Below are 97,463 nucleotides of genomic sequence, written 5' to 3' on the forward strand. Positions count from 1 at the left end.
GGGGATCCCCCCCGGGGGGTTTAAGGGCCCCCCCCGCGCCCCAAAAAACCGGGGGGGGGGGGGGGGGGGGCCCCCCCCCCCGCCCCCCCCCCCCCCCCCGCCGGGGGAACCGCTCCACCGGCCCCCCCCGCTTTTGCGTATCTACTTCTACACCCACCCGGCCCACCCGCGCATCAGATGGGGCAACAATAAAGGCACAAGAAAGATAAAGACGCAAGAAACCGCCGCCTAGCCGTGAGAGTTCACGACCGGGCGGCGGTTCTATATACCGAGCGTACAGGCTAAGAATTACCCTCAGTACGCATCGGAAAAGATCGGTGAGCGGCTTAGCGCTTGACCTCGCTCTCCTCGTAAGGACGCAGAGCCTCACGCTCACCCTCAGCACCGGAGACGCGGTGTACCTGAACCATGTTGGTGGTACCTGCGCGGCCTGCGGGAGCACCGGCAGCAACGACGACCAGGTCGCCAGCTTCTGCCAGACCCTCGCTGAGCAGGTACTCGTCCACGTAGGTGAACAGCGCTTCCTGCTCGGTGATCATCTCAGCGTGCTTAGCCTCAACACCCCAGAGCATGGAGAGGAAGGCGCGTGCCTTAGCGTTCGGGGTGAACGCAACAATCGGGGTCTCGGGGCGCAGACGTGCCAAACGACGTGCCGAGTCACCGGACTGGGTGAAAGTAACGATGAGCTTTGCGTCCAGCTGCTCAGCAATGTTCACTGCTGCGCGGGTGATTGCGCCACCGCGGGTGCGGGGCTTGCGGTCCAGCTCGGGCACGCGGTACAGGCCGCCCTTTTCGGTGTCGCTGACGATTGCTGCCATTGCCTGCAGGGTGATGATCGGGTACTTACCGACCGAAGTCTCACCGGAGAGCATCACTGCGTCTGCACCGTCGAGGATTGCGTTAGCGCAGTCAGAAACCTCTGCACGGGTGGGGACGGGGTTGTCGGTCATGGACTCGAGCACCTGGGTTGCCACAATGACGGGCTTTGCCCAGCGGCGTGCCATGTCGATAGCCTTCTTCTGGACGAGGGGAACCTCAGAGAAGGGTAGCTCCACACCGAGGTCACCACGAGCGACCATGATGCCGTCGAACTTGTCGATGATGTCCTGCAGGTTCTCAACTGCCTGGGGCTTCTCAATCTTGGCAATGACGGGTACGCGGATACCCTCTTCGTCCATGATCTTGTGGACGGGGTCAACGTCTGCACCGGTACGGACGAAGGAGAGTGCAATGATGTCTGCACCCATCTTCAGTGCGAAGCGCAGGTCGTTCGCGTCCTTCTCGGTCAGCGCGGGCAGGGAGACTGCTGCGCCGGGCAGGTTGATGCCCTTGTTGTTAGAGATGGGACCACCGACGACCACGCGGGTACGAACGCGGGTGGGAGTTACCTCAATAGCTTCGAGGCGGATCTTGCCATCGTCGAGCAGGAGCTTGTCGCCAAGCTTTACGTCGCCGGGCAGGCCCTTGTAGGTGGTGCCACAGATTTCTGCGGTACCTTCAACGTCTTCGGAGGTGATGGTGAAGTCTGCGCCGGGCTCAAGGTATTCCTTGCCGTTTGCAAAACGCTCGAGGCGAATCTTGGGGCCCTGCAGGTCGGCGAGGATTGCAACGTCCTTACCGAGCTTTGCAGACTCTTCACGGATGGTGTCATAGCGTGCCTGGTGCTCGGCGTGGTCACCGTGGCTCATGTTCAGACGGGCGACATTCAGGCCAGCCTTGATTGCCTCGGAAATCTTCTCGGGGGACTCGATTGCCGGACCGATGGTTGCAACGATTTTTGCGCGCCTCATGTACCTAACCTTTGTGCGTTGTTTTGCGTGATCCCTGGGGGTTCACACTGATTTTCCGGGGAAGACTAACGTCAAATTCCCAATTATTCCCACGCGTTCTAACAGGTAACCACATGCTGGATGCGTGGGACTCTTTCTCAATTATAGGGGTTTTACGTCCTCTTGGGTATGCTTCCCCCAACTCTTTCTACCGAAGAAATTATGTTTCACGTCGCTTTTTGAATACCACCCCTTCCCCATCCAACGCACCACAGAAAGTCGGTTTTCACCCCACCACCCCCGTCTCCCCCGGAAAGTAAATTAGGGTACTTTTTACCCATATCTAGCCTCCACTGCACAATATTTAGTCAATATTTAGTCTCGCTCGAGAACATTCGAGCATATTTCAAAAACATAGAGACACTCAGAGTGGGCTGTGAGAAGATAGATTGGGCATCCAAAAGCTAGGCGATTTCACATTTTCGCGCGCCTAGCCTATATTGGAACCCATAATTAGTATTTGAAATGCGAAATATATCTGGAAGGTTCACAGATGACTACTCGCGTGCTGATTATCTTCGGCTCCACCTACGGCTACACCGAACAGTACGCCACCTGGCTGGCAGAAGATTTGCGTGCACTCCCGCAGGCCCCCGAGGTTGAGACTGTCCCCGCCTCCAAGGTCACTCCCGAGCAGGCTGAGGCATTCGACGCTTTCGTCATTGCCGGTAGCGACTACGGTGGATTCCTCAACGGCGCACCGGCACTTCGCAAGAAGATTCTGCCGATTATTGCGCCCAAGAAGAACCGCACCGCGTTCTTCACCGTCTCCTTCACCGGTGAATACTCCAAGAAGCTGCTGGACAAGGCTGTCGCCAAGAGCTACACCCCCGAACTGACCGAGGGCCGCCCCGTCTACCACCTGCGTGGCGGCATCGACTTCGACAAGATTTCGCTGGCTCACAAGACCGCCCTGAAGGGCCCGGTGCGCGCATGGCTCATGGCAAACCCGCACCCGAACGAGGGTATTCAGCAGATGCTCGAATGCTACAAGACCGGCAAGGCTGAGTATATCGACCGCGAGACTCTCAAGCCGCTGATTGAGGACATCGCGAAGTTCCTCTAAATCCTTCGGGATTCACTAACTTTCGTTGACCCCCGCCTGCCCCTCTCGGTAGGCACGGCGAGAAGCCGAGAGAACCGGCGGGGCTCACCGAGATAAACGTGCCAACAGGCACCATAGTGTGGCCGATGACTCTTCATCTCTCCTGCATCGGCCATATAACTCCGGATGCTAGGTGCGAGGCCGCACCCCAACAGTAGCCGGACACGGAGGGGGTGGGTCTTTGTGTGTGCGGCCCACCCCTTTCCTTATACCCCAAGAGGTATTCCCTCAGTCCAATCACACTGCGCTAGACTCCTCGGCAGACAACCCACAGGCACCTCGACAGTCAGCCCGATAGCGCGGTCCGCACAATGAAATGTGCAACGCCGCAATGTGTCGTGTGCCTAAAATTTTTCCGAAAAAATCACCGCCAATAAATGCACCGACAAGCCACAAAACAAAACACCCTCTCCAAAGACACCGATTACTGTGCACTCCGTGAAAATTATGCCGCTAGAAAGGCACCCCAAAGCATTGCGCACAGCTGTGCAGGTACCGTAGACTGATAGCTGTGTCAGCCGCTTGACATACCCGGCAACCGACACGCACATCACTTCAACTACCCCACATATTCACTCGTGTCAAAAGCCCCCCACACAGGGCCACATCGACACATCCACCTCTCAACCACAGGCAAAGATCAATGAAGAAACTCCAGACTGCCGCGCGCTCCGCGGCAGCCCGCTCCATCATGGCGTCCGCAGGTGCACTCTCCCTCGTCGCCGCGTCCCTCACCTCCGTTCCCGCCGTGTTTGCTGCCCCCAGCGCGAGCACAGCCGCAGAGGTCAACCCCAACGCATCCTACGAGGAGCTCACCTACGCTCCCGCTCCGGATGCATCCCTGGTCGAACGCTCCAACCCCGCTATGGGTGCGGGCGAGCGCGAACGCCTGGGCACCGCGAACGCACGCACCGGCGCCACCTCCCCCGCTTCTACCGCAACTCTGAGCGGTATTTCCGCGACCCAGAGCTCCGCGCAGGGTCCGGGAGCTGGTCGAACTCCGGCAGCCGGTCAGGCGCTGGCGCAGGGCCGCTCCGTGTGGACCCCCTCCGGCGGCACCCTCGGCATGGACGTCTCCTCGCACCAGCAGAACGTGAATTGGGCGAGCGCCTACGCCGCAGGTTCCCGCTTCGCTTACGTGAAGGCAACCGAGGGCACCTACTACACCAACCCCTACTTCGGTCAGCAGTACAACGGCTCGGCCCAGGTCGGCATGGTGCGCGGCGCCTACCACTTCGCAAACCCCCGCACCTCCTCGGGTGCCAATCAGGCACGCTACTTCGTGCAGAATGGTGGCGCGTGGACTGCCGACGGCCAGACCCTGCCCGGTCTGTTGGATATTGAGTTCAATCCCTACCCCGTCTACGGCAACACCTGCTTCAACATGACTCCGGCGCAGCTGACCGCCTGGACCCGCGACTTTGTGGATACCTACCGTTCACTGACCGGTCGCGCCCCGATAGTGTACACCGCAACCTCCTGGTGGTCGCAGTGCGTGGGTTCGCAGCAGTTCGGTTCTCTGCCGCTGCACCTGGCGAGCTACTCCACCAAGGTCGGTGCAATTCCGACGGGTTGGAGCGGCTACGACATTTGGCAGTTCACTGATTCCGGTCCGTTCGTGGGTGACTCGAACTTCTTCCCCGGCACCGTGAACGATCTGAAGGTTCTGGCAAAGAACCCCAACGCGGTGCACCGCAACTGGTCGAACGGCCAGGACCGCGCGGTTGAGAAGCGTGTGGCAAAAGACCGTGCGGCACAGGATTCGAACGTGGTGGCCACCGCGACCGGTTCCATTGATATTCGCACCGGCATCGGTAACTTCTGGAATAAGAACCGCTCCTTCTACGGCAACCCGATTGGCACCGAGTACTCTCTGGGTCACGGAGTGTATGCGCAGAAGTTCACCAACGGCAAGACCATCTACTGGACGAACTCTCACGGTTCGCACTGGCTGGTCACCAACGGCGGTCTGGATTATAAGTTCCGCTCGGACGTGGCACGATTCCGCGGCCTAACCACCGACGAGGAAACCCGCTCCGACACCATCGCGGTCTCCTTCGCCAACGGTGAGGGCGCCTACTGGTCTGCCGCTACCGGCACCCACATCATCAATGAGCGCGGCTCCATCTATGCGACCTGGCGTGCAGCTGGCATGAGGGGCGTGCCCACCACCGATGAGCAGAACCTGGGCTACGGCCTCATCAAGCAGGAATTCACCGGCAGGACCACCTACGTGTGGTCCGCGCAGACCGGCACCCACCGCATGCACACCGGCGGCGCGTTCTACCACCGCTTCATGCAGCACCGCGGCGCTTGGGGTGCACCGGTGACCGATGAGACTATCATCTCCACGGGCGCTCAGATTCAGTTCGCCTCGGGTAAGGTACTGCTCTGGTCGGATGCGTACGGTGCGTACGAGACCAACGGTAAGGGCGCGATTTTCAAGCATTGGGAGAAGAATAGCGCCCGTTACGGTGCGGCACGCGGCAATGAATCCTACGTGAAGGGCGTGTACTACATGTACTTTGAGCGCGGTACGATCCGCTGGACCGCGCAACGTGGAATCTACTAAATAGCGCGGAATCTACTCAACGATAAAACGCGCATATAAAAACGAGGGGCACCTGGCAGAGGTGCCCCTCGTTCTTTCGCTACAGGGCGCATCTTCTGAACAACACAAAAATCAAGATGCGTTCTGCAGCGGGTGGGTTACCGAGTGAGTAGAGAACCCGGCTATGTTACCCGTGCCGGCAGGTAAATTTATGGCGTGGCGGGCGTGCCGCCGCGAAGCGTTATTGCGGAATCGTCCAAGAATTTTGGATTAGTGTGGCGGACATAATCCCCATTGACTATGTCCGTGGGGCCCACACTAATCGTTGGTGAGACCTCAATCCGAAGGTGTCTAGAGGGGCGCCTGACCGGAAGGAAGGGCTCAACGGTGAATAACGGCACGGTACGAAGATGCTGAAATTCACCCGGGTATAACGTTCCGGGAGAAGGAATCGATATCTAGGAGGGCCGAAACCTTCACACGTTACATCCCGTTACATCAAGGGTATGTGCAGAGGCGTTCAAAACCTATCTCTTCGGCAAATATTACGCCTCAACCAATAGTTGAATGTTTGCAATACAAATATGCATTTTGAGGTCTATAGATGTCAAACAAGATGCTCTATTGAACTAATTTAGTGAGAATTTTGAGATATTTCCCGGATATTTCAAAAATAAATTTCTGGATATATTACGTTTAGGTGCCTAGTATTCACAGAGATTTTCGGCTCCATAGGATAACGGCCCTCAAAAACCCCACACTAAAATACTAGTTTAAAACACTAGGACGCACCCCGCGTCATATGCACAGCAGAAAGAGTACCCCTACTCCCCACCACACGGGATGCGCCCTAGGCGCTATAACCATCGAAACTACCGTCAGAACCCCAGCCGAGTGAGATCTTGAGGCCTTACCGGGCGTCTCAACCCATCCGCCAGCTTAGAGGCTAGCGAAGTCCAGAACCATACGGCCGGTAATCTTACCCGCCGCCATTTCCTCAAAGACAGCCGGCGCCTCGTCAACCTCACGCAGCTGAACCACCGGAACCACTATGCCGTCAGCACCGAACTGGAACGCCTCCGCCAGATCCTGACGGGTGCCCACCAGGGAGCCCACCACGCGGATACCATCCAGAATAATCTTCACAATGGACAGCTCCATCATCTCCGAGGGCAGACCAACAGCCACCACGGAACCACCCGCACGAACCGACTCAACAGCCTGGTTGAACGCAACCTTCGACACCGCGGTCACCACAGCAGCGTGAGCGCCACCGCCGGTCAGCTCGCGAATACGAGCCGGAACATTCTCAACTTCACGGCCATTGATGACGTGATCAGCACCGGTCTCACGAGCCAGAGCCAGCTTATCGTCGTTGATATCAACAGCGATAACCTTGGCGCCGAAAACCTTCTTAGCGTACTGAACAGCCAGGTTACCCAGACCGCCAGCACCGTAAGCAACCAGCCACTCACCGGGGCGAACCAGCGACTCCTTAATTGCCTTATAGGTGGTCACACCAGCGCAAGTAATAGAGCTTGCCTGTGCCGGGTCAAGACCCTCGGGAACCTTCACAGCGTAATCAGCGGTCACCAGGGTGTACTCACTCATGCCGCCATCAACCGAGTAGCCTGCATTCTTCACCGAACGGCACAGGGTTTCACGGCCCGAGGTGCAGTACTCACAGTGGCCGCAGCCCTCGAAGAACCAAGCCACCGACACGCGATCGCCTTCCTTCAGGGACTCAACACCCTCACCGACCTTGACGACACGACCGATGCCCTCATGTCCCAGAATACGACCCGGAACCTCACCGAAATCACCGGAAGCCACGTGCAGGTCAGTGTGGCACACGCCCGAGTACTCAATCTTCACGAGCGCCTGGCCGTGACCGACAGCCGGAACGGGAACCTCGCGGACAACAACCGAACCGTCAACCTTCTCAGGGACAACAACAGCCTTCATGGTTTCCTTGCACATGACCTAAACTCCTTAGTCATTGGTGGCCGCGCTCAAGCCGCAACCTGCGCTTTGCAACCTAGCGGGGTAAACGCGCGTATTCTTTACATTTCCACCGTAAAATGATGAGCCGCCAATCTAAAGGTTTACCCCCGAATATGACAGAGGGGTTAGATATAGGCATTCTCACGAGCGAGGATGAGCCTTCGATAAGGTCCATTCCGACCAATGCACTAAACTGCCAAAGGTTGATATGACGCTATGACGAAGCAACACAGAAGATGAGAATGCCTCCCAAACAAGCGGTTTGGGAGGCACTCAGAAAAAATTTAAATATTAAGTTTGAGGCGCATACCACCCTAAAGAAAAGGTTCAATCTACCCCTATACAATTCCTACCGGCACACAGGAACTCTTAGCCGATTAGACTTAGCTGCCTAGAAGCAGACAGCAAGCACAAATAGCGGGCATAGAAAAACCGCCGGACGGGGCACTCCTCCATCCGGCGGTTTTTCTATGAAATTTAGATGGAGCTAGAAGATGAAAGCCAGAAGATGAAAGCTAGGAGCCCTTCGTCGAAGATTCAGAAGAGTCAGAATCCTCGGCAGACGCTGCCTTCTCAGGTGCCTTCTCCTCAGCGCCCTCTGCAGGCTCATCTGCGGCAGGCTTCGGAGCGATCTCCGCCGGAGCGGGCCCAATACCCGCAGCAGCCTTCGCCGCCGCACGACGGCCAGCCACCACAAAACCAACAGCACCCAGCAGAACCAGCAGCAGAGCAGTCCACACGTGAATACGAACGCCCCAGAGCATCTCCGACGTATCAATACGCAAGAACATCTCAATGAAGAGGCGACCCACACCGTAGTAGAACACGTACAACCACAGGGTCTGACCCAGCTTCAGCACGCCCTTACGGCCCAGCCACAGCAGCAACGCCACACCCAGCAGGTTCCACAGCGACTCGTACAGGAACGTCGGATGGAACAGCGTACCCGCCGGATACTGGGTCGGGAAATTACCGCTCGACGTGCTGATCTCCAAGCCCCACGGCAGAGTCGTCGGCTTCCCGAACAGCTCCTGGTTGAACCAGTTACCCCAGCGGCCAAACGCCTGAGCCAGCAGAATACCCGGCGCTACCGCATCCGCAAAAGCCGGGAAATTCATGCCGTAGCGGCGGCAACCATACCAGGCGCCCAACGCACCAACCGACACGGCGCCCATAATGCCGATGCCGCCCTCCCAAATCTTCAGGAAAGCCCACGGATCAGCGACATTCGGACCGAAATAGCTACCCGGGTCAGTAATCAGCACGTGGTAGGCGCGGGCACCAATAATGCCCGCCGGAATAGCCCACATCGCCACGTCAAAAACGCGTTCAGGGGTACCACCCGCCGCCTTCCAACGGCGAGAACCCAGCCACAAGCACACCGCCATACCCGCAAGAATACACAGTGCATAGAAATGCACACGGAACGGGCCCAGCTGCAGGTACGAAACGCTCGGCGAGGGAATCGAAGCCAGCGGAATCGAAGCCAGCACGTTAGCTACCGGCACGCTCATCAGCGACAGCACATTAGACATTAGCTTTCACGTCCCGCCAGCTCACGGGTCAGCTTAGCCACCGCCTCAACACCGCCAGAAGCCAAAGCCTTCACCAGCGCAGTACCGACAATCACACCGTCCGCATACTCTCCGATCTCCTCAACGTGAGCACGAGTCGAAACGCCCAGGCCCACGCACGCACGAGCGGAACCGGCAGCCTTAATGTCCGCAACCAGGGTGCGAGCCGCCTCCGACACGGAGGTGCGGGCACCGGTCACGCCCATCACCGACACGGCATACACGAAGCCGCTCGACGCCTTCGCAATAGTCGCCAGACGCTCCGGTGAAGAAGACAGAGCAGCCAAGAAAATACGATCCAGACCGTACTCGTCAGAAGCCTCAAACCACGCCGACGCCTCATCAGGCACCAGGTCCGGGGTGATTATGCCCGCGCCACCGGCAACCGCCAAATCACGCGCAAAATTCTTCACACCGTAGGCCAGAACCGGGTTCCAGTACGTCATCACAACAACCACCGCGTCGGTCGCCTCGGTAATGCGGCGAACCGCCTCAAACAGCTGAGGAAGCTTGAAACCGTTTTCCAGCGCCACGCCGGTCGCCTTCTGAATCACCGGACCATCCATGACCGGATCAGAATAAGGAACGCCCAGCTCAATAATGTCCGCGCCGTTATTGCCCAGAGCAATCGCCGCGTCAATCGACTCATCCAGAGTCGGGAAGCCCACCGGCAGGTAGCCAATCAGCGCCGCACGGCCCTGCTTCTCGCACTCAGCCAGACGAGCCGCCAGAGGCGACTGCGCATTCGGGACGGGGAAAGAACCATCCAGCACCGTAAAAGGTGCCGCCTGAGAAATAGCGTCCTGGTAGCTCATTACTTAGCCTCACTTTCAGCCTGTGCGTTCTGTGCAGCGGATGCGGCAGCTTCCTTATTACCGGTCATCAGGGTCGAGGACGGAATCGCCTTACCCAGGCCGAACCACTTCAGCGCGGTCTCCATGTCCTTATCGCCACGACCGGACAGGCAGACAATCATCGTCTTCTCCCGTGCCGCCTGCGGATCCTCAGCAGCCCAACGCTGGCACACGCGCAACGCGCCCGCCAGAGCGTGGGAGGACTCAATCGCCGGGATAATACCCTCGGTGCGGCAGAGCAGACGCAGGGCGTCCATCGCCTCGGTATCAGTCACCGGCTCGTAGGTCACGCGACCAATATCGGACAGGTAGGAGTGCTCCGGACCCACGCCCGGGTAATCCAGACCAGCAGAAATCGAATGGGACTCAATGGTCTGGCCGTCCTCATCCTGCATCAGGTAGGTCATCGCGCCGTGCAGCATGCCCGGGCGGCCCAGAGTAATGGTCGCCGCGTGACGGCCGGTCTCCACGCCGTCGCCGCCAGCCTCAAAACCGTAAATCTCAACCGACGAATCGTCCAAGAACGCGTGGAACAGACCAATCGCGTTCGAACCGCCACCCACGCAGGCAGCAATACCATCGGGCAGGCGGCCGGTCTCAGCCAGAATCTGCTCGCGCGCCTCCTCACCGATAGCGTCGTGGAAGAAACGCACCATCGCCGGGAACGGGTGCGCACCCGCCGCAGTACCCAGCAGGTAGTGGGTGTTCTCAACGTTCGAAACCCAGTCGCGCAGTGCCTCATTAATGGCGTCCTTGAGGGTGCGAGAACCGTTCTGAACCGCAATCACCTTCGCACCCAGCAGCTGCATACGAGCCACGTTCAGCGACTGACGCTCAGTGTCTTCCTCACCCATGTAGACCACGCACTCCATGCCGAACAGCGCAGCCGCAGTCGCAGTCGCAACACCGTGCTGACCCGCACCAGTCTCAGCAATCAGACGGGTCTTACCCATACGCTTAGCCAGCAGAGCCTGACCAATCACGTTATTAATCTTGTGGCTACCCGTGTGGTTCAGGTCCTCACGCTTGAGGAACACACGCGCACCAGCGTGCTCAGAGAACTTCGGAACCTCAGTCAGCAGCGACGGACGGTTCGAATACTCAGCAGAAAGACGCTGGAACTCAGCAATGAACTCGGGGTCGTTCTTCGCCTCGTTAAAGGTTGCCTCAAGCTCATCCATGGCGGCAATCAGCGACTCGGGCATCCACCGCCCGCCGTACTCACCAAAATAGGGGCCGGGGGCATTCTTCAACGACTCGCCGTTGAGGAAAGCATCTGCCAGGTTCTCGCTCATCACTATTCCTTCCCTGGATGGTTACCACCGGATGCGCACCGCGGGTAGGGCGGGGCATCAGGCCTGATCACAACGAAACACCACGCCAACCGCGAATAGGGTGGGCGGTGTTCGCACATATCCCCCTATAGTACCCGGGCACGGGCAGTGACCTGTACCTTGAGGTGCACATGACCATTCCTAGGACATGTGATGTTCGCCAGGGTGAGTGCGCCCGCGGGTATGGACGGCTCGCATGGGAAGGTTTAAACGCTGGGAAGGGGCAGGCGAGGCAGGGGCGCTCGGCAGGGGTGGGCAGGGTCGGGCAGGGTCTGGCAAGGGCGGCGAGCTACAGCAGCTCGCGCAACTCCTCCATCTGCTGAGAAAGCACCGTCGACACACCACCGCGCATCGACACCCCGTACAGAGTCTCCGCAATCTGCATCGTGCGCTTCTGATGCGTCACCACAATCAGCTGCGAACGCTCCCCCAGCTCACCAATCACCTGCAGCAGGCGCGAGAGGTTGCGGTCATCCAGCGCCGCTTCAACCTCATCGAGGGCGTAGAACGGCGATGGGCGAGACATATAAATCGCAATCAACAGCGCCAGCGAAGCAAGCGAACGCTCACCACCAGACAGCAGCGACAGGCGCTTAACCTTCTTACCCGCCGGGCGCGCGTGAATCTCCACACCCGAATTCAGCGGATCGGACGGGTCGTCAAGCTCCAGGTGGCCCTCGCCTCCCGGGAACAGGGTCTCAAAGATGCGGCGGTAGTGGGTGTTAATGTCCTCCATCGCGGCGGTGAACACCTCCGCAATGTGGCTACTGACCTCGTCCATGACCGTGTTCAGGTCGCGGCGGGTCGCCTTCAAATCCTCAATCTGCTGATTCAGGTAGGCGTGGCGTTCAGATAGCGCCTCGTACTCCTCCAGTGCCAGCGGGTTGATGGCGCCCAGCGCCTCCAGTTCGGCGCGGGTTGCCTTGAGGCGAGCGCGCACGCTCTCGGTGGAAGCTTCGGTAGTCTCTGATGCCGTTTCGGTAGCAGTATTTTCGGAGGCGGCGTTTTCGGAAGCCTCATCTGCGGGCACGTCAACCGGCAGCTGCTCGGAGTACTCCTCCTCCAGCTGCTCCAGGGTCAAACCAGTCACCAGGCGGGCACGCTCAGCCAGCGCCTGCACGCGCTCTTGCACGCGTGCCGCCTCCGTCTGGGTGCGCGCCAGCAGGGTAAGTGCCGCCGCGTGCGCCGCCTGCAAATCCTGCACCTCATCGTTCGTGTTGGTCAGGCCCTCCTGGGCGTTCTTCAGGGCGCCGCTCAGCTCGTGCAGCTGCTGCTCACGCTCGCTCACCTGCTCGGCAAGCACTTCACCCAGACGCTGGGCGCGGCGCTTAATTGTCGCCGCGGGAGCCTGCTCCCCCGTGCCCGCCAGGTAGGAATCCTCGCGGGTGCGCGCTGATTCGTAGGCGGTGCGCGCTTCGGCTACGGATTCCTCCGCGGCGGTGAGGCGCTCGTTCAGGCGGGCGCGCTCATTCTGAATGTTCTGCGCGGAGGCTTCCAGGGACTCCGCCTGGGCGCGGGCGCGGGCATGCTCGGCGCTCGCCACGCCCGCCGCCTTAGCTGCCTCGCGTTCTGCTTCGACCGCCGATTCTGCCGCGGCCTGAGCCTGCTGAACGGCCTGCTCGGCTTTATCCAGTTCGGAGCGGGTGCGGGTCACGACCTGGGAGGCGGCGCGGTACGCGGCAGCAAGTTCCAGAGGGCTGGCACCCTCAGCCGGGTAGAGCAAGCTGTAGCGGGTGTGCTCGGTGCCTGCGGGATCAAAAATACGCCACATAGTGCGCTGACCTGCGAGGGTATTCTCTGCGAGCAGCTGCAGGGCTTGCTCTGCGGAGGCGGCATCCGGCGCGAACAGCACCCCCGCCAGGCGCTCACCCAGCGCCGCGGTAACGCACGCCAGGGCGTGCTCGTCGATGCCGGCAAGCGCGGCGGCGTCCTCGCTGAGCGGTTCAATCATCTCGGTTGCGGGGCAGATACCCAGCTCACGCAGCTCGGCGGCGCAGGATTCGGGCAGGGTGGTTTCGGGCAGGGTGGTTTCGGGCAGTTCTGTTGAAAGTTCCTTCGCGGCAGATTCGTTGCTTTCGTCCCCCTTATCACCGCGCAGGTGTGACACCTCGGTACCCTCAACCGGCACGCTCAACGCCGCGGTCGCCAGCGAGGTCAGCGCTGCAGATGCCGCACGCGCGTACTCGGGGTCAATCTGCACGGCATCCAGCACACGCAGCAGGCTCGCGCTCTCGCTTGAAGAATCCATGAGCTCGCCGGTCTCGGGGTCGAACACCGCCTCAGCAGATTCAGTGTCCAGTTCAGCGGGTGCTTCACCCAGGCTCTGGCCCAGTGCCTCACGCAGGGTTGCGGCGCGCTCAGCCGCCGCCGCGTAGGCGCGGGTCGCCTCCACCGCAGCGGCGCGGGTGGCATCCAGCTGGGCCTGCGCGCGGGCACGAGACTGCGCCGCCTCACCCGAGGCGCGCTCAGTCTGCGCCACCTCGGACGCCGCCTTCTCAACGTTCTTCAGCGCCGCATCGTAGCGTTCCTCAAAGCTGGCGTAGCTTTCCACCGCGCGCGCTGCCTCTTCGCGGCGTTCCTCCAGCAGTTCCAGGGCGCGTTCGTATCCGGCGCGGGCGGCAGCGGTCGCCTCGGTCAGCTCCACACGGTAGGTGCGCACGCGCTCGGCTGCAATGGACTGCACGGTGCGCACACGCGCGGCGGACTCGCGCAGGGTCGACACAGCCTTCTGGCAGGCGGTGACCTCGGCATTCAGGCGGTTCTGCTCCTGCTGATGCTTCGCGGACGCCGCACGCGCTGCCTCCAGCTGTTCTTTCAGGGTTTCGGCGCGGCGATTACCCTCCGTTTCTGATGCGAGAGCCTGCGCCTGCTCAGCCTGCAGAACACCCAGCTGACGAGCCAAAAGCACCGCCTCCAGCTGGCGGATGCGCGCCTGCAGCTGGCGTGCAGTCGCGGCGGATTCCGCTTGCTCGCTCAGCGGCTGCAGCTGCGAATCCAGCTCGGCAACCAGGTCGCTCAGGCGGGTAACGTTCGATGCCACAGACTCCAGCTTGCGGCTGGTCTTCTCCTGGCGGCGGCGGTACTTGACCACGCCCGCCGCCTGCTCAATCATGTCGCGGCGCTGCTGGGCGGTGGCGTGCAGAACCGCATCCAGCTGACCCTGGCCGACGAGCACGTGCATCTGCTGACCCAGACCCGCCTCCGAGAGCAAATCCTGAATATCGGCAAGGCGCGCCGGGGAACCGTTAATCTCGTACTCACTGCCGCCGGAGCGGAACATGGTGCGCGAAATCTGCACCCGATCAGCGGGAATGCTGAGGGTGCCGTCAGAATTATCGAAAGTCAGGGTGACTTTGGTGCGGCCCAGGGGCGCACGCTGGGCGCCGTCGCCCGAACCAGCCTCGCCGGAGCCCGCGAAGATAACGTCCTTCATGCTGCCGCCGCGCAGGCTCTTAGCGCCCTGCTCACCCATGACCCAGGCGAGCGCATCCAGCACATTGGATTTGCCGGAGCCGTTGGGGCCGACCACCGCGTTAATGCCGGGGGTGAACTCAAAAGTGGTGGCGGAGGCGAAAGACTTGAACCCGCGCAGGGTCAGCGACATCAGATGCACAAGGGGCCTTTCTGCAGAAGAACTGGTGTGTGCCGGGCACGTTCTATGGTGCGTGGCGGCATCCCTCTAGTGTACGCGGTGCGGCGGGCGGGCGGCGTGAACGTGCACGGGGTGAAGGGGGTTCAAAGTTCCTCATTGTGCATCATCTTACGCGCGGGGTGAACGGGCGCGTTCATATTGGGCCTACGGATACGGGTTCGCCCGACCGGTGGGGTAGATTGGAATGAGCATCACAAATTCTGCGGGGCCGCTGTGCGTATCCCCGCCGTCTTTGCATCCCACTGACTTCTATTTCCAAGGGCCACACCATTGTTGAATGCACCCGCCGATAAGGTCGGCACGAACTCTGACATTCGCCACGCTAACGCAGCTCTGCTGTCTATTACCCATGAGCTGCCTCCGGAGGTCGTCACGAGCGACTACTTCGATGAGCAGCTGGCCCAAACCTATAAGCGTCTGCGCATGCCGAAGGGCCTGCTGGAGCGCCTTGCCGGCATTAGCACTCGCCGCGGCTGGGCTGAGGGCCAGACCTTCGAGGACGGCGTGGTTGCCGCAGCCGAGAAGGCTATCGAGCAGGCGGGTATTGACCGCTCCCAGATTGGCCTACTGATTAACGCTTCGGTGACTCGAGATAACTTTGAGCCCGCCGTTTCGGTGGGTGTGCACGACCGCCTGGAACTACCGCGTCACGCCCTGAACTTCGATATTACGAACGCCTGCCTGGGCTTTGTGAACGCGATGACTGTCGCCTCCACCATGATTGATGCGGGCGCTATCGACTACGCCCTGATTGTCGCTGGCGAGGACCCCTCCCCGTGGCACCGTACCGCGGTGCGCATCCTGAACAACCCCGATTCGACCCGCGAGGATGTGCTGGCTCAGTTCGCGACCCTGACCCTCGGTTCGGGTGCGGCGGCGGCTGTGATTGGTCGCGCTGACCGCCATCCGGAGGGTCACCGCATCGTCGGTTCTGTGTCCCGCGCGGGCACTGAGCACCGTAACCTATGCATCGGTGGCGAGGCTGATCAGGGCATGAACACTGACGCCGAGGGCCTGCTTAAGCACGGTCTGGAGCTGGTAGCACAGGCGTGGGAGCAGGCGCATCAGGATGGCTGGGAGTGGAACAATATGACCTCCTACGTGACCCATCAGATTTCTAACGCCCACACAAACGCCATTATTGAGGCGGTCGGTATTGAGCGTAAGCGTATCCCTATGACTTTCCCGAAGTGGGGCAATGTGGCTGCGGCGGCTCTGCCGATGACTCTCGCCGAGTGCGCGCCGACCTACACGGAAGGCGACCGTATTCTGTGCATGGGTGTGGGTTCTGGCCTGAACACTGCCCTGCTTGAGATTCAGTGGTAACCCGTTAGCTTCTGCGGTAGACATTCACCGATTCGATCCGGAAGGATTCCCCCCAGCATGCGCCATTTGAACTTCCCTAAGGCTCAGCCCCCGTATAACCCGGAGGAATGGGCGGGCGTGAACCCGCGCTACTCCCACCTTCTGGAGGTGCCCACCTCCGCCCCCATTGAGCAGCGGGCGCAGCAGGCTGGCGCGCGCCGCTGGCACTACCTGGATAACCTTCCGGTGCTGGTCGAGCAGGGTTTGGAGCCAATCGGCACGATTCTGTGCGTACACGGTAACCCAACCTGGTCGTACCTGTGGCGTACCGTGCTGGATGCGGGCGTGAATGAGCGCGCCCCGTGGCGTGTGGTTGCAGTCGATCAGATTGATATGGGTTATTCGGAGCGCACCCACCTGGATTTGGAGGGTGAGCGCCGCTCCCTGACCGACCGTATCGCTGACCTGGGTGATTTCACGAAAGAGCTCGGCCTGGATGAGACCGATAAGCCGCTCGTGACCCTCGCCCATGACTGGGGTGGGCTGGTGTCCTTTGGTTGGGCGCTGGAGCATCGTGAGATTCTTTCGGGCGTGATGCTGACGAACACCGCGGTCTACCATGACGGCATTGAGAATATCCCTGCCGCTCTGCGCCTGGCGTTGGGTGTACACGAGTGGGGTACTCACGATTCGACCGCGTTTATTGATGTGACCTTGGGTTTGGCTCAGAATGAGGGCCGCCTGCCCGCGCCGGGTTCTGCCGGTGCCGGGGCGATTGAAGGTGCCCTGCCGCAGCCGGTGGGTCAGCAGCCCAAACGCCTGTACCCGAGCCCTCTGAACGAGGCGATTTACCGTACGTACCGTGCGCCGTACGCTCATTCGGCGTGGCGTGAGGGTGTGCGTAATTTTGTGGGCGATATTCCGACCGGCACCGACATTCCTTCCTATACGCCGATGCAGCGTATTGCCGAGCAGATCCGTGACCTGGACGTGCCCGCGTTCTTCCAGTGGGGTACGAAGGACCCGGTGTTCCAGCGCCGCTACCTGTTTGACCTGATGGAGCGCATGCCGCAGGCGAAGGTGCACCGCTACGAGAAGGCCTCGCACCTGGTCATTGAGGATTACGATATTGCCTCCCCCATGATTTCGTGGCTTGCGCAGACTTTCGGCACAAGGGAGGATGGCGCGCTGGTGCCCCCGCACAACGTTGAGGCGGAGCATCGTGCCGCCCGCGCGCGCCGCCACGGTCTGACTACCGGCGAGGGTACTGCCGCTGAGGGTACTGAAGGCGCTGAGGGCGCTGTTCCCGCGGCGTTCCGACCCATGCTCGCAGCCCTCACCGAACGCGCCAACGACGCCTCCACCGCCGTGGTGGACATGGACCCCAAGGGTGACGGCACCTCCGTGGCTGTGACCCTGACCTGGGCTGAGCTGAACCAGCACGTCAACGCCGCAGCGACCCGCCTGCACGCCCTGGGTGTGCGTCCGGGCGACCGCGTGAACCTGATGGTGCCTCCGGGTGCCCGTCTGACCACCTTGATTTACGCCTGCATGAAGCTGGGCGCTGTCATTGTGGTGGCTGATACCGGTCTGGGTATTCCGGGTCTGACTCGCGCGTTGAAGGGCGCTAACCCGAGCTTCCTGGTGGGTATTCCCGCCGCGCTCAGTGCCGCCCGTACCCTGCTGTGGCCGGGTGTGCGTATTTCTGTGGAGCCGCTGGGTTCGGTGCAGGAGAAGCTGTTGGGCGTTGCCGGTTCGGTGTTTACCGCGCCCGCCGCTGAGGGTACTCCGGGTGCGCCGGTGCCCACCCCGACCGTGGTGGAGTTCCCCTCCCCTGTACCGGATGCTGATGCGGCGGTGCTGTACACCTCCGGTTCGACCGGCCCGGCTAAGGGTGTGGTATACACGCAGCGTCAGCTGGCGGGTATGCGTGATGCCATTGCGAATACGTACGGTTTTGCGCCCGGTAGCGGCCTGGTGGCTGGCTTCGCGCCGTTTGCGCGGTTGGGCCCGGCGCTGGGTGCTACCAGCGTGACCCCGACGATGGATGTGACCCGCCCGAAGACTCTGACGGCTTCGGCTCTGGCATCGGCTGCGGCGGCTATTGATGCGTCGGTCGTGTTTGCGTCCCCCGCCGCCCTGGTGAATGTGGTGGCGACCGCCGATGAGCTGAACGCTGAGCAGCGTGCGGCGTTGGCTAAGGTTCAGACCGTGCTGAGTGCTGGCGCGCCGATTCCCGTGCCGCTGCTGGAGGCGCTCTCCGCCCTGGTGCCGAATGCCTCCCTGCACACCCCGTACGGCATGACCGAGGGTCTGCCGGTGACCGATGTGTCTTTCGAGATGATTCGCCAGGCGATTGCTGAGGGTACCCCGAATGCTGCCGGTGAGGTGCTTGACCCGTTCGCCCGTGACGGCGTGTGCGTTGGTTTTGCGGTGTACGGTGCGGCGGTGGCTATTGCGCCGCTGCTGCAGGACGGTTCGGTGGCGGATGAACTGACCCATGAGCCGGGTGTGACCGGTGAGATTCTGGTGTCGGCACCGCATGTGAAGGACCGCTACGACACCCTGTGGGTGACTGAGGAGCAGTCCATTAGCACTCCGGGTTGGCATCATACCGGTGACGTCGGACACCTGGACGCTTCGGGTCGCCTGTGGATTGAGGGTCGCCTCGCGCACGTGCTGCTGACTTCGCAGGGCGTGCTGACCCCGGTTGCGGCTGAGCAGTCCGCCGAGTCCCTACCCGAGGTTCGCCGTGCCGCCCTGGTCGCTGTGGGTCCTGCCGGTACTGCGGCACCGGTACTGGTCATTGAGGCTTCCGCGAATACTGCCGCGTTGGAGGCGCGCCAGTCGGCATCGGGTCTCAAGCGTGCCCTGCTCGATCGTGTGCCGGGTGCTCGCCGCTTCCCCATTGCGGAGGGTGTGGCACCCTTCGAGCTGTCGCAGCTGGTGCGTCAGAAGGTTGCCGAGGATACCGGCGTGGAACTTGCCGCGGTGCTGGTGGTGCACGAGCATCCGACCGATATTCGCCATAATTCGAAGATTGACCGCCCCGCCCTGGGTGAGTGGGCGTCGAAGGTCCTGGCGGGGGCGTAAGCACCTGCCGGATCCCTGAGTCTAAGGAGTATGATGTCCCCTCATTCTTCGCGTGAGTCCTCTTCCCACGAGCCCGCACCCCGCTTGTCTGCGTCCCGCTTGTCTGGACACCGCCTGTCGACTGCGCATGCGGTGGCCTCCCCGACGGCGCGGTTCCGCAAGCCTGCGCAGCCGCTGGCGGCACGCTACACCGACCCCGCCCCGCGTTCGCTACGCCCGGTTGAGGAGCCTGATTTTGCGCCGCGTATTGGCGAGCGCATCCTCTTTACCGGTGCGAGCGGTCTGCTGGGTCGTGAGAGCGTTCTGGCGTTGTTGCGTGCCGGCTATGATGTGCGCGTTTTTCAGCGTGGCGATTCGGGTATTGCGGCGCTTCTGCCCGATTCGATTCGCCCGCGTTTTGAGCAGGTGCGCGGCGATATTACGAACGCGCAGGCTGTGGATCTGGCGATGACCGGTGTGACCGGCGTGGTGCATGCCGCGGCGAAGGTTTCGGTCAGTGGGGAGTGGGCTGATTATGAGCGCATCAACGTTGAGGGCACCCGCACCCTGTTGCAGGCGGCGCTGAACCATTCGGTGGGTTCGTTCCTGTACATTTCGTCGCCGTCGGTGGCTCATGCCGGTGCGGCGATTGTGGGTGACGGTGCCGGCGTGGCGTCCCCGGAACATGCGCGCGGTAACTATGCGCGTTCGAAGGCTGCCGCTGAGCTGCTGGCGCTGGAGGCTAACGGCACTGCCCTGCCCGGTGGCGGGGTTTTGCGTGTGGGTGCGTTGCGTCCTCACCTGATGTGGGGTCCGGGCGATACCCAGCTGGTGGAGCGTATTCTGGAGCGTTCCGCCGCGGGCCGCCTTCCGCTGCTCTCCGGCGGTACGGGTCTGATTGACACGCTCTACATTGATAACGCCGCGGACGCCGTGGTGCGCGGCTATCAGCGTCTCGACGCTTTTGCGGGCCGGGCGCTGGTGGTGACGAACGGTCAGCCGCGCACTATCGCTGAGCTGCTGGGCGGTTTCTGTGAGGCGGTGGGCGTTCCCGCCCCGAGTTTCTCGGTTCCGGCGAAGGTTGCGGCCCTGGTGGGTAAGGTCATTGAGCGCGTCTGGGAGCGTCTGCCGAAGAACGTGACTGCCGGTGATGAGCCACCGATGACGGAGTTCCTTGCCGAGCAGCTGTCGACCGCGCACTGGTTTGATCAGCGCCGCACCCGTGAGCTTCTGCAGTGGGAGCCCGCTGTGTCGATTGAGGAAGGCTACGAGCGTCTGGGCTTGTTCTACGGGGACAGGTACAGCCGCTAGGTGCAGGCGATAGGTACAGTCGCGGCTAGCATTGGTTAACTCGGGTAGTTTTCTTTACTACCTTCTTCAAGCCTCCGAAGTAGATCCAACACCGCCTCGGTGCTTATCACCATGAGTTTCTGGTACCCGTTTCCATCACTTACCGTGCTGAATCCGTAGCGCTCCTCGTAGTACTTTTCGAGTTCCTCGTTCCGCACGTGTAAGCAAAGGAAGCGGCTTCCAGAGATAGCAACCACATCACGATATTTACGGAAGACCTCCAGCATGAGCAATTCCCCCATGCCTTTACCTTGACCCTCAGTACGTAGGGCGAATTTTCCTAAAAGGTGTGCGGGATGGGTCTGGCTCGGCTCAATGCCAGAGCGCAGACGCCTCGTGAGAGACTCGCCCGTAATCTGGTAACCGCTCAACGTAAAGTACCCAATCACATTCCCCGGATCATCTGCGTCCCCCATAATCCATACGACGCTCCGGTGGAGTTTCTGATACTCCCGAGCTTTGGTTTGCAACCATTCGCCTAATTCGGCGCCTTCTCCCGAACTCGTGGTAGTCTCAAAAAATTCCAGGTAGTGCTCTTCATCGAGCTTTCTAACAGAGTAGTTCACGGCTCTCGTCCGTTAGTTAGCTCGCGCCATGAGACGCTCAAGGAAGGGGGCGTGAGCGACGACAGGAACAGCTTCTAGATGTGCCCATTCACTCTCGGTAAGACGTTCAACGAGGGGATCAGGTAGCTGGGCACGCAGAGCTTCAGGAATATCGCGTTTCAATGCAAAGTAATCAATAATATCCGTTGCTTCCAGAGGAGCACGTCGGGAGCCCTCACGTCGGGAATCCCAAGCGTCCCGCCAAACCTGCTCCTCATGGGTCATATCGACCAGTTGCCAACGCGAAAATTTACCGTAGTACCCCCAGACGGCCTCAATAATCTGGATGTAGTAGGGATCTTCAGGCTGAGGCTCGTCCTCCAAAAGTTCCCGACCCAGCTCTAAGACATCGCGGTCAACATCGAGCCGACGAGCGTGAGCGGTCAGCAGCTCACCCACCACGGGCCCCTTAGGCATTGCGTAGAAAGACTGCTCGAAAAGCCGCGAACCGGTCAGGTGAGCGTACCACCCGTAGGTGTAGAAGACCAGCTTCTGCAGGGTGAGCGTCGGCAGGCTCTCCTGGCCGGAGACCTTTAGGATGTCGAGTGAGACATCAAAAACAGAGCGCATGGTTTTCACATCCTTTCGGTGCTGAAGTTCAAAAATATCAGATAATCTGGGCGGTATGCTCTGCCAGCCGTCCGTTTATATTCAGCGTACACCAATTAATATTTTGGTGTATATGTACTCGTCATTTCCATGTCGTCCGTCTTAGAAAGGACTATCGGACGTGCGGGGTTAGCGAGAATGCGGCGCCCGCTGGCAACGCGGGCAACGGTAGGACGAACGGTTCTGGAACGGCTCGCGCACCATCAGGGTTGTGCGGCCCGCCTCCGCGCAACGGTGGCAGGGCTCCCCGGCACGACCGTAGGCGTTCAGCGAGCGCTCAAAGTAGCCCGACTCCCCGAGCACGTTCACATACAGGGCATCGAAGCTCGTGCCGCCCGCCGCCAGGGACTCGCGCAGCACCTGCGTGACCGCCTCCAGCAGTTCGCGGGTTTGGGCGGCGCTGAGGGTGCGTGCGGGCTTCGCGTAGTGTAGCCGCGCACGCCACAGCGCCTCGTCAGCGTAGATATTGCCCACGCCGGAAATCACCGACTGGTCCAGCAGCACCTTCTTAATGCCGCTGGAGGTGCGCAGGAACTTGCGACGCACCGCCGCGAGGTCGAAGAATTCGTCCAGCGGGTCGCGGGCAATGTGCTTGACCACCTCGGGTACCAGAAAGCGCTCGGGTACTTCACCTTGCGCCACCTCATCCGCCGCTGATTTATTCGTTGCAACCGGTGCGGGTACGTCCGGTACCAGCGGGCTGAGGAACATACCGCCGAAGATGCGCTGATCCACGAAGAGCAACCGCTGCCCGGTTCTTGCCCGGTTGGTGCTCGCCGCACCACCGGTAGCTCCCGCAGCGTTGGTAGCTCCTGCCGATCCTAGTTCTAGCACCACGCGCAGGTGCCGCGGCTGCTCGTCAAAGGCCGCGCGAGCCTCCGAATCACTACCCGAATCACTACCCGAATCACTGCCCGAGTCGCTATTCGGCTCATCGCGCACGAGCAGCTGACCGCTCATACCCAGATGCACCACGAGCGCCTCGTCGGCAAGCCTGCCGTCCGCCTCGCTCAGGGTCAGCCACAGGTACTTGCCGCGGCGATAGGCGCCGCGCAGCGCCCTGCCAGTGAGTGCCGCCTCAAAGTGGGCGGGACCGGGCAGGTGCCTGCGTAGCGAACGGGCATCGACCACGCGCACCGCCCGCACGGGCCGACCCAACGAATGGTCGGCGATGCCCGCGCGAACGGTTTCCACCTCGGGCAGTTCGGGCATGATTCCCTCCAATCAGCGGGGTTGCAGAATCAAGAGCCCGCAGAGCTAACAAATCTGCAGGATGCTTGAATGAACCTAAACCAGAATGCGGTACGCCTGCTCAGCGGCAAGGCGCTCCGCCTCCTTCTTGCTCGGACCCACACCGGTGCCGGCCTGTTGGTTCGCCACAATAGCGACCGCAGTGTACACGCGCGCATGGTCGGGGCCCTCGCCGGTGACCTCGTAGCGCACATCTCCCCAACCGCGGGCAGTGGCAAGGTTCAGCAGCTCAGTCTTCCAGTCGCGTCCAGAGTTCAGGACCTTCTCATCGTCGAGCAGTGGCGCGATCAGGCGCAACACCAGGTCACGAGCCGCCTCGCGACCGCACTCCAGGTAGGTCAGGCCAAAAATCGCTTCCATGGTGTCGGCAAGAATCGAGTCCTTATCGGCGCCGCCGGTGTGAATCTCGCCCTTACCGAGCAGGATGTACCTGCCCAGGTCCAGGTCGCGTGCCACCTTCGCCAACGCCACCGTAGACACCACCACGTGGTGCAGCTTTACGAGCTCACCCTCGGGCAGGTCGGGGTAGCGTCGGTACACTTCTTCAGCGATTGCCAGAGATAGCACCGAATCGCCCAGAAACTCCAGGCGCTCATTATGCTCCACCCCGGGATTCTCGAAGGCGTAGGAGCGGTGGGTTAGGGATAGCAAAAACGTCTCGGCGTCGATATCGACCCCGAGACGTTTACGCAACTCCCTAGTATCAACACTAGGAAATTCAAACATAAGGATTCACCGCTTCTTAGGCGTCTGCAACCTTACGGCCCTTGTACTCCAGGAACAGGGCGTTGCCTGCAGCGTCGGTTACAACCTTTGCCTGGTGGGGCAGGCTGTAGGTCACGCGACCGTTTTCAACGGTCTTAACCAGCTGGGGCACGGATGCCTTCCACTGGGAACGGCGTGCGCGGGTGTTAGCGCGGGACATCTTGCGCTTGGGAACAGCCACAGCTATCTCACAATCTCTAGTAACAACAATTTAGTTTTCGGTATCTGCACCGAGCAGGCCCTGTAGGGCCGACCAGCGCGGATCCAACACCTCGTGATGATGCCCGGGGTCATCCTCCAGGCGCGCACCGCAATCGGCGCACAGACCCTGGCAGGTGTCCCTACAAACAGGCTGGAACGGCAGTTGAAGGATTACTGCGTCCCGCAGAGCCGGTTCAAGGTCGATGGAATCATCCTCAACGGCGTACTGCTCATCTACTTCGTCTTCGGGGCCGCCAGCCGGGGCCTTCTCAAAGACGAAAAGCTCTTGAATATTGGCCGACATCTCGTAATCAATCGGATCCAAGCAGAGGCTACACTCGCCGTGTACATCCACAACGACGGAGCCGGTAACTAGGATACCATCAACAACAGACTCCATACGAATATCGAGGTCAATATCCGAACCCTCTTCCACGCCGATGAGCGTGTTACCCAGGTCTGCCGGTGCGGGCAGAACCTCAGTGAGAGTTTCCATGGTGCCGGGGCGGTGAATCAGGTTAGTAACCGATACCACCAGAGGCAATGCGTCTGCACGTGAAATGGCGTTTCTCCTTACGAAATGTATAAACCAAAGTCCCATTCTAGGGGTCATTCGCATCGTTAATCAAGATTAAGCGCCTTTTAAATCTCTTTAAGTGGCGCTCACCTCTTAAATATCCCCTTAAGGAGGCGCCGCGCGGCATTTAATCGGTCGGTCGGGGCTACTACTGGGGGAGTTAAGTACCCGGTCGGCGGTGCGAGTTATTCTGCCGGGGCCCTGCCGGTGGGCGTACCTGGCGTGCCGGGCGTGCCGGGCGTGCCGGGTGGGTGCGCCCCGGGTGCGCGCCCGGGTCGGCTAGGCGTTTTTTAGGGCGCGGGCAACCGCCTCCGGCACGAAGGGAGTCACGTCACCACCCAGCGACGCCACCTCACGAATAATCGTGGACGACACCGCACCGTAGCGGTCCTCACCCGCCAAGAACACCGTCTCAACCTGCGCCAGGTGGCGGTTCATGCTCGCCATCGGAGCCTCATAGCTGTAGTCCGTCGCCGAACGCAGACCCTTCACCAGCACCTTCGCGCCACGCTCCGCCGCGTACTCGGCAAGTAGCACGCCCGGCGGAATCGGCTCCACGTTCACGCCCTCAATGCCGCGCTCCTGCAGAGACTCACGCACCAGTTGCACGCGCTCCTCCAGGGAGAAACGGTACTTCTTGGAGCTATTGTGCGCCACGCCCACAATCACCTCATCAAAGAGCTGAGCGGCGCGGGCAATGATTTCCAGGTGGCCGTGGTGCACGGGGTCAAAAGATCCGGGGCAGAGGGCAATCATGGCGGTCCCTTCAGGAATAAATATCAGACGTTGGAATGAGTAGATGCGGGCGAATTTAAGATGCGGGTTAGCGGTATGCGGGCGAGCGCAGGCTGAGGGCGGAAAGGTCGGGCGATGAGATGCGGCGGCAATCTCAGACAGCAATCTTAGGCGGCGAGCTCTTCAGCGTCCTCGCCGGACTCGTCGCCCGCTTGCTCCTCCACCTCGTCAGGCTCCACATAGTAAAGAACCGTCTCGCCGTGCTGACGGGTCGAAAAACAGTACAGGCCCTCGCCCCACACCGGTTCGGGGTCGCGCGAAGAACGCTCCACCACGACCACGGCACCTTCGGCGAGTTTGGGGGTGAGCGCCTCCAGCAGTTCGCTGACCTGCTCATTCGGCACGGCGTAGGGCGGGTCAAGAAACACCAGATCCCACGAACCGGAGGCGGACTTCACGTAGGTCAGCGCCTGGGCCTGCTGCACGCGCGCCGCAGAACCGGTAGCGCCAGAAGAACCGGTGCCGTTGCGACCCATTGCTTTCTCCACCGCGGCAACGTTCTTGCGAATCACCGCAATCGCCTTCGGGTACGTGTCCAGCAGAGTCACAGAGGCGGCCCCGCGTGAGAGTGCCTCGCAGCCCAGCGCACCCGAACCGCCAAAGGCGTCCAGCACGCGGGCGCCACGGATAATGTCGTAGCTCTCCAACTTGGAGAAGAGGGATTCCTTCACCCGGTCGGTGGTGGGGCGAGTGTTATCCCCCGGAACCGAGGCAAGGCGAACGCCTCCGGCAGCGCCGGAAATAATACGGCTCATAGGTCTCTCCTCTTAACTAGTGCGGTGTGTTGACGTCACGGTTTCAGCGAGTGGCGGGCAAGGTAGGTTGATGAGCGGAGCGGGCAGGGCGTTCTGCCCCGTTGGGCGCTTATCCCCTGCCGAGGAACGCCTCACGGTCAGCGTCCAGAGCACGGTCAATCGTACGCGCCAAAGACGGATGCTTAGCCAGCGTCGGGTCTTTCTCCACCACCGAGCGGGCATCCTCACGGGCACGCTCAATAATCTCGGCATCGGCGAGCGCCCGCAAGAACCGCAGGGTACTCTTCGAGCCCGATTGTGCAGCACCCAGAATATCACCCTCACGGCGCTGAGCCAGGTCAATGCGGGAAAGCTCAAAGCCGTCCGTGGTGGAGGCGACCGCATCCAGGCGCTCGCGGGACACGCCGCCCTCCTCCTGGCGGGTAACCAGCAGGCAGGTGCCCGCGTAACCGCCACGACCCACACGACCGCGCAGCTGGTGCAGGCCCGAGATACCGAAGCGGTCGGCGTCCATGATAATCATGAGCGTGGCGTTCGGGACGTTCACACCCACCTCAATGACGGTGGTGCTGATGAGCAGGTCAATTTCGCCGCGCTCGAAAGCGGTCATGACGGTGGTCTTCTCCGCCGGGTCCATGCGGCCGTGCAGGGTGCCGATACGCACGCCGACGAGGGCGTCCTCAGCGCTCAGGTAGGAGTATATTGAGGCGACCGAGGTCAGCTGAACCTTGCCGTCGCTGCTGGCGCTACCGGCCTGACCGAAATAGCCCTGGGCTGAGTTGCCCCCCGCGCCTGCACCGTTCAGGCTGGATGCGCCAAAGAACGCGGCGCCCTCCTCCAGGCTATCGCCATCCTCCCCGATTTTGGGTACGACAACATACACCTGGTGCCCCGCGTCGATTTCTTCGCGGGCGCGCCTCCACAGGCGGGATGCCCAGGCGGGCTTCTCTGCGAGGGGCACCACGTGCGTTGAGATTTTCTGGCGGCCCGCGGGCAGAGTGTTGAGCACGGACACGTCCAGGTCACCGAACACGGTCATGGCGACGGTACGCGGAATGGGCGTTGCGGTCATGACCAGGCGGTGCGGCAAGGCGCCGTCAGTGCCGCGCAGGCCGTCGCGCTGCTCCACGCCAAAGCGGTGCTGCTCGTCCACGACGACCAGACCCAAATCGTGGAAGCTCACCTCGTCGGAGAGCAGGGCGTGGGTGCCAATCACGATCTGGGCGGTGCCGTCGGCGAGTTCCTGCAGTATCTTGCGCTTGGCGCGGGTACCCATGGAGGCGGTCAGCAGGCGCACACGCACACGGCCGGGTTCCTCCCCGCTCCCCGCAGGGGTTCCCTCGGCGGAACCGGCGGCAGAATCGTCAGCATCAGAATATTCGGGCACCGCCATATCCCCCAGAATGTCCAGCACCGAACGCAAATGCTGCTCGGCGAGCACCTCGGTCGGGGCGAGCATCGCGGACTGGCCGCCCGCATCGGCAACCTGCAGCATGGCGCGCAGAGCCACCACGGTCTTACCGGAACCCACATCACCTTGCAGCAGGCGGTTCATGGGCGATTTATTCGACAGATCTGCGGCAATTTCAGCGCCCACCTTCTGCTGCCCCTCGGTCAGCTCGTAGGGCAGAACCTGAAGCAGCCGATCGGCGAGGCCGCCCTCCACGGCGGGTCGCGGCTGGGTCAGGTGCGCGGCACGCACTGAATGCAGGCGGGCGAGCGCGCTCTGCAGCACGAACGCCTCGCGGTAACGCATCTGCGCCTGCGCGACACGCCAAGTGTCCTCAGAGTCCGGGGTGTGCAGGGCTCGGTACGTCCACTCCAGCGAGGGCACCTTACGGGCGCGACGAATCGTGTAGGGCACCGGGTCTTCAAGTTCTTTGAGCGGAACCTTTTCGAGCAGCTGCGCCATGTAGCCGCTAATGCGGTCGGTGGGCAGCTTCACGGGGGCACGGTAGACGGGCACGGGGGCGGTTGCGGCGTCGGTGACGTCCGCACCGGAGGCGTCCTTCGAGAGCAGGGCGTAGTGCGGGTTGGTGAGAGTGTATTCGCCGCGGTAGATGCCAACCCTGCCGGAGAACATCATGGTTTCACCCTCGCGGATTTCGCGGGCGGCGGTCCAGGCGTTGAAGAAGGAAAGCTTCATCTGCGAGCCAATGAGCACACCGGGGTTCGTCATGCTGGGCGCGGGCACGCCAAAGAGGCCTCCCTGCGAGAAATTATCCTGCGCAAAACTGTCCTGCGCGAACGAATCTTGGCCGTAGCTGTCTGCGTAGCCGCTGTAGGAGGCGGGTTGCGCTCCCCTGCCCTGTACACTGAGATTCTGCGCCGCGGGGTTCTGAGCTGCGAGAATCTGGGTAGCTGGATTCTGCGTGGAGTTAGCGAGCGCGTTAATGCGCGGGTTGTGCATCCCGGTCGCCTGCCAGTTCTGCGCGGGCGCACCGGATACGCTGGATGCGCCGGGGCGGTTAGCGCGCCCGGGCACCACGGATACAGGACCGCCAGCATTGAGGCCAGCGGCACTAAAACCTGTAGCACCAAAACCTGCGGGTGCATCCTGCCCGGTGGCGTCGGAGAGCCGGTCGGTGATGGTCACTTCCGTGATTTTGCCGCGGCGCGCCGCCATGGTTCGAGTGCTCACGTACACCACGCGGGCAATAATGGTGACGTCCTGGCCCTCAACGAGTTCGGCGAAGGAGCTGAGCTCACCGCGAGGCAGGTATTTGCGCGGGAAGTATTCGAGCATTTCCCCGACGGTGTGCAGGTCCAGATGCGTGGAGATTGCCTTGGCGCTGGCCGCTGGCAGGTACTTTTTGAGCGGCGCATTTTCGATGCGGTCTTCGGAGGCGTAGCGCGCCAGGGCACGGCTCTTAGCCTCCGCGGCGGCTGATGCGGGCTTCTCAGCCGCGACCCTCTCAGCGGTTGCCTTCTTCGCGGAAGCTTTCTGGGCGGGCGCTTTCTTTGCGGGAGATGCCTTCTTCGCTACAACCTTTTTAGGTGCAGGCTTTTTGAGGGCGGGCTTTTCAGCTTCTGCCTCGGGCGCGTTCTTCTTCAGCGCAGGCTTTTTAGCTTCCGCCTCGGGCTCAATCTTCTTCGGCGCATTCTTCTGAGGCGTGCTCTTCTGTTCGCCCCCTTCGCTTGCCTTCGTTACCTTTTGCGGGCGCGCTGAAGTAGCCCGCGTAGCAGTTTCGCTCTCCTGCGGGCTCGGTTCGTTCTGAGTTAGTTCGTTCTGAGTTAGTTTGTTCTGGGCAGGTTCCTTCTGAACTGTTTTCTTCTGGGCCGGCTTCTTCTGGGCCGACTTCTTCTGGACGGGTGCTTTCTGGGCAGGTGCTTTCCGGGCAGGTTCCCCTGGCAGATGTGATTCCGGCTGTTTTAAATCCGGTTGCGTTGCCTGCCGCACCGCCAACGCAATATCGACCAGCTCGTAGATAGCGTCGTCGGTCATGGTGTACGCGGCGGGGCCCAGCGAATGCTTGAGCGTCTTGAGCGCCTTACGGTAGGGGGTGCTGGCACGCTGTGCCGCGCGTTCACTCAGCTCGGTGCGGCTCACCTCGCCTCGAGCGTAGGCGGCAAGATCGCGCACGGTCAGCTCGGCGGTGGTGCGGAGCTGCTCATCGCTCAGTAGCGGCGCATCCTTTTTCCGCGGCCGGGCTCGGGCCGCGGAATCAGCAGGGGTCGCGGAATCAGCTCGGGTCGCGGAATCAGCTCGGGTCGCAGAACCAGCACGGGCAGGCTCCACAACCGTTGAATCTACGGGCTCAGAATCTACGGGCTCACCCTGCGCTGCCTCAACCTTCGCGGGCTTAGTATTTGTCGGCTTAGTTTTGGCGGGTGCAGGCTCAGGAAGCCCCAAGTCCAGGGCTTCTTGCTGCGGGTTCACGGAACGTCGGGCGGGACTCATGCGCCACCCTCCGCACCGCACGCGTGGTCATCGTGACGACCATCCGCCAGGGAGGAAATACGCTCATCCGACCACTGACCGTAGCCCATAATCAGCTCGCGGGCGGGGTCGATGTCGGGCACGTGCACGTGCAGCGCCCAGAGTCCAGCCGCCATGTCCAGGGGCGTAATGAGCAGGCTGTCGCCCATGGCTTCAAGCTCGGGACGCAACTGCGCCAGGGCGAGGGGCTCGCAGGTCAGCGTACCCATGAGCTCCCAGCCGCTCTGCTCCGCGTGTTCTGCGTGCCCACCTTCTGCGTGCTCGGCAGGTTCAGCGCCCGCCTGTTCAGAATCCACTCGTGCCGCAGAACCGGCTATAGAAGTCACACCGGCAGAGGGTGCACGCAGCATGGACTCCACCTGCGCCTCGTTCAGGGTCGCACCTTCCCAACACGGGTTGGAGTGCACCACGGCAAGGTAGAAGCCGAGCGCGCCGGCATCCACGAAACCGGCAAGCTCGGGCGAGGGCGGGAACTGCGCGGTACGTTCCAGAGCGGCACGCATCAGCGCACGTCGACGCTCTTTCAGCACCTCATCAGCAGCTTCTGCGTCCTGCGATGCATCATAGTGTGCGTCCAGGCGGGCGAGCTCCACCATGACCGACAGCATCGTGGAGGGGACCATCTGCTCCCCCACGCTAGCGCGAATACGCTCAGCCGCGAACGCCATCGCACGCGCCTCCGCGTGGGCGTACTCCAGCTTCACTTCGCGGTGCTTCGGTAGGGAACCTCCAGCCAGCACACGCTCGTAGTCTGATTCCAGGGTGCGCACGAGCGGCAGCGCATCGCCCGCGTCGCCGAGCTCCTGAGCGATGTTTCCGGGCAGGAACCAGTAGCTACGCACCGCCTCCAGCGCCCAGGCACAGAGCAGGGTACCGGAGTTACCGCGTGCCGCGCGGGATGCGCGCATAATCGCGTGCTCGTAGATTCCGCCCAGCTGAATCCACAGGTGGTCGAGGGTTTCCTCTTCGGAGGCGCCCGCCGCCTCGGGCACGCCTGTGCCCTCCCCGCCGGGAATTTCGCCAGCGGGAAGAACCTTACTGGGCAGAACCTCGCTGGGCAGAACCTGTTCCATGCCCCGCTCAAACTCTTCGGTCAGGGTCAGCAGGGTGTGGGCGATATTGGAGCCGGTGTCCTTATCGGGCACGGGGAACCCGTTGAGTTCGTTGAGCGCCTCGCGGTAGCGTTCGATGGTGGTGCGGGCGGCGGTGGACCACGCTACGCCGAAGCGGTAGGCGCGCACGCAGGCGCGGCGGTAAATCTCGCGTTCTTCGGTGCGCTGGTTCTGTTCTGCGTTCACGCTACCCTCCTTGTCAGTTTTCGTCGATTTCGTCAGTTTCGCGCGGTTCTCGGCTGAGTTTGTGGCTGGTTCCCGACTGTTTTCTCGGCACCTGCGGCACTGGCGGAATCCAGCCTATTTCGTACCTCTATTCTAGGTAATTTCGGTTAAATGTACGGTATTGCCCGTCGTCTATCCCGCGGGATGAAAGCACGGACTAAACATACAAACCACACGCACCTCGCGGCACTCGGCAACATTCGGCAACACTCGGCGGAGCTCCTACGCGGAAGCCCCATAGTGTTCCCAGCCCATGCCGTCCAGAGAGCGACCGTCCATCACGACCGCCGCACCGGTCACCGCATTGTGGCGGCGCTCGGCACCGTAGAGTTCGGCGCTCAGACCGCGTTCCGGGGCGTCCGTAACGCAGGTTCCCAGGGGCATAAACTCTTCGGGCACCTCACCGGGGAAGGTCGCCAGCAGGCCGTGGTCCTCTCCGCCAACCAGCACGAAGGTGCGCGCCAGGGATGCGGGGCTCTCCCCCGCCTCGTTGCACTCACCAATCGCCAGCAGCAGGCGCGCCAACGGTAGCAACGGCTCGGCAAACGCATCCACGGCGGCACGGTCGAGGCGCATCTGCACCCCGGAGGCGGCGGCAACTCGCCCGGCGTCCTTTACAAGCCCGTCGGAAAGATCCAGCATGGAGCTTGCCTGATGCTGGCGCGCCACCTCACCGGCGGGGATGGGGCTGACCGGGTGGTGCTGCGATTCGACGGCGCGCTCGCAGGCCACAATCATGTGCGCGGCATCTTCCGGGGTGAGGGTGCGGGCGAGCTCGATGAGCCCCTCGGGAAGAGCGCCAGAGCCTTCAGCTTGCTTCTCAACATGCTTCTTTTCCCACGCCTGAGCCACCGAGCCCAGCGCCGACTCAGCATCCTGACCTGCGGCAATGGCACGCAACAGTGCCGTGGCGGGCAGGGAGAGCGGGTTGAGCAGCAGGCGCAGACCGGCATCGGACCAGGCGGTACGCCCCGCCAGGGCGATAGTGTCACCGGGGCGCGCGCCGGAGCGCAGCACGGCGCGATCCGTGTAGCCGAGGGCGGTGACGGTCACCGATATTTCGGTGGAGTCGCCAATATCGCCACCACCAATCACGCATTCGGTGGCTCGGCAGGCGTTGATTCCGTCCACAATGCCGTGGGCGAAGCCGTCAATCCAGCCGTAAGGCGTGCTACCGGGCAGACTCAAGGAGATGAAGAGGCTCGCCGGGCGCGCACCCATGGCGGCAACGTCGGCGAGGTTCTGGGTCGCGGCTTTGCGCCCCACATCGTAGCCGCTACTGCGGGCGGGATCCAGAATGAACTCACCGGCATCCCCCACCCGTGCGATACCGCCGGGCCAGAGGTTCATGAAGTCCTGGTCCTCAACGAGAGTGTCGGTGGTAACCACGGTACGCTGACCGGGCGCAGGCGTGGCGAGGACGGCACAGTCGTCACCGGGGCCCACCTCGAGGGGTTCAATGTGCCCTGCCTGGCGTGCCGCTGCGGCAACCTGCTCATTGTGGGCGTTGATAATCGGCATGAAAGCGCGCAGAACGCGGGACTCCCCCAGCTTTGAGAGAGGTGTCTCTCGCATGGGGTTGTCCCGCGTTTCGCTAAAAGTCTGAGGATTCACATCCTCTATTATCGCGTATTCTTACGCGTTATGTTCACCTTAGGCTCCGCGGCTGAAGTAGCGGATTGCCAAAGCAATCAGCACCAGACCGATGAGTGAGAAGAGGATCAGCGGTGCAATGCCGGAAAGTCCAGAATCGTCCGCGTCCGCATTCTTCACGGCCTGCTCCTGGGTTGCCTTCGCGCCGTCAGCTTTTGCCACGCTCTTTCCGGAGCGGCTGGCGCTAGCCGAGGTGGAGGAGCTAGGCGGCTTCGAAGCCGATGCCGAGCTTGAGGAGCTCGAGGGGCTTGTCTCCTGGGAGTGGTCCTCGTCGGTCTTATTACGCGAGAGGTATCCGGCAACCCAGTCTGCCGCGCCGGGGATGGAGTCATTCGAGCCGTTATTGGCTGCGATTCGTCCGAGGGCGGTGCCGCCAGAACGCAACGGATCGTCGTCATCGTCATTAAGCTTGTCGCTCGAGGAGCTACCGCTCGGAGAAGAGCTAGAAGAACTCGACGAGGAACTGGAGGATTCGCTCGGGCGGGGCAGCCCAATGGAGATGATGACATCTTCCTCCGAGGCTTCCTGACGGTTGCCGGGGACGGCCACCGGGTTGTTCGCCGGAGGAATCGGAGCAATAGGTTCGGTCTCATTCGGGGTAACCGATTTGGAGTCCGAGCTGTCCTTGTTATTCTCTACCGGAACCACCGGATCTGCCGGAACCACGGGGATGACCGCATCCTTGGTCGGCTCATTAGTCGGCTCCGGGGTGGGCGCCGGACTAGGTTCAGGGGTAGGCTCCGGGGTCGGCTCGGGAGTTACGTCTTTCGTCGGCTCGGGAGTAGGTTCAGGAGTCGGATCCTGAGTAGGTTCGGGAGTTGCATCCTTGGTGGGTTCCGCGGTGGGCTCTACAGTAGGCGCAACGGTCGGCTCCAGAGTGGGAGCAACAGTAGGTTCTGCCGTCGGCTGGACCGTAGGCTCCGCAGTCGGAGCTACAGTCGGCTCAACCGTCGGAGTTGAGATAGGAGCAAGACTCGGTTCGGCACTTGCGCTAGGAGCGACGGTCGGCGTAGCGGTAGCCCTCGGACTTGCAGTCGCACTAGCAGAAGCTGTGGGCTCGTCAGTAGGCTGCACAGTAGCATCCGGGCTGGGCGTAGCATCCTGAGTGGGTGTAGCACTCGCGAAAGGCTCGGCGATAGCGGTGGGCTGAGCACTCGAAGAAGCGCTAGGCTGAGCGGTGGTCTCTGCCTGCGCATTGTCAGTCTTACTCTCCCCCTGAGCGGTTGGCCATGCGCTCACGGTTGCGAGTGTGGGCACTGCCGTCGGAGAGGAAGATGCCGCGTTTGCGGTGGGGTCCAGGGTTTGGCTTGCGGTGCCGACAGGGTTGGATTGAACCTGAGACGCGGCCTCCTGCACATCTTGAGCAAATGAGGCTACGTATGGGCTTCCGGAAGCAACCAGTGCTGTCGCCAGACTCGCAGAAACCACCTTACGGTTTCGTTTTCCCAAAGGTTGTCCTTGACTTCCTGATATGTTGTGAATGAATATATACCCAATCGCTAGGGCAGATTGGATGTGCCTTTATTTATTCTATCGAATCGGCTTTTTCTTCATTACTCATTTTAGCGCTTTCATGCCGATCTTTAAGCTTCAAGATGTGCAACGACCCTTAACAACATCTTTTCATTACCTAGAAGCATCATTTCATACACTTATGAGCAGAATTACGTTTTACCTTATCAATACCGCTTTAAAACTCGCTTTCCACCATCCAGGTAGCCCTGAGGCAAGTATGAGTGATTTTTCTCATGGGTTAAATTCGAGCGATTCTCATCAAGATTTAGAGGCTGATACGTACCAATTACCCCTCTCAAACAGACATCAACTTGCCCATCGCGCAAAAAGCGCCCCGGTGCGATTCCCTCAAGAATCCGCACCGGGGCGCCTTACAACAGGGGCTATTCCCCCGCCGTTACGTATTCAATAACTGAGCGCAGTCAAAACGACAGCACGCCCAAAAACTAACGCAGCCTTAAGAACTAACGCAGCCTCAAGAACTAGCGCAGACCCAGGGGGCGTTCCATCGCCAGGGTCAGCAGTTCGCTAATCAGATCAGTGTAAGAGATGCCGGTGTTCTCCCACATGGTCTTGTACATCGAAATCGGGGTGAAGCCGGGCATCGTGTTCACCTCGTTGATGACCAGGCGGCCATCCTCGGTGTAGAAGAAGTCCGCACGAGAGAGACCCTCACCGTCCAGCGCCAGGAACGCCTTCACAGCCAGCTCACGCAGACGATTCTGCACATCCTGCGGCAGGTTCGCCGGGCACACGGTCACAGCTGAAGACTCAGAAACGTACTTCGCCTCAAAGTCGTAGAAGCCGTGGTCCTCATCCACAACCTCAATCTCGCCGGGATAGGATGCGCGGGGCATCTCGCCGTGGTGGCCATCGAGCACAGCACACTCGATTTCGCGGCCCACAATACCCGCCTCAATAATGATCTTCGGGTCGTGGTGGCGTGCCTCTTCAATCGCGGGCACGAGCTCCTCCACCGAATCCACCTTGGTAATACCGAAGGAAGAACCTGCGCGGGTCGGCTTCACGAACAGGGGGAAGCCCAGCTTCAGCACGCGCTCCAGAATCTGCTCGCGGTCCTCGTGCTCCCACTGGCGGTTGGTGACAACCTCGTAGGGGCCGACCTCCAGGCCAGCAGACTCGAAAGCAACCTTCATGAAATGCTTATCCATACCCACAGCGGATGCGGTCACACCGCAACCCACGTAGTGCAGGTCAGCCATTTCCAGCAGACCCTGCACGGTGCCGTCCTCACCGAAGGGGCCGTGCAGCAGCGGGAATACAACGTCCACCGGTGCGGTGCGGGTAACGTTACCCTCAGCATCCACCAGGGTCAGACGGGAATCGCCGGCGCCCATCGGCAGGAACACCTGCTGGGTACCCTCGGGGAACTCTGCGGTACCGCGAGTGCCAGCGGTCAGCTCAGCAAGCTGCTGCTCATCGGACAGGTACCAGCGGCCGTCACGGGTAATACCGATAGTGATGACGTCGTAGGCGGTGCGGTCAATAGCGCCCAGAACGCCGGCAGCGGTAATGAGCGAAATCGGGTGCTCGGAGGAGCGGCCACCGCACAGCAGAGCGACGGTCTTCTTCTCGGTCATATATTTCTCCTAGTCAATGTTCCCCTACCCTTAGGCCGGAAGGTGGAACGGCAATGCGTCAATAATCCTAACGCATGAATACCATCGCGGTCACTGATGCATTTCTCACGCACCGGTTTTCCGCAACGATATCCGTCCTTGGATGTTTACATTCAATCTTCTTCTAGTATGTCCTGGCACACAACCCGGATCAGGGGGGCAGCACATCAGAAAGCTTTAACCTTAGTGGCCCTCATGCTTGAGGCGGCGACCCAGCAACTGAGGCGCCAACTCCTCAATACCAATACGGCCCGAAAGCACAGCCACCACAGCCTCAACAATGGGCATCTCCACCCCGTGACGACGAGCCAACTCAGCCACCACCGGCGCCGACTTAATCGACTCAGCGGTCTGGCTCATATGCTCGTGCAGGCGGTCAGGGGTAATACCCTGAGCCAGCAGGCGGCCCGCCGTGTGGTTACGAGACAGTGGCGAAGAGCAGGTCGCAATCAAGTCGCCCATACCTGCAAGACCGCTCATCGTCGCAGCATCGCCGCCCAACGCCACCGCCAGGCGAGTAATCTCCGCCAGACCGCGCGTCATAATGGACGCCTTCGAGTTATCGCCGTAATTGCGGCCCTCGCAAATACCCACGCAAAGGGCAATTACGTTCTTCACCAGACCGCCAATTTCGGTACCCACCACATCCGTGTTGGTGTACGGGCGGAAGTACGCACACGCAATCGCGTGAGCAACAGACTCAGCCACCGGCCGGGTACGAGCCGCAACCACGGAGGCGGTAGGCTCCTCCCCCATGATTTCCTTCGCCAGGTTCGGACCCGAGAGCACGCACACGCGGTGCGGAATATGGCCGATTGCGCGCACATCAGCGCCGCGCAGAGCCATGGATTCTTCCAGCTCCTCGGTAATGACCTGCGACATACGCAGACCCGTACCGGTCTCCAGGCCCTTCGCCAAAGAAACCAGCATGGCGTTCGGCTCAATATAGCGGGCGAAGCTCTGCAACTGCGAACGCAGAACCTGCGCGGGCAAGGCAAGAACCACAATATCGGCACCGGTCAGCGCCGTGGGGGCATCCGCCGTAAAGTGCATGTTATCCGGCAGCTTCATTCCCGGAAAATAGCGGGCATTCTCGCGGATGCGCTCGCACTCAGTCATCGCCTGCTCATCACGACCGATGAGGGTCACGCGGGTGTCATCACCGCGCTCGCGGGCAGCGTCCGCCGCAATCTTAGCGAAAGCGGTGCCCCAGCTACCGGCGCCGAGCACCGCAATAGACTGTACGGTTGCCGGAGGGGTAAATTCAGGGCTTGCTGCGGGGGTGCGTCCAAAGAAGGTCACGAAAACACCAGCCTCTCTTCCTTGCGAGGTTATTGTGCGAGTCCCTGACAGACGCCTCAGCAAATAGCCGCGGCTCCTGTCAGGGCCTCTACGATTTTCCCAGCTGGGATGCTACTTTTCGTCCGGTTCGCCGAGCGCGCCACCAACCGGACCCGAAGGGGTACCGGGTGCTTCACGACGCTTCGTGCGGGGGTTCCAACGACCCTCAGGAGCCTTCTCGCCGCGGATCTTCTCCAGCTCGGCGGTAATAGCGTCCAGCATAGCGTCGGTGACCACGCCCAGTTCGGTGCGGGTGTGCTTAGCCTCGGGGCTGGCGTCCTCAACGAGGGAGGCAATATCCAGCGCCTTACCAACCCTCACGCGAACGGTCTTGCGCGGGAACAGCGAAATCTTACGCTTCTCCTTGATGCGGCCGTCCTCGCCGGCCTCATCCACGTAACCGAGAATCTGCTCGTCACCCCAGTGCGCCACCGGGTAGACGGGTGCGCCGGTCGCAAGAGCCAGACGAGCCGCGCCGGTACGCGCCTGCATGGGCCACAGCTGCGGATCGTGGGTGGTGGTGCCCTCCGGGAAAATCACGACGGCACCGCCAGCCTCAACAATCTTGCGGGCAGTAATCAGGGATTTACGCGCATCCACCGAACCGCGAACCACAGGAATATGCGCGAGCTTGCGCATAATGTAGCCGAGCACGGGGGCGCGGAACAGCGAGTCCTTCGCCAAGAAGCGCGGCAGGGCGCCCTCATCGAAAGCAGGGAAAGCCACGGTCACCGGGTCAAGCTCGGTGGTGTGGTTAGCCACGATAATGTACCCGCCGTTCTTGGGCAGGTTCTCACAGCCGGTAATCTCAACGCGCGCGATGAGCTTATACAGCCCGCGCGCAGCATTACCGAGCACCTTATACAGAGCATCGCCGGAGGCGGTGGGCTCAATCTCAGGCAGAGCCTGCTTTCCCTGCTGTCCGCTCACTAGCCCTGAACCTCAACTTCCTCGGGCTCAACAACGACGATTGCTGCATCGGGCTTGGGAGCCTTCGACGCCTTGCGTGCCAGCACCTCAAAGTTGGCACCCAGGCCCTTGAGCTTCTCCTCGAAGTTCTCGTAGCCGCGAGCAATCAGCTCAACACCGCTCACGTGAGAGGTGCCCTTAGCAGCCAGAGCAGCAATAATGTGGGAGAAGCCGCCGCGTAGGTCCGGAACCTCAATGTCGGCACCGGTCAGCGGGGTGGGGCCAGAAATAATAGCGGAGTGGCCGTAGCCCTTACCCTCGAAACGGCAGGGTGCGCCGCCCACGCAGTCACGCATGACGACAATATCTGCACCCATCTGCTTCAGGGCGTTGGTGAAACCGAAACGCTCCTCGTACACAGTCTCGTGCACGATGGACGCGCCCTTAGCCTGGGTCAGTGCCACAACGAGGGGCTGCTGCCAGTCGGTCATGAAGCCGGGATGCACGTTGGTCTCAAAGACGATGGGCTTCAGCTGAGCACCGGCGGTGCGCTGAGCCGGGTGGGCGAAGCGGATACCGTCAGCGGTCACCTCGTACAGGCCGCCCATCTTGCGGAACTGGTTCAGGAACGCGGTCATATCCTTCTGGTCTGCGCCGCGCACGAAAATGTCGCCGCCCGTAGCCAGAGCCGCAGAAGCCCAGGAAGCGGACTCGTTACGGTCGGGCAGGGATGCGTGATCGTAGCCGGTCAGCTCATCCACGCCCTCAATGACGATGGTGCGGTCCTCGCTGACGAAGATGATCGCGCCCATCTTCTGCAGAACAGCAATCAGGTCAATAATTTCGGGCTCAATCGCTGCGTTGCGCAGGATAGTCTTACCCTTAGCGCGCACACCGGTGAGCAGAACCTGCTCGGTAGCGCCCACGGAGGGGTAGTTCAGCACAATCTCTGCACCCTTCAGACCCTCTTCGGGAACAATCAGGGTGGTGCCGGTTTCGTCGTCCTTCTCAACGACTGCGCCGAACTTGCGCAGTGCAGACATGTGGTAGTCGATGGGGCGGTCACCGATCTTGCAGCCACCCAGGTTGGGGATGCGTGCGGTACCGAGGGTGTGCAGCAGCGGGCCCACCATCAGAATCGGGATACGGGAGTTACCGCCGAAGAGCTGAATCTCCTCTGCGTTCTTTGCGGCGGTGGTTGCATCCTGTGCGGGGTTAAGGGTCAGAACACCAGCTTCGCGGTCGTAGTCGACCTTTGCACCGTGCAACTCCACGAGGGTGGTAACGATTTCGACATCGCTCAGGTCGGGGACGTTACGCAGGGTCGAGGGGGTCGAACCGTGCAGTGCTGCGACCATCGCCTTGGGCACCAGATTCTTGGCGCCTCGAACGTGGACCTCACCAACGAGCGGAGTGCCACCTTCAATGCGAAGCTTGCTGATGTTCTCAGTCATTAAAAATCCTTTGTGGAGTCGACGGGTGTGTGTCGAACTTTATTTAACAGTATGCAGATGCGCCATAATCTCATACGTGCCGCACCCTGTCGGTAGCAGGGTGAAACGGGCGCATATATTCATCATTATTCTAAGCCCTGTGTATAGGTGCTCCAAACGACAAAGAGCTGTTGGAACTCATGACTGGAATTTTGCCCTGTTGTGCATCTGAAAACCTCCCTGAGCCCGAAGCTTCAGAGGCAAAAAACAAAAAGATACATAAACATTCATACTAATGCAAACATATTCAGTATCTTCGTCAGATTTTGACGTTAGTTTCGTATTTTTACGTCCCAACTTGATTTGGAGAGCACCCTCACCCCTACAACAGCATGCATACTCATGTCCACTGAACGGCACCTCCACTCTCAGGGGGGGAGCCAATCAAATCTGTACTGCAGTATCGGCGCAGGCATCACCGCTGCTCCCACGCAGCACAGAGCCTCACAGCAGGGCGCGGGTGTGCATTCACTGCATACAACCTTGCAATGATGCCCAGCTACAAAGGTTCGGCTTCCTGATTCATTTCAACTTCAAAAATTCACATTAACATCACCGTAAATATTCGACAGTCAACTAAAAGATCAGGGTACATCGCAACCAACCACAGGTTATTTCGCGGTTGCATCACGCATCTCACGCCGCCGCCTTGTACAGGGTGCAGCATGGAGCACCCCCATTATCCTCGCCACCGCGACCATCCCTGTATGGGCAGCAAGCGGTGAACCTACCTGTCCCCCCTGCCCTCATTCTCAAACCGGCCGCAACCGGCTACGAAGATAAGGCCGGGGCTTATACCGAATGGCTCGTTCTCGAAGGCGGTGGACGAGTACGATTCGACCTCGTAGGCGGTGCCGGTGGCGCCGTTTCTTCCTTCGCCCCCCAGCTATCTGACCGAAGTCACCGATGCGTCACTGGCTGGCGGCGGTACCGGCGCACAGCCCGCGTTCGGCGGCGCTGTACAGCTGCACCGAGAACGCAACTTTGGAAACCCCCATCACCGAGGGCGCCTAAGCTCTAGGTATTGAATAAATACGCCCCCCGGAAGCTGATGCTCCGGGGAGGCGCTTTTATCCGTGTGCCAAGGTTTTGGACGCAGAAAAGCTCGAAGGCGGCGACTGATTCAGTCGTAGCCTTCGAGCTTCATATATCTACGGCTTAGAGTTCCTGAGTGCGAGGCATCCAGGAGGGGCGCTTCGCCTCGTACGCCTCAATAGCATCCAGGTTCTGCAGGGTCAGACCAATGTCGTCCAGGCCCTCCATGAGACGCCAACGCACGTAGTCGTCAATCTCGAAGGGAACAACCAGCGCACCTGCGGTTACGGTCTTGGATTCCAGGTCAACGGTGATTTCGGTGCCGGGCTCGTGCTCCAGCACCTTCCAAATCAGCTCGATATCGTCCTGCGCAACCTGTGCGGTGACCAGACCCTGCTTACCGGAGTTGCCGCGGAAAATATCGGCAAAACGAGCGGAAATAACGACCTTGAAACCGTAGTCCTTCAGCGCCCACACGGCGTGCTCACGGGAAGAACCGGTACCGAAGTCCGGGCCCGCCACCAGCACGCTACCGTGCTTGTAGGGCTCCTGGTTCAGGATGAACTCGGGGTCCTTACGCCAGTTAGCGAAGAGGGCATCGTCGAAGCCTGTCTTGGTCACTCGCTTGAGGTAGACGGCGGGAATGATCTGGTCGGTGTCAACATTCGAAGAACGCAGCGGCACGCCAATGCCGGTGTGCTTAATAATGGGTTCCATAATGGCTCCTTAGCTATAGCGGCGTGCTAGGCCACGACGTCGGACGGGGCGGACAGGGTACCGCGTACAGCGGTTGCGGCGGCAACCACCGGGGAGACCAGGTGGGTGCGGCCGCCCTTACCCTGGCGACCCTCAAAATTACGGTTCGAGGTGGAGGCGCAACGCTCACCGGGTGCCAGCTGGTCGGGGTTCATGCCCAGGCACATGGAGCAGCCAGCGAAGCGCCAGTCGGCACCGAACTCCTTGAAGACCTTGTCCAGGCCTTCTGCTTCTGCCTGCGCGCGGACCTTCTGGGAGCCGGGTACGACCATCATGCGCACGTTCTCGGCGATGGTGCGGCCACGCACGATGTCTGCGGCGGCGCGCAGGTCCTCGATGCGGGAGTTGGTGCAGGAGCCCAGGAAGACGACGTCCACGGGGATTTCCTTCATGGGGGTGCCAGCCGCCAGGCCCATGTATTCGAGGGCGCGTTCTGCTGCGACCTTGTCGTTCTCGTCCTCGAAGTCATCCGGGGAGGGAACGGCGTGGCTCAGCTGAATACCCTGACCGGGGTTGGTACCCCAGGTGACGAAGGGTTCGAGCTCGTCAGCGTTGATGAAGATTTCCTTATCGAAGACGGCGCCTTCGTCGGTGGGCAGGGTCTTCCAGTACTCGACTGCCTTGTCCCACTCTTCGCCCTTGGGTGCGTGCTGGCGGCCCTTGACGTACTCGAAGGTGGTCTCGTCGGGGGCAACCATGCCGGCGCGTGCGCCTGCCTCAATGGACATGTTGCACATGGTCATACGACCCTCCATGGAGAGGGAGCGGATTGCGGAGCCGCGGTATTCGAGCACGTAGCCCTGACCGCCGCCGGTGCCAATCTGCGCGATGACGGCGAGGATGATGTCCTTCGCGGTCACGCCGGGCTTGAGGGTGCCTTCAACGTTGATTGCCATGGTCTTAAAGCGTGCCAGGGGCAGGGTCTGGGTTGCCATGACGTGCTCCACCTCGGAGGTGCCGATGCCGAATGCGAGAGCGCCAAACGCACCGTGGGTGGAGGTGTGGGAGTCGCCGCAGACCGCGGTCATGCCGGGCATGGTCAGACCCAGCTGCGGGCCGACCACGTGTACGATGCCCTGTTCCTCGTCGCCGAGGGAGTGGATGCGCACGCCGAACTCTGCGGCGTTGCGGCGCAGAGTCTCGATCTGGGTGCGGCTGGTCAGGTCGGCAATGGTGCCGAAGATGTTGTCGGTGGGGGTGTTGTGATCCTCGGTGGCGATGGTCAGGTCGAGGCGGCGCAGGGGGCGGTTCTCGATGCGCAGGCCTTCGAATGCCTGGGGGGAGGTCACTTCGTGCAGTAGCTGCAGGTCAATGTAGAGCAGGTCGGGCTTGCCGTTTTCACCGGGGACGACAACGTGTGCGTCCCAGACTTTTTCTGCCAGGGTGCGCGGACGGGTGCCCGCAGTGGTTGCGTTCTGTTCGCTAGTCATGCTTTCTCCTGCTTGATGCGTTCCTACGGTGGATGCGTTCGGGGTGGTGCGTGCCGCTGATTTTGGGATTGAGAGGCGGATTATGTACCCGATGGGACCCTCAAACCGGTATTTCTCTGCGGCGTGTCGCGTATTTTTTCACGGATTCTTAGACTGTGAGACAGACTGGAATCACCCCGAGATGGCGGGTGATTTATTGTGGGTTTACACTCTGACTCCACGGTGATTTTGCGGGATTGCACGCATTTTCCTGCGGCTTTTTCGCATATTTTCACCCATAAACCCACATAAACACTTATTATGAAAAATTCATAATTTATCCCGTAGGGGGTGATTCTATATTCAGCTCTGCACCCCAAAGAGTCCACGAACTCCGGGGCATCTTTCATATTCTGAGATAGAATATAAGAATGACTCCTTCCGCCTCACGTTTTAACGCACACGGAATGCGTCGCCCCAACGCATCCACACACCACAACGCACCGATTGTCGACCCCGTCAAGCCGCCCGAACAGATGGCTGCCGACGAGCAGATGGTAGAGGTAAACTCCCACGGCTCCTCCGGCGTTGGCGTGCTCGACAAGGCGACCCTCATTCTTGATTGCCTCGAGGCAGGACCCGTATCCCTGGGTGACCTCGTCAAGACAACCGGTCTGGCGCGCCCCACCGCACACCGCCTCGCCGTGGCGTTGGCACACCACCGCCTCGTAGCCCGCGACGTGCAGGGACGCTTCATACTCGGACCCCGCCTGACCGAACTCGCATCCGCGACCATTGCTGACGAGCTCATCACCGTAGCAGACCCGATTCTGCAGAAACTCAGCCTCGAAGCTGACGAGTCCACCCAGCTGTACCGCCGCCAGGGTGACTGGCGCGTGTGCGCTGCGACCGCGGCACGCCCCTCCGGCATGCACGAATCCATTCCGGTCGGTACTCAGCTATCCATGCAGGCTGGCTCCGCCGCCCAGGTCCTGCTGGCTTGGGAAGATCAGAACCGCATTATTGAAGGCCTGCGCGATGCGCACTTCAGCGCCGCCATGCTCGCCGCTGTGCGCCGCATCGGCTGGGCGCAGTCCATGGGTGAGCGCGAGCGCGGTACTGCCTCGGTGTCCGCTCCGGTGCGCGCTCCCGGTGGCAAGGTGATTGCGGCTGTGTCTATCTCGGGTCCGATGGATCGTATGACCCGCCAGCCGAACCGCAACTACCCCGAGCTGGTCGTCAAGGCTGCTCAGGCGATTACTGACGGTTTGCGTGAGCTCTCTGCCTCTCACTCGGCATCGGATGCTGAGGAAAGCTAAGGCTCTGTTATAGATAGTTTTAATGACAAGAATCCCTCCCCGCCTCGCTTGAGGTGGGGAGGGATTCTTTTGTGTGCTCTTAGTCTGATTCGGCTTATCCCGATGAGGCTTATCCTGATGCGGTTTCGCAGGTGATATGCCGCTATATGTCCAGCGCCTTGCGGTAGGAGGTGAGGCGCTTAGCTTCCAGCTGCACCGGGGCGACCACGCAGGACTGCACTGCCTTCTCCACGCCGGTCTGCAGACGACCCCGCAGCTTACCCGCGTAGTAGCGTGAGCCCATGGCGGTGAGCAACCTGCCCACACCCGCCGAGGCGATACCGAGCAGTACACCCAGCAGCAGAAGCAGGGTCGGCAGGGGCACCGGGGAGCCTTCGGGGGTCGGGGCGGGCGGCAGTTGAATCTGCAGGTACGCCATGCCGGAGATGAGGGTCAGCCAGCCGACACCTACCAGGGCGCTCAGTAGCGCGATCCACTGCAGGGTGTTGAAGATGACCCAGGGGGCGCGGGTGCGGCTCAGACCGTAGTCGATGCGCATCATGTCGCGTTCGAGCAGTTCGGGTAGCTCCGCCTCGCGGGATAGGGCAGCTTCCTTCATGCTGCGCTTCCACGGTTCGTCGATGAGGACCGCCATCTGCTTGCTGTATTGGCGCACAGCGTTTGCCATGCCAGCCCTCTGCGCGGCGCTCAGCGGGGGCAGCGAGGAGGCCACCAGCTCGGGTGCGTTCTCGCTATCGGGACCGAGCATACCTGCAGACTTTTCAGCCTTAGATGCGCTCTTCGTTTCCTCTTGCTGCCCCAGGTGCAGGCGGCGCAGGGGGTCAGCTTTCAGGCGACTCATCCAGCGAGTGAGGATCCAACCGGTGTGCTGACCCGCGGCGCGACGGTAGGAGGCGGTTGCCGCCTCCAGAACCTGCTCTGCCTGGCTGGATGCGTAGCATGCCTTCACGAGCTTCTGTTCCGCTTCGAGGGCGTAGGCTCCGGCGAGCACGGTCCCCTCTCCCCCGGCGTAGGTACGCAGCTGGGAGGCGGTGGCGTGCAGCTGCGCGTCGGTTCGTTGCAGGGACAGGCTCTTGGCGGCGGCTACCTGGGCGAGCAGGTCGCGGAGCACGTCGACGCCCTCACCGGTTCGCGCGGAGACGGCGATGGGTGCGGCGAGCAGGTGCGCTTCGGTGCCCTCAGCCTGGAGCAGGCGGGTGAGGGATGCGAGCACGGCGGGCACCTCGGCGGGTGCGAGTTTGTCCGCCTGGTTGAGCACGCAGAGCGCCTGCGCACCGGATGCGGCAAGCGGCACCATGAAGTCGCGGTGGATGACGGCGTCGGCGTACTTTTGGGGGTCGACAACCCAGAAGAGTACGTCCACGTAGCGCATCATGCGGGCGGCGAGGTCGCGGTTGGTGGTGGTGACCGAGTCGAAGTCGGGCATGTCCAGCAGGATGAGGCCGCCGGTGCGGGTGAGCATTTCGCCGCGTCCGCCTATTGCGCGGCGGATGCGGTTGAAGAGTCCGGGTGCCGGTTCGGTGACGGCGTTGGGTGCCGCCGCACTCCCGCTTGCTTTATTGTTTCCGTCTGCTTCGTTGCTCTCGGTTGCGTCTCCTTCGGCGGCGAGCGCCTGAGTTTGCGGGTAGACACGCTTGTCGATGCCGAGCCAGTCAAGTAGCTCTTCGCTGCCTTCTGCCTCCCAGATTGCCGCCTGCACGGTGGAGGTGGTCGGGCGTGTGGGAGCGGAGAGGGCAATGTTCTGCCCGGCGATGGCGTTGAAGAGCGTGGATTTGCCGCTGCCGGTCGCACCGAAGAAGCCGATGACGGTGTGTTCGGTGGAGAGTTCGCGGCGTTGGCTGAGGCGTTCGAGGGTTTCGGCGGCGTCGAGTAGCACGGTTTCGGGGACTCGTCCTTCGCCGTAGCTGATGGCGTCCTTGAGGGATGCTACGGAGCGCGCGAAGGGCGAGGTCGCCACGGCGGGTGTGGCGCCTCGCTCGGTATGACGCTCAGCGGCTTTGTTCTCGAGTGTGTTCTTGAGTTTCTTCTCGGGGGTAGTCATAGTGCGTTTTTCTTCGTCTGTGGTGCGGGGTTCCTGTCCGGAGTGGTTTAGCGGGCAACCGTGCCGTTAGTGTGGGCAGTTTGGCTCTGCGCGCTCATTTCTGCGGCGATCGCCTGTACCTGCTCGGCGGCGCGATGAATGTCCTCGGCATCAGCCTGCGGGTCGGTTTCTTCGAGTACCACGGTGAAGGGCTGAGCGTGCTCGGTGAGCAGATCCGCCATGCGTTCGAGCAGGTCGGTGCGGGCGCGGGTTGCCATGCGGCGCACCGCGTCTTCACCGAAGATGGACTCGAGCAGTTTGGTGCCGACCACGCCGCTACCGCCGGCAATACCCACCTCAATACCGGTAATGCCGCCGGTGAGGCTGAACGCGGCGACCATGAGCATCACGGCGGCGGCGTTCACGCTCAGGGAGAGGAAGCGGGCGCGTTTGCGCTTGTCGGCGCCTTCTTCGCGGATCATTTCGAGGACGGAGCCCTGCCAGAGGCGAATCTGCTCGGCAACGGCTGCGGAGAAGATGTCCTCGGCGGACTGCACCTCACCCTTCACATCACCGTTTGCGCCTGCATTCTTTTCGGGCGCGGCGGAGGCAGTCTGCGGCACGTCCAGGCGCGCCAGCAGGGAGCGTCCGGCGCGGCTGGCACGCCAGCTGGTGCGGGTATTTTCGGAGGCGCGGGCAGCCGCATCCAGCACGACGGCGTGGACGCCGCTTTCGAGGGCGTCTTCTACCTTCTGTGCGGCGGCAGGCTGACCGCGCAAGGCGGAGCCGACGCGGTCGCGCAGGCGACCGATGGTGCTGTCGAGGGAGCGGAAGAAGTCGCCGGTTCCCACGAAGTCGTGCCAGCGCGAGAGCACTTCGCCGCGTAGCAGGGAGCCGTCGGAGAGGGCGCCGTCAATAGTGGTCAGTGCGTCCTTGTATTCTTCGGCAGCGATGGTGGCAAGCGACTGGTGCGCCGCCTGCTGGCGTGCCTGTTCGGCGGCGAGCACCTGCAGGTTTCCGGCGAGGGTTTCGACGGCACCGGCGAGGGTCTGCCGGGCGATGGCGGCGCGGGCGGGTGCGTCGGCGCCGAGTTCGCGAATCCACAGGGTCAGCGGGGCGAGGCTGACGGGGGCGAGCATGCCACTTTCGTCGCGCGGCTGTTCGGTGACGGTGTGAATCAGTACGGCGTGGATTCCGGCTTCGTCAAGCATGCGTCGCAGGTCGTTTTCGATAGCCTCTTCGTCGCCTTCGGGCACGCGGTTGAGCACCACGGCGATGGCAATGGAGCGTGCGGCTGCTTCGTGGAGCATTTCCCAGGGCACGGCGTCGGCGTAGCGGTTGGCGGTGGTGACGAAGAGCCACAGGTCTGCGGCGGAGAGCAGTTCCTTGGCGAGGGTGCGGTTTTCCTCGGAGACGGAGTCGATATCGGGTGCGTCAATGAGCGCGATGCCCTGCGGTAGCGCCGAGGTAGTAATAGGAATGAGGGCGCGCGCAATTTTCGGGTCGAGGCCGGGTAGTGCCTGCGATCCGGCGTTCATGCCGGAGGTTCGGGTGCGCGGCAGGGTGGGCAGGAAGCGTTCGGGCGACAGAGCCACCTCGTCTTCTGCGCGGTGCAGGAGTACGGGGTGGCGGGTGGTGGGTCGAATCGCGCCGGACTGGGTGAGAGGTTCGCCAAGTAGGGTGTTGACGAGGGTGGATTTACCGGCGCCGGTGGAGCCTCCGACCACGATGGTGAGGGGGTTGTCAACGCTGGCACTGCGCGGCAGGATGTAGTCGTCGAGTTGGCGTGCCATGGCGGCGAGCAGGGTGCGCGCGGTGGCGGTGCCGTGCTCGGCGGTGCCGTCGTGTGTGACGGTGTAGGGGGTGCCGGGGGTTTCTCCAGCCTCTACGTCGAGCGGTAGGGGGATTCGAGTGAGCAGTTCGCGAGCTGCTTTGAGCTGCGCATAGTCGGTGGTAGTCACAGCGCTATTGTCCCATAGGGTGTACCTGCTTCATGCCATGTGTGGGAGTTGGCGCGGTCGCGTTGTGGCTAGGTTGTGCGGATGGGGGTGCCAAGGCTGTGTGAGGGGCTGTTTTTGATAGGTGTTTGGACAACCTGAAGAGGTTGAGATACTACTTGTACATCGGGTGCAACAACTTCAATTTATGATTTATTCACAAGAAGAACAGGTAAGAAAATCCTTGATTTTCCGCAGGAAAGCGGCACATTTCAATGCGGTTATCCAGAACACATTGGTACGTTTTATAACCCACATAAAACGGGCAAATATTAAGATTTGAGAACTTTTTACCTTTGTGTGCATATATGGTTATTTTGAACCTGAAAGTACGCCTAGAATCTTTGAGCACGACAACCAGGCAGGTTATAACCCACACAGATTCCTTCAGGCGGCTTCTGACCTGCCTTTTCTATCGCATCCGTACTGCATCCGTACTCACCGCGGTATGCCACACCATCGGAAACGCTCACCGACCCCTCACGCAGTTGCAATCAAGAGTTACTGCTGTTGAGGTTCACTGCATCCGAGCTCCCCGTTACTGCCTGCCCGTCTTTACTCTTGCGAAAGGTTGCGTATGTTCGGTTCGCTGTCACGTCGCCATCTTCTTGCTCTTTCTTCCGGAGCAGCATTGAGTACATTCACAAGCGTCTGCAGTCCCAGCGCAGTTTCTCGCATTCAACCACTCGCTAACCCTTCCCTGCTAAGACTGGTCCTCAGAGCCCCCAGACCAAATCTGCAACCACCACGGGCAGCATTACGTACGCCGAGCCTCTACCCGCATCGGCTCTGGACGGTCACGGACCGGCTCTTCTGCCGGATCAGTTCTTTGAACGTTCCAGAAATTTCTCGACGGCGCCCTGAGCCATCGAGCCGTCAATGTCCCCCGCCCCACCATGCCCCCGCATGCCCCCCCCGGAAGCTAAAGAGGGTTGGCAGATGCTGGAGGAGCCGCAGTCTTCCCCGAGTGCTACCGCCACCCCTGCGGCTACCGCTGAACCGTCCGCGAATATTCCGAGCGCGCACCCGACCCCGAATGAGAGCACCTCTTCTAAGGCGGGTCGTTATATTCGAGGGTCAGCCTAAAGCTTCTTTACATCCATGCTTCAAAGAACCCGTCATATTGGGTGATATGAGGCACGGATGAGGGCTTTTATTTGTGCGCCACGCTTGAAATCTATAGGCTAGAGCTAGATGAGGTTCACCTATTTTTGTCTCAATACTCGTCTACCCACCCTGCGGGTGACTGCTTCGCGCCCTCTTGTAGGGGCGTGATGCTAGGCTGAAAATTGAAGCGAGAGCTCTTCACTTATCACTGACACTTCCGCATCACAGCACATTCAAGGGGATCCCTATGATTCACAGCCGCCGCCACTTTATTGCGCTTACGGGCACCGCCGCCCTGGGTGCGATGCTTGCCGCTTGCGGTTCAAAAAAGACTGCGGAGGCGACCGCCTCCCCCACTGCTTCCGCTTCGATTGCGGGCCCCTACGACAACCTGTCGGGCGAGCTGAAGTGGACTAAGTACGTTCCGGGCAACGGTGCATCCCCGATGAGTAGCATCGACCCGGAAACCGGTCAGGTGTACACGATTGAGCCGGCTGCCGGCCCGGCAAGCATTGATTCTAAGGCGAGTGCCGTGCCCATCCCCATTGAGGATGAGAGCATGTACGAGAAGAACGCCCGTAGCCTGCGCGCCACCTTCGCGTATTTTGCGGCGGCGGTGAACTATGCCCGCATGACCGGTGACCCCGGTCCTGCTCTGCAGGTGGTTCAGGCTCAGAACTCTACTGACCGTGCGGCGCTGGAGAAGCTGCGGGTGTTCTACGCGACCGGCACGAACTGGCTGGTGGGCGGCGAGTGGACGTTCCGTCTGACCGATAAGCAGCCGACGACCCGCGGCACTAAGTATACGTGGGCGTGTTCTGTTACTCAGGCGCACGGTATGCAGGTTGAGAAGGCGACTAATACGACCAAGCCTCTGGAAGACACTGAGGCCCCGGAGATTAAGGCTCTCTACGCTGAGTACGATGAGGAGGCGAAGCGCTGGGTCGTCATCTCGCCTCAGCAGTACGATCCCGCGTTGACCCCGAAGCCAACGCAGACTCCGCGTACACGTCCTTCCTCGACCTATACCCCGACGGTGACTGATGACAGCACCGTGGCAGCTAATGCTGGCGCGCGCACCGGCGCGAATACTTCGGGTAACGGCGCGGCTCAGGGCACTGGTTCCCAGAATGGTGGTGCCGGTCAGGGTTCTGCTGGTCAGGGTGGCGTTACCCAGGCGCCTGCGGCTACCACGCGGCCTGTGGCGACTCAGCCGAGCGTAGCGCCCGGTGCCCCTGATGCGGGCGGTCCAGCTGGCGGTGTAAATGCTCCCGGCGCTGAGGCACCCGGCGGTATTCCTGGTGAAGGCGCACAGTAGCCTATCCTCTAACAGATAATGAACGCGTCCTCTCCTTCACTATTCCCTGTGCCCCCTTTCGGTGCGCTGTTGCCGCTGATTGCGGTAAATTCGCTGGTAGGCGGTATATCACGCTCGTTTGAGCGGTGGTACACCCGGGTGTGATGGCGGGGGCGCGTTATACTTAGGACTGTCTCTAGAGGGATATCCGCGTGTGATATTCGCTCGTCGAGGCGCACTCTCACTCGTCTCTCACCTGAGATTCTCACTCGAAAGGTACTCCGTGGCGCTTTTCCCCATGACATCCGGGCTTCCCAGTTCCACTACCGGCATCAGCCGCCGTTCTGCTATGCGTTACGTGGGTGCGGGCATTGTGGGCGTGTCTTTGAGCGCCCTACTGGTTGCGTGCGGTGGTTCTTCTTCCACCAGCGAAAACACTGATGCGGATACCCCTCAGATTTCCCCTTCGGCTTCTTCGCGTACTGATTTTAGCGGCGAGGTCACCTTCGATAGCTACGAGAAGAAAGGTAATTTCGTTCCGGCGACCGAGTCTGCTCCCGCGCAGAACGTGCCGCTCCCGAAGCGCCCGGCGAGCGCTTCGGAGAACTCGGTGCAGGGTCTGTACGATTCTATTGCGTTCGTGTATGCGGCGATTAACTACCTGGTGCTGACCGGTGATGCGGCTCCGCTGCGTGAGTCGAAGGCTGATGAGAAGTTCGTTGCTTCGTTCTCTTCGTTCATGGATGAGTCGGATGAGAGCTCGCAGGTGCGTAACTGGTTTGTGTCGCCGAAGGTGACGATGTCTGCGTTCACTGCTGTTCCGACTCAGGTGAAGAAGAGCGTGCAGTGGACTTTTGATTTGGTGATTGATTTGGGTCCGACCGTTGTGGTTGAGGGCGCTCCTGCGGAGATGTCTGAGAAGGTTCGCCACACTGAGCGTGGCCTGGTGGTTACCGGTGTGCGCCACGATAATGATTGGACTCTGACGATTCAGGATGAGTATGAGGCACAGGCTTCGGCTCATCCTGAGATTGATGGCGCTAACGGTGGTAATGCTGGCAATTCCGGTGACTCCGGTAATGACGCCAATTCTAGTGGTGATAACCTTTAAGCCCTCAGATGGATGAGGCATCATGCCCTAACTCACACTCAGGTTAGGGCATGATTTGTTTTACTCTGGTAGTAACGAGCTTTCCTGGATTCAAGGTTTTTCTCTTATGTCTTCTTTTTCTCAGTCTTTCTCTCGCCGCTCCCTGCTGCGTTTGGGCTTGGGCGCATCTGCTGTCGCCGGTTCTGCGGCGCTGTTGAGTGCGTGCGGTTCGGGCGGCTCTAGCCAGAAGTCGGGTTCTCAGGGTGGTACCCTGAACGGTTCGAAGTCGAGCGCTAACCCGAATGGGTACAGTGATGATGGTCAGAACTATTCGGGTTTGGTGGAGTACACCCACTATGAGGGCACGTTGAAATATGAGCAGGGCACGGTGGAGCATCCGCCGCGTAATGCTCCGAAGCCGAAGGTGACTGATGCTCTGTCCGCGAATACGGTGACGGGTTTCCATGAGGCGATTGCTTATTTTGCGGCGGCTATGGATTATCTGGCGAAGACTGGTAGCACGGATGCGTTCTCGACCGGCATTCAGCTGTCGTCTAAGACTCGCTCGGAAGTGGATGCCCTGTCGGCTTCTATTCTTGCGGGTGTGGAGAAGGGTTCCTGGTATGTGAATCCGTCGGCTTCCTATGCGCTTTCGAGTGCGCAGCCGTCCATTATGAGTGATGGCAATCTGCTGTTTAAGGGCCGGTACACTCTGGACTTCGGTACGGAGGCAGTGGCTGAGGGTAAGATTCAGCCTGTGGTCGCCTCTGCGAGTGCTTCTGCTGAGCCTACTGAGCCGTCTGAGGATGCGCTGGTGTATGACGCGGCGTCCCCCACTGCTTCGGCTGCTGCGGGTCCGGCTTCTCAGGTGACGGTTCAGGAGTGCGATTTCCGCGGCCGCTACCACGCTGATTCTAAGATGTGGGAGCTGAACGTGGCGTACGGTGCCACTGTTCAAGGTGGTGTTTCCACCGCGAGCGCGGCAGCATCCGGTTCGGCTTCTGTACCCTCTTCTGCCGCCTCTTCTGCTGAGGCATCCGCCGCTTCTGCAGCGTCATAGTTCGTCATAACGCTTTTATCTGCGAGGCGCTTCTCACTCTTCGTCCACTCAACTCTGTATCCTGTTGGGTTTGCGGCTAAACTGGTTGCAATCACCGACTGACTGAAAGGTATCACTATGTCCGAGAACCTGACCCGCCGCGCGGCGCTGGGTGTACTGGGCGTCAGCTCCATGGCTTTGCTGGCGGCTTGTGGCTCCAAGGCTACTTCTGAGGCGTCTGCTTCCGCTTCTGGCTCTGAGAGCGCTTCTGCTGCTGCTTCTGGGTCTGCTACCGCCTCGCCTTCTGCGTCGGCTTCGGCGTCGGCTTCCGCTTCTGCTTCGGCTACCGCTGCAAGTTCTCCGCGACCTAACGACGATAAGGATTACAGCGGCGTAGCGAAGCTGGAGAAGATGGAGAAGCACGGCGAGTACCAGCCGGGTAACGCTGAGCACCCGCCGCAGAATGTTCCTTCCCCGATTGTTCCGGAGGCCATGCACCAGAACTCGGTGGCTGGCTTTGCGGTGGCTTTGGCGTACTTCGGTGCGGCGTTTGAGTACCTGCTGCGTACCGGCGATATGCACTACATGAACGAGGTCAGCACCGACCAGGAGACTCTGGGGGCGATGAAGAAGTACGCGGACTCCACCAAGGCAGGTATTGACGAGAAGAAGACCTGGTACGTGAACCCGACCGCTACCTTGACTATTGACACCAAGCAGCCGGTTCTGGCGCAGGGTGCGTACAACTGGACTGTGACTCTGAACGTGGATCTGGGCGAGAAGCTGTTCAAGGACGGCAAGGAGCAGACCGTGGCGGCTGATAAGCGTCACGTGAAGATGTTTGGTGAGGCTGTTGGCCGTTACCTGAACAACAAGTGGGACCTGCACATGGACATCAACTAGTCCTCTGGGCTGGTTTTCTCCCCCGCTTTTGCGTCTTTCCATCTCAGGATGCGATTTTTTACTGTTTTTTCCATACAGCAATAAAATTTGTGGCTCCAGCTTACGGTGAACAGAGTTCATCACTACTGTATATATACAGATATATACAGAGGTTGTCTTTTGGGTTACATAATGTTTCTAGAGAGCGCCGCACATTCATCATCCTTTGTCGAGCAAGGGTTTGTGCGGCGCTTTTCTGTATTCTCTTTCTAAACCTCGTTCCTTGAGGTTTTTCTCTGGCATTATTACGAACTGTGACAGCAGGCTTACCCCCGCGTCCTGTGCGTAGTAGAGTTGCCACGTAACGGATTATTCATTGCGGAGACCCCATCGCGGTTGGCCTCCCCCCAAGCTCATGAAGGAGCACCCCATGGCAAAGATTCTCAACAGCATTGTTGAAGCAACCGGCCAGACCCCCCTGGTTAAGCTGAACCGACTGGACGAGGGTCTTCCCGGTAACGTAGCGGTGAAGCTTGAGTTCTACAACCCCGCTGGTTCGGTTAAGGACCGTATTGGTCGCGCCATCATTGACGCTGCTGAGAAGTCGGGTGCGCTGAAGCCTGGCGGCACCATTGTTGAGGGAACTTCCGGTAACACCGGTATTGCGCTGGCTATGGTGGGTGCTGCTCGCGGTTACCGCGTCATCCTGACCATGCCGGAGACCATGTCTGCTGAGCGTCGCGTGCTGTTGCGCGCTTACGGTGCTCAGATTGTGCTGACCCCCGGTACCGAGGGTATGCGCGGTGCGGTGGAGAAGGCTAAGGAAATCGTTGCAACCACCGAGAACGCTATCCTGGCGTCCCAGTTCTCCAACGAGGCGAACCCCACCATTCACTACAACACCACCGGCCCCGAGATTTGGGAAGCAACCGACGGTAAGGTCGACATTTTCGTGGCGGGTATTGGCACCGGCGGCACCATCTCCGGTACCGGTAAGTACCTGAAGGAGCAGAACCCGGACGTGAAGGTTGTTGCGGTTGAGCCGAAGGACTCCCCGCTGCTCTCCGAGGGTCGCGTTGGCCCCCACAAGATTCAGGGCCTGGGCGCTAACTTCGTTCCTGAAACCCTGGACCGCGGCATCTACGATTCGGTGACTCCGGTCAGCGCTGATGATGCTATGCGCACCTCCCGCCTGCTGGCTACCCAGGAAGGTATTCTGGGCGGTATTTCTTCCGGTGCGGCTGTGTGGGCTGCTCTGGAGGAGGCTAAGAAGTCTGAGAACAAGGACAAGCTGATTGTAGCTATCGTTCCCGACTTCGGTGAGCGTTACATCTCTACCGCTCTGTACGAGGATATCCGCGGCTAATTGAGCTTCTGAGCCCCCGTTATCAGGATGGGCTTATAGCGCTACGCCCCGTCTGCCGGTTGCATACACGGCGGGTGGGGCGTTTCTATACCCCCTGCGAAATTAGAGACTCTGCGAACTGTACGGAGAGGAGCGGAACTGTTCCGCCGCTCCCCTGTTGGTCCCGGGCTGGTCTTTTCTGCTGTCCCGTGTGCATCCACCGCGGTTGAGCAGAGTGATACGGGCGGATGCGTCCATCATGTTGCTGATTGCGGTGGGAATAGCCGAAAGGGCACCGTTGTTGGTACCTTTGGAAAGGTCGCATACACAGAGCACGACCGATGAGGGAAAGGGAACCCATGAGTTTTATTGCGCGTCTGCGTGAAGATATTGAGAACGTCCGCCAGCACGACCCTGCTGCACGCGGCGCTGTCGAGATTGCGCTGAACTATTCGGGTATGCACGCCATTTGGGTTCACCGTCTGACCCATAAGCTCTGGCAGAAGGATGAGACGAAGGCTCTGGCTCGTACTCTCTCGCAGTTTGCTCGTTTTCTGACCGGTGTGGAGATTCATCCCGGCGCGACCATTGGCCGCCGTTTCTTCATTGATCACGGCATGGGCATTGTCATTGGTGAGACCGCTGAGGTTGGTGACGACGTGATGCTGTACCACGGCGTGACCCTGGGCGGTCGCTCCCTGGAGAAGGTGAAGCGTCACCCCACCATTGGTGACCGTGTGACCATTGGTGCCGGTGCTAAGGTGCTGGGTCCGGTGGTTATTGGCGCCGATAGCGCTATTGGCGCGAACGCTGTGGTGGTCAATGATCATCCGGCTGATTCGATTATTACCGGAATTCCGGCGAAGCACCGCCCGCGTACCCCGGAGAAGAAGAAGCCGCTGGTGGACGCTGTGGAGTACATTGACCCCGCCATGTGGATTTAGCGCTTGGCAAGCGTTTTGAGGCGGTAGAGGCGCGCCTGGTGGCTCCTCGCAAGGCTCCGCACTCCTCACCGGGCTCCGCAGGTCTTCTCCCCTGCTATGCCCCTCAAGATACCCCTGAGGCATCTCGGGGGTGCCCCATCAAGACATAACGCACAAGACATAACGAAAGCCCGCCTTCGGCTGGATGAGAATCCAACCGAAGGCGGGCTTTTACATATTCAGCTACGTGAGCTTAGTGAACGTGAATGTCCGCTGCGTTCACCTCGGAACGGTCACCGCTCCACATGGTGTGGAAGGCGCCCTCTTCGTCAATACGACCGTAGGTGTGTGCACCGAAGAAGTCACGCTGACCCTGAATCAGTGATGCGGGCAGGCGGTCGCGGCGCAGGCCGTCGTAGTAGGACAGTGCGGAAGCGAACACCGGTACGGGGATGCCCAGTGCGGTTGCCTTAGCCACCACGCGACGCCAGGAAGGAACGAGCTCCTCCATGAGGTTCTTGAATGCGGGTGCCAGCAGCATGTTCGCGGGTGCTTCGCCTGCGTAGGCAGCCATGATATCGCCCAGCAGCTCGGCGCGGATGATGCAGCCTGCACGCCACAGCGATGCGATGGTGTCCAGCTTCAGGTCCCAACCGTATTCCTTGCCTGCGCGGGTGAGCAGGTCCATGCCCTGTGCGTACGCAACGAGCTTGGAGGCGAAGAGTGCGCGGCGCACATCCTCAACGAACTCGGGGTCGCCTGCACCGATACCGGTGGTTGCGATCAGACCTGCGGGCAGTTCGCGCTGTGCCTGCTCGCGCTGCTCACGCTCGGAGGAGGAGAGGGCGCGTGCGAATACGGACTCTGCGATAGCGGAGACGGGGGAACCGAGGTCCAGGCCAGCCTTAGCGGTCCACAGGCCGGTACCCTTCTGGCCCGCTGCGTCAACGATAACGTCAACCAGGGGCTTGCCGGTCTTTGCGTCTACCTGTGCGAGCACCTCTGCGGTGATTTCGATCAGGTAGGAGCTCAGGTCGCCTTCGTTCCAGGTCTTGAAGATTTCTGCCTGCTGTGCCGGCTCAATGCCTGCAATGGAGCGCAGGATGTCGTAAGCTTCGCCGATCACCTGCATGTCGGCGTACTCGATGCCGTTGTGGACCATCTTCACGAAGTGACCCGCACCGTCGGTGGAAATCCATGCGCAGCAGGGTGCGCCGTCCTGCGGTGCCTTCGCTGCGATCTTTTCGAGCAGCGGGCCCAGGTGCTTGTAGGACTCTGCGGAGCCGCCGGGCATCATGGAGGGGCCCCAGAGAGCGCCCTCTTCGCCGCCGGAGACGCCAACGCCCACGAAGTGCAGACCCTTTTTAGCCAGGGCGTGCTCACGACGAATGGTGTCGGGGAAGTGGGAGTTGCCGCCGTCGATGATGATGTCGCCCTCATCGAGCATGGGGGTGAGCTGCTCGATAACTGCGTCGACGGGTGCGCCCGCCTTGACCATAATCAGGATGCGGCGGGGAGACTCGAGGGAGTCAACGAGTTCCTGCAGGGACTCGGTACGGATGAAGTCGCCGTCTGCGCCGTGCTCCGCCAGCAGTGCGTCGGTCTTCTCTACGGAACGGTTGTGCAGTGCCACGGTGTAGCCGTTACGTGCCAGGTTGCGGGCGAGGTTTGCGCCCATGACAGCAAGGCCGGTGACACCAATCTGTGCCTTCTTGTTTTCAGTCATGTATATAAGGATACGCGCTTAGGGCAGGCTATATATAGGTGGGCGGCAGTTTTATGCCCCGGGGACTGGCACTTCTGGCCGAATTTTCTTCTGAACCCTTGAGTGAGGCGTTTCTAGACCTTTGAGTGAAGCGTTTTTAAACCCTGAGCGAACCATTCTGGGAGCCGATACGAGGGTAAACAAAAACCCCGGCACCTTGCGGTACCGGGGTTAGCGGTGGGTCCTACCGGGATCGAACCGATGACATCCACGGTGTAAACGTGGCGCTCTACCAGCTGAGCTAAAGACCCGTAGTTCTCACTGATTCGTTTTCGTTTCAGTGGCGAACACAAGAGAAAACTATACGGGCTTCTGGGGTGGCATGCAAATCGAAAACATATGTTCTATGTCTCAATATTTTTTCCTTTTCGCAACCCACCCCACAGCAAGCCACATCAAGCCATGTTGGTTCTTGATCTTTTAGGTAGACCATACCCTTTTATTCCGCGCCATTCCGCCAACCCCACCATTCCGCGTTATTTAGGTACAAAAAGACTCTAACTAGTACTTTTGATGCGCATATTTTTTGCTTAGAGAGCTAAGCCGCGAAACCCACATCACAAAAACCTTCGTTTGATGCCAAGGAGCCCACATTTAGGTCTAAGATAGTAGAGATAAGTAGCGAAGTAGACCCCACGGATCTATGGCGCTTAAACACAGAGGTTGTTCGACAACGCAACATCGCGGCGAGCAATCTACACAACCGCACAGAAGAGAGGTTGGATTAGTTTGGCTAACGTACCGAACGAGCACTCCCTGAGCACCCTTCTTGATGGCCTGAAGGACATCGACGTAGAAGAGACCCAGGAATGGGCTGAGTCCCTCGAGGACCTTATCAAGACTCACGGCACCGAGCGTGCAGAGTACATCCTTCGCGCACTGCTCAAGGAGGCTGGCGCAAAGGGCGTAAAGGTCCCCACTCTGGTCAAGACCGACTACATCAACACCATCCCCGCAGACCAGCAGCCCGAGTACCCCGGTGATGAGGAACTCGAGCGCCAGTACCGCGCATGGATTCGCTGGAACGCAGCAATTATGGTTCAGCGTGCCCAGAAGAAGGGCATCGGCGTTGGCGGTCACATCTCCACCTTCGCAGGTGTGGCTGACCTCTACGAAATGGGCCAGAACCACTTCTTCCGCGGCCGCAACCACCCCGGTGGCGGTGACCAGGTCTTCTTCCAGGGTCACTCCTCCCCCGGTGTCTACTCCCGCGCATTCGTTGAGGGCGTCCTGACCGAAGACCAGATGGACGGCTTCCGTCAGGAGAAGACCAAGGGCGCAGACGGTATTCCTTCGTACCCGCACCCCCGTTGCATGCCCGAGTTCTGGCAGTTCCCGACCGTTTCCATGGGTCTGGGCCCCCTGAACGCAATCCACCAGGCATCCTTCAACAAGTACCTGCACAACCGCAAGGTCAAGGACACCTCCGAGCAGCACGTCTGGGCATTCCTGGGCGACGGCGAGATGGACGAGCCCGAGTCGCGTGGTGCACTGCAGCTGGCTGCAAACGAGCACCTGGACAACCTGACCTTCGTCGTCAACTGCAACCTGCAGCGTCTGGACGGCCCCGTTCGCGGTAACGGCAAGATTATTCAGGAGCTCGAGGCATTCTTCCGCGGCGCAGGCTGGCACGTCATCAAGGTCCTGTGGGGCTCCGACTACGACGCACTGCTCCAGAAGGACAAGAGCGGCAAGCTCATCCAGCTGATGAACGAAACCCTCGACGGTGACTACCAGACTTTCCGCGGTGCAGACGGCGGCTACATCCGCGAGCACTTCTTCGGCAAGTACCCCGAGACCAAGGAACTGGTTGCAGACCTGACCGACGAGCAGATCTTCAACCTGCGTCTGGGTGGCCACGACGACAAGAAGATCTACGCAGCCTACAAGGAAGCTATGGAGACCAAGGGCAAGCCCACCGTCATCCTGGCACAGTCCATTAAGGGTGCGGAGCTCGGCCCGTTCTTCGAGGCACGTAACTCCACCCACCAGATCAAGAAGTTCACCATGGAAGCACTGAAGGGCTTCCGTGACCACCTGAACATCCCCATCTCCGACGAGGAGCTGGAGAAGGATCTGTACAACCCGCCGTACTACCTGCCCGAGGCAAGCCACCCGGCACTGCAGTACATGCAGGCACGCCGTAAGGAACTCGGCGGCTACGTCCCCGGTCGTCCGAACGTCCAGCCCGAGATTACCCTGCCCGACGCTAAGGCATACGCCGCAGCCAAGAAGGGTTCCGGCAAGCAGACCGCCGCAAGCACCATGGCCTTCGTCCGCCTGATGAAGGATCTCATGCGTGTGAAGGGCTTCGGTCACCGTATCGCTCCCATCACCCCCGATGAGGCACGTACCTTCGGTATGGAAGCATTCTTCCCCTCGGCTAAGCTGTACAACCCCAACGGTCAGAACTACGTGCCCGTTGACCACGAGCTCATGCTCTCCTACACCGAGTCCCCCGAGGGCCAGATCGTTCACGTTGGTATTAACGAGGCAGGCGCAACCGCAGCGTTCACCGCTATCGGTACCTCGTACGACACCCACGGCGAGCCGATGATCCCGATTTACATCTTCTACTCGATGTTCGGTTTCCAGCGCACCGGCGACGGCTTCTGGGCAGCTTCCGACCAGATGTGCCGCGGCTTCGTCATCGGTGCAACTGCCGGTCGTACCACCCTGTCCGGTGAGGGCCTGCAGCACAACGACGGCCACTCCCCCATCCTGGCCTCCACCAACCCGGCGTTCAAGATCTACGACCCGGCCTACTCCTACGAGATTGCCCACATTGTGGAGCGCGGTATCGAGCAGATGTACGGCACCAAGGACGAAGATCACAACGTCATGTACTACCTGACCGTGTACAACGAGCCGATTCACCAGCCTGCTGAGCCGGCAAACGTTGACGTTGATGGCATCATCAAGGGTATCCACAAGATCAGTGAGTCCCCGCTGACCTCCGGCCCCAAGGCACAGCTGCTCGCTTCGGGTATCGCTGTTCCGTGGGCTGAGAAGGCTCAGCAGCTGCTGGCTGAGGACTGGGGCGTCTCCGCAGACGTCTGGTCTGTCACCTCGTGGACCGAGCTGCGCCGCGACGGCATTGCCGCTGAGGAAGAGGCTCTGCTGAACCCGAACCAGCCCGCTCGCGTTCCTTACGTGACCCAGAAGCTGGCTGGCGCTGCTGGCCCGATCGTCGCGACCACCGACTTCGCTTCGGAGGTTCCCGACCAGATTCGCCAGTTCGTTCCGAACGACTTCGCAACCCTGGGTGCTGACGGCTTCGGCTTCGCAGACACCCGCCCGGGTGCACGTCGCTTCTTCCACATCGATGCAGAGTCGGTTGTTGTCCGCACCCTGCAGATGCTGGCAAAGCGCGGCGAGGTTGCAGCAGACGTTCCCGCGAAGGCATTCGCTAAGTACGACCTGCTGAACGTGAACGCTAACTCCGAGCTGGAGCAGCACTAAGCATTTGGCGGTAGAACCTCGGTTCTGCGTTAGACGCTAAACGATGCCCCCGGTTGATGATTTATCAACCGGGGGCATTCGTGTTTTAACTCAACTGCATATTTTAACCGATGTAGCCCGCAGGTAACGACTATTACCTCCGGGCTACATCAGTTATAGGGGGTAGCTGGCGGAGGTGACCGGCCACTTCGCCAATTAGCCCGCTCTATCTGTAGAGTAATTAATAAATATAAAGGTCCCCGATTGATGATTTATCAATCGGGGACCTTCTTATTTATTGGTTTTTGAGAACCCACTCTTTATATCGGAGATAAACTTCTGATAGCTGCCGTCGCTGTTCTTCTAGTTTTGTTTCGTTATCTCGAATGAGCGGTTTTTGATACGAAGCTACAAGATTGGCAAGACCTTGAGCCATTCCTGTATCTTTACTGCATTGTGTTTCAATGACACTGAGTCGAATTTCTTCTTCCGATGCTGGGGAATTACTAGCACCGTCACTGCGGGTTACATTTGATAGTTCTTTTGTACCCCATTCTTGGTCGCCCCTTCGTGGCGTTAGACCTTTATCCGATAGGCATTTCCACCATGCTTCACGGTATTTTTTCCATTCAGGATGATTCATGGCAGCTGCATAGGATTGGCCGTGGATTCGACGATAGGCTTCTGTGAGGCCACTTTGCTCTTCGAGGCTGATGCCCGCAATCTCTTTCAACGTGGCTAAGATTTCAGGCATGCACTGTTCCATAATTTTTGTGTCATATCCCGCGGATGATGGTGCATTCCCGGATCGTTTGTAGCTTCCATATTTGGCGGCGTATTCGGGGTTCCAGCGACCAAACTCGCGACCGGACGAAACGAATTCCCTATCTTCTACATCCGGGATATATATTTCATAGGACTGGCCGTGTTTTGCGAAACAGCGCTGCCTAAGAATTTCCAAGGCTCGACCGTAATACTGGGAATTTTCATCTAAAAGGTCATTGTATTCTTCGAGCGGAGTAATGATTCGGTTGTTTTTATAGTCTAGAGTTGCTTGGGCCGTTTCATCACGTTCTAGTTGCGGGCCTGTAGAACAGGATGTGCACGCTAGCGTGAATGCAAACGTTAAAGCCATTGCGGGCTGAAAGAATTTCTTGAGGTTCATGATTTTTCCTTTCAAGAACAACAAGGGGATATATTTTACGGCCTGGTGTATACCAAGTCGTTCTCTTAGATACAATCCCAATCTATGTAATCGGAATCATATTTAAGAGGTGGCTACAATCTAGCACTCATTAAGGAGCCTTTTCAAGCAATGAGTGAGGTATGTGTCACAAAATTTAAGAGTGTATGTATAATAAGGGCTGTAAAATTTGGTATTTTACACCATTTGCGTACTGATAATTTTTTACACAAATATATTATGTGACTAAAATCATCTAAAAGATACTCTTTGCGATAATAAAGCAATGCCCCCGGCTGGTGATTCATCAACCGGGGGCATTCGTGTTTTAACTTTGTGCTGTAGCTGGACTGCATGTTTTAACTGATGTAGCCCGGAGGTAACGACTATTACCTCCGGGCTAATTCAGTTACTTGTGTGCGTTGGCGAGTTTAGCCAGCGAAGTGGCCGGTCACCTCCGCCAAACGCGCCGGATTCACCAAATCAGGGTGCGTACCCTCCAGCAGCACCGCACGGAACGACGACGCATGCGCCGACCAACCCGCCGCATCCAAATACGGCTGATCCTCATGCGGCACACCCACCAGCAACACGTCCCCTTCAAAGAACGCCTGCTCAGCACCACGCATCAACGCCGCCGAAGCACGCATACTACCCAGGCACACGCCCAACTTCTCCTCCGGCAGGTAACCCATCGCCGAACCCGCCCGCTGCAAACGCTCCAACGTACCCGGCAGGTCAAGCTGCTCATCAGCGGCAGGCTCCGGCAAACCGCCCATACGCAACAGCGCACGGAAGCTCTCCTGCTCATCCGGCGCAGGCACACCCTGCCACTGCTCCGAAGGATACGCATCCAACAGGATGACGCGCTCAACCTGCGCACCCGCAGCCTGCGCCAAAGCCGCCACCTGCACCGCGGCAGTACCACCCACAGACCAGCCCATCAACGCAAAACGACGCGGCAACGAACGCTCCGCCAGGGTCTTCTCAATCAGCTTCAGGTAGCCCTCAGCCAACTCCTGCAGGCTCGACGCGAACCCAGCCTGCGGGTCAGAGAACGCCTCAGCCTGCACAGCATACACACCCTGCTGAGCCGGAAGATGCGAGAGATACCCCGCATAGCACCAGCCCAAACCGCCCGCAGGCGGCAGAATAAACAGCGGCGCGGGGGCCTCGGTAGCGTCATGCGCGGTAGGTTGTTCTCGTAGCGGCAGAACCGGCGCGAACTCCGCACCCTCGCCACGCTCGCCCGCAATGGACGCCGCCAAAGCCTGCACCGTCGGATGCGCAAACAGCGCACCAATGCTCACGCTCAGACCCAGCTGCTCCTCCACCGCGGCAATCACCTCAAGAGCCGCCAGCGAATGACCGCCCGAAGCGAAGAAATCCTCATCCACGCCGAAACGCTCACGACCCAGCACGCCCGCAATAATCGAGCACAGCTGCTGTTCCAGCAGACCGTGCGGGCCCTCAGCGTCAGAGGTCTGCGGAGTCAGGTCGAGGGTCGCCAACAGCTTACGATCCGCCTTACCGGAGGGGCTCACCGGCAGAGCCGGCAGGGTGTGCCACAGGGTCGGAACCATGTAGTCCGGCAGAACCTGCGCGCAGTGCTCACGCGCCGTCTCCACCAGCTGCTCAGCACGCTCGGCGGACACATCGCCGACCTCCAGCACCGCCGCCAGGGCAGGCTCACGCAGGCCGCGGTACAGCAGAGCCACCGAAGCGCTCACACCCTCAACCGCGGCAAGAGCCATCTCAATATCGCCCAGCTCCAGGCGCTGACCGCGCACCTTAATCTGATAGTCCGTGCGGCCGCGGTAGCCAATGACGGCGCGACCATCGGGAAGAATCTCCCAGCACGCCAAATCGCCCGTACGGTACAGGCGCTGACTCTCACCGTTCAGCAGCGCGAGCGCACCGGCAGGAGCCTGCTCCACGAAAGCCGCCGCGGTCGCCTGCGGGTTGTTCTTGTAGCCGCGCGCCAGCTGCACACCCGACAGGTGCAGTTCACCCGTCACGCCCACCGGCACGGGGTGGCCGGTCGGGTCAAGAATCAGGGTGCCGGTGTTCCAGACCGGCTCGCCAATGGGCACGCTCTCGCGCTGCGGGTCAGTGGAGGTCTCCCAGAAGGTCACGTCCACCGCCGCCTCGGTGGGGCCGTACAGGTTCAGCGGGTACACGCCCAGAACCTCGCCCGCGGCCTGCACCTGGTCCTTCTGCAGCGCCTCACCCGAGCAGACCACATAGCGCAGGGGCTGCTCTCGACCCTGACCGAAACCGGCATCAGCCAGGATGCGGCGCGCCGCAGGCGAAGAGGTCAGCGCCGACAGCATGGTCGGCACAAAGTGCACCGCCGTGACGGACTGCCCGGCAATCACGCGCGCCAGGTAGGCGGGGTCGCGGTGCCCCTCCGGGGCGGCAATGACCACGGCGGCACCCTCAGCGAGAGGCCAATACAGCTCCCACACGTGCACGTCAAAGGAGATGGGGGTCTTGTGCAGGACGCGGTCGCCCTCCCCCACCGGGATCTGGTGCTGTTGCCAGCGCAGGCGGTTATCAATCGCGCGGTGGCTGATGGCAACGCCCTTAGGCCTGCCCGTGGAGCCGGAGGTGAAGAGCACGTAAGCGTCCTCGTCCAGGCCGGTTTTCGTGCCCGGAAGCTCCTCAGCGGCGGGTGCAGAGGAGTGTTCCCCGTTGGGTTCCTCGTCGCTCAGTAGGGGCAGAGTATGCTGGGGCAGGTTTGCGTGACGTGCAGGCTCCTGCGGGTTCAGCTCTTCCGCGCTCAGCGGCTGCAGACCGGGGCCGTGTAGCAGTAGCGAGCATTCGGCGTCCTCCATCATCACGCCCACACGCTCGGCGGGCAGATCCGGAAGCACCGGAACGTAGGTGGCGCCAGCGTACAGCAGGGCGTACAGCGCCACGTACTGCTCGGCGCCGCGGTGCACACGCAGACCCACCGCGTCGGAAGGGCGAACGCCCCAGTCCAGCAGCTGCGCGGCAAGCGCACGGGCGCGCTCGTCCAGTTCGGCGTAGGTGAGGGCGCGGTCAAAAGCGTAGGCGCGCTCCGACTCGGGGGTGAGCACCTCACCGGGCGCGGGGGCAGAATCCAGCACGGCGAGCGCCTGCGGATGCGCCACCACCGCGTCACGGAAGCGACCCAGCAGGGTCTTGTACTCCATCGGGTGATCGGTAAGCGCCGGGGCGGTCAGCTTGCGCAGGATCGCAAGCTCCGCCTCGGTCGCCAAGCCGAGGTTGTTCAGGGAAGCACCCTCACGCTGCGCCTCCGCCGCGTAGGCGGGTAGCCACTCGCTCAGGCGGGCGGCGTGACGTTCCAGATCCTCAGCGGTGTAGAGCGCCGGGTTCATGTCAATCTCGCAGGAGATGCTGTTGCCGCGGCCGGGCATGCCGCGCAGGGTGAAGGTCGCGTCAGCAACGGGACCGGCAGAGATATTGTGAATGCGCGCAGTCGGTACCGGCTGTACGGTTCCGGACTCATCCTTGGAGGGTGCCGCCAGCGGCAGCACCGCGTCAAAGGGAACCACGTTAATCTGCGCGCCAAACAGCCTGGACTGGGCGTTACGCGCGGTACGCTCGAGGTCTTCCTGACGAGCCAGCGGATGCTCCGCATTGCGGGCGTACTGTTCCTTCACCGACTGCAGGGACTCCGTGATGGGGCCGGTCGCCGCAACCTGCACCGGCAGAACGTTCACCGCGGTACAGCCGGTCTGCGCGCTCGCCGTACCCAGGGCGCGGGTCGCCTCCGGCAGGGTGCGGGCGAACATGCGGTTCATCTGCGGCACGCCGAACGAAGCCTGCGGGTAGCCGCCCACACGCGCCAGGTAAGAGCCGACGGCTGCGGTTGCTAGCACCGGCCAGGAGACGGCGTGCTGCTTTGCCGCATCCAGCAGGGTCTGCTGGGTGGGCACATCAATGCTGAACGCCAAGCGCACAGACTGCGCCGACGGGGAGGCGGTACGACCCGCCAGGGAGGTGTCTTCCTGTTCCAGGGCGCCGCTCGCCTCCCAGAAGGCGACGTCTTCGTCGCGGGCGGCGGAGGCGGCATCGTCGGCATCGAGCAGCTGCTGCAGGCTCATGCGGCGGGTTACCGGAACCAATTGACCGGCGGACAGGGCGCGGTATATCGCCGCCACGCGGGAGAGGCCGTTGAACGCGGCGAATCCGTCGGCAACCACGTGGGAGAAGGAATGGTACACCCAGAGGAACCCGCCGTAACGCACCGCTGCGCTGCGCACGGTCACGCCCTCATCGGTGGCGAGGGGCTGGGCGAGCAGGCGCTGCGCCCAGGCGCGTACCGGTGCGGGCAAATCAGAGTCAGGCAAGGCTGATTCAGGCAGGTCAGAGGCGTTCTCCTCCCCCGCCTTCGCGGTGTCGCTCAGCTCGCCCCCGTCCAGCTCCCCCTCATCCACGAGCAGGTCAATGCCCGCAAGGAACGCCTCCTCGGTCAGAATCTGCTGGGAGGCGGCACCATCGGCAATGCGGGTGCGCACGCGGAAGCCCTCGTTCTCACGGTAGAGCTGTTCAAAAGCCTCACGCAGCAGAGCGAGGTCGGTGTCTGCGGGGCATTGCAGAACCTCCGCGGTGTTGTAGCAGGGGTTCGTCGGGTCAATCACGGCGGCAAAGTAGATGCCGCGTGCGTTAGTGGTCAGCGGCAGCCAGGGGCTGTCAGCGCTGTGCTGTGCGGAGGGGTTCGCGGCGGTGGGAAGGTCGGAAGCAGTCCCGAAGCAAGCGGGTGCGGTAGTATCAGCTACGCCCATGGTGGCCTCTCAAAGGTCTGGATTAGGGGTCTGGATTAGGGATGATATGCGGTGTGTTAAAGGTAGGGGTGAAAGGTAGGCTACTGCCCCGCCGTTTCACGCTGGCAGAAGTGCGCTGACAGAAGTGCGCTGAGAAGGGTAAACGCAGCTACACAACACGGCGTAAAACCGGCGCACAGAAAAACGAGGCGAGTAGCAGACACCCCGGGCACCCGCCTGCATTCGCGGCTGGCGGGCGCTCGGGGTGCGGTAACGCTTAGCCCAGGCGGGAGGCGATAAACTCCACGGTCGGGTTCTCCACCAGCTCGGTAAACTCAATCACGGCGCCCTCAGCGGCAAGGTCGTCGAGCAGGGCGAATGCGCCCATAGAGTCCATGCCTAGGGAGAACAGGTCGGTGGTCGGCTCGTCAAAAGCGGTCTGCAGGGAGTCGGGCTCGATGATGTACTTCTCCAGGATTGGGCGCAGGGTCTCAAATGCGGACATTTTTCTCCTCAATTAGGGGGTGGGAATAACGGCGTACGGTTTAGCCAAAAATGGTCTAGTTCAAAGGGCTTAGCCAAAAATTTCGGCAAGCTTGGCGCGCAGCTCGCGGCGAGAAATCTTACCCACGTTCGTGGTGGGCAGCTCCTGCAGAACCTGCACGCGCTCCGGGATCTTGAACTCGGCAAGCTTCTTCGAGGTGAAGAACTCGTGCATCGTGCGGCGCGGGTTTTCGCCCAGGTCGGCGCCTTCCTGCGGCACAATGACCAGGCCCACGCGCTCGCCCACAGTCTCATCGGGGATGCCCAGGACCACGGCGTCAAAAACGTCGGGGTGGGTCAGCGCCAGCTCTTCAATTTCGTCCACGGCAATCTTCTCGCCGTTGCGGTTAATCTGGTCCTTCGCGCGGCCGGTCACCTCAAGATACTTGCCGGCAACCAGTCGCACAATGTCGCCAGTGCGGTAGAAGCCGTCCTCGGTGAATCCGTAGCGGTTCGCGTTCTCCTCCAGGTAGTAGCCGCGAATCGTGTACGGGCCGCGGGTGAGCAGGTGGCCGCTCTCGCCGCGCTTGACCGGCTGGTCCTGATCATCAACAATCAGGATTTCGTCGTCGGGGCTAATCGGGTAGCCCTGGGTCCTCAGACGCATCTCAATCGGGTCGGTCGAGCGGGTGTAGTTCACCAGGCCCTCAGCCATGCCGAACACCTGCTGAACGGTGCAGCCGAGCACCGATTCAATCTTGCCCGCAACCGCCGGAGCCAGCTTCGAACCGCCCACCTGCAGGGTCTGCAGGGACGGCAGGGACACGCCGCGCTTCTCCGCGGAGGCGACCCACGCCTGAGCCAGCGGCGGCACCAGCGCGGAGGTGGTCACACCCTCCATCTCAATGAGGTGGAACGCAGTCTGCGGGGACGGATCCGCCGCAAACACCAGCTTGCCGGAGGCGCACATGACACCCAGGATACCGGGCGAGCTCATCGTGAAGTTGTGCGCGGCGGGCAGCACCACGAGCATGGTCGTGTTGTTGTTCAGCTTGCAGATATCGACCGAGCCGCGCACCGAGTACAGGTAGGCGGCGTGGGTGCGAGGAATCAGCTTCGAAATGCCGGTCGTACCGCCGGAGAGCTGCAGGAACGCCACCTGCTCGCTCGCACGCAGGTTCTCGGTGTTCTGAATGACGCCGGGCACGAACTCTTCAGCGAGCTCTTCTTCGGTCAGCGGGGTCAGCGGCTCCGCAACGTCAATAGCAACCGGCGGCTCCAGGGAGTTCTTGCGTAGCTCTGCGGCAACGTCCTCGTGCAGGGCGGTAAAATCTGCGCCCGGGGTCAGCGAAGAGAACACGTGCGCCGCAGCGTCGGTGCGGGTCGCAAAGTGTACGAGCTCGGTGGTGCGGTGCTGCGGTAGGCAGAACACCGGCAGCGCCGCCGCCCAGAAAATACCCAGCAGGTACACCAGGTACTCGGCGGTGTTACCCAGCTGCAGCAGCACACGGTCACCGGGCTGCACGCCAGCCTGAACAAGGCGCGCCGCAGCGGCACGACCTGCCGCCTCCAGCTCACCGTAGGAGAGGCGAATCTGCTGGGGCTTGCCGTCCTCATCGAGCTGCGCGTGCGAAAGCGCCACCAACGCAGGGAAGTGCGGCTTCGCGCGGCAGGCATCCAGCAGGAACTCCGGGATGGTCTGGTCAATCCAGTAGCCGGCTTCGCGGTACTTCGCGGCAAAAGACTCGGGGATGAGCGGCGTGGGGGCCAGGGGGCTACGTTCTACGGTCATCTTCTCTCGATTTCTGTGTCGTTTGCGGTTTCTATAGCGCTCACGTGCTACATGCGTTCGCAGCGTGATGCCATCTCGTCAATGAGGGCGAGTGCGCAGCCTGCGCCGGGTATCATTCGGCACCCCTCGCGGCGCGGTAGTGTTGCACTTCTCTTAGGCTGTACTTCTCTAGGATACGGGCGCGGCGGTGTTTACCCTAACGGGGCACCCCGCACGCCCACCATGCGGGGTATGCTCTACCCGTGTAGGATCCCTAGGCGACCTCTCGCTACTCCTCAGCTAAGCTCCGCTCAGCGTGCTCAGCCTCCCGGCGGGCAGCAATAATACGTTCCAGGGTTGGCACAATCGCACCGCGCCAGCACGCATAATCGTGACCACCGTTGAAGGTCGTGCAGCGCGCATTCTTCAGGCCCAGCTTTTCCAGGCGCTCCTTCAGCTCGCGGTGAGGCGGTACCAGAACCCACTCCTGCTCCCCCACCTCAATCTCAAGGTACAGGTGGCGCAGGCGGTCGATCTCACCCGCCGCCTCAAGCTCGTCCAGGCGGTCCATGACCTGCGGCTGCCACAGCGACGAAGACTGCGCGATTGCGCCGCCAAACGCCTCCGGGCGACTCAGCACCGCCAGCAGGGAGGACAGCCCGCCCAGCGACTGACCGTTAATCACAATGTTCTGCGGCGCGGTCTTAATGCCGTGCACTGCCTCCAGGTGCGGGAACGCGATCTCTACCAGGTAGTCGGCAATCGGGTTGTCGCCGTTCAGCTCCTTCCAGCGGTTCTCACGACCGCCAGAGTGCAGGAAGAACACGTGCATCGCCGGAATACGACCGGCCTCGTGGGCACGGTTGAGGGTGTGCTCCATACCCTGGCTGAACCACATCTCACCGTCGAACTGGATGAACAGCGGCGCATCCGGGGCGGGGTCACCCACGCGGCCGAGCACATACTGGTGACCGTCAGAGGTCTGCATCCACTCGGGGGCGGGCAGCGCGTCAATCTCTTCCTGAGTCAGGAGGAACTCCTGCACCGGCGCGTGCTCAAGCTGCACCACACCCATGCAACGACCGATACGGTTGCACGCGGTCTCGGGGTTCAGCGGGTCACCCTCGCCGGAGTCCAGGGCGGCACGCAGGCGCACCTGGTCGTCATCACCCAGCCAGGCGGGGCGCTCGCCGGGCAGCGCCGGCAAGAAGTTGTAGGAGGCACGCCAGGTGGTTTCCATCTGCATGCTCAGCTGCCACCAGCCAGTGCCCTCGATGCGGGCCATAAGGGAACGGTCGAGGTTCTTCTCATCGGTCAGGCGGTTGATGAACATGAGCACCTGCTCCGCCTGCTCGTTGTGGTACAGGAAGGTAACGATGCGCTCGTTCTCACTGATACTGCCGTCTTCGCGGTGTACCGGCTCGATAATGGGGGTGCCTTCGGAGACGACCTCAAGGATGCGAGCGTTCAGCTCTTCGGGGCTGACCGCATCGGCGATAATGGCGCTGATGAGGGGGCTGTCCACGCGCGGTGCCGGTACGGGGCGCGGAGTCTTGGGAGGGGCCGGGCGCACGGCCGGCGCAACGGTACGCGGCTGCGCCAAAGTAGCCTGTTCAGAAGTGTTCTGTGCAAAAATACTCTGCGCGGGAACGGTCGCGGTGGGTTCGTGCTCGCCCAACGGTTCCTCCTTTGTCTGTGGAAACACTCAATCGGTGAAAATCGGTGAGGAGGCACATTATCGTTAGTTAGCCTCTACAACCTCACTCTATGGTATCCCTTACCCAAACTCCAGCCAAAGGGAAAAGCGAAAGAACCACAACATGACATTCATGACAGCGAGCACACGCTACTAAAACCCAAGCACAAAGCCGCCACAACCCCGCCCAGCCCAGACCCACCTAAGACCAGCCCAGACCCAGCCCAAAAGTTAAAAGAGATGAGGCACCGAGACCGTGCATCAAACCTTCAAACAGTGAAGGCCTCATGCGGCAGTCTCGGTGCCTCATCTACGGGTTCCCAAAATGGAACCTACCCAGTGCTCGGAGCCGTTCATGCGTCAAAGACGGACGAGCACCGGGTAGGCGCCCTACGCGCAGGGGATCCTGGGTCCCTCAGATCCTAACGTTCGCTACTCGGCGCAATGCCGAGCTTTTCCACCCGTACTGAGACGGTTGGCGCCAACTCCCACGCGGCTTAGGGGCGAAAACTATTCGCTTTCGCGGGCCGCCGAAATAGCGTCAGCGGCAATATGAATTGTTTGGTTCTCCTTCGGAATAACCAAAGGGGTTCCAGTGCATGGATCAGGAATAATGACCGATTGCAGGTCAAAAACTTCCTGGATAAGTTCCGGTGTAATTATCGCACGCGGATCGCCCTGAGCGATAATCCGGCCCTGCTTCATTAACACAACATGAGTAGCATACCTGAAAGCAAGGTTCAGGTCATGCAACACCACGGCTACCGTTCGCCCTTCGGAATGCAATTTCTTCGTCAGGTTCAGCACCTCAATCTGGTGCGTGATGTCCAGGTAGGTGGTCGGCTCATCGAGCAGAATCAGCGGGGTCTGCTGTGCCAGGGTCATGGCAATCCACACGCGCTGACGCTGACCGCCCGAAAGCGCCTCAATGGGACGCTCAGCAAGCTCCAGCACGTTCGCTGCCTGCATCGCCTCCACGCAGGCTCGCTCGTCCTCATCAGACCAGGAACGCAACAGCGACTGGTGCGGGTAGCGGCCGCGCGCCACCACATCCGCCACGGTCACGCCGCTAGGCGCCTCCGGGGTCTGCGGCAGCATCGCCAGGATCTTGGCGATAGCGCGGGACTTCATCTGCGGCAGCGGGGTGCCGTCCAGTCGAACCTCACCCTCCTTGAGCGGGTTCACACGGGCAAGAGCCTTCAAGGTGGTCGACTTACCGCAGGCATTCGGGCCCAGGATAACGGTCAGTTCCCCCTCCGGCACCTGAAAATCTACCCCGTTGAGCACCGTATGCTCACCGTAGGCAACCACCATGTTCTCGCCTTCAAGGCGGGTCGTCACACTAGCGTTCACTAGCTCTTCTTCCTTTCGAGGTAAATCAGGTAAATCAGGTACAGGCCGCCAATCGCGCCGGTCACCACACCCACCTGAATGATGCGTCCGGGAACAGCGAATCGGCCAATCAGGTCAGAGCCGAGCACCATGAGCGCACCCATAAGCGCCGCGGAGGCGAAACCCACCCCGCCACTGCGAGACAGGGTCTTCGCGATGTGCGGTGCCGCCAACGCGACAAAGGCAATCGGGCCGGTCGTCGCGGTCGCCAGCGAAACCAAAAGCACACCGATAAACAGAGCCGCCACACGGTACGCGTTCACGCTCACACCCAAACCGGATGCCACCTGGTCACCAAAACGAATCGCGCCCAGCGGTCGGACCAGCATCAGCAGCAGCGGAGTCACCACGAACAGCAGACCCAGCAGCGCGTAGGTGCGCTCCCACGTGATGTCATTGAGCGAACCGGCAAGCCAGGACGCCGCGGTCTGCGCCTGAGTCAGCGAAGCACGCACCACCAACAGCGCATTGAACGCCGCCAGGGTCGAACCCACACCAATACCCACCAGCACCAGACGGAAGCCATGCAGGCCCGTGCGGCGCGTCAACAGCCACACCAGCACCGATGTGGCCAAGCCACCAACCACAGCGCCCAGAGCAACCTCCACGGGGCCGGAATTGAAGACAATAATCTGCAACAGCGCACCGGTCGCAGCACCATTCGTGAAGCCGATAATATCCGGCGAGCCCAGGGCATTACCCGAAATCACCTGGAAAATCGCACCCGACAGACCAAGCGCCGCACCCACCAGAAGCGCCGCCACAATACGCGCCGCACGTTGCTGAGCGAAAGTCACAGCAATCTGCTTGCCCTCACCCAACAGCGCCGGGATAACCTTCTCCGGGGCGAGCTTATAATCACCCTGCAACATGCCCCAAAACGCCAGCGCCGCAATCAGCACCACCAACGCAACATTCAAAATCAGCACACGCCACGGCACCTGAGCACTCAGCGGACCGCGCACAGTCAACACCGGGCGGCCACCCAAATCGCGGCCACGACGACGCGCAGAACGATTAGCGGAGCTGGTGGCAGTCGCCGTCAAAAGAGCGGAAGAATTCGACATTAGAGAGCCTCCACCTTACGACGAGTCATCAAGAACAAGAACACCGGGGCACCGGCAAGAGTCGCCACAATACCCACCTGAGTCTCCTGCGGAGCCACCAGCACACGCGCCAACACGTCAGCACACAGCAACCACACCGGACCCAACAGCGCCGAACCATAATTCACCCAGCGCACATCATTACCGAGTAGGGCACGCACCACAAACGGCACCGCCAAACCCACAAAACCAATCGGACCCACCGCAGCAGTCGCCGCACCGGCAAGCACCGTCACCGCCAGCAACGTCAAATTCTGGGTCGTACGCACACTCACGCCGAGGCTGGTCGCCGCCTCCTCGCCCATGCTCAGAGCATTAATCGCAGGAGCCACAAAGAACGCCACCAGCATACCCAGCACAATCACCGGACCCACCGTCGAAGCGATATCCATACCGCGGCCCTCCAGCGAACCGGCAACCCACACACGGAACTCGTTATACGCATCCTGATCAGCCAAAATCAGGCCCTGCGCAATCGCCGACAGCGCCGCAGAAATCGCCACACCCGCCAGAGCGAGCTTCACGATCGACCCGTCACGGCCACGACCCAGCGTGTACACCAGCACCGCAGCCAACGCGCCACCAATCGTTGCAGCAACCATGTACTGCCAAATACCCATCACACCAAAAACCACCACGGAAGCAATCACAGCCACCGCAGCGCCGGCGTTCACACCCATCAGGCCGGGCTCAGCCAACGGGTTACGAGTCAACGACTGCATCAGAGAACCGGCAACCGCCAACGCCGCACCCGCCGCAAGACCCACCAAGGTACGCGGAATGCGCTGCTCCATCACAATCGTCTGCGCCTGCTCAGAAGCAGTGCCATTGAAAACAGCCAGAACCTGATCCGGCGGAAGATTATTCGACCCGAACAGCAAAGAAGCAGCCACAGCTCCCACCAAAAGCACCGCAAACAAGAACAGAAAAGCCAGGCGCTTACCCAACTTCTGCCCCTGAATCACAGAACCCTGACGGGACGTACTCTCCTGCTGAACATCTCGGGACAATGAGCTCGTGAAGGCCACTATGCTCCTTATGCTCGATACAAGAAAATAGGGAGGCACACCCGGCGCACCCACACCACACGAGGGGCACCCGGCACACCTGTAGATAACGAGGGAAACGCCGGAGCGGGCGGGATAGTCCCCCATCCGCATCCGACGTTAAGTCTTAGCGCTTACGGATCAGCAGCAGCGCAGCAGCACCCACAATGCTTACGCCCAGAACCACCACGCCAACCCACGGGAACGCAGCGCCGTAAGTCACGGTCTGAACGGTGGATGCGGTGTTAGCCGCGCCCGATGCCGAAGCGCTCGGCTTCGACACAGCACCGCGCGCAGCTGCCGAAGAAGATGCGCTCGCCGAAGCGGCCGCCTTCTTCTGGGCATTTGCGGAATCCGAAGCAGCCGACGCAGCGGAAGAGTCAGAGGTGCCGGAAGAGTCAGATTCCGCGTTCAGGCGGTCGTATTCCTCCTTGGTGATGGTGTTGCCGTCAGCATCGGTGTATACGGTCTCAGCGTCAGCTGCGCCACCCGCAGAACCAATCGAGGAGTCGTTCGAGCCACCATTTGACGAGGATTCGTTCGAATCGTTAGAGCCCTGAGCATTGTCTGCAGAGTCGGAGCTGTTAGAGTTCGAGCCGCCATTCGAGGAACCACCCTTGCTCTTCGAGCTGGAAGAGCCACGGTTCGAGGAGGAATTATCCGAGCCACCCTCACCTACCACGGTAAACTCGGGGCTACGGTTGCTGTACGCCTCGGTACCCAGGTACTTGCCGTCCTTGTCACGCTTCTCACCGGAAGCGAGGAAACGCAGAGTGTGGGTGCCAGGGCCTACATCCGGCAGCACGAAGGAACCGGAGACCTTACCGTTGCCATCGGTCTTCTGCTGATGCACCACGCAAGCGCCCTGAGCCGCATTGGAGGGGCACAGGTTGCCGTCGTCCACCTTCACGGACACCACAGCGTTCGCGGGGAAGCCGCTCACGCTAAAGGAAATCACGCCGTGCTCACTCACAGAGGAGGAAACGGTCGAGGAGGTGCCAGGGGTAGATGCCTTCGCACCACCCGGAGGCAGAGCGGATGCGGTGCCAACGCCCAAGCCCAGCGCCAGGGTTGCGGCAGCACAGGCGGTCAGCGCCTTAGAGGTCAGGGATGCCTTCGGGGCTCCCAAAAAAGGTGCACGCATGGTGGTCCTTTCAAAATTACCGGGGTCGAAGCTGAACGCTACCGGGTTCGTGGAGGTACAGTTCAGCGGGTCGTGACCGGAGTTGTTGGAGGCACCCGATCCACGCCCCTATTCAAGGGTGCAGGGTCAAAACTGTGGAGCGTGAACCGGTGCCGATGTGAATGTGTGGTCAGAAAGCTTACTTCTTGGAGGTGCGCAGCAGCAGAGCCGCAGCCAAAACCACCAGGCCAGCCGCCGAGAGCAGCAGGTTATTGGCGTTGTTGACCAGCCACTTGGTCAGACCGGTCAGCTGGGTACCCTCAACAATCGGGCCCTGCGCCTTCGTGCCTGCGGCGGAGTTCTGCGAGCCCTGCGTGTTCTGCGAGTTCTGCGAACCGGCTGCAGCCTGTACGGCCTTCTTCGCATTAGCTTGGGTCTTCTGCACGGTGGTTGCCAGGTTCTTCTGTGCGCTTTGAACCTTCGCCTTAGCCTGCACACGGTTCAGGACCGGAGCGGTGCTCTGGGAGAGCGCGGCGAGGGACGCGTCCACGTCAGTGGCGCGGGTGCTGATGCGGCCGCCCGCGTTACGCATGGGCACAGGTGCCGTGGAGGTTGCGGTTGCGGGGTTCTCGTTCAGCTCTTCGACCAGCTGGTCGGTGGCGTCCTGCTCATCGCGGGAAACCTCCCGACGAGGGGTAACAGCACGTTCCACGGTCATGTCAGCAAAACCAAGCACCGCGTTCTGCGCGCCCTGGTTGCCGTTGTGCACGACCACGCGGTAGGTTGCGGCGGGCATGCTCACGGTGGTTTCGTAGCTGAAGCTGCGGTTGCCATCCAGGCGCTTCCAGCCGGAGCCGTAGAGGGTCTGCGGGGAGTTGCCGAGGTAGGTCGCGGCGTACACCCAGGTGCCCGGTTCAGCGTTCGGCACGGTCACGGTCACGGTGGAGCCGTCACGGCTCACCTGCACGCCATTACCAGCGGTCAGTTCGGAGGCGTTGACCGGCTCGGGTGCGTCACCGGGGGCGTACTCACCGATGGTGAAGGTGGTGTTGATGCCGCCCTGGCTGTTGGCGCCGCCGTAGGTTCCGGATCGGTCGCCCTCACGCAGGCTACCGGTCAGCAGGCGCAGAGTGTGCTCACCGGAGGCGTACTTTGCGGCGTCTTCGTCATTCTTGAAGGCTGCGTTGTCGCGGGTGGGCAGGTCAATCCAGGCGTCAATGTGGCCGTTTTCGTCGGGGGTGACGATAGCCCAGATGGTGCGGTTGTCGTTGACCGCGGTGGCGTCGTTACGGGATACCTTGCCGTCGTCAATCTTCAGACCGATAACGGATGCCTTCTTGTCTTCGGGGTTGCACCAGCCGTCACCGGTCAGGTGCAGTTTGCCGCCCTGAACCGCCTTGGGGTTCTCGATGGTCAGGCGCGGGGTGAAGGAGCCATCGGCGGGGGCGCAGGTTTTCGAGTCTTCGCTGGGTGCGGGGGTCGGCTCTGCGGTAGGTGCCGGGGTGGGTTCAGCGGTTGCGCTAGGGTCAGCGGTAGGCTCGGCAGTCGCAGAAGGCTCAGCGGTAGCAGAGGGGTCTGCACTCGCGCTGGGCTCAGCAGTCGCAGAAGGCTCAGCGGTAGCAGAAGGCTCAGCGGTAGCAGAGGGATCCGCGGTAGCAGAGGGATCCGCGGTCGGTGCCGGGCTCGGAGCCGGGGCGCTCAACGTAATATTCTGCGACACAGATACACGACGGTCGTAAGTGTTACCGTCCGCATCCGTACCACCCAGGGAACCGGAAAGCACCTGAATACGGTGGCCGGTACCCTCCACGGTCCAGCCCTTGTCCTTCAGGTGCTCAGCGGTCAGACCGGTGTTTTCGGGGGTCGGCAGAGGCACCTCAAACTCGAAGGTGCCGTCCTCTTTGGCAGTTTCCATGAAGTTCGCGGGCGAGTTGCCGCCCTTCTTGGTAATCGGGTTAATCGCCTGGTGCGCTTCATCCGGCAGGGCGTCGAGGAACTTCACGGCGAACACTGCGCCGCGACCGGGTGCGGTGCTGGTAAAGCCGGTGCCGCGCAGCACGAGCTTACCTTCGCGCCACTTCTCGGTGGAGATGGTCACGGTAGCTTTAGCTTCCTGCTGGGTGGCGGCGGGAGTATCCGCGAATGCGAGAGTGGTGCCGGTCAGCACTGCTCCAGGGGTGATGAGTGCGCCGGCGAGAGCCACGACGGCACCGTAGCGGGCTGCGGTGCGTGCGGGTCGAGTTTCGGTCATGGTGGTCCTTGAGGATGGTGTGGTGGATCGTGCATCCCCTTCCCGCCGCGGTTTTCAGGTCGCGGTGGGAAGGGGTATGGCGGAAGCTTCAGCGTGTGATTGCTTCACCGAGTGTTCAGAACGGGATGTTTAGAGCGGAAGCGCCTTCTTGACGTCTTCGATAATGCCCTCGAGCAGCAGCGGGCCGCCGGTGGAGGTCCACTTGGAGCCGTCCACGAGAATCACGTGGTCGTCCTTGACTGCCTTCAGGTTGGTGAAGCCGGAGGTTTCCTTCGCCTTATTCAGTGCTTCTTCGGCGCCCTGCAGACCTGCGGAGCCCTGCGCGTTCGGGTTCTGCTGGCTTGCGCCGCCGAGGGTGCCCAGGAACATGTAGTCCGCGTCGATGGTTGCCAGGTTCTCCAGGGAAACGGGCTCGGAGTGGCCTTGGCCGTTGCGGTCCTGCGCCTCGGGGCGCTTGAGGCCCAGGTCGTTGAGTACCTGGCCGGCGGGCAGTTCCTTGAGGATCAGGGCTGGGCCGTTGCCTGCCCAGCGGACGATGGAGAAGGTCTTGTCGCCGTACTTGGGGGCGAGCTGGCCCTTCAGCGTTGCGGCGCTTGCCTCGTATGCCTTGATAACTTCTTCGCCCTTGTCGACCATGTTCATGGCGTTCGCGACGTTGCGGAAGTTGATGCGCCAGTCGCCGCCCGCGTAACCGCAGTAGACCACGGGGGCAATCTTCTTGAGGGTTTCGTAGGCGTCGGAGCGCTTGTCCACGCCGGTCGAGTCGACGAGAATCAGGTCGGGATCAAGGTTGCCGATCTGCTCGTAGTTGACCTGGGCGACGGTGCCGATGATCTGCACGCCCTTGGCGCGGTCGGCGAGGTAGTTGGGTACGCCGGACTGGCCGCGGCCGGAGACGGAACCGGCGGGGGTCACGCCGAGGGCGAGCAGGCCGTCGAGGGTGGGTTCGGACAGGACGATAACCTTCCGCGGGTTGGCGGGAACTTCTACATTCTCGTCGTCAATGTCCTTGATGATTCGGGTGCCGTTGTTACCGCCGGAGGCGGAACCGCCGGAAGTAGTGGTCGTGGTGGTCTCGCTGCTGCATGCCGCGAGGGCGAGAGCAGCCGAGGAGGCGAGTGCCAGGCCGAAGAAGGCGCGGCGGTTAACGCCCGATGCGCCGTGGTTTTCGGCGTCGGTCAGCTCGGTTCGGTTGAAAGACATAGTTCCCCCTAGATATGACTAAACTATACCTAACCTTACAGATATCTGAGTGTTACATCAAGATGTGTTCAGTTTGCTTTCTCTGACCGTCAGGATACCCCGTTTTGCCGCGGAATTGCGCGGGGTAACATATTTCACGCTTGCCATAGTCTTGCTGACACCATGTCACTTAAACAGGCACCTCTCCCCTGCTATTACCCTGCTATAAATCTGCGGTGATTGAGAAAGCCGGGCACGCAAAACGCCCCGCCGCGAAGAGCCGCGACGGGGCGCAGTCTTCACAACGGGGCGTTGATGTTTTATAGATGCTGGGGTGTCAACAATGCGGGGCACCGTTACCCGCATGCACCGCTAGCAGCCGCAACCGCATCCGGTGCCGGAACGCTTGACCGATGCGGCCGCCGCACGCAGGGAGGCGATTGCCGCCTCCGGACCACCGAGCGCTTCGTCCACACCGTAGACCGAGCTACCGGCAACGAAGCAGGTTGCACCCGCCTCCGCGGCACGCAGGATAGTCTCTTCGGTGATGCCGCCGTCCACCTGCACGGTCACCGGCAGGTTCGCACCCTCAATCGCCTTGGCGGCGCGGGCGATTTTCGGCAGGGTCACGTCCAGGAACGCCTGGCCGCCGAAGCCGGGTTCCACGGTCATGATTAGCAGCATGTCCAGTTCGCTGAGCATGTCCAGGTAGGGTTCCACGGCGGTTGCCGGGCGCAGCGCTATACCCGCCTTCGCGCCCTCAGCACGCAGGGTGCGTGCCAGCTTGATGGGGGCGATAGCCGCCTCCGCGTGGAAGGTCACCGACTCGCAGCCCATGCTGGCGTATTCGGGTGCCCAATGGTCGGCATCCTCAATCATCAGGTGCACGTCGAACGGCACCGGGGAGATTTCGCGCAGACGCTTGACCACGGGCGGACCCCAGGTGAGGTTGGGGACGAAGTGGTTGTCCATCACGTCAATATGCGCGGCGTCCGCGGTGGAAATGCGCTCCAGCTCGCGCTGCAGGTTCGCGAAATCCGCCGAGAGAATCGACGGGTTAATGGCAATACCCATGGGGTTCCTTTCAAATCCGTGCCGTATGGCGAGTGACGCTAGGTGGTGAAGCGGCTAGTTCTTACGCAGCAGGGCGAGGAACATGGCGTCGGTTCCATGCACGTGCGGCCACAGCTGTGCGGTGGTCGGGTTCTCCGAAGCCTTCACGACCGGTGCACCCTTCTTGACCTTGATTTCGGGGGTGTGGCCGGGGTCCTTCTCCCCCGCCAGCACGCTCACGGGCTCGCCGTTCGCGCCTTCGGTGTGCAGGGCGACTTCGCGCAGTGCGGCGGCGGAGTCGAGCAGGCTGACCGCGCCGCTTTCGAGCACCTCGGCAACAATGTTCTGGGTTTCTGCCGCATGAGGGGAGCAGGTCACGTAGGCAATGACGCCGCCGGGGCGGGTCGCCTCAATCGCTGCGTCCAGGAGCTGACGCTGCAGGGGCAGTAGCTCGGCAATATCGCGCGGGGACTTGCGCCAACGCGCCTCGGGGCGGCGGCGCAGGGCGCCCAGACCGGAGCAGGGCACATCTACCATGACTCGGTCGAAAAGCTGACCGGGGTCAATGGATCCGGGCAGGGCGGAGGTGTTCTTGCGCAGGGTTTCGCGAATCTGGCGGCCGTCGCCGGTGAGTACCGTGTAGCTGTCCTCGGGCAGGGGGCGCATGGAGGATTCCACGAGCTGCGCGCGGTGCGGTGCCGCCTCGTTGGCGACCAGGGATGCGCCGCGCTGAATACCGAGCGCGCCGAGGAGCGCCGCCTTACCGCCGGGGCCTGCGCACAGGTCGAGCCATGCGGTGTCGGTGCCGTCCAGGGGTGCTGCGGCGAGCGCGCGTGCCACCAGCTGGGAGCCGGCATCCTGCGCGCGGACGGTGCCTTCACGTACGGATTCCAGGCGCGCCAAGTCGCCGGAGGCGTACAGCGCCGAACCTTCAACCAGCTCGCCGTCGACGGCGCCCTGTTCGCGTGCCTCGTCGAGGCTACCCAGGCCGGGTAGCGCAACCAGGTTCACCACGGGGGCGAGGTTGTCCGCTTCGAGCAGCTGCTCAATTTCGAAGGCGGGGCGGCCGTGCGCAACGAGTGCCTGGCGCATGGAACGCACAATCCAGCCGGGGTGCGAGGCGAGCAGCGCCATGCGCTCGGTGTCGTCCTTCGCGTCCTCGATGATGAGTTCGTACCATTCTTCGGGGGCGCGCTCGGAGACGCGGCGTAGCACCGCGTTGATGAAGCTTGCCGGTCCCGCACCGATCTTTTCACGTGCCAGGGACACACTCTGGTTCAGTGCCGCGTGGGCGGGAACGCGCATGTTCAGCAGCTGGTGCACGCCCATGCGCAACACGATCAGGGTGGTGGTGCCAACCTTCTCGATGGGTCGGTCTACGCAGCGGCTGAGGATTGCGTCGTAGGTGCCCTGGTGGCGTAGCGTGCCGTAGGTCAGTTCGGTTGCGAAGCCTGCGTCGCGGTGGTCGAGGCGGTGGCTACGAATCGCCTTGGGCAGTACGAGGTTCGCGTAGGCGTCGGATTCCGCTACGGAGCGCAGTACGTCGAAGACGGTTGCGCGTGCGGTGTCTGCGGTACGTGAGCGTGCGGAGGGTGCCGCCGCGGAGAATTCGCGAGCGGACATGGAGCGGCGGTTGCGTTCGTGGCCGCTCTTATTGCGCTGGGAGGTGCCGCCGCCACCGCGTTTGGTGTCGTCGTGTTCGGTCTTGGTGCGGCGTGCGGCACGTTCGACGCTGGTCAGGCCGTCAAAGCGACGGCCGGTGCGCGATTCGCTGCGGGAGTTGTCGTCCCACTTCTGCGGGCGGCCCTGAGAACTTTGATTCTGAGTGCGCTGGTTCTGGGAACGCTGATTCTGAGCGCGCTGGGAGCTCTGGGACTGCTGGCGGTTCTGTTCGCTCACGCCAGAGCCGGAGCCGCTGCCAGCGCCGGAGCGGCGGCGACGCTTACGCTTCGCACCGCCTTCGCCCTGACCACTGCCCTGATTGAACTTACCCTGACCGCTACCCTGGTTGAACTTGCCGTTGCCGGCGTTACCGTGACCGGGCTTGCCGTGTCCTCCCTTGTAGGGGCGCTTTTCGTTGCTCATGCGAGTACCACCAGGCCTTCCGCCATGTCCTTACCAGCGCCGCGAGCCCACGCGGGCGCATCCATCATTTTCTTACCGGCAGGCTGAACCTGCAGCAGCATCAGGGGTTCGGTACCGGTGCCGACCAGTACCTTCTTCGCGTGCAGACGCACCGCGCCGGGTACGAGGGGGCCGCCGTTCGACTCGGTCAGGGACTGCACCAGGCGCTCGTCGGCAACCGCCAGACCACCGATCTTGAAGCGGTTTTCGCCCAGTTCGCACCATGCGCCGGGTTCGGGGGTGACGCCGCGGAAGCGTGCCAGGATCTGCTCGGCGGGTTCGGTCCAGGTGAGGCGGCTGTCGGCAATGCTCATCTTGGAGGCGTAGCTGACCGACTCGTTCTCGACCTGCACGGTGCCGCTCTCGCCCGCTTCGAGGCGTTCGAAGGTGCGTTCAAGTAGTGCGCCGCCACTGGTTGCGAGGCGCATCAGCACGGTGCCTGCGGTGTCGTCGGCGGCTACGGGGGTGGATTCCTGTTCGAAGGTGGGGCCGGTGTCCAGGCCTTCTTCGAGTAGGAAGGTGGTGGAGAAAATTTCCTGCTCACCGGCGATGAGGGCGCGCTGTACGGGGGCGGCACCGCGCCATGCGGGCAGCTTGGAGAAGTGCAGGTTGACCCAGCCGTAGCGCAGGGATTCGAGCGCGGGCAACGGCAGCAAGGTGCCGTAGGCGACCACGGCGGCTGCGTCAGCGTTCAGTTCGGCGATGGCTGCGGCGGCTTCGTCGTTCCAGCGGTTTGCCTTCACGATGGGCAGGCCGAGCTCTTCGGCGCGCTGCGCGACCGGGGAGGGGGTGAGCACGCGCTTGCGGCCCACGGGGGCGTCTTCGCGGGTGAGCACGCCAACCACGCGAACCTTATCGGAGTTCGCCAGGTAGTCGAGCGGGGGCACGGCAACGTCGGGGGTGCCTGCGTAAATGATGTTGAGCATGTGAGCCTACTTTCCGAAGCTACCGAAGGAGGGACCAGCAGAGCCTGCACCGAACGCGCCACCGCCGCCGAAGGCACCGCCCACGCGGGTTGCACGCTCAGTCACGGTCTTCGCGGCAACAGTGTTGTAGTCTGCGGCGCGCAAGGCACGCATCACGCGCTGGCGGTCTTCACCCACGAGGCGGTCGATGAACAGCTTGCCGTGCAGGTGATCGGTCTCGTGCTGTAGCATGCGTGCGAACAGGCCCTCACCCTCCAGCACGAGGGGTTCGCCGTGGCGGTCCACGCCGGTCACGCGAGCCCAGTTCTTGCGCGGGGTCGCGGACTTCTGACCGGGCACGGACAGACAGCCTTCGCCGCCTTCCTGGTCTTCTTCGCCGATTTCGAGCACGGGGTTGATGATGTACCCTTCGCGGTCGTCAATACCGCCGAAGGTGAAGATTTGTTTGGAGATGCCAACCTGCGGGCCGGCAAGGCCGACACCGCCCACGTCGTACATGGTTTCTAGCATGTCGTCAATAAGTCGTGCCAGGTCGTCGTCGAAGACGGTGATGGGGTCGCAGACGCTGCGCAGCACCGGGTCGCCTACGGTGCGGATGCTCAGAATGGTCATGGTTCTCCTTTGTCGGCGGGGTGCCGGGAATGTGCTTACGGATTTCAATATGGCGACAGAACTGCACCGATAGAACCTCGCGGGTGAAACTACGCTGGCGGGCTCTCTCGGCAGGCGCATTCTTCACAGCGGGTGCGCCGTTCTGCCTATGTTCTATTGTCGCCGATTCAGTAGCGCGAATCTAGAACGAATCGAGGCGCTGGGGGGGTGGAGACGGCAGGGTGAGGGCTGAGCCTCACCTCCCTGGGCTCACCTCCCCGGGCTTTTGGTGCCTCTCCCCTACGCCCGCTACTCCCCTATGCCGCAGGCGGGGGCACTACGGGCATGAGCGCGGGGTCTTCAAATTCTTGGACCTGACGGTCGAATTCCCATACGCGGCGCAGGGCGCAGAACTTGTACCAGTTGCGTTCAAGCACGGCGGGGTTCGCCTGCTGCGGCAGCACCTGCGTTTCGCCGAGAGCCACGCCCATGAGGACGGGGGCGTCGCCGTATTTCCAGGGTTCCCAGGTGCCTTCGTCGGGGTCGACAAGGTATTCTTCAGCTTTGAGTCCGGCAACTAGCTGCATGACGACTTTTTCGTCGAGTGCTTTGACGCGGCCGCGTTTGTCGGTGCCTTTGGTTTTGTAGTCGATGATGCAGGTTCGGCCTGCGATTTCTGCGACGAGGTCGAGGGTGCCCGCGTAGCCGACGGTGTCGTTCCAGATGGTGACTTCGGCGGCGAGGGGGCGGGGCTTGAAGGCTTCCCACCATTCGTCGAAGCGGTCGGCGTAGGCTTGTTCTCCGTTGATGATGAGCTGTTCGCGGCTTTCGTCGAGGTTGTGTTCGCGTCCCATGGCGCGTAGGGCGACGGCTTCGGCGTAGTTGTGTACACGGTCGCCTCGGGCGGCGGCTGCGTCGCGGTATCGTTCGGAGGCGCTGGCTGCGTCGCGGATGATGGCGAATTTGAGGCCGTGGGATCCGGTGGCGCGGTAGGCGCGCTGGTCTTCGAGGGCGGCTTTGGCGGCCATGTACCCGTGCCAGCCGCTGAGGTCGTTGGCGTGCTGCCCGATGACGGTGGTGATGGAGGGGACGAGGGGTTCTCCTCCGCGGATGCGCGCGTACATGCGTCCGTAGTCGGTGGCTGCGGCGAGTTCGGGTGTTGTCACGGGGTACCTCATTCTCGGGTGGTTGTGTCCGCGGCTGGGTTTGTACTGCTTGTGGGCACAAATACCGGTGGGCATAATAAAACCCCCGTTCCTTGAAACGGGGGTTATTGGTGCGTGATACTGGGTTCGAACCAGTGACCTCTTCGGTGTGAACGAAGCGCGCTACCACTGCGCCAATCACGCTTACGGATAAGACTATACCGAGGCTTGGCGTGAAGGTCAAATTTTGCGCTCCCCTTTTTCCTATCCCGCCGAGAAGCCACTTGTGTTTCGAAAAGCCACAAAAATGGTGGCTTCTCGAAACACTTGTGGCTTTTCGAGGAGATTCTTCTTCTCTGCTCATGCGTTGCTTCCTCTGATTGAGGGGGCTGCAGGTTCAGTAATGACTTATGGACTCTGGTCATGAGGTACGGACTTTGGGGCTGGGTTAGCGTCTTGAGGGATAGCTTTTAACCATGGCTGAAGTCGCTAAGTCATGACCGAATCTAAAACCAGTTTTCACCGGATAAACAAAGAAGCTCCCCAGTCTTTCGACTGGAGAGCTTCTTTCCTAGTGTGACCCCAACCGGTTTGTAACGGTGACGGAGGGGGCATGATGCCGAGCGCGCGAGGAATTCCATCATGCTCCGCAGTGCCGCGACGTAAGGAGCGGCGCCGTGAGAGGCTCACGGCGGCACCATAGAATCTAAAAGATCTTCCGACCGATACAGATATAAATAAAAAAGCCTGGCTTCCGAAGAAACCAGGCTTTTTTCCTAGTGTGACCCCAACCGGATTTGAACCGGTGTTGCCGCCGTGAGAGGGCGGAGTACTAGGCCGCTATACGATGGGGCCGCAACCTCCGTTAGGAGGTTAGCTGGGATACCAGGACTCGAACCTAGAACAAAGGAACCAGAAACCTTCGTGTTGCCAATTACACCATATCCCACTACTCTATTGAGTTACCGTTCCGTTTTTTGCCTTTCGGCTTTTCACCGGAACGAGTAATAACTATACGGGTCTTTCTGGAGGCGTGCAAGCCGAAATCTGGAGAGCCGCCTCACATTCACGGTTTTATGCCCGCTACTTCCGCGTATTTCCAGGATTTTTGGGGTTAAAAAGTTTTTTAATTTTCTTCAAAAAGAGGGTTTTGGGGCCGATTTTCACCCTTCAAAGCAGCTTCAAGGGGGCTCGGAGAGCAGTTATACCCTCTCCCCTGCACGCTTTGTGTCCGAAATTTTTTGAAGATTTTTTCCTACACCATCTTTTTCCTACGCAGCCTCCCGACAGTCAGATAGCCCGGCAGTCAGGTGACCCGGCAGTCAGGTCATTAGATAGCCCAGCAGTCAGATAACCAGATATAACCAGATATAACCAGATAGCCTAAGCACCCTGACGGCCAACCCACCCAAGCAACCGCCTCGGGAAAAATCGCAGGACCCCCGCACCTCCAAAAACTAAAACTCCCGGAGACAGCAAAAACCGGAGGTAATAAAAAACCAGGGACAACGAAAAAGCCCCGAGGCTAACCTCGGGGCTTGAGTGGAGCGGTTGACGAGACTTGAACTCGCGACATCCACCTTGGCAAGGTGGTGCTCTACCAACTGAGCTACAACCGCATGTTTTCGCTTTGAACTTTTCAGTTCGTCGCGACAACAGGTACTACTATACAACCCTTTGCCGGGGTGCGCAAACCAAATTCTCGCCACAATCCCCCAAATGGGGCCAGATTTACCCCCAAAAAACATACTGACTAGTAGTTTTACAGAAAATATCCATCACAAAAAATATTCTCAAATTTATGAAAAATCCCCTTATCCGTCGGGTTTCTTAGACCTTTCAGTCGTCTGATTCCCATTGGATAAGGGGATTCTCTTGAACGTGGGTTCTCGCCGAGCTTTCGCTCAGCTCTCACAGCACGCGCCGCAGACACCTAAGATGACAGGTACCTGCAATCGCGCCAGAAGTAGCTACACCGAGAGTGGCTAGAGCTTAATCGCTGCTACCGCCGGAATCGCCGCCGGAGTAGTCGGAGCTACTGTAGCTGCTGTAGTCCGAACTGCTGGAGCTTCCTGCGTCGAAGTCGCCCGCGTCCGGGTCGGGGCCAGGGTCCACGAAATCGTCTTCTTCCTCTTCTTCGTCCGAAGAGCCCGAAGAGCCCGAAGAGTCTGAAGAATCCACGACAGACGACGAGGTGCTCACGTCGCCGCTGCGAGCCGCGTTCTGCATGGCGCGTGCCTCCAGGAATGCGGTCACGTAGGCGAGCGCCGCGCCGGCAATAATGATGACAACCATCCACACGGAGCGGTCAAAACCGGCAATGTAGGCGAACAGCCAGATAATGCAGGCGTTGGTGAGCGCCATGATGGAGCCCTTCAGTAGCGCCTTCCCGAGGATCGATTGATTCATGGTTAGCTCAGTTCAGCGGCAAGCTTGCGCAGGCGTGCGAGGGAGGATTCCTTGCCCAGGATTTCCATGGATTCGAACAAGGGCGGGGAGATGCGCTCACCGGACACAGCGATTCGCACGGGGCCGAATGCGAGGCGCGGCTTGATTTCCAGGCCGTCGACGATTGCGGCGCGCAGGGCTGCCTCGATGTTGGCTGCGGTGAAGTCCGCGAGGGGCTCCAGAGCTTCGATTGCGGCGGCGAGGACCTGCGGTGCGGATTCTTTGAGCTGCTTGCGTGCGTCGTCTGCGGTGCTGATTTCTTCGTCAGCTTTGAAGAGGAATGCGAGCAGGCTGGGTGCTTCGCCGAGCAGCTGCATGCGCTCCTGGACGAGGGGTGCAGCTTCGGTGAGGACCTGCTCTTCACGCTCGGTGAGGGTTTCGCCGAGTACGCCTGCAGCTTGCAGGTACGGGATGAGGCGGTCGCGGAAGTCCTTGGGGTCGAGCGCACGGATGTGGTCGCCGTTGATGGACTCTGCCTTCTTCACGTCGAAGCGTGCGGGGTTGGCAACAACGTCGTGTACGTCGAAGTGCTCTACGAGCTCGTCGATGCTGAAGACGTCCTGGTCTGCGGAGAGGGACCAGCCCAGCAGGGACAGGTAGTTCAGCAGGCCTTCCTTGATGAAGCCGGAGTCGCGCAGCAGGAAGAGGTTCGACTCGGGGTCACGCTTGGAGAGCTTCTTGTTGCCCTGGCCCATGACGTAGGGCAGGTGGCCGAATTCGGGGATGAAGCTGGTCACGCCGGTGTCGATGAGTGCGCGGTAGAGCGCGATCTGGCGCGGGGTGGAGGAGAGCAGATCTTCGCCGCGCAGCACGTGGGTGATGCCCATGAGTGCGTCGTCGACGGGGTTCACGAAGGGGTACAGCGGGTCGCCGTTGGAGCGGACGACCACGTAGTCGGGTACGGTGCCTGCCTTGAAGGTGATTTCACCGCGAACGAGGTCGTTGAAGGTGATGTCCTCATCGGGCATGCGCAGGCGCCAGACGGGCTGGCGGCCTTCTGCGCGGTAGGCTTCCTTCTGCTCTTCGGTGAGGTTGCGGTCGTAGTTGTCGTAGCCGAGCTGCGGATCCTGACCGGCTGCCTTGCGGCGTTCCTTCACCTCGTCGGGGGTGGAGAAATCTTCGTACACGTAGCCGCCTTCAACGAGCTTTTCGAAAATCTCGTTGTAGATGCCTGCGGTCTTACGCTCGGACTGGCGGTAGGGCTCGTGGGGGCCGCCGACGCCGACGCCTTCGTCCCAGTTGATGCCGAGCCAGTGCAGGGATTCGAGCACCTGGTTGAACGACTCTTCGGAGTCGCGTGCTGCGTCGGTGTCTTCGATGCGGAAGATCAGCTTGCCGCCGGTGTGGCGTGCGTACGCCCAGTTGAAGAGGGCGGTGCGGACCATGCCCACGTGCGGGGTGCCGGTGGGCGAGGGGCAGAAGCGGACGCGGGTGTCTGCGGGGCTATTGAGTACGGGACCGTGGTATTCGGTCATGATGTCTCCTTGGCGGTGTGTTTCAGGATGTACGTTACGTTTTTGGGTGCGGGCGGCTTAGTCGCGCACGCGGGTGACGAGGGAGCCGATGCCTTCGACTTCGACCTCTACTTCGTTGCCGTCGCGCAGTACGCTGATGCCGGCGGGGGTGCCGGTGAGCAGTACGTCGCCGGGAAGCAGGGTGAAGATTTCGGAGGCTGCGGCAACCTGTTCGGCTACGGAGTAGTGCATTTCGGAGGTGTTACCTTCCTGCACGACGTCGCCGTCAACCCAGGTGGTGATGTTCAGCGAGTCGGTGTCCAGGTCGGTTTCGATCCAGGGGCCGAGCGGGGTGGAGCCGTCGAAGCCCTTGGCGCGGGTCCACTGGCGGTCTTCGAGCAGGTCGCGGGCGGTGAGGTCGTTGGCTACGGTGTAGCCGAAGATGACTTCGTGTACGCGCTCAAGAGGCACGGACTTGGCGATACGACCGATAATGACGGCGAGTTCACCTTCTGCGCTGACGGCTTCGGAGTACTCGGGCAGGGTCACGGGGTCGCCGGGGCCGATGACGGTGGTGTTGGGCTTGAGGAAGAACTGTGGGGAGGCGGGCGCCTCAGTTCCTGCCCAGTTTGCGATCGCTCCAATCACCTTGGAGCGGGGGATGATCGGGGCGAGCAGGCGCACCTGGTCGATGGGGTAGGTGGTGCTGGTCGGTTCGATGCCCGAGTAGAAGGGGTCGCCGGCGAGTACGCGCAGGGTTTCTTCGCCTGCGTCGCCTTCTACTAGCCCGAAGTGGAGCTCATTATTTACGGTAAATCGTGCAATACGCATACTTTCTAGGGTACCAGCCTTCGAGGGCGGCGGCGGGTCGGGTTTTAGCGCGGGTTTTAGCGCGGGTTTTATCGAGGGGCGGCGGCGGGGTGAGCCTCCCCTCCCCTGTCCTGACGCTATCAACGCCGCGCGCAATATTCGCCGGGCACAGCGAATCCCCGCGGGTTGCTCACCGCGCGACGTGCGGGGTCGGGCGGTAAGCATCCTGCGGGGATTTTCGCGGGTTACGTTATGTTGAACGTTTAGATGAGGCGGGTTAGCCAGCCGTGGCGGTCTTCGACTACGCCGGTCTGAATGCCGACGAGCTCTTCGCGCAGGCTCTTGGAGATTTCGCCGAAGTGCTCGGTGGGTGCCGGGATTTCGAAGTCTTCTGCTTTGAGCTTGCCGATGGGCGCGACCACTGCTGCGGTGCCGCAGGCGAAGATTTCGGTGATATCGCCGTTTGCTACGCCTTCACGCCATTCGGTGAGGGTGATTGCGCGCTCTTCGACGGTCATACCGCGGTCCTTGGCGAGCTGAATCAGGGAGGAGCGGGTCACGCCTTCGAGGATGGTGCCGGTCAGTTCGGGGGTGACAATCTTGTTTTCCTTGCCGAAGACGAAGAAGACGTTCATGCCGCCGAGCTCTTCGATGGCGTCGTGACGGTGCGGGTCCTTGAAGATGACCTGCTTGCAGCCGTGCTTTTCACCTTCGATCTGGGCGATCATGGATGCCGCGTAGTTGCCGCCGCACTTTGCCGCACCGGTGCCGCCTTCGCCTGCGCGAGCGTAGGTGGTGGAGAGCCAGATGTCTACGGGTTCGGGGGTGCCGAAGTAGTTACCCGCGGGCGAGCCGATGACGTGGTACTGTACGTGCTTTGCGGGGCGCACGCCGAGGTACGCTTCGGTTGCGATCATGAAGGGGCGGAAGTAGAAGGCTTCACCGTCGCCGGTGGGTACCCATGCTTCGTCTGCCTTGACGAGTTCACGTAGGGATTCAATGAACAGGTCTGCGGGCATTTCGGGCAGGGAGAGGCGGTGTGCGGAACGTGCGAAGCGTTCTGCGTTCTTTTCGGGGCGGAAGGTCCACACGGAGCCGTCTGCGTGGCGGTAGCCCTTGACGCCTTCGAAGATTTCCTGGCCGTAGTGGAAGACAGCGGAGGCGGGGTCTAGGGTCAGCGGGCCGTAGGGATGCACTCGTGCGTCGTACCAGGTGCCGCCGGTCTTGTAGTCGCCTTCCCAGTCGATGGTGACCATGTGGTCGCTGAAGTAGTCACCGAAGCCGGGGTTTGCGAGGATTTCGGCGCGGCGTTCGGCGGTGGCGGGTGACTGGTTTGCTTCGTGGCTGAATTCGGTTGCCATCGTTCTGCGTTCCTCTTCGTCTAGTTGCCTCTGTGGGCGTTCTTTGAGTGGCGGTTCTCGCGGCGGGGCGAGGTACCGGTGTGTGCCGCCGGGCGCTTTGTAGTGCGGGGCAGATGGTGCATCTAGCGGTCTGTGCTAGTCGGATGCATCAAAGCTAGTGGTGGATGGTGTCCACCGCCGAGGTGCCGGGCGGGTGTGCCTGACCTGTTTAGAGTACCGGAAAGATGCGTTTGCCGCATGCGCATCTTTTCTCCCATTCAGGATGTGAACAGGTGAAGCCCGGAAGGTGCGTTCCTTCCGGGCTTCACTAGCGTAGTTCACGTTTTAGCCGGGCCAGTTTTAGCCGGGCAAGTATTAACCGAGGCGTGCGAGCACGTCCGCGCCGACCTGGTCGGTTCCGCGCACACTCGCGCCGTTCTCGCGCATATCTGCTTCGACAGCGTCCTCAATGCGGGCTGCGGCGGCGGCGTGGCCGAGGTGGCGCAGCAGCATTGCGCCGGCGAGGATTGCGGCGGTGGGGTTTGCCTTGTTCTGGCGGGCAATGTCCGGTGCGGAGCCGTGTACGGGCTCGAACATGGAGGGGAACTCGCCGACGGCGTTGATGTTGCCGCTGGCGGCGTAGCCGATACCGCCGGTCACTGCACCGGCGAGGTCGGTGATGATGTCGCCGAAGAGGTTGTCGGTGACAATCACGTCGAAGCGGGCGGGGTCGGTGACCATAAAGATGGTGGTCGCGTCAATGTGCAGGTAGTCTGTCTCAACCTCGGGGAATTCAGCCGCGATTTCGGTGAAGTAGCGGTTGTAGAGGCGACCTGCGTGGGTGAGCACGTTGGTCTTGTGTACGAGGGTGACCTTCTTGCGGCGGGTGGACGCCAGCTCGAAGGCGTAGCGTACCAGGCGCTCCACACCGTGTGCGGTGTTGAGGGAGACTTCGGTGGCGATTTCGTGGGGGGTGCCGCCGCGGATGACGCCGCCGTTGCCGATGTAGGGGCCTTCGGTGCCTTCACGAACAACAACGAAGTCGATGTTGCCGGGGTTGGCGAGCGGGGAGACTGCTCCGGGGTACAGGCGGGAGGGGCGCAGGTTGATGTAGTGGTCGAAGGCGAAACGCAGCTTCAGGAGCATTTCGCGTTCGATGAGGCCGGAGGGAATCTTGCCGCTACGCGGGTCTGCACCGATGGCACCAAAAAGGATTGCGTCGTGCTGCTTGAGGGCGTCCATGGTAGATTCGGGCAGGGTTTCACCGGTTTCCAGCCAGTGCTCGGCGCCGAGCTTGTAGTGGGTGGGGGTTACGGTGATGTTTTCGAGCTCGCAGGCGCGGGTGAGGATACGCTGGGCTTCGGTAATGATTTCGGGGCCGATGCCGTCGCCGGGGATAACGGCAAGGTCGATGCTACGTGCTTCAGTCATGCCTCTACCCTAGTACACGCCGCGGGCGGGCGGTAGAGTGCGCGGGCGGGTTCTCAGAGTCTGGGCTAGATAGGCCCTAGACAGGCCTCAGTTAGACAGGTTCTGGGCTAGGTAGGTTTGCCGGTTAAAATGGTATTCCCCGGCTAAATGATTAGCCGGGGAATACCGTTATGAATTCTCACTTAGCGCGAGAGTACTGGCAACTATTAGGAGCGCTTGCAGAAGGTAACAGCCACGGAGCCGTTCTTACGCTGACCACGACCGGTCGGTACGTCCTTGCTTGCGGTAATCTCGGCACCGATGACAGAAGAATGGATGTAGGAACCACCGGCACCGCCGCCACCAGATAGCTGGCCAAAGCCAACAGGCTGACGAACACCCTCAGGGTTGTTGTCCCACTTCTGCTTCAGTATCGCAGTGATGGACACGGAAGCGCCCGAGCCGCCACCGCCGTAGCCTGCGCCGCCGCCGCCAGAGTATATAGACTGGTAGCCGGTGAACTGGGGAGCAGAAGCGGCGCGCGTATAGTACACCACGCGCCCATCGGGCTTCTTCTTGGGCTCACCAGCCGTGTTGTAGTCAATCAGGTAAGAGTAAGAGGAAACACCATCTGCACCGTTACCGGTAAAGCCATCACTACCGGCTTCGCCAGAGGTAGAGGAGCTATATAGCTCCTGGTTGTTGGTGCTGTAGAAGAGAACTTCACCATTCGGGGAGGCTTTAGTCGGCAAATCCGTCTTGAGGCCACCCTGACCGCCTTGGCCGGTTGCACCGCCCTTACCGGGTTCAACAGTAATGACCTGATCGTGGTCGGCGGTGTATGCACCGGACCCCTGCTTACCTGCGCCGCCGGCAAGGCCGGATGCGTTACCACCCCTTGACAGGAGGAAAGGCAGGTTCCAAGGGTAAGTGTTAGACTTCCACCATCCAGCGTCAGTTGCACCAGGGAAAACGTAGGCCGGATTAAGGTTAGTACCACCCGCGCGAATGTAGCCGACACCTCCACCGCCGCCTGCCACGGCAATAACAGTGCCGTCGACAATAATAGCGGAAGAGCCACCTCCGGATGACGCGAATTTCGGAGAGCGCAGCATCCAAGAGTTATTAGCCCACTCAGCCTTGACCTTATTGATAACGCTTTCCGGGATGGGGTTATCGCCCTTGGAGGAACCGCCGTTACCGTAGCCCTCGCCACCTTCTGCGGGGGTGTCCTCATTGTAGCCAATACCGCCTGCTGCTGAGACAATCTCAACAGTCTGACCTTCCTTCACTGCAATAGTGCCGGAAATCTGCGCCGCAGCACCGCCAGGGATTGAATACTGAGTACCGCCGGCGCCTCCCTTAATGACAAAGCTAATCTTGTCGACCTTGGCAGGGACAACGAACTTCTGAACAGTCTTGGCACCGGCATCAGTACCGGAGATGCTGAATTTAGGAGAAGATTCCCACTCACACTCAGTCGAGGAAGCAAATGCGGGAACAACTGCGGAAGCCGCGACAACCGGGGTAGCCCAGGCCGCACCCGCAACAACCTTGCGGCGAGAAATATTAGTAGACATGTTATGTCCTTAGAGAGTGATGTCAATTGAGAAATAAAGCTATCACCCGCCGTAGCGTTCGGCAATCGCTCACCCCCGGAAAGGTTTTGAGCGAGTGAGGCCGGAATAATAGTAGTGGATCCAGCCCCGGCGATAACACATAATGTTGTACCTGCCCTATATAGGCACTTCGCGGGGTGACCCTTGGTGCATAGTCCCCCGAGGCACAATTAGTGCACACGAATATGATACAGGTAAAACTATATCCATCATTTCACACTCCTTCAATAAGGCGTTAATTACAGTTGACAAACAATTTCACTCAACCCTTCCGCAATACTTGAAGGTTTTTCACCAAAATCGATTACCTGGGGGAGCCCCAAATCTCTTAAACCCAAATTCAAACCCCAAATGACCCCAAAGTCTCAAGTAACACTTGAGAAAAAGAAGAGCCATCCATGTGGCAAATCTCATAGAATGAGCAAGGTTTAGGCGTGTCATACTCACTCAAACCCACAAAATATCCCTGCATGTGAGAGTAAAAAAGAGGCTCCCATCCCAGCCCCGTCATCCCGATACACTGGAACCATGCCCCACAAGCACGCAAAACCCCAGCAGAACCCACAGCACAGCACAGAGGCAGCCAAATCAGGCTACGCCGTAACGCATACCCGCCGCAGCTCAGAAAACAGCGACCTACCCGCCGACGCAATCAGCGCCTCCAGCCGCGTGCAAAACTACCTCAGAGACAAACGCGGCTGGATGAACTTCATCGTCGTCGCGCACATGCAGTTCTTCTGCTGCGTACTCTCCGTTGCCTTCATCAACGGCTACGGCTGGATCCCGGTCATCTCCGCGCTCTGCAGCACCACCGCGCTGTACTTCCGCTACCGCTTCCCCTACGGCAGCATCTACGTGATCATCGCGTCGCTCTGCCTCACCCTCGTGACCCCCTTCCCCGACTCACTCGCCATCACCTGCTACCCGCCCGTCAGCCTCGCCGCCTACCATATCGGCAGGCATTGGACCCGCCGCGCCCGCTTCCGCGGCCTCATTCTCGGCTGGTTCGGCGCACTCGCCGTCACCGTGCAGTCCTCGCTCTCGTTCCTCTACCGTTGGGACGACATACCCGCCCGCATCTTCATCTCCCTGATGCTCGGCGTGCTCTGCGGATCCATCTTCACCGTCTTCTGGTTCCTCGGCGACTCCCGCCGCATGCGCGAACTGCGCAGCGAAGAGTTCAAAGAACGCGCCCGCCGCCTCGAATACGAGCAGGAACAGGAACGCCGCCTCGCCGCGCAGGACGAACGCACCCGCATCGCCCGTGAAATGCACGATATTGTGGCGCACTCGCTCTCCAGCATTATTTCCCAGGCGGACGGGGCACGCTACGCCGCCGCGAGCGTCCGCACCGCACGCGCCCAGCAAACACAACAGGCACAGCAGGCAGAGCAGTCGGGCCAGGCTCAGCAGCAGAGCGAACCGGATATTGCCGAGCAGACACTCGAACTCATCGCAGACACGGCACGCGACTCCCTCACCCAGATGCGTTCCCTCCTCGGGCTGCTCCGCACGGACGAGGCAACCACCTACGCACCCGTGCCCACCCTCAGCGATATACCCGCCCTCGTGGAGCAGAGCCGCCGCGCCGGGCTACCCGTCACCTTCACCGGAATCACCGGCACCATGACGCGCACCCTACCGCAAGGTGCCGAGCTGGCGGCGTACCGCACCGTGCAGGAGGCACTCACCAACGCGCTCAAGCACTCCCCCGGCGCGGCAACCACCATCACCATTCACTGGGGTAAGGACGGTCTGCAGTTGCGGGTTCAGAACGACCCGGTTTCCTCTACCGCGGCTCAGCACATTGCCCGCCCGGTACCCGGTAGTGGCAACGGTCTGCGCGGCATGAGCGAGCGCATCGCCCTCTACCACGGCTCCCTCACCTACGGTCTGCAGCCTGACGGCGACTGGCTCGTTGAGGCGGCGCTGCCCTACCGCGACCTCTAATACCCCTGCCCTCTGCCACCTCGTAATCTAGGATTGAAACTATGTACCCTTCTGAACCACAGACCACTCAGCCGATCCGCGTGATGCTCGTTGACGACCAGCGCCTAGTGCGCGGCGGCTTGAGCATGCTCGTCAACTCCCAGCCAGACCTGCAGGTCGTCATGGAAGCTGATGACGGCCTGGCGGCCATTGACGTTTTTGACCGCATGGTCTCTGAGGGGCGGGCGCCGCAGGTCATCCTCATGGATGTGCGCATGCCCCACTGCGACGGCCTGGAGGCGGCGCGCCGTATTCTGGAGTGTGACGGCGAGCGTGAAGTTTCCGAAGATGAGCGGGTGCGCATTATTATGCTCACGACCTTCGATATTGATGAGTACGTGTATTCGGCGGTGCGTGCGGGTGCGAGCGGTTTCTTGTTGAAGGACACCCCGCCGGAGCAGCTGCTGGAGGCGATTCGTACGGTGTACCGCGGCGATGCGGTGATTGCACCATCTGCGACTCGCCGCCTGTTAGAGCAGATGATTCCGGTGCTGGACTCCCCCGCTCCTGTTGTTCCTACCGCTCCTGCCGATTCTGTTCCTAATACTCCCCCGGCTGCTGGGTCTGAGCTTCCTAAGGCGACGTTTATTCCGGCTGAGCATGCAAGCCTTGCGCCTGCGCAGGATTATCCGCATCGTGAGTTGATTGAGCAGTTGTCGCCGCGTGAGTTTGAGGTGCTGGGCCTAATTGCGCGTGGATTGTCGAATGCGGAGATTACGCGGGAGCTGGTGCTTTCGGAGGCGACGGTGAAGACGCATGTGTCGCATGTGTTGGCGAAGTTGGGTGCGCGTGATCGTGTGCAGGCAGTGATTATGGCGTATGAGGCGGGTATCGCCCACTAGTGCTCCCCTTATATAAGGGCACAGCAGAATAGAGAGCACGGCAGACTAGAGGACACAGTAAAGCCCCGGTAGGCACCTCCTGCTCGAGTGAACTGCGCCCCAAAACTTGGACGCATTAAATACTAGCCGTTACACGGCCTCCCGCAGGGCCTGATCCCGGTACTCTACCGGAGTCAGGCCCCTAAGCTTTACCTGACGCCTTACCGTATTCCAATGCATGATATAGGCATCAAGGTCGGCTTTAAAACTCTCAAAGGTCTGCCAGTCCTGGCCACGAAAAAACT

Annotated in this window: 66 protein-coding genes and 5 tRNA genes; 16 read left to right on the plus strand and 55 right to left on the minus strand. The window is 60.9% G+C overall.

Going from position 1 to position 97,463, the window contains the following annotated elements; all coding sequences use genetic code 11:
* Positions 1-326 precede the first annotated feature (326 nt).
* A complete protein-coding gene (gene pyk, locus NML54_RS02330) occupies positions 327-1,790 on the minus strand; it encodes a pyruvate kinase (RefSeq protein ID WP_254755726.1) in 1,464 nt (487 codons plus the stop codon).
* A 532-nt stretch (positions 1,791-2,322) separates the two neighbouring features.
* Between pyk and NML54_RS02335 the strand changes: the two genes are divergently transcribed.
* Both NML54_RS02335 and NML54_RS02340 read left to right on the plus strand, forming a co-directional pair.
* On the plus strand, positions 2,323-2,895 hold the full coding sequence (locus NML54_RS02335; RefSeq protein WP_049354549.1) for a flavodoxin domain-containing protein: 573 nt from the start codon (positions 2,323-2,325) through the stop codon (positions 2,893-2,895).
* 682 nt (positions 2,896-3,577) lie between these two features.
* Complete coding sequence (locus tag NML54_RS02340; RefSeq protein ID WP_254755727.1) at positions 3,578-5,506, plus strand: GH25 family lysozyme; 1,929 nt, start codon at positions 3,578-3,580, stop codon at positions 5,504-5,506.
* A 918-nt stretch (positions 5,507-6,424) separates the two neighbouring features.
* Here NML54_RS02340 and adhP read toward each other — a convergent pair.
* The 5 genes from adhP to NML54_RS02365 all read right to left on the minus strand — a co-directional run bounded on the left by adhP (position 6,425) and on the right by NML54_RS02365 (position 14,855).
* Positions 6,425-7,465, minus strand: coding sequence for an alcohol dehydrogenase AdhP (gene adhP, locus NML54_RS02345; protein WP_254755728.1), 1,041 nt, complete (start codon positions 7,463-7,465; stop codon positions 6,425-6,427).
* 539 nt (positions 7,466-8,004) lie between these two features.
* Complete coding sequence (lgt, locus tag NML54_RS02350) at positions 8,005-9,024, minus strand: prolipoprotein diacylglyceryl transferase (protein WP_254755729.1); 1,020 nt, start codon at positions 9,022-9,024, stop codon at positions 8,005-8,007.
* The gene (trpA, locus tag NML54_RS02355; RefSeq protein WP_254755730.1) at positions 9,024-9,878 is read right to left on the minus strand and encodes a tryptophan synthase subunit alpha; all 855 of its coding nucleotides are present in this window, start codon (positions 9,876-9,878) and stop codon (positions 9,024-9,026) included. Before trpA ends, lgt begins: the two co-directional genes overlap by 1 nt.
* Positions 9,878-11,212 (minus strand): tryptophan synthase subunit beta, encoded by a 1,335-nt coding sequence (gene trpB / locus NML54_RS02360; RefSeq protein WP_254755731.1) that lies wholly within the window; start codon positions 11,210-11,212, stop codon positions 9,878-9,880. Before trpB ends, trpA begins: the two co-directional genes overlap by 1 nt.
* Before the next feature lie 328 nt (positions 11,213-11,540).
* Positions 11,541-14,855, minus strand: a complete 3,315-nt coding sequence (locus tag NML54_RS02365) for a chromosome segregation SMC family protein (RefSeq protein ID WP_254755787.1) — start codon at positions 14,853-14,855, stop codon at positions 11,541-11,543.
* A gap of 318 nt (positions 14,856-15,173) precedes the next feature.
* Here NML54_RS02365 and NML54_RS02370 point away from each other — a divergent pair, with 318 nt between their 5' ends.
* Genes NML54_RS02370 through NML54_RS02380 form a run of 3 tightly spaced genes read left to right on the plus strand, consistent with a single transcriptional unit; the run spans position 15,174 to position 20,591 of the window.
* On the plus strand, positions 15,174-16,229 hold the full coding sequence (locus NML54_RS02370) for a 3-oxoacyl-ACP synthase III (RefSeq protein ID WP_254755732.1): 1,056 nt from the start codon (positions 15,174-15,176) through the stop codon (positions 16,227-16,229).
* A 57-nt stretch (positions 16,230-16,286) separates the two neighbouring features.
* Positions 16,287-19,301 (plus strand): alpha/beta fold hydrolase, encoded by a 3,015-nt coding sequence (locus NML54_RS02375; RefSeq protein ID WP_254755733.1) that lies wholly within the window; start codon positions 16,287-16,289, stop codon positions 19,299-19,301.
* Between the two features lie 33 nt (positions 19,302-19,334).
* Positions 19,335-20,591, plus strand: a complete 1,257-nt coding sequence (locus NML54_RS02380) for an NAD-dependent epimerase/dehydratase family protein (RefSeq protein WP_254755788.1) — start codon at positions 19,335-19,337, stop codon at positions 20,589-20,591.
* Positions 20,592-20,626: 35 nt separating this feature from the next.
* Here the strand turns inward: NML54_RS02380 and NML54_RS02385 are convergent, their stop codons facing one another.
* The 18 genes from NML54_RS02385 to leuC all read right to left on the minus strand — a co-directional run bounded on the left by NML54_RS02385 (position 20,627) and on the right by leuC (position 43,237).
* Positions 20,627-21,196, minus strand: coding sequence for a GNAT family N-acetyltransferase (locus NML54_RS02385; protein ID WP_254755734.1), 570 nt, complete (start codon positions 21,194-21,196; stop codon positions 20,627-20,629).
* Positions 21,197-21,208: 12 nt separating this feature from the next.
* Positions 21,209-21,805 (minus strand): Panacea domain-containing protein, encoded by a 597-nt coding sequence (locus NML54_RS02390; RefSeq protein ID WP_254755735.1) that lies wholly within the window; start codon positions 21,803-21,805, stop codon positions 21,209-21,211.
* Between the two features lie 168 nt (positions 21,806-21,973).
* Positions 21,974-23,056, minus strand: coding sequence for a bifunctional DNA-formamidopyrimidine glycosylase/DNA-(apurinic or apyrimidinic site) lyase (gene mutM / locus NML54_RS02395; RefSeq protein ID WP_254755736.1), 1,083 nt, complete (start codon positions 23,054-23,056; stop codon positions 21,974-21,976).
* A 75-nt stretch (positions 23,057-23,131) separates the two neighbouring features.
* The gene (rnc, locus tag NML54_RS02400; protein ID WP_254755737.1) at positions 23,132-23,821 is read right to left on the minus strand and encodes a ribonuclease III; all 690 of its coding nucleotides are present in this window, start codon (positions 23,819-23,821) and stop codon (positions 23,132-23,134) included.
* Positions 23,822-23,837: 16 nt separating this feature from the next.
* Positions 23,838-24,041 (minus strand): 50S ribosomal protein L32, encoded by a 204-nt coding sequence (gene rpmF / locus NML54_RS02405; protein ID WP_005505656.1) that lies wholly within the window; start codon positions 24,039-24,041, stop codon positions 23,838-23,840.
* A gap of 30 nt (positions 24,042-24,071) precedes the next feature.
* The gene (locus NML54_RS02410; protein ID WP_366139737.1) at positions 24,072-24,680 is read right to left on the minus strand and encodes a YceD family protein; all 609 of its coding nucleotides are present in this window, start codon (positions 24,678-24,680) and stop codon (positions 24,072-24,074) included.
* Between the two features lie 237 nt (positions 24,681-24,917).
* Positions 24,918-25,394, minus strand: a complete 477-nt coding sequence (coaD, locus tag NML54_RS02415) for a pantetheine-phosphate adenylyltransferase (protein ID WP_254755738.1) — start codon at positions 25,392-25,394, stop codon at positions 24,918-24,920.
* 146 nt (positions 25,395-25,540) lie between these two features.
* Complete coding sequence (gene rsmD / locus NML54_RS02420) at positions 25,541-26,188, minus strand: 16S rRNA (guanine(966)-N(2))-methyltransferase RsmD (RefSeq protein WP_254755739.1); 648 nt, start codon at positions 26,186-26,188, stop codon at positions 25,541-25,543.
* A gap of 109 nt (positions 26,189-26,297) precedes the next feature.
* Entirely contained in the window at positions 26,298-30,089 is a 3,792-nt protein-coding gene (locus tag NML54_RS02425; RefSeq protein ID WP_254755740.1) for an ATP-dependent DNA helicase RecG, read from the minus strand.
* Positions 30,086-31,426, minus strand: coding sequence for a DAK2 domain-containing protein (locus NML54_RS02430; RefSeq protein WP_254755741.1), 1,341 nt, complete (start codon positions 31,424-31,426; stop codon positions 30,086-30,088). Before NML54_RS02430 ends, NML54_RS02425 begins: the two co-directional genes overlap by 4 nt.
* A 261-nt stretch (positions 31,427-31,687) precedes the next feature.
* A complete protein-coding gene (locus tag NML54_RS02435; RefSeq protein ID WP_254755742.1) occupies positions 31,688-33,040 on the minus strand; it encodes a thiamine-phosphate kinase in 1,353 nt (450 codons plus the stop codon).
* 78 nt (positions 33,041-33,118) lie between these two features.
* Positions 33,119-34,567: a hypothetical protein gene (locus NML54_RS02440; RefSeq protein WP_254755743.1), complete on the minus strand. Its 1,449-nt coding sequence runs from the start codon at positions 34,565-34,567 to the stop codon at positions 33,119-33,121.
* A gap of 548 nt (positions 34,568-35,115) precedes the next feature.
* Positions 35,116-36,234 (minus strand): D-alanine--D-alanine ligase family protein, encoded by a 1,119-nt coding sequence (locus NML54_RS02445; RefSeq protein WP_254755744.1) that lies wholly within the window; start codon positions 36,232-36,234, stop codon positions 35,116-35,118.
* A gap of 222 nt (positions 36,235-36,456) precedes the next feature.
* The gene (locus tag NML54_RS02450) at positions 36,457-37,575 is read right to left on the minus strand and encodes an NAD(P)H-dependent glycerol-3-phosphate dehydrogenase (protein WP_254755745.1); all 1,119 of its coding nucleotides are present in this window, start codon (positions 37,573-37,575) and stop codon (positions 36,457-36,459) included.
* Positions 37,576-37,686: 111 nt separating this feature from the next.
* Positions 37,687-38,544 carry a lysophospholipid acyltransferase family protein gene (locus NML54_RS02455; RefSeq protein WP_254755746.1) on the minus strand — a complete coding sequence of 286 codons (858 nt, stop codon included), beginning with the start codon at positions 38,542-38,544 and terminating at the stop codon, positions 37,687-37,689.
* Positions 38,544-39,977, minus strand: coding sequence for a UDP-N-acetylglucosamine 1-carboxyvinyltransferase (gene murA / locus NML54_RS02460; protein ID WP_254755747.1), 1,434 nt, complete (start codon positions 39,975-39,977; stop codon positions 38,544-38,546). The genes NML54_RS02455 and murA overlap by 1 nt, the downstream gene beginning before the upstream one ends.
* 1,197 nt (positions 39,978-41,174) lie before the next feature.
* Positions 41,175-41,768, minus strand: a complete 594-nt coding sequence (gene leuD / locus NML54_RS02465; protein WP_254755748.1) for a 3-isopropylmalate dehydratase small subunit — start codon at positions 41,766-41,768, stop codon at positions 41,175-41,177.
* A gap of 26 nt (positions 41,769-41,794) precedes the next feature.
* A complete protein-coding gene (leuC, locus tag NML54_RS02470; RefSeq protein WP_254755749.1) occupies positions 41,795-43,237 on the minus strand; it encodes a 3-isopropylmalate dehydratase large subunit in 1,443 nt (480 codons plus the stop codon).
* Positions 43,238-43,647: 410 nt separating this feature from the next.
* On the opposite strand from leuC, the gene NML54_RS02475 reads away from it, so the two are divergent.
* Positions 43,648-44,535 (plus strand): IclR family transcriptional regulator, encoded by an 888-nt coding sequence (locus NML54_RS02475; RefSeq protein ID WP_371925779.1) that lies wholly within the window; start codon positions 43,648-43,650, stop codon positions 44,533-44,535.
* A gap of 142 nt (positions 44,536-44,677) precedes the next feature.
* On the opposite strand, the gene NML54_RS02480 is transcribed toward NML54_RS02475, so the two are convergent.
* Both NML54_RS02480 and NML54_RS02485 read right to left on the minus strand, forming a co-directional pair.
* On the minus strand, positions 44,678-46,576 hold the full coding sequence (locus tag NML54_RS02480) for a GTPase (protein WP_254755750.1): 1,899 nt from the start codon (positions 46,574-46,576) through the stop codon (positions 44,678-44,680).
* Positions 46,577-46,623: 47 nt separating this feature from the next.
* The gene (locus NML54_RS02485; RefSeq protein ID WP_254755751.1) at positions 46,624-48,516 is read right to left on the minus strand and encodes a dynamin family protein; all 1,893 of its coding nucleotides are present in this window, start codon (positions 48,514-48,516) and stop codon (positions 46,624-46,626) included.
* Positions 48,517-49,458: 942 nt separating this feature from the next.
* Between NML54_RS02485 and NML54_RS02490 the strand changes: the two genes are divergently transcribed.
* The 7 genes from NML54_RS02490 (at position 49,459) to epsC (ending at position 56,256) form a co-directional block, all read left to right on the plus strand.
* On the plus strand, positions 49,459-49,638 hold the full coding sequence (locus NML54_RS02490) for a hypothetical protein (protein WP_254755752.1): 180 nt from the start codon (positions 49,459-49,461) through the stop codon (positions 49,636-49,638).
* 268 nt (positions 49,639-49,906) lie between these two features.
* Positions 49,907-50,977 (plus strand): DUF6318 family protein, encoded by a 1,071-nt coding sequence (locus NML54_RS02495; protein ID WP_254755753.1) that lies wholly within the window; start codon positions 49,907-49,909, stop codon positions 50,975-50,977.
* Between the two features lie 277 nt (positions 50,978-51,254).
* Complete coding sequence (locus NML54_RS02500; protein ID WP_254755754.1) at positions 51,255-52,067, plus strand: DUF6318 family protein; 813 nt, start codon at positions 51,255-51,257, stop codon at positions 52,065-52,067.
* Positions 52,068-52,173: 106 nt separating this feature from the next.
* The gene (locus tag NML54_RS02505; protein WP_254755755.1) at positions 52,174-53,106 is read left to right on the plus strand and encodes a DUF6318 family protein; all 933 of its coding nucleotides are present in this window, start codon (positions 52,174-52,176) and stop codon (positions 53,104-53,106) included.
* 117 nt (positions 53,107-53,223) lie between these two features.
* Entirely contained in the window at positions 53,224-53,988 is a 765-nt protein-coding gene (locus NML54_RS02510; protein WP_254755756.1) for a DUF6318 family protein, read from the plus strand.
* A gap of 409 nt (positions 53,989-54,397) precedes the next feature.
* Positions 54,398-55,333, plus strand: a complete 936-nt coding sequence (gene cysK, locus NML54_RS02515; RefSeq protein WP_254755757.1) for a cysteine synthase A — start codon at positions 54,398-54,400, stop codon at positions 55,331-55,333.
* A gap of 338 nt (positions 55,334-55,671) precedes the next feature.
* Positions 55,672-56,256, plus strand: a complete 585-nt coding sequence (epsC, locus tag NML54_RS02520) for a serine O-acetyltransferase EpsC (protein WP_005507433.1) — start codon at positions 55,672-55,674, stop codon at positions 56,254-56,256.
* 232 nt (positions 56,257-56,488) lie between these two features.
* Here the strand turns inward: epsC and gndA are convergent, their stop codons facing one another.
* Both gndA and NML54_RS02530 read right to left on the minus strand, forming a co-directional pair.
* A complete protein-coding gene (gene gndA, locus NML54_RS02525; RefSeq protein ID WP_254755758.1) occupies positions 56,489-57,961 on the minus strand; it encodes an NADP-dependent phosphogluconate dehydrogenase in 1,473 nt (490 codons plus the stop codon).
* Between the two features lie 217 nt (positions 57,962-58,178).
* Positions 58,179-58,251, minus strand: a tRNA-Val gene (locus tag NML54_RS02530).
* 478 nt (positions 58,252-58,729) lie between these two features.
* Between NML54_RS02530 and aceE the strand changes: the two genes are divergently transcribed.
* Complete coding sequence (gene aceE / locus NML54_RS02535) at positions 58,730-61,462, plus strand: pyruvate dehydrogenase (acetyl-transferring), homodimeric type (RefSeq protein WP_254755759.1); 2,733 nt, start codon at positions 58,730-58,732, stop codon at positions 61,460-61,462.
* A gap of 274 nt (positions 61,463-61,736) precedes the next feature.
* On the opposite strand, the gene NML54_RS02540 is transcribed toward aceE, so the two are convergent.
* The 26 genes from NML54_RS02540 to NML54_RS02665 form a co-directional block, all read right to left on the minus strand.
* Positions 61,737-62,606 (minus strand): hypothetical protein, encoded by an 870-nt coding sequence (locus NML54_RS02540; protein ID WP_254755760.1) that lies wholly within the window; start codon positions 62,604-62,606, stop codon positions 61,737-61,739.
* A gap of 449 nt (positions 62,607-63,055) precedes the next feature.
* On the minus strand, positions 63,056-67,399 hold the full coding sequence (locus tag NML54_RS02545) for an amino acid adenylation domain-containing protein (RefSeq protein WP_254755761.1): 4,344 nt from the start codon (positions 67,397-67,399) through the stop codon (positions 63,056-63,058).
* A 256-nt stretch (positions 67,400-67,655) separates the two neighbouring features.
* Positions 67,656-67,883, minus strand: a complete 228-nt coding sequence (locus NML54_RS02550) for a phosphopantetheine-binding protein (protein WP_254755762.1) — start codon at positions 67,881-67,883, stop codon at positions 67,656-67,658.
* A gap of 69 nt (positions 67,884-67,952) precedes the next feature.
* The gene (locus tag NML54_RS02555) at positions 67,953-69,653 is read right to left on the minus strand and encodes a (2,3-dihydroxybenzoyl)adenylate synthase (RefSeq protein WP_254755763.1); all 1,701 of its coding nucleotides are present in this window, start codon (positions 69,651-69,653) and stop codon (positions 67,953-67,955) included.
* Between the two features lie 268 nt (positions 69,654-69,921).
* Positions 69,922-71,310 (minus strand): enterochelin esterase domain-containing protein, encoded by a 1,389-nt coding sequence (locus NML54_RS02560; RefSeq protein ID WP_254755764.1) that lies wholly within the window; start codon positions 71,308-71,310, stop codon positions 69,922-69,924.
* A 528-nt stretch (positions 71,311-71,838) separates the two neighbouring features.
* Positions 71,839-72,681 (minus strand): ABC transporter ATP-binding protein, encoded by an 843-nt coding sequence (locus NML54_RS02565; RefSeq protein ID WP_049349016.1) that lies wholly within the window; start codon positions 72,679-72,681, stop codon positions 71,839-71,841.
* Complete coding sequence (locus NML54_RS02570) at positions 72,681-73,787, minus strand: FecCD family ABC transporter permease (protein WP_254755765.1); 1,107 nt, start codon at positions 73,785-73,787, stop codon at positions 72,681-72,683. The genes NML54_RS02565 and NML54_RS02570 overlap by 1 nt, the downstream gene beginning before the upstream one ends.
* On the minus strand, positions 73,787-74,836 hold the full coding sequence (locus NML54_RS02575) for a FecCD family ABC transporter permease (protein WP_254755766.1): 1,050 nt from the start codon (positions 74,834-74,836) through the stop codon (positions 73,787-73,789). The genes NML54_RS02570 and NML54_RS02575 overlap by 1 nt, the downstream gene beginning before the upstream one ends.
* A 163-nt stretch (positions 74,837-74,999) precedes the next feature.
* Positions 75,000-76,016, minus strand: a complete 1,017-nt coding sequence (locus tag NML54_RS02580; protein WP_254755767.1) for a plasmid partitioning protein — start codon at positions 76,014-76,016, stop codon at positions 75,000-75,002.
* Positions 76,017-76,194: 178 nt separating this feature from the next.
* Positions 76,195-78,246: a peptidase gene (locus tag NML54_RS02585; RefSeq protein WP_254755768.1), complete on the minus strand. Its 2,052-nt coding sequence runs from the start codon at positions 78,244-78,246 to the stop codon at positions 76,195-76,197.
* Positions 78,247-78,375: 129 nt separating this feature from the next.
* Positions 78,376-79,449, minus strand: coding sequence for an ABC transporter substrate-binding protein (locus tag NML54_RS02590; RefSeq protein ID WP_254755769.1), 1,074 nt, complete (start codon positions 79,447-79,449; stop codon positions 78,376-78,378).
* A gap of 351 nt (positions 79,450-79,800) precedes the next feature.
* Entirely contained in the window at positions 79,801-80,502 is a 702-nt protein-coding gene (rpe, locus tag NML54_RS02595) for a ribulose-phosphate 3-epimerase (RefSeq protein WP_254755770.1), read from the minus strand.
* Between the two features lie 54 nt (positions 80,503-80,556).
* A complete protein-coding gene (locus tag NML54_RS02600) occupies positions 80,557-82,566 on the minus strand; it encodes an RsmB/NOP family class I SAM-dependent RNA methyltransferase (protein WP_254755771.1) in 2,010 nt (669 codons plus the stop codon).
* On the minus strand, positions 82,563-83,531 hold the full coding sequence (gene fmt / locus NML54_RS02605) for a methionyl-tRNA formyltransferase (protein ID WP_254755772.1): 969 nt from the start codon (positions 83,529-83,531) through the stop codon (positions 82,563-82,565). Before fmt ends, NML54_RS02600 begins: the two co-directional genes overlap by 4 nt.
* Positions 83,532-83,537: 6 nt before the next feature.
* On the minus strand, positions 83,538-84,143 hold the full coding sequence (gene def, locus NML54_RS02610; RefSeq protein WP_254755773.1) for a peptide deformylase: 606 nt from the start codon (positions 84,141-84,143) through the stop codon (positions 83,538-83,540).
* Positions 84,144-84,439: 296 nt separating this feature from the next.
* Positions 84,440-85,288 carry a PD-(D/E)XK nuclease family protein gene (locus tag NML54_RS02615; protein WP_254755774.1) on the minus strand — a complete coding sequence of 283 codons (849 nt, stop codon included), beginning with the start codon at positions 85,286-85,288 and terminating at the stop codon, positions 84,440-84,442.
* Positions 85,289-85,396: 108 nt separating this feature from the next.
* Positions 85,397-85,471: transfer RNA gene (locus NML54_RS02620), tRNA-Val, on the minus strand.
* Between the two features lie 578 nt (positions 85,472-86,049).
* A tRNA-Glu gene (locus NML54_RS02625) sits at positions 86,050-86,122 on the minus strand.
* Between the two features lie 22 nt (positions 86,123-86,144).
* Positions 86,145-86,216: transfer RNA gene (locus NML54_RS02630), tRNA-Gln, on the minus strand.
* 594 nt (positions 86,217-86,810) lie between these two features.
* Positions 86,811-86,886: transfer RNA gene (locus tag NML54_RS02635), tRNA-Gly, on the minus strand.
* 373 nt (positions 86,887-87,259) lie between these two features.
* Positions 87,260-87,676 carry a hypothetical protein gene (locus tag NML54_RS02640; RefSeq protein ID WP_254755775.1) on the minus strand — a complete coding sequence of 139 codons (417 nt, stop codon included), beginning with the start codon at positions 87,674-87,676 and terminating at the stop codon, positions 87,260-87,262.
* Positions 87,677-87,678: 2 nt separating this feature from the next.
* On the minus strand, positions 87,679-89,190 hold the full coding sequence (gltX, locus tag NML54_RS02645) for a glutamate--tRNA ligase (RefSeq protein ID WP_254755776.1): 1,512 nt from the start codon (positions 89,188-89,190) through the stop codon (positions 87,679-87,681).
* 57 nt (positions 89,191-89,247) lie between these two features.
* A complete protein-coding gene (locus NML54_RS02650; RefSeq protein WP_254755777.1) occupies positions 89,248-90,000 on the minus strand; it encodes a fumarylacetoacetate hydrolase family protein in 753 nt (250 codons plus the stop codon).
* A gap of 242 nt (positions 90,001-90,242) precedes the next feature.
* Positions 90,243-91,340 (minus strand): branched-chain amino acid aminotransferase, encoded by a 1,098-nt coding sequence (locus NML54_RS02655; protein WP_254755778.1) that lies wholly within the window; start codon positions 91,338-91,340, stop codon positions 90,243-90,245.
* Between the two features lie 354 nt (positions 91,341-91,694).
* Positions 91,695-92,750 carry a 3-isopropylmalate dehydrogenase gene (locus NML54_RS02660; protein WP_254755779.1) on the minus strand — a complete coding sequence of 352 codons (1,056 nt, stop codon included), beginning with the start codon at positions 92,748-92,750 and terminating at the stop codon, positions 91,695-91,697.
* 206 nt (positions 92,751-92,956) lie between these two features.
* The gene (locus tag NML54_RS02665; RefSeq protein ID WP_254755780.1) at positions 92,957-94,309 is read right to left on the minus strand and encodes a hypothetical protein; all 1,353 of its coding nucleotides are present in this window, start codon (positions 94,307-94,309) and stop codon (positions 92,957-92,959) included.
* 567 nt (positions 94,310-94,876) lie between these two features.
* Between NML54_RS02665 and NML54_RS02670 the strand changes: the two genes are divergently transcribed.
* Together NML54_RS02670 and NML54_RS02675 are read left to right on the plus strand one after the other, a co-directional pair.
* Complete coding sequence (locus NML54_RS02670) at positions 94,877-96,298, plus strand: sensor histidine kinase (protein WP_254755781.1); 1,422 nt, start codon at positions 94,877-94,879, stop codon at positions 96,296-96,298.
* Between the two features lie 41 nt (positions 96,299-96,339).
* Entirely contained in the window at positions 96,340-97,179 is an 840-nt protein-coding gene (locus tag NML54_RS02675) for a response regulator (RefSeq protein WP_254755782.1), read from the plus strand.
* A gap of 129 nt (positions 97,180-97,308) precedes the next feature.
* Here the strand turns inward: NML54_RS02675 and NML54_RS08890 are convergent.
* Positions 97,309-97,463: IS3 family transposase (locus NML54_RS08890; protein WP_305882351.1), on the minus strand; the 155-nt coding region annotated here is incomplete at its 5' end.

The organism is Rothia gullae, from assembly GCF_024294905.1.
In the GTDB taxonomy this organism is placed as follows: domain Bacteria; phylum Actinomycetota; class Actinomycetes; order Actinomycetales; family Micrococcaceae; genus Rothia.

Coding starts and splice junctions, on each gene's coding strand:
- adhP (WP_254755728.1), bottom strand. CDS start 7,465: ATGTGCAAGGAAACCATGAAGGCTGTTGTTGTCCCTGAGAAGGTTGAC.
- NML54_RS02375 (WP_254755733.1), top strand. CDS start 16,287: ATGCGCCATTTGAACTTCCCTAAGGCTCAGCCCCCGTATAACCCGGAG.
- NML54_RS02650 (WP_254755777.1), bottom strand. CDS start 90,000: ATGCGTATTGCACGATTTACCGTAAATAATGAGCTCCACTTCGGGCTA.
- leuC (WP_254755749.1), bottom strand. CDS start 43,237: ATGACTAGCGAACAGAACGCAACCACTGCGGGCACCCGTCCGCGCACC.
- NML54_RS02655 (WP_254755778.1), bottom strand. CDS start 91,340: ATGGCAACCGAATTCAGCCACGAAGCAAACCAGTCACCCGCCACCGCC.
- NML54_RS02580 (WP_254755767.1), bottom strand. CDS start 76,016: ATGCGTGCACCTTTTTTGGGAGCCCCGAAGGCATCCCTGACCTCTAAG.
- NML54_RS02590 (WP_254755769.1), bottom strand. CDS start 79,449: ATGTCTTTCAACCGAACCGAGCTGACCGACGCCGAAAACCACGGCGCA.
- NML54_RS02665 (WP_254755780.1), bottom strand. CDS start 94,309: ATGTCTACTAATATTTCTCGCCGCAAGGTTGTTGCGGGTGCGGCCTGG.
- NML54_RS02510 (WP_254755756.1), top strand. CDS start 53,224: ATGTCCGAGAACCTGACCCGCCGCGCGGCGCTGGGTGTACTGGGCGTC.
- NML54_RS02495 (WP_254755753.1), top strand. CDS start 49,907: ATGATTCACAGCCGCCGCCACTTTATTGCGCTTACGGGCACCGCCGCC.
- trpA (WP_254755730.1), bottom strand. CDS start 9,878: ATGAGCTACCAGGACGCTATTTCTCAGGCGGCACCTTTTACGGTGCTG.
- mutM (WP_254755736.1), bottom strand. CDS start 23,056: ATGCCCGAACTGCCCGAGGTGGAAACCGTTCGCGCGGGCATCGCCGAC.
- NML54_RS02335 (WP_049354549.1), top strand. CDS start 2,323: ATGACTACTCGCGTGCTGATTATCTTCGGCTCCACCTACGGCTACACC.
- gltX (WP_254755776.1), bottom strand. CDS start 89,190: ATGACCGAATACCACGGTCCCGTACTCAATAGCCCCGCAGACACCCGC.
- NML54_RS02570 (WP_254755765.1), bottom strand. CDS start 73,787: ATGTCGAATTCTTCCGCTCTTTTGACGGCGACTGCCACCAGCTCCGCT.
- rpe (WP_254755770.1), bottom strand. CDS start 80,502: ATGGGTATTGCCATTAACCCGTCGATTCTCTCGGCGGATTTCGCGAAC.
- leuD (WP_254755748.1), bottom strand. CDS start 41,768: ATGGAACCCATTATTAAGCACACCGGCATTGGCGTGCCGCTGCGTTCT.
- NML54_RS02480 (WP_254755750.1), bottom strand. CDS start 46,576: ATGACTACCCCCGAGAAGAAACTCAAGAACACACTCGAGAACAAAGCC.
- NML54_RS02500 (WP_254755754.1), top strand. CDS start 51,255: ATGACATCCGGGCTTCCCAGTTCCACTACCGGCATCAGCCGCCGTTCT.
- fmt (WP_254755772.1), bottom strand. CDS start 83,531: ATGCTCAACATCATTTACGCAGGCACCCCCGACGTTGCCGTGCCCCCG.
- NML54_RS02640 (WP_254755775.1), bottom strand. CDS start 87,676: ATGAATCAATCGATCCTCGGGAAGGCGCTACTGAAGGGCTCCATCATG.
- rnc (WP_254755737.1), bottom strand. CDS start 23,821: ATGTTTGAATTTCCTAGTGTTGATACTAGGGAGTTGCGTAAACGTCTC.
- NML54_RS02675 (WP_254755782.1), top strand. CDS start 96,340: ATGTACCCTTCTGAACCACAGACCACTCAGCCGATCCGCGTGATGCTC.
- epsC (WP_005507433.1), top strand. CDS start 55,672: ATGAGTTTTATTGCGCGTCTGCGTGAAGATATTGAGAACGTCCGCCAG.
- gndA (WP_254755758.1), bottom strand. CDS start 57,961: ATGACTGAAAACAAGAAGGCACAGATTGGTGTCACCGGCCTTGCTGTC.
- NML54_RS02410 (WP_366139737.1), bottom strand. CDS start 24,680: ATGCGAATGACCCCTAGAATGGGACTTTGGTTTATACATTTCGTAAGG.
- NML54_RS02445 (WP_254755744.1), bottom strand. CDS start 36,234: ATGACCGAGAAGAAGACCGTCGCTCTGCTGTGCGGTGGCCGCTCCTCC.
- def (WP_254755773.1), bottom strand. CDS start 84,143: ATGACCATTCTGAGCATCCGCACCGTAGGCGACCCGGTGCTGCGCAGC.
- pyk (WP_254755726.1), bottom strand. CDS start 1,790: ATGAGGCGCGCAAAAATCGTTGCAACCATCGGTCCGGCAATCGAGTCC.
- NML54_RS02435 (WP_254755742.1), bottom strand. CDS start 33,040: ATGCGAGAGACACCTCTCTCAAAGCTGGGGGAGTCCCGCGTTCTGCGC.
- NML54_RS02600 (WP_254755771.1), bottom strand. CDS start 82,566: ATGAGCAACGAAAAGCGCCCCTACAAGGGAGGACACGGCAAGCCCGGT.
- murA (WP_254755747.1), bottom strand. CDS start 39,977: ATGACTGAGAACATCAGCAAGCTTCGCATTGAAGGTGGCACTCCGCTC.
- NML54_RS02475 (WP_371925779.1), top strand. CDS start 43,648: ATGACTCCTTCCGCCTCACGTTTTAACGCACACGGAATGCGTCGCCCC.
- rsmD (WP_254755739.1), bottom strand. CDS start 26,188: ATGAGCCGTATTATTTCCGGCGCTGCCGGAGGCGTTCGCCTTGCCTCG.
- NML54_RS02390 (WP_254755735.1), bottom strand. CDS start 21,805: ATGCGCTCTGTTTTTGATGTCTCACTCGACATCCTAAAGGTCTCCGGC.
- trpB (WP_254755731.1), bottom strand. CDS start 11,212: ATGAGCGAGAACCTGGCAGATGCTTTCCTCAACGGCGAGTCGTTGAAG.
- NML54_RS02365 (WP_254755787.1), bottom strand. CDS start 14,855: ATGTCGCTGACCCTGCGCGGGTTCAAGTCTTTCGCCTCCGCCACCACT.
- NML54_RS02505 (WP_254755755.1), top strand. CDS start 52,174: ATGTCTTCTTTTTCTCAGTCTTTCTCTCGCCGCTCCCTGCTGCGTTTG.
- lgt (WP_254755729.1), bottom strand. CDS start 9,024: ATGTCTAATGTGCTGTCGCTGATGAGCGTGCCGGTAGCTAACGTGCTG.
- cysK (WP_254755757.1), top strand. CDS start 54,398: ATGGCAAAGATTCTCAACAGCATTGTTGAAGCAACCGGCCAGACCCCC.
- NML54_RS02545 (WP_254755761.1), bottom strand. CDS start 67,399: ATGGGCGTAGCTGATACTACCGCACCCGCTTGCTTCGGGACTGCTTCC.
- NML54_RS02540 (WP_254755760.1), bottom strand. CDS start 62,606: ATGAACCTCAAGAAATTCTTTCAGCCCGCAATGGCTTTAACGTTTGCA.
- NML54_RS02490 (WP_254755752.1), top strand. CDS start 49,459: ATGCCCCCCCCGGAAGCTAAAGAGGGTTGGCAGATGCTGGAGGAGCCG.
- NML54_RS02660 (WP_254755779.1), bottom strand. CDS start 92,750: ATGACTGAAGCACGTAGCATCGACCTTGCCGTTATCCCCGGCGACGGC.
- NML54_RS02425 (WP_254755740.1), bottom strand. CDS start 30,089: ATGAGTCCCGCCCGACGTTCCGTGAACCCGCAGCAAGAAGCCCTGGAC.
- NML54_RS02670 (WP_254755781.1), top strand. CDS start 94,877: ATGCCCCACAAGCACGCAAAACCCCAGCAGAACCCACAGCACAGCACA.
- NML54_RS02555 (WP_254755763.1), bottom strand. CDS start 69,653: ATGACCGTAGAACGTAGCCCCCTGGCCCCCACGCCGCTCATCCCCGAG.
- NML54_RS02340 (WP_254755727.1), top strand. CDS start 3,578: ATGAAGAAACTCCAGACTGCCGCGCGCTCCGCGGCAGCCCGCTCCATC.
- NML54_RS02585 (WP_254755768.1), bottom strand. CDS start 78,246: ATGACCGAAACTCGACCCGCACGCACCGCAGCCCGCTACGGTGCCGTC.
- NML54_RS02380 (WP_254755788.1), top strand. CDS start 19,335: ATGTCCCCTCATTCTTCGCGTGAGTCCTCTTCCCACGAGCCCGCACCC.
- NML54_RS02550 (WP_254755762.1), bottom strand. CDS start 67,883: ATGTCCGCATTTGAGACCCTGCGCCCAATCCTGGAGAAGTACATCATC.
- coaD (WP_254755738.1), bottom strand. CDS start 25,394: ATGATTGCCCTCTGCCCCGGATCTTTTGACCCCGTGCACCACGGCCAC.